The following is a 115,052-nucleotide window of genomic DNA, read 5'->3' on the forward strand; positions in this document are numbered from 1 at the left end:
ACGAACTCGCGCACCGGCTGGGCGTCGACCCGATCGAGCTGCGCCTGCGCAACGAACCGCACGAGGACGAGTCGAGCAACCTGCCGTTCTCCACCCGTCGGCTACGCGAGTGCTACACCGTCGGCGCCCGCGAGTTCGGCTGGCAGCGCCGCTCCCTCCGGCCACGTCAGAGGCGCGAGGGGGACTGGCTGATCGGCCTGGGCATGGCCGCCGGTGTCTACGACCCCGGGCGTTACCCCGGACAGGCCCGGGCCCGCCTCGACGCCGACGGCACCGCTGTGGTCGAGGCGGCCACCAGTGACATGGGGCCGGGCACCTACACCTCCCAGACCCAGGTCGCCGCCGACGCCCTCGGGCTGACCATGCGTACGGTCACCTTCCGGCTCGGCGACTCCCGCTACCCGCCGACCTCGCCGCACGGCGGCTCGTCGACCATGGCCAGCGTCGGCACCGCCGTCCACGACGCCTGCGACCAGGTGCGGCGGCAGGCGATCAAGCTGGCCGTCGAGGACCGCGAGTCACCTCTGTACGGGGTGAAGGCGGACGACGTGGTCGTACGCGGCGGCCGGCTGCACGTGCAGGGCGACCCGGCCCGCGGGGAGACGTACCGGACGCTACTGGCCCGCAACGACCGCACCCACCTCGAGGCGGACGGCTCCTACACCGGGCCGCCCAGCCCCGCGCGGCACTCCTACCACGCCTACAACGCCACCTTCGCCGAGGTCGCCGTCGACGCGACCCTGGGCCTCGTACGGGTCCGGCGCATGCTCGGCGTGTACGACGTGGGCCGCGTCATCAACCCCAAGCTCGCCGACAGCCAGGCGATCGGCGGCATCGTGGGCGGCATCGGCACCGCCCTGCTGGAACACACGGCCACCGACCACCGCGACGGCCGGATCGTCAACGCCAACCTCGCCGACTACCTCGTGCCGGTGAACGCCGACGTCCCCGAGGTCCGGGCGATCTACCTGGACGGCGAGGACAACGACGGCAACGCGCTCGGCGTCAAGGGGCTCGGCGAAGTCGTTCAGGTCGGGGTGGCGGCCGCGATCGGCAACGCGGTCTTCAACGCCACCGGCCGCCGCGTCCGCGAACTGCCCATCACCGCCGAAGCCCTGCTCTGACCGGTGCGCCTCGGCCCGGCGCCTGCACACCGCTCGTCCGGCAGCACGCGTCCCGTCCGGCCGCCGGACCTCCCAGGGCCGCCGCCGCATGACGCTTTTCCCGGCGTCGCGGCGGCGGCCCGCTCACCCTCCGATCCTGGTCCCGCCGTGGAGAACTGCCATGCTCAACATCGCGGACACACTGCACCGATGGTGCCGCGAAGCACGCCCCTTCGCCCTGGCGACCGTCGTCGACGTCACCGGCAGCGCACCCCTGCCGGCCGGTACGTCGGTCGCGGTCGACGAGGACGGCACCGCGGTCGGCAGCGTCTCCGGCGGCTGCGTCGAGGGCGCGGTCCATGAACTGAGCCGACAGGTGCTCCGTGACGGGGGCGCTCCGCAGCGGACCCGGTTCGGCTACTCCGACGACGACGCCTTCGCCGTCGGCCTGACCTGTGGCGGCGAACTCGACGTCCTCGTCCAGCGCATCGATTCCGCAGCCCAGCCACACCTGGCGACGGCCCTCTCCGAGATCACACAAGGGCGACCGGCCGCCGTGGCGCAGGTCGTGGACGGCCCGGAGCACCTCCTCGGCTCCACGCTCAGCGTGCTCGGCGGTGACCGCGCCACCCACGGGCGCGTGGACGACGGCCCGGCGGACCGGGTGATCGCCGACCGGGCCAGGGCCCTGCTGCGGACCGGCCGCACCGCCCGCGTCGACATCGGCGGGGAGGGAGACGGATGCCCCGACCGGCTGTCCGTCCTCGTCCACGTCCAGGCGGACCCGCCGCGCCTGCTGGTCTTCGGCGCCGTCGACTTCGCCGCCGCCCTGAGCCGGGCCGGCCGCTTCCTCGGCTACCACGTCACCGTCTGCGACGCCCGCCCCGTCTTCGCCACCCCCACGCGCTTCCCGCACGCGCACGAAGTGGTCGTCGACTGGCCCCACCGCTATCTGGAGAACACCGGCGTGGACGAGCGCACCGCCGTATGCGTCCTCACGCACGACGCCAAGTTCGACATCCCCCTCCTCCGGCTGGCACTCGACCTGCCCGTCGCCTACGTGGGCGCCATGGGCTCACGGCGCACCCATGACAAGCGCCTGCGCCTCCTGCGCGAGGCGGGTGTCGGGGAAGACCGGTTGGCCCGGCTGCGTTCCCCGATCGGCCTCGATCTCGGAGCCCGCACACCCGAGGAGACGGCCGTCTCGATCACCGCGGAGATCATCGCCCAGGCCAACCAGGGCACGGGCCGGCCCCTGACCCGGATCACCGGCCCGATCCACCAGCCGTCGAGAGGGCACCGGTAGGCCTCCCATGAACTCCGCGATCGTTCACCTGACGTCGGCTGCCGGCCGACCTCGCCTTCCTCGACGCCCTCCCGATCACCGGACTGGTCAACGCGCGGCGCCCTCGCCGGGGGCCGGTTCTCGTCGTCGGCGCCGACCCGCCGGTGCCATGGCACCGGCGGCGTACGGTCCTTGCCGGTCCAGGCGTGCGCCGAGGGCAGGTCGTAGCGGCTGACGGCCAGGTGCGTCTCCGGGGTCCCCGCTTCGAGGAGACCCTCGTCGCCCTCCAGGTCGAGTCCCGGCTCCTGAGGGCGACGCAGCAGGTCGCCCCAGTCGCTCGTCACTCCGCGCTCATGGCTTCACGGAGCAGGGGGCGCAGCCGAGGACGGGCTGCCTCCTGCTGATCGCGGAAGATAGGCCGCTGGGTGAGTCGCCGTTCTTCCTCGCGTCGTCGCTGAGCCCCTGGCCGGAGGCCGGCTGGTCCGCGGCGCGCAGCCCCGGGGTACGCCGGGGCAACGGCGAGATCTTCCGCGGGGACCATACGGATCACTCTGCACGGGCCGGAAGCGTCCCCGGAGCTGGATCTCCAACCCGTGTACAGACCCCCGGCCGGCGTGCGGGAGGAGCGATCGGGCCGGCCTGCGGCACCGGCATTCCGCTCCGGAGCCTGGGAAACAGGCTGTGGCCACCGGACGTCCGCAAGCGGGAGGGCCCCGCGTGTGGCGTCAGCCCGAGGTGCCGCCGCGCCGGGCGTAGGCGCGGGCGGCACGGGCGCGGTCGCCGCAGCGGGTGGAGCACCAGTGGCGCCGACCGTGGGTGCGCAGGAGGAAGCGGTCGCAGGGTGCCGAGCCACAGGCGGCGAGGATGCCGGCGTCGGGACCGGTGAGCAGGTCGGCGGCGTCGGCGGCGAGGGTCGCCAGCGCGTGGTTGACGGCCCGGTCGGTGGGGTGTGCCTGGACGCGGCGCAGCCCCTGGGCCCCGTCCCAGGCGAGGAGGGGTGCGGTGGGCACGGCCGTGAGCGCCTCGTTCACCGCGCGCAGGGATTCCTCGGGCGGGGCGGTCGCGTCGACGCGGGCGGCGAACAGGGCGCGTACGTGGGCACGCAGCGTGCGCATCCGCTGTGCGCACACCTCGTACAACCGCACGTCCGGGGCGGTCAGGTCGTGGGCGGCGAGCCAGCGCATGGCGGATTCCGGTGTGGCAAGCAGGTCGTAACTCTGACCGGCGGGCAGGGTCGCCGCGGTGTCGGCGAAGTCCAGGGAACGGTACCGGTCGGCACCCGGGGCGGGGGGCAGAGCGGTCTGCGCTGTGTCGGTGGCCACGGTGTCGCCCATGCCTCTCATGGTAGCGCTTGCAATTATCCGTGATGCCCGCCTAGCCTGGCCTCACGTTAAATACAGATGGTTTTCGTGAGAAGCTGTTTTTCGTGAGAAGCGGAGATGTGATGTCCCAGCCCAACGCCGACCGGTTCCCGGTCCGCACGTTCGGTGGCCCTACCGCTCTGTTCGAGTACGGCGGCCTGCGCTTCCTGACCGATCCGACCTTCGACGGTCCCGGCGACTACCCCACGCCCGGCCCCACTCTGACCAAGACCGCCCCGTCCACCGCCACCCCCGCCGACCTCGGCCCCGTCGACGTGGTCCTCCTCTCTCATGACGAGCACGCCGACAACCTCGACACCTCCGGCCGGGCCCTGCTCGCCGACGTCCCCCTCACCCTGACCACGCCCGACGGCGGCGAGCGCCTCGGGGAAAAGGCCAAGGGCCTGGCGGACTGGGAGACGGTCGAGCTGGAGCGCCCCGGCGGCGGCACCGTCACCGTCACCGGTGTTCCCGCCATCCACGGCCCCGGCCCGCGCGAGAAGGTCGAGCCCGTCGCCGGCCAGGTCGTCGGCTTCGTCCTGACCGGTGAGAGCCTGCCGACGGTCTACGTCAGCGGCGACAACGCCTCCCTCGACGCGGTTCGGGAGATCGCCGAGCGCTACGCCCCGGTGGACACCGCCGTCCTGTTCGCCGGCGCACCCCGCTTCCCCATGCTCTTCGACGGCAACCCGATCGTCCTGGACAGCGCCCAGGCCGCCGAGGCCACCCGGATCCTCGGCGCCCGCCGTGTCGTCCCGGTCCACCACGACAGCTGGGCCCACTTCACCGAGGGCCGCGACGAGCTGGAAGCCGCCTTCACCGCCGCCGGCCTGGCCGACCGCCTGGACCAGGACTGGACGCAGCGCGCCTGACTCCGAACCGCCGTCCGGTGAGGGGGACCTTCTGTCCGGCGGTCGTGGCCGCGCTCCGGGCCGCAGGCCGCGCGCAGAGCGTGATGCATCGGCCCAGGTGCGGAAGGTGGATGGTGGGGGCCGTGTCCTGTGTCCCCGGAGCCGGTCCGGGGGCCCGCGGCCTGCCCTCGGCCCGGTGGGGAATGTCTGCCGGGGTGGGTGGGTTGTAGGAGGTGTGGTCGTGGAGGGGACAGTGTCCCCGGGCCTCACCCATAGCCTGCAGGGACGATCGTTCGGCTGAAGCCCTGCAGAGCCTTTCGCCGCGTAGGCGACCGCCCTCCACGACCACGCCCCCTTCTGTCGCGGCCCCCGCCCGGTGTCCTCACCGGTCGGGGGCCGCGGGTGTTCGCGCTGCCGTGACCGCGCTGCGGCTGGAGAAGCGTCCCGGTCATGGACGACCGCGAGCGACCCGACGGTGCGGGCACGTCGACTTCCACGGTCGGCTCGCGGCCTCCCGGGCCCCCAAGCCGTGGCCGACCTCTGCACCTGCCTGGCAGGCCGACGCGCTGTCGCCTGCGATGCACGTCCTCGAGAAGGTACGGCTCGCTCGCGGTGGCCTTACGAACTCCTTTGCGGGGTCCTACCTTTGAGCCATGGAAACTCGGCATCCCGGCCCGCTGGCGGACGTTGTGGCACCCGTGACAGCCGGATGGCGGCTGGTGTTCGTGCCCAGCCGGGCCCGCGAGCTGGCCGTCGCGCTCGGCGGCAGCGTCCTGGTCCCGCCGATGATCGCAGCCCCTTTTCTGCTGGCCGCTCTGGTGGCCGCCGTGGTCTCGGGCAACTCGTTCTTCTGGGGCGGTTTCTGGGTCCTCCTGGTGCTCACGGTCGGCGCAGTGATCCTGCTCGCCGCGGCCATGGTGTACGCCGCGGTCTCCATGACGGTGCGGTGGGTCGAGTTCCGCCCCCTCGGAACTCCGGCCCAGGTCGTGATCGCGCGCTTTCTGCGTTCGTCGACCATGGCGATGACTGATCTGCGGCGAGTCGTCGTCGTCGAGCGGCTCAGTCTGGGGCAGCGACAATCGATCAAGGTGGTGTTGCACACCGGCAGCGAGACGGTGGAGTGCGAACCGGCGACATCCGCACCGCTCTCTCGGGTCGACGCACAGGCGCTGACCGGCTGGTTGACCGAGCAACTCGTCGGCGTCCAGGTGGGGGTGGAGCGTCAGACGGAGGTCAAGCGCGACTTCCTGCGTCCGGACGAGTGGTGGACCCCGTCCCGCACCGCCGAGCTGTGGCGGGTACCCGTCGGCGAGGTCGACGGCATAGCCGCCCGGCGCGGCGTAGAAACCTATGGGTACACGCCCCGGGCCGCCGCGATGTACAGCCCTGGCACTTCGGTCACCGTCTACGACCCGGGCCGGGCCTACGAGGTCGCCGAGGAACTCCGCGCGGAACGAGCCGCCGGCCGGGCCGCCGACGGCCCGGCGGCCCCCGGTCCGGCCGAGGACGATGCGACGGAGTCCCGCTGACGCGGTCGGGCCGGTCCTGCCCCGGATCGGAGACCGCCCTCCACGAGCGGGGGGATGGCGTCGCCTGCGTGGTGGCGAAACCCGTCGGCGCCCGCCCGAAATCCCCTGCGTGCCGACGGTGACGTGACCGTACGCTCGGCCGTGTTTCGGCCGCTCGGGGGCGGGTGGTGCGGGCCGGTGACCAGGGGCCTCTTCCTGTATCTGAGGCTCGGCGGTCGGGTGACGCGACTTCGGGATTCCTGCATCGCTCTCGGGCTGTCCGACGCCTGCGAGCCGTCAGGCCGAGGCTCCGCTGTCGACGACCAGGTCGGTGCCTACTACGGCGCCGGCCGCGGGCGAGGCGAGGTAGAGCACCGCGGCCGCCACTTCCTCGGCCTCCGCGACCCGGCCGAGCGGGTTCTCGGTCCTCATCCGCTCGGCACGGTCGGCGTCGGTCTCGCCGGGCCGCAGCGACATGGGAGCGGCGGAGGCGCCCGGGCTGACCGCGTTGATGCGGATGCCCTGGTGGATGTGGTCGAGAGCGGCGGCGCGGGTCAGCGCGGAGACCGCCGCCTTGGAGGTGATGTACGCGGCGGCATTCGGGATCCGCAGGTGTGCGCCCAGGTTGGAGGAGACGTTGACGATGGTGCCGCCGCCGTTCTCCTTCATGTGCGCGATCTGGTGTTTCATGGCCAGCCAGACGCCGGTGACGTTGGTCCGCAGCACCGCGTCCCAGTCCTCCTCGCTCACCTCGCCGACGGGTACGGTGCCGCGGAGTATCCCGGCGTTGTTGACCGCGATGTCCAGTCCACCGAAGCGGGCGACGCTCTCGCGTACGAGGTTCTGGAGCCGACCGGAGTCGGTGACGTCGGCGGTGACGGCGACGGCCGTTCCACCGGCTGCCTGGATGAGACCGACCGTCTCGTCCAGGGAGGCCGCGGTGCGCCCCGCGACGACCACGGATGCGTCCTCGGCGGCGAAGGCGCGCGCGATCGCGCGGCCGAGGCCGGAGCCCGCGCCGGTGACGAGGACGGTCTTGCCGGTGAAGCGGTTCATCACGGTGACTCCTTGAGTGAGGGATTACTTGGTGCGGTGATGCAGGAGACCGACGACGGCGAGAGCGGCCCCCGTCGCGGCCAGGGACCACGCGTCGCTGCCGAGCGTGAGCAGGACGGCGAGGAGAACGGTCGGGCCGAATTCCATCGCGGTGTTCAGCACGCCACCCGCAAGCCCGGTCTGCTGCTCAGGTATGCCTGCGGTGGCGAGCACGGCGGCTCCCGCGAAGGAGGCCGCGGTGCCGGCCGGCAGAAGCACGAGGCCGGGCAGCAGCCCATACGCGTACCAGGTGTGCGCATCGAGCCCGGTGAACGCGAGGAGGACGAGTCCGGCCGCGCCCGTGCCCAGCCCGGCGGCCGTGACGGCTCGGGCCCCGTACCGGCCGATGAACGGTCCTGCCGCCCGGCCCGAGGCGATGAGCGCGACGGCGAACGGCAGGAAGGCGGCCGACGTCCGCAACTGCGACCAGTCGCGCGCCTGCTGGAGGTGGAGTGAGAGCACCACGAAGGTCATCGCGGTTCCGCAGGCGCTCAGCGCGATGGCCGTGAGGGCGAGAGCCCGCCGCCGGTCGAGAAGGAAGCGGGGCGGCAGCAGCGGATCGCGGGCGAGCTGCTCGGCGTACCAGAACGTGGCGAACAGCGCGGTCCCACCGAGCAGCGGCACGAGCACGCCGGCCGACGACCAGGGGCGGGCCTCGGTGACGACGAGCCCGTAACTGGCGAGGGTGATCCCGACGGTGGCGAGCAGCGCGCCCGGCAGGTCGAGTCTCCTGTGCCGGTTCGGCGCGGTGTCCGGCAGCAGCCTGGGCGTGAGGGCGAGAGCTGCGACCGCCACCACGAGCGGTACGGCGAAGGTCCAACGCCACGAGAGAAGCGCCGAGATGACGCCGGAGAGCAGATTGCCCGCGGTCGCGCCGAGGACCGAGAGTCCGCCCCAGGTGGCCATCGCCCTGCCGTAGTCGGTGGGGGAGGGGAAGACGGCGCGCAGCACGGCCATGGCGGCGGGCGCGACGAGGGCCGCGCCCGCTCCCTGTGCGAAGCGCGCCGCGAGCAGTGCCACGATGCCGGGGGCGAGCGGGGCGGCGGCCGAGGCGGCGGCGAAGAGGACAAGGCCCGCGGTGAGGGCGCGCCGCCCGCCGTAACGGTCGGCGAGACGTCCGCCGAAGAGCACCAGTCCGGCGAAGGTCAGTCCGTAGGCGGCGCTGAGCAGGATCAGGTCGGCGCGTTCCAGGTCGAGTTCGCGTCCGATGCGGGGCAGCGGTACGGCGAGTGCGGCGAGCGTGAAGATCAGCGTGGTCTGGACGCTGCCGAGGAGGACGGGGGCCCATCGGTGCCGCTTGGCTAAGACGCGGGCAGCGCCTGTAGCGGTCATGTGTCCCCCCTGATATTTGACCGATCGGTTCATTATTTGGGCGCGCGGAAGGGAGCCCGATGGCTCCGGTGAGTGGATTCAGTCCAGCAGGGCCAACGCCTGCTCGGCCGCGTCCCGCACCCGGGCGGGATCGTCGGACACCTTGCCGACGACCCGTATCCCTTGCAGCAGGACGAGCAGCATGCGGGCCACCGCGCGCGGATCGCGGTCCTCGGGAAGCTCGCCCCGGGCCTGCGCCCGTACGAGCGCGGAGTGCAGCAGGGTTTCGATGTGCTCCCAGCTGATCTCGACCCGGCGGGCCGCCGCGGGGTCGTGCGGGGCCAGCTCGGCCGCGGTGTTGGTGATGAAGCAGCCGTTCAGGCGTCCTGCCGGGGAGGCGGCCTCCGCGGCGAAGCGGCGCACCACCGCCCGCACCGCAGGCAGTGCGGGGCCCGGCTGGGACAACTCCGCGAGGAGAGGCGGGTCGCACATCTCGGCGTACCGGTCCATGGCCTTGAGATACAGCTCGTGCTTGCTGCCGAAGGTCGCGTACAGGCTGGCGCGGCCGATGCCGAGGTGCTCGACGAGGTCCGTCACCGACGTCGCTTCGTAGCCGCGCCGCCAGAACAGCTCAAGGGCCGATCGCAGCGCGGCGTCCGGATCGAACTCCTTGGTCCTGGCCACGCCGCAGACCCTAGGTCAATCTGGATCGTTCGGTCAAGTAACTGGGTGCCGTGGTCGGCGGGTTGGGCTTGGGCAGTGCGCCTGCCCGCGGTCGGTCGGCGTCGGGTCACCACTGGGTGATGAGTGGGATGTCCGGCCCGTGCTGCCGCCAGGCTTCGGTGAGGCGGACGAGGCGGGTGGGGGCGGCGATGCCGCGCACGGTTGCGATCCTGCCGTCGGTGACGTCGAACGTCACGGTGCCTACGACCTGGTCGCCGAGTACGAAGAGGATGGCGGGGGCGCCGTTGACGAGCGCGTAGTGGACGGCGGGCGTGCCGCCGACGAGTCGCCGTTTCGCGGGTGTGGGCTTGAAACCGGCTCGTGCGATGGCGGCGATGCGCTCGGGAGTGTCGTACCGCAGCAGCGTCTTGGCCGGGCCGGCGCCGTTGGAGTCGGCGATCGCGATCGCGTCGTCGGTGAGCAGTGCCACCAGCCGTTCGATACGGCCCGAGGTGGCAGCGGCGAGGAACTCCTCGACGATGCCTCGGGCCGATGTCGGGTCGACTTCGGCGCCGCCGCGGCGGCGCGTGGTGGTGATGCGGTGCCGGGCCCGGTGGAGGTGCTGCTGGCTCGCGGACTCGGTGATGTCGAGGATGTCGGCGATCTCGGTGTGGCTGTAGGAGAACGCTTCGCGCAGCAGGTAGACGGCCCGCTCGACGGGTGACAGGCGCTCCATGAGGGTCAGCATGGCCAGGGAGACCGATTCACGCTGCGCGAACGTGTCGGCCGGACCGAGCATCGGGTCGCCGTCGAGGAGCGGTTCGGGCAGCCAGGCGCCGGCGGTGCGTTCGCGGCGGGCCTGTGCGGAGCGGAGCCGGTCGAGGCACAGGTTGGTGACGACCTTGGTCAACCAGGCTTCCGGCACCTTGATCTGCTGCCGGTCGGCTGCCTGCCAGTGCAGGAACGCGTCCTGTACGGCGTCTTCGGCGTCGGTGGCGGAGCCCAGCAGCCGGTACGCCAGCGAGGCCAGCCGGTTGCGGCTGGCCAGGAACCGGCCGGTGTCGAAGCGATCAGTGGCGGTGCTGTCCACGCGGACCACCCTAGGCAGCTACGCGATCTTCTTCACGGGGTACGCCTTCTCGGCTGACGCATCCGGTGCGGCGGCCAGGCGGTGCTTGCGCTTGGGCAGGCCGAAGGTCGGGTGGGAGTTGGCCCACAGCGACATCTTGAGGATGCCCGCCTTGATCCGCGCGGCCTTCCGGCCGCCCATGTACTTCGGCTTCGCCTGCCCTTCGTCATCGACCATCTGCAGGATCCCGTCCCGCCGACCCAGGCTGATGTGGTTGCCCAGGTACTCAAGCTTGGTGTTCGCGATCTCGCGGCCGGTCAGGCGTCCCACGATCGCGGCCGTGGCCTGCATGCCGGTGTATCCGGCCGAGGCGCAGGACATCGGCAGAGGTCGGCCGTTGTCGCCGACGGCGTAGGCGCTGTCGCCGACGGCGTAGACGTTCGGGTGCGAGACCGACCGCATGGTGCGATCGACGACGATCCGGCCGTTCTCGGTGACCTCCAGCCCGCCGGCGGCGGCGATGGGGCTGACCTCGAACCCGGCCGTCCACACGGTGGCGTCGGACGCCAGTGCGGTGCCGTCGGCGCACAGCACCCGCGTTGCTTCGACGGCTTCGGCCTCGGTGTGCTCCAGGACGGTGACGCCCAGCCGGTCGCAGGCCTGGCGCAGGTGGCTACGGGCGCCGGCGGAGAGGTGGGTGCCCAGCTCTCCGCGGGCGACCAGGGTCACCGACAGGCCGCGCCTGGATTCGGCGATCTCGGTGGCAGTCTCGATGCCGGTCAGCCCGTCGCCGATGACCAGCACACTCCCGCCTTCGTCCCGCCCGCTCAGGCTGTCCAGGCGCATGCGTAGGCGCAGGGCGGAGGGCCGGCCGGCGACGTCGAAGGCGTGCTCGGTCACGCCGGGGACGCCGTGGGCGGTGACGCGGCTGCCGAGCGCGTAGACAAGCGTGTCGTAGCCGAGTTCATCGCCGCGGTCGGCGTCGGCCACGGCGACGACCTGGCGCTCGGGGTCGACGGCGGTGACACGGGCCACGCGCAGCCGTATCCCCGTACCCGCGAAGACGTCGGTGAGCTGCGGAGCCTCGATCGCCTGGCCGGCCGCGAGCTGATGCAGTCGCAGCCGCTGCACGAAGTCCGGCTCGGCGTTGACCACGGTGATCGCGGTGTCCTGCGGGGACAGCCGACGGGCCAGGGTCCCGGCCACGTAGGCCCCGGCATAGCCGGCACCGAGGACGACGATGCGGTGCTTCATGTGTCGCTCCTGTCTTTTCGCTTGCCTTCGCGACTTGAGCGGGACAGCGCGCCGATTGCTGACAGGAACGGCATGTGGCGTCGGTCACATAGAGGACGGGGTGTCGCCCGGGGATACCCGCGACGTCGAGGCGGCGCAGACGCGGGCCGGGCGCGGGCCGTCTCATTCCGGTGTGCGGCTGAGGAAGTGGTCAACGGTCGACCACGAGACCCTGGTTGGCGACCTTGCTGCTCGGGGCAGGATCCGTTTGAGGACGGCCCCCGGTACTCCGGCCGTGGATCGCTGGTACGGCGTCCGACCGACCGCGCCTACGGGTGCGTGTCCGTGATCGCGATGACCTCGTCGAGGCGTTCCACGGCGACCCGCAAGTCGTCGATCTTGGCCTGGATGCGGTCCCGCTCGGCGCGCAGCATGGATCGTTGCTCCGCGTCGGTGTGTCCGAGGTCCCAGCACGGCAGGAGTTCCGTGATCCTTCGGCTGGTCAGGCCGGCGGCGAACATCTGCTGGAAGAAACGGATCCGGGGGACGGCGTCCTGCCGGTAGAGGCGCTGGCCGGATGGGCTGCGCTCCGCGCTGAGCAGCCCCTGCTGCTCGTAGTAGCGCACGGCGCGTACCGAGACGCCGGCACCCCGCGCCACCTCGCCGATGCGGATCGGCCGCTCGGTCGCGGCATCGGTGACGGTCATGGTGATTCCTTTTCCCCGGCCCTGATGACCAGCACTTGCCTCTGACGTTAGCGTCAGGTTTTAGCGTACCGGGCATGGACATCAACAACTCAGTCGCCCTCGTCACCGGGGCCAACCGCGGCCTGGGCCGCGCCTTCGCCCAGCGCCTGCTCGAACGGGGCGCCCGCAAGGTCTACGCGACGGCTCGTCGACCCGAGAGTGTGGACCTGCCCGGGGTGGACGTGCTGCCCCTCGACATCGCCGATCCCGCATCCGTGAGGGCCGCGGCCGAGGCCGCCCCGGACGTCTCGCTGCTCATCAACAACGCGGGAATCAGTACGGGGACCGACCTGGTGACCGGTTCGCTGGACGCGGTGCGGCAGGAGCTGGAGACCAACATGTTCGGCCACCTGGGAATGATCCGGGAGTTCGCGCCGACGCTCGCCGGGAACGGCGGGGGCGCGGTCGTCAACGTCCTCTCCGCCATGTCGTGGTTCGGAGGCAAGGGCGCCAACGCCTACCACCTGACCAAGGCCGCCGCCTGGGCCATGACCAACGGCGTGCGCCTGGAACTCGCCGAGCAGGGCACGCTCGTGACAGCGGTGCACCTCGGCCTTGCCGACACCGACATGGCCGCGGGCTGGCCCGTGGCCAAGATCGCGCCGTTGGACCTGGCCGACGCGGCGCTCGACGGTGTCGAGGCGGGCTCCGCCGAGGTCCTCGCCGACCAGTGGAGTCGGGACGTCAAGTCCCGGCTGCCGCTGACGCCGGAGGAATTCAACGACGCGATGGACCGCGCCCTGGCGGCGCTGACGGCGGCATGAGGGATCCCTCGGGCCGCACTGACTTCGGTCGGTTGCTTCCGAGCTGAGTCGATCGGTACTCATCCGCAGTCGTGGATCTTCGTGTTGTGGCCTCGCGTCGGCGGTCGTGGCAGTCGCGGGCGCGGGCCGGGTGTCGGGGACCGAGGGCTTCAGTTGGCCGTTCCGCGCTCAGTGCCGAGGGTGGCCGTCCTGCCACTGCCGGGTGCGGCGGGGCGGTCGGTCGCCGGACCTGGTGATGTCCGGGAGTTGCTGGTGGAGGGCCACCTTGCCGACGTGGGCCTGCACCGTCACTCCGCGGGCAGGGCGAGCGCCACCTTGCCCGTGGCACGGCCGGCGAGAAGGTGTCGGACGGCTGTGGCGGTCTCGGCGAGCGGGTAGACGCGGTCCACGACAGGGCGCAGCGTGCCCGCGTCGATGAGAACGGTCAGGTCGCGCAGCCCGTCGGCGTGCTCCGAGGCGATGAAGGTGCCCAGATGTTGGCCGGTGAACGGGGACAGCATCTGGGCGCGGAGCTGCCGGTCGGTGCCGCCGAGCCAGGGGCCGTTGGTCTCGCCGCCGGTGATGACCAGCCTGCCGCGGGGCGTGAGGGCGCGGCGCAGATCCCTCAGACCGCGGTTGCCCGCGATGTCGATGATGGCGTCGTAGCGTCGCGGGCCGGCAAGGAAGTCCTCGCGGGTGTAGTCGATCACGTCGTCGGCGCCCAGCGCCCTCACGGCGTTGACTTTGGGGGTGCTCGCCACGGCCGTGACCCGGGCGCCGAAGGTGTGGGCGAGTTGGACGGCGAAGGTGCCCACGCCGCCGGCGGCTCCCGTGATCAGGACCTGTTGGCCTTCCTTCACCTCGCCCCGGTCGCGAACCGCCTGGAGTGCGGTGAGCGCGCTGACCGGTACCGTCGCCGCCTCCTCGAAGGTGAGGCCGGCCGGTTTGGGAGCGATCCTGTCGGCACGGGTGGCGGCGTATTCGGCGAACGCCGCCGCTGCCGTGCCGTAGACCTCGTCGCCCGCCGCGAACCCTGTCACTCCGGGTCCGACCGCCTCGACGACCCCGGCGATGTTGCGGCCGGGATTGGAGAGCTTGGGTCTGCGCAGTCCGCTCACGGGCCGGATCGCGTACGGCAGACCGGCCATCAGGTGCCAGGTGCCCCGGTCCACGCTGGAGGCGCGCACACGGACCAGCACCTCGGCCGGCCCGACGCTCGGCCTGGGCAGCCGCGCCGTGCGCAGTACGGCCTCCGGCTCGGCGCCGTAACGCTCCTGCAGGACGGCCGCCATCGTCTTGGTCCCACTGGTGGTCGCGATCGGCTCGCTCATCGTCACTGCTTCCCGTTGCGTCTGCCGCGCGCTTGCGGCGCAGTCGAGACTTACGCCGTAAGTACAGCACTTACAGCGTAAGCTCGTCAACGCTGGGAGAGCACGAGAGGAAGTGATGTCCGCCGTGACCCGACGTACCGTCCGGCAGCCGATCCGGGAGCCGCTCAGCCGGCAGCGGGTGCTGCGTGCCGCCGTCGACCTCGCCGACGCCGGTGGCCTGGACACGCTCAGCATGCGCAAGCTGGGCCAGGCCGTCGGTGTCGAGGCGATGTCCTTGTACAACCACGTGACGAACAAGGAAGACCTGATCGACGGCATGGTCGACCTGGTGTTCGGCGAAGTCGAACTGCCCACGCCGGGGGACGGCTGGCGACAGGCGATGCGGCGGCGGGCTGTCTCCATGCGCCTCGCGCTGTCTCGCCACCGCTGGGCGATCGGGCTGATGGAGTCACGGTCCACTCCCGGCCCTGCCAGTCTGCGGCACCACGACGCCGTTCTCGGCTGTCTGCGTCAGGGCGGGTTCTCCCTCACCCTGACCGCGCACGCCGTCTCGGTTCTCGACAGCTACATCTACGGGTTCGCCCTGCAGGAGAAGAGCCTGCCCTTCGACTCCCCGGAGGAGACCGCCGAACTGGCGGATTCCCTACTGAGCGGTTTCGGTGATGGCGAGTACCCGCATCTGACCGAGATCGCCACCGATCACGTCATGCGTCCCGGGTACGCCTACGGCGACGAGTTCGCATTCGGACTGGACCTCATCCTCGACGGCCTCCAGCAAGCGGCGGGCTGACGGGCTATTGGCGTACCCGCAGCATCCGGCGCGTTGCCCTGTCGGATTGATGGGCCCGATGGGCCCGATGGGCCCGATGGGCCCGATGGGCCCGATGGGCCCGATGAGCCCGATGAGCCGATGAGCCCGATGAGCCGATGAGCCCGAGGACGCCGAAGCGCTGCGGCGTCCCGTCAGGGCCGGGGCACGCACGGCCGGCCCGCCGTGAGCGCGCTCACGGCGTGGCCGGGAGGAAGAAGCCGGTGATGTCGGCGAGGCGGCCGTCCTCGTGATGGCGGGCGGTGCTGATGCCGGTGGACGCGGTCTCGCCCTGCTCGCCGAGCTGGGTCCAGCGGGCGAGGGAGCGGTCGTGGTGCTCCAGTACCTCGTCGATGCGGAACCGGTGGCCGGGGAAGGCTTCGGCGAAGCCGGCCATGTAGGCGGCGAGTTCGGTCAGGCTGCCGACCTCGGTTCCGGGGTCACGGTAGGCGACGCCGTCGACCGCGACCGCGCCGAGGGCGGCGGGTCGGTCGGCGGGGTCGGCCGACCAGCAGGCGGCGTAGTCGTTCCACAGACGCTGGGTGTCACTCATGGTCGTCCTGCTTTCGTGAGGTCCTCAGGGAGCCGATCGACGCCATCGCGCCGTCGGTGACGTTGTGCAGTGTGGTGCGGGGCAGGCCGGCCCGGACGAGCACGAGCAGGCCCTGGTAGAGCGCGAGCAGGTGGGTGGCCGTGGTCCTGACGTCGAGGTCTGGCGGAGTGGTGCCGCCGTGCCGGGCGCGCGTCAGCGCGTCGGTGAAGCCGCTTTCGATGGCCGCCAGGCCGTGGTGCACGCCGGCGGCGGTCTGGGGGAGGGTGAAGGACTCGACGGCGGTGTTGGTGAGCAGGCAGCCCGGGTCGGGCTCGGTGCCGGTCTCGATCGCCGAGGTGAAGAACGAGCCAATGCCGGCCAGGGGGTCCGCCGGCTCCAGCAGGTGGATCCGGACCCGGTCTTGTACCACCTGCTCGTTGTAGGCCTCCAGAGCGGCGTGGAACAGGCCGTCCTTGCTCTGGAAGGTCCGGTACAGGCTCCCCGGGTGCAGTCCGGTGGCCTCCTCGATGTCCCGCAGCGACGCGCCGAGATACCCCCGGCGACGGAAGAGTTGCATGGCCGAGGCCACTACTTCGCCTTGATCCCAAAGCTGCCTGCGCCCCATCCCGCCTCCATAGTTGAACGCTCGCTCACAAAAAAATAGCACGGCGCGGACCTGTCCCGCGCCCACTGGTCGACACCTGTCAGGCCGGCCACCCCTGAGCCCGTGTGGCCGCCCGACCGCCGTGCCGCTCCGGCCCGGCCTCTCCGGACCCGGACCTCGCCGCCCTGCGGGCGCACCGGCAGCGCGTGTCGTGGATGGGTCGTGTGAGTGGCGGCCGCCGTCGCGGTGGTGCGGCGCGTGGTCCCGGCCGGGGTCGTCGGGTGGCGGTGTGAAGGCACCGCGGCATGTGCATGGTCCGGTCGGCACCCGGCGGGACGGCGCCCGCAAGTGCCCGACGAGGGCAGTGACGGGCCGTTGGGGCAGGGGCGCTGCTGGGTCATGTTTCGGTACTGCCGTCCGGCGCGACGCATCCAGGGCGCAAACGGCGTCGACCGGGGCGCTTTGTGATCGGACGGGAGCGACTCGACTCGGACGGGCGCAGGTATGAGGTCTCCCGTCACGAGGCCCCATCGACAACCCTCCGCGTCCAGGCCTTGTTCGCGAAGACGCGGACGCCGAACGCGCCGCCCTCACGGAGTTGTCCGAGGGCTGAGGCCGGCAGACCATCGAGGACACCCGGCCCCGTGAACCGCCGCGGCTGTGCCCAGCTGCCCGCCCGCACCTCCAACGACCGATGCGGTACCGGCGATGTGTTCGCCGTTTCCTCGTGCCCGTTGTGCGGGACAGGGATGCCGTGGTTGCGCGATGCTGAGGCGGTGGATATTCAGGTGCGAGAGGTGCCCACCGTGGGGGTGGAGGAGGAGTACTTCCTCGTGGACCCGGTGACGCGGTCGGTGGTGTCGGCCGGGCCGCGGGTGGTGGCACACGCTGCCGCGGAGGTGGGGGACCTGGTCTCGGAGGAGTTCACCGGGTACCAGATCGAGGTCAGGACGCGGCCGTGCACGACGATGCACGAGCTGCGGGTCGAGCTGGCCCGCGTGCGGGCGGCCGCGGTCTCGGCGGCCGGGCGGGAGGGCCTGCGCCTGTGTGCGTCGGGCACCCCGGTCATCGCACCGGACCGGGCGTCCGACGTGGGCGACCACCCCCGCTACCGGGCGGGACTCAGGCAGTACCGAGCGATGCTCGGCGACTTCGACATCAGCGCTTTCCACGCCCACGTCCTCCTTCCCGACCGGGAGCAGGCCGTGCTGACGGGCAACCACCTGCGCCCGTGGCTGCCCCTCCTGGTGGCGATGAGCGCCAACTCGCCCTTCCACCACGGCAGCGACACCGGCTACGCCAGCTGGCGGTCGGTGATCCGTTCACGCTTCCCCTGCCTGGGCCCACCGCCCTACGCCAGGTCCCTCGCCCATCACGAGCAGCTGGCCGCCGCCATGGCCGCCTCCGAGGCGATGCTGAATGCCGACATGCCGTACTGGGACATCCGCCCCCACCCGCACCTGCCGACCCTCGAAGTGCGCTCCATGGACGTCCCCGCGGAGGTCGGGGACACGGTCGCGCTCACCGCACTGATCAGGGCCATGGTGGTGACGGCCGCCCGCCGGGTCGGGGAAGGCGACGGGGGACCGGAGGTGTGCAGCGAGCTGCTGCGCGCCGGGTACTGGCGCGCGGCCCGCGACGGCTGGCCCGGAAGCGGCATCGACATCCTGACCGGAACGGTCATGCCGTTCGCCGACCAGGCGGCGCAACTCGTCGCCTACGTGCGCCCGGTCCTGGAGGAGTACGGCGACGTGGAGCTGGTCAAGGCGTTCCTGGAACGGCTGGAGACCCGGGGATCCGGCGCGGACGTCCAACGTTCCCGGTACGCCGCCGGAGCGGGCCTGAACGCAGTCGTCGACGGCCTTCTCCAGGCTACGGACTCTCCCGGCATCACGGCTGCGGGGCCGGTCACGGTGCAGTGAGACACCCCACGTCAGACGTCAGACAGCCCAGGGGGTCTGACAGTGCGTCGGCATCGTGATCGCGTGCCGCCCGGTCCAGCGCCGTCAGCCGAGGGCGTCGAGCAACTCGCGCTCGCGCTGTGCGCTGAGGCCCGCGCGCCTTTCCCGGTCCAGCCCCTGCTCGCGTTCCCAGCGCAGCGTGTCGGCCAGCATCTCGGCCCGGGACCGGTGACGCAGCCCCACGGCGCGCGCCGAGGACCCGTCCCGGGCCGACCACCCGCCCCAACCCGGCTCGACCAGCCACATCGGCAGCGATGCGGACCCCATGTACTGGGCTACGCCGTTGGCGAGCAGCCACGCCGATTCGGCGGCGACCACCGGACCGGTGTGCCCGCCAAGGGCACGGCACAGCTCGATCCACTCTCCGAACGGAACGACCGGACCGACCGCGTTGTAGGTGCCGGTGATTCCCGTCTCCGCGGCGTCGAGCAGCCAGGCAGTCAAGTCCCTCACGTCGACCACCTGGGTCGGCATGGCCGGTGTGTCGGGTACCAGCAGGGGCCCTCGCGGGTCACGCGCGGCGCGGGCGACCCAGTAGCCGGAGCGCCCGCTGTGATCCCCCGGGCCGCCGATGAGCCCGGCGCGTGCGATGAGGAGGCGATCGCCCACAGCGGCCGTCGACGCCTGCTCGCAGGCGACCTTCGCCTCGCCGTACAACTCGCGATCGACCTCGCTCCGGTCGGTCGGGGCAAGCAGGGCCGCGGACTCGTCCGCCCCCGGCGTGGCATGCGAGGCATAGGCGTTGCCGGACGAGACGTACACCCAGTGCCCGGCCTTGCTGCCCAGCACGTCGAGTGCCCCACGAACGAAGCCCGGCTGCCACGACACCTCGACGACCGCGTCCCATACGCGGTCGAGCAGGGGCTCGTACGCCGACGGATCGCGCCGGTCGGCGGCGACCAGTGTCGCTCCGTCCGCCACTTCTCCGCTGGCACCGCGGGCGAGGCAGGTCACCCGATGGCCGCGCTCGATCGCCTGCCGCGACAGCTCCCGACCCACCCATGCCGTTCCGCCCAGAACCAGGATCTCCATCCCCACACACAAGCACCGAGACCACCACGCGGCCAGGCGGATTCGCTGACAGCAGATGGTCGGCCGCCGGACCGTCTCAACCCTCCCGCGACGGCGGTCACTTGGTGAGCGCAACTCCTTGCGATGGGCGGACCGGTCCCTCAGACCCGCACGGGGGCGCCAGCTCCCCGCTGAAGCTCAACTCGGGCTGCGCCCGCCCCCCAGGGCCACGTCGACGTCGAGGTCCCGGCGCTCTGCGGTGCAGTCGTTCTCCCGGCCCCCCGCGACCGCGTGTCCGGCGCGATGCCGTTCGCACCGGCGCCTTCATGGGCGGACACGCCGTCGTTGCCCAGACGGAAGCCGTCGTTCGGCGAGTTGGAGTCGATGTCGGCGTCTCCAGCGTCCCTCTGGGAAGCGGCGCATCCGTGGCGTGCGCAAGTCAGTTCGGCAGTAGGTGATCCCGGGTGCGCGGACGGCCCGGATTCAGGCGGTCTCCGGGTGTTCCCGGGTGAGGAGGAGTACCTGGGTCCGGTCGGTGTGCGGGGTGAGCAGTTCCCGCAGTTCCGCGGCGGCGGTCTTCAGAAGGTGTCCGTCGCGGGCGGCTTGGAGGGTTTCGAGGACGAAGGCGACGTGGGTGGAGTGCTCGGTGACACGGGTGCGGTGGGCGTCGCGGTGGTTCCAGTGGCGGGTCAGGACGTCGGTGGTGTCGGTGTAGATGATCTCCCCGGGCTTGGGGTGTTCGGTGGTGTCGGGCTCGCCGAGCGGGGTGAAGGTCTCGGTGCCGTCGGCGTAGCGGATCTCGACGTCGCCGGTGACGTGGTCGAGGTCGAAGGCGCCGGCGGGCAGACCGTGGCGCGCGGAGACGGTGTTGTAGGAGTCGACGGCCGGGTTGATCCGCGGCAGGCTGCCCTTCTTGGCGAGGCGGCGGCCGAGGGCGTCGACGCTGGGGCGGATGCGGCGGGGGTTGGTGCCGAAGGAGCGGTAGGCGGTGTGCCACGCCTCGATGCGCGGGTCGCTCTCGTCGGCGGGCTGCCAGGTGCCGTTGGCGAGCTGCTGCTCCAGGTTCTCCAGGGCGGTGGTGGTGGCCGGCCAGGGCTCGTCGCCGCGCAGGCCGGTGGCGGTGACGACGGCGATCAGGGTGTCGGGGAAGGCGTCCGCGACGGCGGGGGTGATGCGGAAGGTGGTCATAGGGGGTCCGTTCGAGATGATGACGCGGGCGTGGGGGAGGGGCGCGGGGTCAGCTCTTGCAGGGGCCGCCGATGCGGTCCGAGGAAGGGCCGCAGCAGCTCGACGGTGAAGGAGGCCGGTGCGGCGATCATCACGGTGCGCGGGACGTGGGCCTGGCGGGCGCCGAGACCGCCGAGGAAGTCGGCGCAGCCGTAGGCCAGGGAGCTGCCCAGAGCCAGCAGCGGAGCGATCACGGGATATCCCTTATCCTCAATGGAGCGACTGCACTGTACAACGAACCGACCGAAGGTCGTCAACCGAACGACCGCTCGGTGCAGTGCATTGATCTACTTGCCTGGAAGGGGTGACGCGATGGCCGAGACCGAACCGGCACTGCGGACGCTCGCGCGCAACGTTCGCGTGGCCCGGACCCGCGCCGGACTGTCCCTGGACGAACTCGGCCGCCGCGCCAAGGTCAGCAAGGGTGCTCTGGTCGCCCTGGAAAGAGCCCAGGGCAACCCGAACTTCGCCACCCTCGTCCGCCTTGCCGACACCCTGGGCATCTCGGTGTCCGCACTGCTGGAGGGGCCGGCCGAAGGGCGCGTCCGGGTCGTGTCCGCCGACGCCGTCGTGCCCCTGTGGGCCGGAGAGAAGGGCGGTGAGGCGCGGCTCATGCTGACCACGTCGGGGCCGGCCCCGGTCGAGGTCTGGCGGTGGACACTGGAACCGGGAGAGGAGTACCCCAGCCACCCGCACCAGAGCGGCGTCGTGGAGACCGTCAGCGTCACCGCCGGACGCATGGTGCTCGTCGTCGACGGCACCGAGCATGCCGTCGAGGCCGGACAGACCGCCACCTTCGAGGGCGACTCCGCCCACACCTACCGCGGCTCGGGCACCGGAACCTGCCATCTGATCATGACCGTGCACATCCCACCCGGTCCTGGCCCCGCGAGCTGACGTGTGCAGTGGGGCGGCGACGGGCGGCCGTACCCGTCACGCTCGGGTGGCGAGGCAGTGGGTCCAGCTGTCGTTGGCGTACCTGGCCCACGTCTCAGCTGTGACGGGGGCAAGGGATGCCTCAGAAGGTTGGTACTCTCCGCGTCTGAGGCGAAGCGGGGGAGACGATCGTGGGAGCGGAGCCGTCGAGTCCTGCGAGCCGCTGGTCCGGAGGAACTGGCCTGGGAGTCCTCTGCGGTGGGCTGACCGCATTGGTGACCGTTGCTGCCGTTGGGAAGGCATGGGCTGCTTGTGACATCGGCACCAGTGCAGCTGCCAACAGCATGACGTTGCTGTTCCTCGCGCCTCTCATCTGGATCGCCGCTGCGGTTCCGTGGGTGATCCTGCACAGCACCCTCGGAAGACGTCATCGCAGGACAGCCTTGACCGCAGGGCTCATCTTCACCCTGTGGTTCACCTGGTTCCTTGTCACATGGCTCGGCATGCCGGACTCCTACCCCGCCCCGCGGTGCCCGGCCAACGTCCCACCCTGGTGGCCGGGCTTCATCCCGGCATGACTCCGACTGGCCTATGAGCCTCCGCCAACTGAAGTCGCAGGTCGCAAGGCTGGTGTGACGGAGAGGGTGTGATCGAGTCCCCTCGTTCACGAACCGACAGCACGTGTGCGCGAGTTCGGGCAGCACTCGAAGCTCTGCAGACGTCGAGCAGTTTCTGGCTTCGGGCAGCACGGGCCCCTGCCGGGAGTCTGGCAGGGGCCCGTGCTGCAGAGAGCCGAGGAGGGCCGGGACCGGTCCTGGATGAGCGGCTTCCTGGCCAACACGGCTACGGTCTGCTGGTCGCCTGACGGCCCGGCGTCACTTCAGGTGTCGGGTGAAGAACTGGGCCGCGGCGTCCCCCGCGAACTGCGGGACGCCGGTGTGCCCGCCCATATTGGCGTGCAGCGTCTTCTCCTTGGAGCCGAAGGCGTCGAACAGGTCCAGGGCCGCCTGCCGGTCGTTTCCTTCGTCGTCCCATTGCAGCAGGACGTGCAGGGGAATGGTGACCTGGCGGGCCTCCTCGAACATGGCGCGAGGGATGAAACTCCCGGCGAACAGAACAGCGGCCGAGATGCGCGGCTCGACCACCGCCAGCCGGGTGCCGATGGAGATCACACCCCCCGAGTACCCCACCGGGCCGCCGATCTCGGGCAGCGACAGGAGGGCGTCCAGGGCGGCCCGCCCTTCCGGAACCGCCTTGTCGACCAGCGGGAGGATGAGGGCGTCGATGATCTCGTCGCTGACCGGCTCGCCGGCCCCCATGGCCCGGCGCAGGTCGGCGAGGGCCTGCTCGGCGGCGGGCAGGCGGGGCCGGTCGCCGCTTCCGGGAAGCTCGATGGCGGCCGTGGCGAAGCCGTCCGCCGCGGCGTGCCGGGCTCGGGCCACCAGCCGGGGGTACGCCTTGCGCAGCCCGACAGGAGGGGGGCTGAGCAGGATCAGCGGCGCCGGTGCGGATGTGGATGCGGATCCGGGCGTCCACAGGATGCCGGGGATCTCGCCGAGGGTGAATTCGCGCTCGAGAACAGCGTCGTCGAGACGCTGTTCAGCCGTGAATCGCATGGTCGTGCCTTTCGGGAGTGCCATTGGACGGCGCTCCCGGACGACCTATCGCCCGACCGTGACCCCGCAGGAGAGCACCCATGTCGATACGTTCACGGGTACCACCTCCTCGCTCTCTCGCACGGCCTCCGGAAACGTAGCAGCGGTTGCCGTGGTTCCGCCAACGGGTTTTCGCGGAGCCTCTGTAGCCGGACACCACGGCGTCGCCGTCACGCCTGTCACTGGTCGGGAAGTGCACGTCCGCCCCCGCTTCGAGCACCGAAAAACCGGCAGTCAGCGGGCGTACCGAGCCCCCCGCGGGGTGGTGGACGCGCACAAGCGCGCGGCTCGTGCTCACATGCCGAGGTGCTCGCGGAGCCACTGGCCCATCTGCCCGATGGCCTGGTCCCAGTGGGGTGACCGCTACCGCTCCGACCCGGACGGCTCGGCCGGTACTGGCCCGGCACCGCGGATGCGGTGCGCACGTCGACGCCCAGATCCGCTGCGGACGGGGCCACGCCGTGCAGGCGGAGGACATCGAAAGCATCCGCGGCCCGGCATTGCGTCTGAGGCCCGCCGAGTGAGCTGAGCGTGGTTGCACCAGGAGTCCGTGGTGGGCTCAGTCCGCCGGGTGCGCCCACCACGGACGGTCCGGGCCCGTCGGAGGCGGACCTCCGTGCCGCAGCGGGACATGGTGGAGCACCAGCGGCGGTTGTGGGCGGGGGAGCGGTCCACCAAGCGCAGGGCCGACCTGTGCGCGCCGCAGACACGTACGCGCCGGATCTCGGCGGACAGGAGCAGTGTCCGAGCGGGATCCGGCCCCGCCCTTGCCGCTCCAGGTGGACGCCGCCCGCGCCTCCGCCGGCCGATGACCGCCGGCCGGCCGGCGACCGTCGACGGCTGGCGGCCGGTGCTCGCGGATCTCGCCGCCGACCACCCTGTTGTGGCGTCCGACCTGCGCGGCTACGGCCTCAGCGACAAGCCCACGACCGGCTACGACGCGCGGCGCATGGCCGCCGGCATCACCGGCCTCGTCACCCGCTGTCCGGTTCGGTTCGCGGCTGTCATCGCCGTCGGTGAATCGCCCCGGTGGTCCGGGACAGTGGGAGGCCACTGGCCAGGTTGGCGTGAGCGATGATCTCCGCCGTGATGGAGAGGGCGGTCTCCTCCGGTGTGCGGGCTCCCAGGTCGAGGCCGATGGGTGAATGCAGCCGGGCTAGCCGTTGCTCGGACACTCCGGCCTCGCGCAGCAGTCGCAGGCGTTGCCCGTGGGTGCGTCGCGAGCCCATCGCGCCGATGTAGCCGACGGGCAGGTCGAGGGCGAGGAGCAGCAGTGGGATGTCGAACTTGGCGTCGTGGGTGAGGACGCAGACCGCCGTACGGGAGTCCACCTCGGCGGATTCCAGGTATCGGTGGGGCCAGTCGACCACGACCTCGTCCGCGTGGGGGAAGCGCGCCGCGGTGGCGAAGACGGGGCGGGCGTCGCACAGGGTGACTCGGTAGCCGAGGAAGCTTCCTGCCTGGCTGAGGGCGGCGGCGAAGTCCACGGCGCCGAAGATCAGCAAGCGCGGGCGGGACGCGTGGACGTGGACGAGGACGGTGAGCGGTGCGGGGCAGTCATCTCCCTCTCCGCCGACGGCTGCCCGTCCGCTGCGGCCTGTGCGCATCAGGGCGCGGGCCTGGTCGGCGATCGCCCGGTTCGCCGGTCCGTCGCCCACGGTTCCGTGGGCCACCTGATCGTCACCGTGAATGCTCAGCGTCGCGCCGAGGAGTGGGTCCGGACCGTCCACGACCTGTGCCACGGCCGCCGGACGGCATTCCACGACTTCCGCGAGAGCCGCGGTCAGGTGCGGGTGATCTGTGGGGTCGATGCGCTGGACCAGGACGTCGAGTTCGCCGCCGCAGGTCAGGCCGACCGCGAGGGCGTCGTCGTCGGAGTATCCGAACCGGGCGCGGTGCGGGGCGCCCCGGTCGTGGAGCACCTGTCGGCAGAGTTCGTAGACGGCTCCTTCGACGCAGCCGCCGGAGATGCCGCCGACCGCGTTGCCGTCGTCGTCGACCGCGACCGATGTTCCGGTGGGCAGGGGTGCGCTGCCGGTGACGTCGACGACGGTGGCGAGGGCGAAGGGGCGGCCTGCGCGGCACCAGGCGTGCAGTGTGTCCGCGATGTTCAGCATGAGGCTTCTCCGGGGCGGGGGATCTTCGTGCGGTTGAGGTGTGCCCGGTGGCAGGCCGGAGGGCCGGCAACCGGGCACGGTGACACATGTGTCGGCTGGATCAGATCAACGCCTATGCCGTGAGGGGGAGTTGGCGTAGGCGGCGGCCCGTCGCGTTGAAGACCGCGTTGGCGAGGGCCGGTGCCACGCCGACGTGGACGACCTTGCCGAGGCCCTTGACGCCGAGCGGCCCGAGCGGGCCAACAACCGCTGGTAGGTCTCGCCGCTTGGCCCGCACGTGGCCGGCCGCCCCGCACCACGACGTCGTCGGCGGACGCCCGTACAGCGGGGATTCCTCATCCTCGACGGCCAGTTCGACGGGCTTGGCGGCGGACTTGGTTGCAGCCGTCGAGGACGGCGGACCGACACCGGCCATCGTCTGGGAGGCGCCGTGCGGCGGGGTGGCCGGGGAGCGGAAGTCGCCCAGGCGGAACGTGACGGTACGCATGGTCAGGCCGAGTGCGTCGGCTGCGACCTGGGTTCTGTGAGGTGTAGGTGCCCGGTCCCATGTCGCCGGCAGCGGCCTCGACCACCGCGGTGCCGTCGGCGTCCAGCCGGACGCGGGCTTCGGCCTGGTTGCGCCGGGTCTCGTAGACGCCGGTGGCCATGCCCCTACCGGTCAGCCAGTCCCCGTCCCGCCGCGAGCGCGGCTTCGCGGGGCGGCGATGCCAGCCGAACTCCCGGGCGCCGACGGTGTAGCACTCGCGCAGTCGGCGGGTGGAGAGCGGCAGGCTGGTCGAGGTGGTGGCTATGACGGTGCGCCTGCTCGGCGCCGCCACAGGAGAGGGGAGTGGGGAGGGGGAGGAAGGATGCGGGACTGCGGGGGCAGTGGACATGTGTATGCCTTCGCATCGTTGACGAGTCGGCCGTGCACGCGGACACGACCGGGCAGGGGTGCCGTGGCCGTGAAGGCGACGGCAACCCAGTCGGGGAGGTGTGCCGTACGCGAGTGACGGCACACCACCGGCGGGCTGTCCGACCGTGCCGGTGTGGCCGGTGTGGCCGGTGTGGCCGGTGAGCCGGCGGGCGGGCTCGTGCGTGGGTCTGCCGGTCCGGCCGCCGGCCCTGCCGGGCCCGTGCCCTTGGGGCGTCGGGCACGAGCCCGTGGGGCCGCCGCGTGTCAGAAGGTGAGGAGCACCTTGGTGGCGCGGCGTTCGTCCATGGCCTTGTAGCCTTCCGCTGCCTGGTCGAGGGGCAGGGTGAGGTCGAAGACCTTGCCGGGGTCGATCGTGCGGTCCCAGATGAGCTGGATCAGGTCGGGCAGGAACCGGCGTACGGGGGCGGGGCCGCCGAGGGTGTGGATGCCGGCGAAGAACAACTCGATGCCAGGAATCTGGACGTCGTGGTTCACGCCCACGTAGCCCAGGTGGCCGCCGCCCCGCGTGGCGCCGACGGCCTGCATGAACGACTCCTGGGTGCCGACCGCCTCGACGACCGAGTGTGCGCCGTATCCACCGGTGAGTTCCTTGATCTTCGCGACGCCCTCGTCGCCGCGCTGCTCGACGATGTCGGTGGCGCCGTAGTAGCGGGCCAGCTTCTGGCGCTCGGGGTGGCGGGACATCGCGATGATCCGCTCGGCGCCGAGCTGCTTGGCGGCGAGGACGGCCATGAGGCCGACCGCGCCGTCGCCGACGACCGCGACGGTCTTGCCGGGTCCCGCTTCGGCGGCGACGGCGGCGTACCAGCCGGTGCCGAGCACGTCGGAGGCCGCGAGCAGGGCCGGGATCAGCTCCGGGTCGGGCCGGCCCGGGGTGGCGACCAGGGTGCCGTCGGCGTGCGGGATGCGGGCCTTCTCGGCCTGGGTGCCGATCGTCTGCGCGACGAACTCGGCGTGCACGCACTTGGACTGGAAGCCGGGCCGGCAGATCTCGCAGGTGTTGTCGGAGATGACGAACGACCCGACGACGAAGTCGCCGACCTTGACGTTCCTGACCTCGGATCCGATCTCCTCGACGACGCCCACGTACTCGTGGCCCATGACCTGGTGGTCGGCGGGCTCGACGCCGCGGTAGGGCCACAGGTCGGAGCCGCAGATGCAGGTTGCGGTCAGCTTCACGATGGCGTCGGTCGGCTCGATGATCTTCGGGTCGTCGCGCTCCTCCACGCGGACGTCGCCGGCCGTGTGCATCACTACTCCACGCATGGTGGTTCTCCTTGTTCGGTGTCTCGGCGCTCTGGGCGCTGGTTTCGTGTTGTCAGGAAGGCACGGGATCACCGCGGCTTCCTTGGATTGGTGGCCCCGGCGCCGCCGAGTCCGCTGGATGGGCCTAACCCGTCAGGGCCGGGGATGCGGCTGGTCCAGGCGGACGCCGCTACAGTGCGGCGGCTCCGGGCGAGCGCGATGGCGATGGTCGGGAACAGGGTCAGCGCGGCGATCACCGTGCCGACCGCGGCCGGGCCCGTGGCCCCCAGGGAGGATGCGAGAGAGAATCCGGCGATCCGGGAACCGGCAGCGGTGCCGGGGTTGAACGCCGACACCGTCAGCGCGGACCCCAGGGTGGGGGCGCGACCCGCGAAGCGGACCGCCAGGGCGATGAGCACCGGGTTCGCCCCGAGCCCGAACAGACCCAGCAGCGCGACCGGCACGATCGTCGGCACGGCATGGCCGGCCAGCAGGCAGACCGCCAGCAGCAGGACGGTCGTGACCGCGGGGGCCACGATCGTCGTCGCGTACGGGCGGCGGTCCCCCAGACGGCCACCGACGAGGAAGCCGGCCAGCGCGCCGATCCCCAAGCCGACCGGGACCAGCGGCACCAGGCCGGAGGCCAGGTCCGCCCGGTCGGTCGGCAGCGGCGAGATGTAGGTGTACATCGACAGCACACCACCGGTCGTGGTCACGCACGCCGCGAGCGCCAGCCACAGGCGCCCCGACCGCAGAGCGGACAGCTCGGACCGGTTCGAGACCGCCTCAGCGGCAGGCCCGTCGTGCGGCATGTGGCGGGCGATCAGCGCCATGGCGGCGACGGCGAGGGCGGCAAGTGCCCAGAAGGGCCCGCGCCAGCCCATGAGCTGCCCGGCGAACGCGCCGAGCGGCACCCCGACGACGTTGGCCAGCATCGCCCCGGCGCCCACGACGCCCAGCGCCCGCGAACTCGCGGCCGGACCGACCGCGCGAGCGGCCACCACGTTGGCCACCGCCCAGAACGCCCCCGTGGCCGGCGCCGTCAGGAACCGTGCGGCCAGCAGCAGCGCGAAGCTGGAACCGAGGGCCACGATCACGTGACCGACAGCGACACGGCCAGGCCAGGGTCAGCGTCCACCGCTGGGGCAGCCGCAGGGTCAGCATCGCCATCAGCGGCGCGCCGACGACCATGCCGACCGCGAACACCGTGATCAGCATTCCGGCCTGCGCCACGCTGGCCTGCACGTCACCGGCGATCTCCGGCAGCAGGCCCGCCACCACGAACTCGGTCGTGCCCATCAGGAACGTGCCAAGGGCCAGCACGTGTACGACGAGTGGCAGCCGGGTGGGCGTCCGCTCGCCGTCAGCGACCGGCAGGTCGGCGGCTACGTGGCGGGTTCCTCCTGACGTGGTCATACAGCATCTCCGTGGGATCGGGAAGTGGTGCGCATCCCACGAAACCGCCTCCGCCGTGTGCGTGGGAGGCCGCGTTCATGGGGGGAGAAGCTCAACCCCCCTCCCGTCGGGTTCCGGCCGTAGCGTGAGGGCATGGAGCACCGCCCGGACAACCGCGCCGACATCCGCGACTTCCTCGCCCGCCGCCGAGCCCAGCTCACCCCCGAGCAGGTCGGCCTGCCCACCAGCGGCCGACGCCGAGTACCCGGGCTGCGCCGTGAGGAGGTCGCCGTCCTCGCGGGCGTGAGCACCGAGTGGTACACCCGGCTCGAGAAGGGCCACATCAGCGGCGTGTCCGAGGACGTCCTCGACGCGGTGGCCCGCACCCTGCAGCTGGACGACGACGAACGTACCTACCTGTTCGACCTCGCCAAAGCCGCCCAGCCGACCCCCGCATCCCGGCGCCGCCGCAAAGCCGTCGACGTCCCGCCCCGCGTCCAGTGGCTGCTCGACTCCATGACCCTGTCCGCGGCCTTCGTCACCAACGGCCGACTGGACATCGTGGCCACCAACAGGCTCGCCCGCACCCTGTTCGCGCCCCTGTTCGCCAGCCCGACCACTGATGGGCAAGGCCGCCCCAACTTCGCCCGCTACTGGTTCCTCGACGACGACTCGGCCGACTTCGCAGCCGACTGGGACGGCGCCGCCACCACCACCGCCGCGCTCCTGCGCGCCGAGGCCGGCCGCTACCCCAACGACAAGGCCCTGCGCGAACTCATCGGCGAACTGTCCACGCTCAGCCCGGAGTTCCGCGCCCGGTGGGCCTCCCACAACGTGCGCATCCACCACGGCGGCGTCAAACGCTTCCACCACCCCGACGCCGGGGACCTGGAACTCACCTATCAGCCGTTGGACCTGCCCATGTCCGCCCGGGAGGCACACTCACTGACCATCTACACCGCCGAACCCGGCTCCCCCTCCGAAGACGGCCTGCGCCTGCTGGCCTCCTGGGCCGCCACCCACGAGCCGCACCCGCCCACGCCACAGTCCCCGGCACGCTGAACGCCGTTCAGGACAGCCATGTCGAGCACGAGCCCGAGGAGCCCTTCCGTGCGACACACAGGACGATCATGAGCCGGATCCTGATCACCGGTTCCGCGGACGGCCTCGGCTACGCCGCGGCCGACGCGCTGCTGTCCGCCGGGCACGACGTCGTGGTCCACGCCCGCGACCCACGGCGCGCCCGAGCCGTCGACCCGCTCGTCGGCCGCGGAGCGGGCCTCGTCGTCGCCGACTTCACCGACCGTGACGCCGTACGGCACCTCGCCGCCGAGCTGAACGACCAGCCACCGCTCGACGTCGTCATCCACAACGCCGGCGTCTGGAGCGGACCGGCCGTCATGCCGGTCAACATCATCGCCCCCTACCTGCTCACCGCACAGCTGCGCGAGCCGCACCGCCTGGTGTACCTGAGCAGCAGCTCGCACTTCGACGGCCGCCCGTCGCTGGACGGCGTCGACTGGCGAGGCGAGAGCCCGGGCTCGTACGCGGACAGCAAGCTGTTCGTCACCACGCTCGCCGCCGCAGTGGCCCGCCGGTACCCCGACGTGCTGAGCAGCGCGGTGGACCCGGGCTGGGTGCCCACGAAGATGGGCGGGCCCGATGCCCCGGACGAGCTCGAACTGGGCCACCGGACACAGCAGTGGCTGGCCACCAGCGACGATCCCCAGGCGCTGGCCAGTGGCGGCTACTGGTACCACCGCCGGCGCCGGCAGCCCCACCCCGCCGTCCACGACGAGGCATTCCAGGACCGACTCCTGCACACGCTGACCGAAGAGACAGGCATCGCACTCGGTTCGCGCTGACAGTCCCCTTCGGCCGGACCCGCCCCGGCGCCGCAATACGGCAGGGGCAGGCTCTCCGACATCGATCGAGGAGACCCTGCCCTGGTAAGACCAGCGATCCGCAGGGTCAGGACAGCCCCAGCGGCCCCGACCCTGCCGCATGTCACCGGCGGTGCCGAGGCTCACGAGAGGCACCGGCCCAGCGGCACGCAGGGCCCTCGGTCTGCTCAGGAGTCCGGCGGCTCCAGGCGTGACGCGGGGCCCGCAGTCCCTTCCAGGACCTCGACGGACGGGGTGGTCCTGGCGACGCCCGGCATCCCTGCCCATCAAGTGGGTTTCCAGCAACGCCTCGATCCGTCCGGCCAGCAGCTTCTGCCGGTCGACGACTGCGGTCGAGGAACCGGGTCAGGCTCGGGACGATCAGCGCAACCGCATCGGTTCCCGGGACGACCACCGCCTGCTCGTCCAGCCCGTGAAGATCTCCTCGACCAGTCGCTCGGACGTCCCCGGCGCCTTCGGCCTCGGCTGTGTCACGAGCCGGCGGCGTCCGCCTTTTGCGGATCCGGCGAAGACGGCGGCCGGTCGCAAGCGTCTTGGGACCGGCCACCCCCGTGATCTTCACATGCCGCCCTGTGCACCTTGGGCGGCCACTCAGCCGGGTGGCTGGGGTCCGGTGGTTCGGAGGCGCAGGTTCCACTGCTCACCGGGCCCCAGCCATGGGGTCCCGGTTCCCGTGACGGTGGTAGTTACACCGTTTGCCCGGAAAGATGTCCTGATCCGGGACATGCCTGGGGCCCCGGACGCATCCGGGGCCCCAGGCATGCTGTTGTTTGGCGGGTTACCAGCGATACCAGCGTCCCTTGCGGCCGCCCGTGTCCACGGAGCGCATGACGAAGCCGAGCAGCCAGACGACCAGCACGATGACAGCGATCCACCACAGTGCCTTCAGCGCGAAGCCCGCGCCGAAGAGGATCAGAGCCAGCAGAAGAACGAGAAGCAGGGGAACCATAGTTATCAACCTCCGTGGCTCCTCATGCCCGGCGAATGCAGGAACACACGGTGGATTTCCCTGGTTTCTTCACTGCTCTTGCGGGCACTGAACTCAGTTCGTCCAAGCCGTCTCCTCACCGCCGGGTCGGTCGGCCCTGGGGCGTGTTCTTCTGACGCCGAAGCCGGGCAGGGACGTCAGGACCGTGGAAAGAGGGGCTCGGTGCTGTTCGTGAACGGCGGCGAGTCGTTTACCAGCCATCGACTATCAGGTCACACTGGCGGAGGACGCGAGGGACCCGCGGCGACACGGCGGCGTGATGAGAGCAACGCTCCAGGGCCGCCGTCCGCCGTGGAGCGAGCCGGGCCGGGGCAGAATACCGAGCATGCGGGTACGGGGTGGGTACGGTGGTGGACCGCGGCCGGTTCGAGCCTGGGCGGGGCTGTCGGCGATGCTCCTACTGGGTGGCTGCGGCCTGTTGGGTGACGGAACCGGGGGATCAGAGACGAACGCACGGAGTTCCGCGGACCGAGGCTTCGTGGTCCGCCACGAACAGCCGTCTGCCGCCGATCTGGATGGCGCTTCGTTCCTTCGCAGCCGGAAGCTGATGGAGGGGGCTTCCGAAACCCTCAACGCCTTCGTTGGCGTGGCCCGTCAGGTGGGCATCGTCGGTCGTTCCTGCGGTGGAGAAGGTTCCGGCTACGACCCTGAAGCTCGCCGAATCGAGATCTGCTACGAAGAGGTGGCGGAGGAACGCGAGCTTTTCCAGAGTGCCGGACACCACCCGGCTGATGACGAGGTTGTCGCCGTACTGGTGGAAACGGTCTTCCATGAAGCCGGCCATGTCCTCATCGACGACTTGGGTCTGCCCTTCACCGATCGGGGCGAAGAGGATGCTGCGGACCAGTTCGCCGCTCTGATGCTCCTTCGCGGAGACGTCAGCGGTGAGAGGCAGTTGCGGGCGGCCGCCGAGGAATACGAACTCTCCGCAACCGAGGACGAGATGGTTGAGGACGAGGTGGCCCACGAGGATGACGATGAGCACTCGCCGGATCGTCTGCGTGCCGCCAACCACTTGTGCTACCTCTACGGTTCCGCTCCTGGCCGGAATGCGGATGTGGCTGATTCAAGTCTTCTCCGCGGAACACGTGCCGCAGGGTGCGGAAAGGAGTGGGCTCTTGTACGCGGCAACTGGATGAGGAATCTCGCACCCCTGCTGCGAGGTCGATGAGGCCGATGACGACACCTACGCTTCCGTTCGGGATTCGGGGAAGCGCGGTGATATCGGTCTGGGCGAATTACGGATAGGGCGAGGCCGTTGGGGACAAGAGACCCAAGGTGCGGGGGCAGCCGCATGGCCCACATCATTGAAACATTGAAGGCTTTTGCTTCGACCGGCGACCGGCGACCGGCGACCGGCGACCGGCCACCGCCGCACAGTCGCCGGCGCGCGGAGGCGGTCAGGCGCCTCTGGCCTGGGCGGCGTTACTCGTGATGCCGACGGTGGGTGTGTGCGGCGTCTGGATGAGGAACTGTGCGGCGGCGAGTGACTGGAGTCGGCGTTGCCCATCGCACACGGGCTGACCCGGCCCGACGTCGTTCGCGTCGAACAACGACGGCGTGCGTCGAGGGCACCGCTGGAACAACGGTGCCCTCGACACGGTGACGCGGCAGGGTCAGGCACGCACGGTGTACCACGCACCCAGGCCGCTGCATCCGCGAGCGTCATAGGTGGTGCTGCGGTAGCCCGCCGGGATGGGTGAGTAGGGGCAGGTCCAGATGCCGTTGCGGACGAGCTGGTGGAACCAGGCGCCGATGCCGCTGCAACCGGTGCGGTCGTAAGCAGTGGTCACGTAGCCCGAGACGATCGGCGAACCCGCGCAGGTCCAGAGGCCGTCACGCGCGAGTCGGTGGAACCAGGCGCCGACGCCGCTGCAGCCATTGCGGTCGTAACCGGTGATGACGTACCCGGTCACGATCGGCGAGCCGCCACATGTCCAGATCCCGTCGCGGACCGGCACCTGGAGCCAGGAACCCGCGCCATTGCAGCCATTGCGGTCGAAGGCGCTGATGACGTAGCCGTCCGGAACGGGCGTTCCGGGGCAGGTCCAGCCGCCCACCGTGGCCTGCGATTCGCCGGCCGCGGCGCTGCCTGTACCGGCGACGGTGCCGGCAACGACCACGGACATGAGGAACGCAACTGTTCCTGCAATTGCGGCGACCCTGCTTCGGAAGGCCGTCATCGTCGCGGAGTTCCATGAACCCCACACCTGGTGAAATATGCTGCTCAATTCACACACCCCTAGAACCTGGTGACGGAACGAGGGTCAGACTACTTGTTCGTCGCGTGAAGAAAGCATGGGGATACTGAAAAGGCGTAACTTGACCTGAAACTACCGGAGGAGCGCGCCAGTGCATTAAGCAGAGCCTCGCGTACCCCGGTCCATCGAGTTCGTCATGTGTGGGTGAACTGCGAAAACACAGCCAGTGCGTATGCGCGTAGGCATATGGCCAGACGGCGACTTACAGCCAGTGTCAACAAGCCGGCGACGGGGGATTACCACCGGCGGGGGAGGAGCCGCGTGTCTGGCTGAGCACGTCGCTCGGCCCGGGTGCCGGACAGGCTGCGCGAACAGCGCGTTCCGGCTCGACGAGTTGGTGCGTGACAGCGGTTGAGCTGTGTCTGCCCGGTCATGGCCTGTGCGGCGGGGGCGTCAGAACCAGTCCGTACAGGCGATCGAACCGCCCCTGCCGTTGGTGCCGCAGGCACGCATCACGAGCCCGTTGTCGTTCCACTGCGTGGTGTGGGCGTCGCCACCGGACGTCACGGTCGTGTAGCCGAGCATCGGGTCCCAGTTGTCCCCGCCGTCGCCGCTGCGGTCCATCCAGATCTCGTCGCCGATCGTGCCGCCGACGATGCGTCCCCAGGCACAGGCCGTCGTGCTGTTGTAGCGGAGTTCGATGGTGCGGCCGAAGAGGGTCGTGGACTTGGCCGTCCAGGCGTCGGCGGAGTCCGGCGTGGTGCCGTCACCGCAGGACGTGTTCGAATCAGCGCCGTCGAGTGTGCCGCCGATCCTCGAGTAGTCCCCGCACGACGGCACCCCCGGCGTGATGGCCGGGCCTTGCAGGAACAGATTGCTGATCCAGCTCCGGTAGTCCGGCAGGTAGGACCAGACGTTGTTGACCATGCCGTCGACGGTGACCCGTTCCCCGACGCGCTGGCACAGGGAGCGCACGGCTACGGATATCCCGTTCTTGATCTGCCAGTTGACCGCGCTGCCGGTCTGGGAGTCGTCGCGCAGGTTGGGCTGGCCCCAGGTCTTCACCTGCTTGCCGAGACCGTCGTACTCCCACACGGGGAACACACCCGGGACGTTGGGCCGGAACGCGCCTTGGTAGCGTTCCCAGTTGACGTCCGCGACCCGAATGGCCGCACCCGAGTTGGGTGCCTCGACGACCTTGCCGTTCCCCAGGTAGAGCGCGACATGGGTGATGTTGGCCCCGAACTCACGTGAGTGGGTGGGCCGGATCGGGCGCCGCCGGTGATCCCTTGGCGTCGGCCGCGTCCCTCAATGACGCCGCGCTGTGCCGCCGTCGGAGCGGCGGGGACGTCAGGTGGGGAGGTCGGAGAGGGACAGTCCGAGGTGGGGCGGTGCCAGCGTGCGGGAGGCGCCACCGGCCGGCCGCCGGCCGGGTCGCGGGTGGCCGGTGGCGTCGACTTCCACGGCCAGTTCATCGGTTTCGCCCCTCAGGCCCTCGCACCCACACGTCGTCCGGTCCATGAAACCACTCGGTGAACGTGGCATCGTAGTGCTGGCGGAGAAGGTGGTGGACCAGGCCGCCGGCTGATCACATCGTCGGGATCGACCGGCTCGTCGTCGGCATGGGGGCATGGGGCGGACGCGGGCGCGGGCCGGGCAATCGCGGGCCGGGTGAAGGAGCCGGCGGCCGGGGGAGCCCGTCGCTCGGTACCGGCGCCCGTGCGGACCGGACGGTTCAGGGGCGTTCCTCCGCCGGATCCAGGTGCGGTTCCAGGGCGTCGGCGACCTTGTTGCACAGTTCGACGAACATCGCCCGCTCGCCGGGGCTCAAGGTGGATCCGACGATGCGGGCGTTCTCGCGTCGCTGCTCGGCGACCCGGGTCAGGAAGGACTCCCCGGTCGGCGTGAGCGAGGTGGTCAGTTCGCGCCGGTCCTCGCCGATCGTCTGCTGTCCGACGAGCCCCAGGTCCTTGAGCACCCGCAGCGCCTTGGAGGTCGTCGCCCGGGACACCCCGAGCGAGGCGCTGAGCACCGAGGGCGTCATGGGGCCGCGGATGCGCAGCAGTTCCAGGACGTCGTACTGCTGCCAGGTGACGCCCTCCGGGTTCGAGCGGGTGCGACGGGCGACCAGGATGCACTGCAGGTGGGACAGTGCGTCCTCGAGTTCGCCGGGCGCGGCCGGGGCCTCGCTCGCGCGTCGTGGACTGTCGGTTCGGGTCATCGGCGCGCCTCCGATCGGTTGCCCATCATCAACGACCAGGATGCTCCGGGGTGCAGCAGCTGCGTCAATATGGACTTCACTACATGGAATGATTTCTTCCAAGAAATTATATACCAGTGATCTTCATCTGGGAACCCATCCGTCCGGGGAGGTGCCGTACATCGCGGTCTGCCTCTCCGGCGGCAGAGGAAGCATTCCCTCCGGATTGGCCGCCAAGAGTGCCGGCGCGTCATCACTCGAGCAGAGTGATTTCTCATGGGAAACCACTTCGCGAGACAGGCGATCTGCACCCAGGTGCTTTCCCGGCGGAAAGCAAGTGGCCGAAAGGGTCTCTTCCGCAGGTGGGGGTCGGGTCGGCCGGCGGGGCCCTCCTGCTGTGCCGAGCCGACGGAACTTGGGTCCGCAGCCCTAGGCGTGTCGGGGAGAAGTCGGGGCACAAGCAGGTGCGGCGAGGGGTGGAGCGCGGGTTCGTACCCCTCAAGATCGGGGTTGACACGTCGAGGAATGTCGACCTAATGTGATTTCCCGACGGAAACCATTCCCTTTCAAGCGATTTGTGCTTATCTCTCGACAAGCCGGTCACTGGACGTCAGGTGTGTTCGTCTCCGCGGACGCCCGGTGGCCATCCGCCAGCGAGACAAGGAGCACCTGTGCTCACGGAGAACGCATTAGGCGAGGCGCGCAGCGCTGTTTCTCTGACCCTCACGGAGGGCTTCGACCGGGTCGTGCGGACCACCGGGGACGAGGTCGCCCTCATCTCCGGTACACGGACCCTGACGTACCGCGAACTGAACGAACGAGCCGAGCGCGTGGCCCGCGCACTGATCGCCCGGAAGGTGGCGCCCGGTGACCGGGTCGGCGTGTACCTGCGCCGGTCACCCGACTTGTACGCGGTCATGCTCGGCATCCTCAAGGCGGGCGCCTGCGTGGTGCCGGTCAACCCGGACCACCCCGCGCCGTTCGTCGACCGGGTGCTGGCCGAATCCGCGCCCACCGCCGTCGTGCACGACACGGAAGCGCCCGGAGCGGCGGCCCGCATCGCCGGCGCACCGCTGTGGGTGCGGGCCGACGAGCTGACCGCGGCCGCGGAGCCGCAGGAAGACATCCCGCTGCCGCCGGTGTCCGACCCGGAGGGCGCCGCCTTCCTGATGTTCACCTCCGGGTCCACCGGCAGGCCCAAGGGCGTGCGCATCGCCCACCGCGGGCTGGCACGGCTCGGCCCGTACAGCGGTGACCTGCGGATGGGACCGGGGGACTGCCTGGTCCAGTCCGCGGCGTTCTCCTTCGCCGCGTCCACCATCGAGATCTGGCTCGCCTTCCTGCACGGCGCACGCCTCGTCGTGATGCCGCACGGGCTGCCCAGCCTGCCCGTCCTCAAGGATGCGATCGTCCGGCACGGCGTCACCGCCCTCTCGCTGCCCTGCGGTCTGTTCAACCTGCTGGTGGACGAGGAGCCGGAGTGCCTGGGCGGCGTACGGCTGATCTTGCTCAGCGGTGACTTCCCGTCGCCGCAGCACCTCGCCCGCGCGGCACGCGCGACCGGCGCCGTCATCTACAACGGCTACGGCTGCACCGAGAACTCCTCCATCACCGCCCTCTACCCCGTCCGCAACGCCGACGACGTCACCCGCGAGGAACGCGTACCGGTGGGGCGCCCGCTGCCCGGAGTCACCCTGGAGGTCCTGGACGACGCACTGCGACCCTGCCCGCCCGGCGCCCCCGGCCAGTTGGCCGTCGGCGGCCTCGGCCTCGCCCAGGGTTACCAGGACGAGCCCGGACTCACCGCCCGCAAGTTCGTGACCGGGCCGGACGGACGGCCCCGCTACCTGACCGGCGACCTCGCCCGCACCACCGCGGACGGGAACGTCGTCCTCATCGGCCGCGCCGACAGCATGGTGAAGATCCGCGGCTACCGAGTCGAACTCACCGCGGTGACCCTCGCTCTGCGCGCGCTGGACGGGGTCCACGACGCCGTCGTCAAGGCGTTCCCCGAGGACGCCGGCGACAAGTCCCTGACCGCCTTCTACACCACCTCCGACGGACGGCCGCTCGACGGCGCCGACCTGGCACGCCGACTGGGCGACCAGCTGCCGTCCTACATGGTCCCCTCCTCGTTCCACCACCTCGGCGACCTGCCGAGGAACGCCAACGGAAAAGTCGACCGGTCCGCCCTCACGGACCCCTCGGCGACTCCGGACAAGCCGAAGAAAGGTGACACAGCCATGCAGAACCCGCTCGAGACCGTCGTGCTCCAGGCATGGAAGGACATCTCCGGCGCCGAGGACTTCACCACCACCGACTCCTTCCTCGGCCACGGCGGGAACTCGCTGCACTTCGTCCAGCTCGCCTCCCGGCTGCAGAAGATATTCGGCGTCGAGGTCAGCACCGAGGACGTCTTCCGGCACGGCACCGTCGAGCAGCTGGCACGCTTCGTGGAGCAGGCGCGGGACACCGGAGGCAAGCCCGCCCGGACCCAGTAGGCATCGTCCGGCTGCGGCCGTACGGCGCCCGCCGCTGACGGCCGGTGGATCTCTGCAGAGGACAAACGACCGGTGAACTCCCCCCTGGAAAACGCTGTACTCGACCTTGCCCGGACCGCTCTCGGCAGAGCCGACCTCACCGCGCAGGAACCACTCGCCGACCCGTGCGACCGCCCGGAGGCGCTCGACGGCCTCGCCGCCACGCTGACGGCGGTGTTCGCCGTCGAGGTGACCGGTGCCGACCTGGCGGCCGGCGCCACCGTCGCCGACGTGGCCGAACGCCTGGCCGACCGGCGCGGAGCGCCCCGGGAACCGGAACTGCGCGCCGGTCTCGCCCCACGCGACGGGCGGGCCGTGGAGGCGTCGTACGGCCAGAGCGGCATCTGGCTGATCGACCAGTACCTGCCCAACCCGGCCGCCTACAACGGCCCGTTCTTCGTCCGGCTGCCGTTCCCGGCCGACCCCGGACGCCTGCACGCGGCGGTGCGCGGGGTACTGCGCCGCCAGGAGGTCCTGCGCACCACCTACACCCTGGACGGCGGCACGCTCCGGCAGAACGTCTCGCAGGACGACGACGCGGTCCTCTTCGACGTCGCCCGGTACGGCGACGACAAGGAACTCGACGCCCTGGTGCACCGCGTGGCCAACCTGCGCCTCGACCTGGCACACGGACCCGTCGTCGCCGTGACCTGCGCCCTGGGGCCCGCGGAGCAGTCGGCCGTGATCTGCAACATCCACCACATCGCCTCCGACGCGGCCTCCGCCGGCATCTTCGTGCGGGAACTCCTTGACGCCTACGACCGCATCGGCCGCGGCCTGCCGGTCGAGGCCGACCCGCTGCGGCCCACCTACGCGGACTTCAGCCAGTGGTACCGCGACCGGCTCACCGACGAGGTCCTGACCCGCTCCCTCGACCACTTCGCCGACCGGCTCGCCGGGGAACTCCCGGTGCTCGACCTGCCCACCGACCGACCCCGCCCCCCGGTGCAGCGCCACCGCGGCGGCACCCTCGCACTGCACCTGCCGGCCTCCCTGGCGGACGACTTCGACGCGCTCGCCCGGGAGGAGGGCGTCACCCTGTTCATGGCCCTCGTCGCCGCCTACGCGGTGTTCCTCTCCCGGCACACCCGCCAGCGGCGGGTACTGATCGGCAGCCCCGTCTCGCTCCGCGACGACCCGGCCACCGACGACCTGATCGGCTACTTCGTCAACCTGGTCGTGCTGGCGCAGGAGATCGACGACCGGATGACCGTCCGGGACGTGCTCAGCCAGGCACGCCAGGAGGTCGGCGACGCGCTGCGGCACAAGTGGGCCCCCTTCGAGAAGGTGGTCGAGCGCCTCCGGCCGCCGCGCAGCAACGGCTACACGCCACTCGTGCAGACCATGCTCGTGCTCACCCAGAACGGCTCCGGGATCCGCCACGGCGGCACCGAACTGCGCGTCGAGCGCGGCGCCGCGCACGGCTCCAAGTACGACCTGTCCCTGGTCTTCGAGCGTGCACCCGACGGCCTGCACTGCCTGATCGAGTACGACGCGGACCTCTTCGACGAGGCGACCGTACGGGCCATGGGCGGCCGACTGCGGCACCTGATGGAGCAGTTCGTCCGGTATCCCGACGCGGCGCTGCACGAACTGGAGGCGCTCGGCGCCGAGGAACGCAGTGCCGTGCTCGCCCGCGGGGACCTGACCGCGCACGCCTCGCACGACGCCCCCGTCATGGAACTCTTCGAGGCCCAGGTCAGGGCCACCCCCGACGCCGTGGCGCTGGAGGACGACGACACCGCCGTGACCTACCGGGAACTCGACGAGCGCGCCAACCGGCTCGCCCACGTCCTGCGCGCCCGTGGCGCGGCGCCCGGCACCCGGCTCGGCATCTGCCTGCCGCGCTCCCGCGACATGGTCGTCGCCCTGCTGGCCGTCCTGAAGACCGGAGCGGCGTACGTCCCGCTCGACCCGTCCTACCCCCGCCCGCGGATCGGCCACACCCTGCGTGACGCCGACGTCCTGGTGACCGTCACGGACAGCACGCTGGCCGGTGAACTCCCGCCCGGTGAGGAGCTCTTCCTCCTCGACCGCAACGCCGAGCGGATCGCCGCGGCACCCGCCGTCGGACTCGGCCGCACCAAGACACCCGACGACGAGATCTACGTCGTGCACACCTCGGGCTCCACCGGCCTGCCCAAGGGTGTCGTCATCGCCGACCGGACCGTGGCCAACCTCGTGCGCGCCCAGCACCGCTGCTCCCCGTGCGGGGCGACCGGGCGGACGCTGCAGTACATGTCGCTGTCGTTCGACGTCTCCGTCATGGAGATCCTCGGCACCCTGTGCGTCGGCGGCACCCTCGTGCTCGTCCCCGAGGAACTGCGCAAGGACCTGCACGCCCTGGCCGGCTTCCTCGCACGGCACCGCGTCAACCGCGTCTACCTGCCCTACATCGCGCTCCAGCAGCTGGCCTCGCTGATCACCGACGCCGGTCTGCGCCTGGACGACCTGCGCGAGGTCACCTCCGTGGGCGAGGCCCTCGTCGTCTCCCCGCAGATCAGGCAGTTCGCCGCCCGCCACCCGGCGCTCCGGCTGGTGAACATGTACGGCCCCTCGGAAACCCACCTGGCCAGCTGGCACCCCCTCACCGGCACGCCCGCCACCTGGCCCGACACCCCGCCGATCGGCCGTCCGGTGGACGGTGTACGGCTGCTGGTCCTCGACGCCCACCTGCGCCTCTTACCCCCCGGCGTCCCGGGCGAGCTGTACATCGGCGGGCCCGTGCTGTCCCCCGGGTACCGCAACCGGCCCCAGGAGACGGCCCGCCGCTTCCTGCCGGACCCCTTCGGCGGTCCCGGCGAACGGCTGTACCGCACCGGGGACCTGGTGCGCTGGAACGGCGACGGGGAGCTGGAGTACCTCGGCCGGACCGATGACCAGATCAAGATCCGCGGCTACCGGATCGAGCCTGCTGAGATCGAGGCCGCGCTCGACGACCTGGACGGTGTCGCCTCCGCCGCGGTCACCGCCGTGGACCTCGCTCCTGGCGACCGCCGCCTCGTCGCGGTCCTGGAGTCCGCGCGGACCTGGCAGACCGCCGAGTTGCGCCGCGCCGTCTCCGGCACGCTGCCCGACTACATGGTGCCCGCACTCGTCGTCCCGGTGGAGCGCATGCCGACCACCCCGAGCGGGAAGATCGACCGCCGGGCCGTCGCCGGCCTGGCCGCGGCACGGGCGACCGAGGCGCGCACCGCACCCCCCGAACCCGCACAACCGCCCCGGCCCGGGCTCGAACAGCGGATCGCCACCGAGTGGGGGGATGTGCTGAAGGTGTCCGCGGTGGGCCGGGACGATGACTTCTTCGCCATCGGCGGCAACTCCATCATCGCCACCGAACTGGTCTACCGGCTGCGCCGGGCGTTCGACCAGGACCTCTCGCTGCGCGCCCTGTTCGAGAACCCCACGGTCGCGGGCATGGCCGCCCGGCTCGGCACCGGCACGGCGCCGCCCACCACCGCCCCCGCCACGCTGCGGGCGGACGCGGAACTCACCGACGACCTGCCCGCCGTCACCGGCACCCCCGTGCCCGTCGCCCAGGCCGGCGACGTGCTGCTCACCGGCGCGACCGGCTTCCTCGGCGCCTACCTGCTGCGGGAACTGACCGCACGGCCCGGCGGCCGGGTGCACTGCCTGGTGCGGGCGGCCGACGCACGGGCCGGCACGGCCCGGCTGCGGGCCACCGCCGACCGCTACCTGCTGGACGGGCAGATCGACTGGGACCGGGTGCACGCCGTGCCCGGAGACCTCGGCCGGCCCGGATTCGCCCTGCCCGCCGACGAGTACGACGCACTGGCCGGCACCGTCGACGTCGTCTACCACGCGGCCGCGCACATCAACTTCGTCCTGCCGTACGCCTCGGTGAAACCGACGAACGTGGACGGCTTCCGCCACGTCCTGCGCTTCGCCGCCACCGACCGGCCCAAGCACCTCCAGTACATGTCCACCATCGCCGTGTTCGCACCGGGCGAGTCGCCCGGCGGCGCGGTCCTCACCGAGGACGACGTGCCCGACGCGTGCGAGAGGCTGGGCATCGGTTACACCCAGAGCAAGTGGGTCGCCGAACGCATGGCCCTCGCGGCCCGCGCCCACGGCGTCCCCGTCACCATCCACCGCATCGGGCGGATCTCGGGCGACAGCGTCACCGGTGCCTGCCAGAGCGACGACTTCCTGTGGCGGCAGATCAAGAGCTTCATCGAACTCGGCTCGGCACCGCCGGCCGAGGACCTGACCACCGACCTGCTGCCCGTCGACTTCGTCGCCCGCGCCGTGGTCGCCCTCGCCCGCCACCCCGCCACCCACAACCGCACCCTGCACGTGTTCCACCCGAGCGGATCGGACTTCACCCCGGTCCACGAGGCCCTCCGCGCCGACGGCCACCGCCTGGAGATCGTCCCGGCCGACACCTGGCTCTCCCAGTTGGAGGAGTCCGCCCGACGCCCCGGCGGCAACGCCCTGGCGGCAGCCGTGCCCCTCTTCCGCGAGGGCGCCCTGGACCTCGGTGACAACACCTACGGCAACGCCGCCACCACCCGCCTGCTGACCGAACTCGACCTGGCGTGGCCCGCCATCGACCAGCAGGCGATCGCGCGGATGATCCGCTACTTCCGCTCCGCCGGAGAACTGGCCGGCGACTGAGGAGACCCCTGTGTGCCGGGCCCTCCCCACGGCGCCGCCGATCCGGCGCCTACCGACCATCCATCAGCACGGCAATCGCCGCAGCGGTCGCCGGACACCGGAAAGCACGAGCAAGCCATGCCAACGAGCTCCTGCCCCGACACCGAATACGACAGCCTCATACCCTCCGTGGTCGCGGCACTGCCGGCCGCCCAGCAGCCACAGTGGCCCGACCCCGTCCGTCTCGCCCGAGTCCACGCCGAACTGGCCCGCGCCGAACCGCTGGTGACCTACGACAGCGTGCTCGCCCTGCGCCGGCTGCTGTCCCGCGCCGCCGACGGTGAACTGTGCGTCCTTCAGGCCGGTGACTGCGCCGAGGACCCCGCCGAGTGCGACCCGGCCGCGATGGCCCGCAAGGCCGAGATGCTGGACGTCCTCAGCGACATCGTGCGCACCGGCGCCGGACGGCCCGTCGTCCGGGTGGGCCGGATCGCCGGACAGTACGCCAAACCCCGCTCCCAGCCGGAGGAGGAGCACGACGGCGTCCGGCTGCCGGTCTTCCGGGGTGCGCTGGTGAACGCCCCCGACCCCGACCCCGCGGCGCGCCGCCCCGACCCCGCTCGCATCCTGCGCTGCCACCGGGCCGCCCGGCAGGCCCTCGCCTCTCTCGACGGCCTCGGCCGCGGCGAGGGGTCGCCCGCCGAAGCGCGGGTGTGGACCAGCCACGAGGCACTGCTGCTCGACTACGAACTGCCCCAGGTGCGCCGGCACCGCTCGGGCCGCAACTACCTCGCCAGCACCCACTGGCCGTGGGTCGGCGAACGCACCCGGCAGCCCGACGGCGCCCACGTACGGCTGCTGGCGCACATGGACAACCCGGTCGCCTGCAAGATCGGCCCGACCACGACCGTGGAGCAGGTGCTCGCCCTGTGCGCCGCGCTCGACCCGGAGCGCTCACCGGGACGGCTCTCCCTGGTCGCCCGGTTCGGCGCCTCCCGCATCCACGGCCTGGCCCCCCTGGTACGCGCGGTGCGGCGGGCCGGCCACCCGGTGCTGTGGCTGTGCGACCCGATGCACGGCAACGGGGAACGGACCGCGCACGGACTCAAGACGCGTCGCCTCACCGCCGTCATGACGGAGATCAGCCGGTTCGTCGACATCGTCTCCGCCGAAGGGGGCCGCAGCGTCGGACTGCATCTGGAGGCGTCCCCGGACGACATCGTCGAGTGCAGCGGCGCCGGCTTCACCCCCGCGCCCGGACCGGCCTACCGCACCCTGTGCGACCCCCGGCTGAACCTGGTGCAGGCCGTCGCGGCGACCGCCTACTGGCGACTGCCCGCCGTCCTGGGGGCCGCCGCGTGAACGGTCCCGCGCACAGCGCCCACGGCCTCGCCGCCCTGTTGCCCGAACCCGGCGCCCCGTTCGCACTCCTGCACCGTCCCGGTGCGGGACACCCCGACACCGTGGACGTCGTCAGCGGGCCCGTCCGCACCGCGGCCACGCTGGCCGACCTGCGCCTCGACACCGCGCCCGGCCCGGACGCGCCCGCGGCACCGCTGGACGGGCCGGGCCCCGCGCACCGGGTCCTCGCCCTGGTGCCGCACCGGCAGATCGCCGAACGCGGCTTCGCGGCCCCCGACGACGGCACCCCGCTGCTCGCCATGGACATCACCACCCAGCACACCGTCCCCCTGGACCGGCTGCTGGCGCTCCTGCCGGAGCGGGAACTGCACGTGGAGGAGGAAGGCTTCGACCTGAACGACGACCGGTACGCGGCCGGCGTCGACGCGCTCACCCGCCGGGAGATCCAGCGGGGCGAGGGCGCCAACTTCGTCCTCGCCCGCAGCCTGCACGGCCGGATCCGCGACTTCGACCGCACCCGGGCACTGGCCGCCCTGCGGCGGCTGCTGACCGCGGAGAGCGGCGCCTACTGGACGTACCTCGTCTGCACCGGCGACCGGTACCTGATCGGCAGCTCCCCCGAACAGCACGTGCGGGCGACCGGCACGCGGGTGTCGATGAACCCCATCAGCGGCACCTATCGCTACCCGCCCGGCAGCGGCCCGGACCGCGACGGCCTGCTGCGGTTCCTCGCCGACCCCAAGGAGATCCACGAGCTCTACATGGTCGTGGACGAGGAACTGAAGATGATGACCGAGCTGTGCGGGCCCCGGGTGAACGTCCGCGGGCCCGAGCTGGCCTGGATGTCGCGCCTCGCCCACACCCAGTACCACCTGCACGGCGAGTCCGCGCTGCCGCTGACCGACATCCTGCGTGCCACACTGCCCGCGCCCACCGTGACGGGCAGCCCGGTGGAGAACGCCTGCCGGGTCATCGCCCGGCACGAACCCGCGGGCCGGGGCTACTACAGCGGCGTGCTCGCCCTGGCCGGCCGGGAGGACGGACGGCGCGCCCTGGACGCGGTCATCGTGCTGCGCACCGCCGACATCACCGCGGACGGCGCCGTACGCCTGACCACCGGCGCGACCGTGGTGCGCGACTCGGTACCCGCCGAGGAGGTCGCGGAGACCACGGCGAAGGCCGCCGGACTGCTCACCGCGCTGACCCGCGACGACCGCGCCCGTCTCCCGGCCCCCGCCGCCACGGGCCCGGCCGGCCCACTGGCCGCGGACCCGGCGGTGCGCGGGGCACTGCGCGCCCGCAACGACGCCGTCGCCGCCTTCTGGCTCGGCGACCGGGCGCGCCCGCCCAGGCCCCGCGGCCCCGGCCCGCGGGTGGCGGTGGTCGACGCGGAAGACCGGTTCACCAGCATGCTCGCCCAGCAGCTCGGCGCGGTGGGCTGCCGGGTCGACCTCCACCCCTGGTCGTCCGCCCTGGAGGTGGCTGACGACCCCGGCACCGTCCTGCTTCTGGGGCCGGGGCCCGGCGACCCCCGGGACCTGTCCGACCCCCGGGTGGCGCGGCTGCGCTCGCTGGCCGCCCGGCGCCTCGCCCAGCGGCTGCCCCTGGCCGCGGTGTGCCTCGGCCACCAGGCTGTCTGCGGGGTGCTGGGACTGCGCCTGGTGCGGCTCGCACGGCCCCGCCAGGGAGCGCGGATGCGGGTCGGCCTGTGGGGACGCGAGCGGCACGTCGGCTTCTACAACAGCTTCACCGCGCGCTGCGACACCGACCGGTGCGCGCTGCCCGGGCCGGACGCCGCGGCCCGCGTGTGGCGCGAGGACGGGGGAGAGGTGGTCGCGCTGGACGGCCCGGGGCTGGCCACCGTCCAGTTCCACGCCGAGTCGCTGCTCACCGAGGACGGTCCGGACCTCCTGCGCGAACTGGTGGACCGAGCCCGCCGGACCGGGCGGCGCACCGGCGTCCTGACGTCCCATCGAGCGGAGGAGCACGCGTGAGCCCGACCCGAACCGCCCCGGCCACGGCCGGCACCGCCGTCGACCCGCGAGAACTGCGCCGCACCCTCGGCCACTTCGCGACCGGTGTGACGGTCGTGACCTGCCGGCGCGGCACCCTGTTGCACGGGGCGACGGTGAACTCCTTCACCTCCGTGTCGCTCGATCCGCCGCTCGTCCTGGTCGCCCTGGACCGCCGCACCCGCCTGGCGGCCCTGCTGGACGACGGTTGCTTCGTCGTCAACCTGCTCGGCGAGCACCAGCGGGACCTGGCGCTGCACTTCGCCGGCCGCCCCTCGGCGCACGCGGTGCCCTGGGTGGACGGCGACGGCGACCGGCCCCGGCTGGGCGGCACACTCGGTCACCTGGTGTGCCACCCGTGGCGCACCTACGACGGCGGCGACCACACGCTGCACGTCGGCCGCGTCGAGGAGTTCGCCGCGGCCGGGGGCCGGCCGCTGCTGTTCCACCGCGGTCTCTTCCCCCGTCTGATGCCGGAGGAGCCGCAGCAGGAGGGGCCCGCCGCCGTGTGGTCGTTCTGTCTGGACGGCCCCGGACCGGCCATGGAGCAGTTCGTCACCGATCACGAGATACGGGAGCAGGGACATGGCAGCTGACAACGGACAGTCCGCAGCACCCGGCGCGGCCGGGGAGCCCGTCGGCGGTACTCGGGTCACCCGGCCGCTGACGGGGGACGAGTACATCGAAAGCATTCGCGACGGCCGGGAGATCTGGGCGTACGGCGAGAAGGTCGACGACGTCACCAAGCACCCGGCGTTCCGCAACACCGTCCGGATGACGGCCCGTCTGTACGACGCCCTGCACGACCCCGAGCACCACGACACCCTCACCGCGCCCACCGACACCGGCAGCGACGGCTTCACCCACAAGTTCTACCGGGTTCCGCGCAGCGTGCAGGACCTGGTGGGGGACCGGGACGCCATCGCCGAGTGGGCCCGGCTGACCTACGGCTGGATGGGGCGCAGCCCCGACTACAAGGCCAGCTTCCTGGTCACCCTCGGCGCGAACCCGGAGTATTACGGCGACTTCGCGGACAACGCCCGCCGGTGGTACGCCGCCGCCCAGGAGCAGGTGCTGTTCTGGAACCACGCGGTGATCAACCCACCGGTCGACCGGCACCGGCCCGCGGACGAGGTCGACGACGTCTTCGTGCACGTCGAGAAGGAGTGCGACGACGGCCTGGTGGTCAGCGGCGCCAAGGTGGTGGCGACCGGGTCGGCGCTCACCCACTTCAACTTCGTGGCGCACTACGGACTGCCCGTGAAGAAGAAGGAGTTCGCCCTTGTCGCCACCCTGCCCCTGGGGGCACCCGGTGTGAAGCTGGTCTGCCGCCAGTCCTACGAGCTGGCCGCGAGCCGCACGGGCAGCCCGTTCGACTACCCGCTGTCGAGCCGGCTCGACGAGAACGACACCATCTTCATTCTGGACAAGGTCAAGATCCCCTGGGAGAACGTCCTCATCTACGGGGACACCGCGCGGGCCGGCACGTTCTTGCAGACGTCCGGCTTCACCCACCGGCTCACCTTCCACGGCGTGACCCGGCTGGCCGTCAAACTCGACTTCCTCGCGGGCCTGTTGCTCAAGGGTTTGGAGGTGACCGGCACCAAGGACTTCCGGGGCATCCAGACCCGGGTCGGCGAGGTGCTCGCCTGGCGGAACATGTTCTGGGCGCTGAGCGACGCGATGGCGCACAACCCGGACCCCTGGCACGACGGTGCCCTGCTGCCCAACCTCGACTACGGCATGGCGTACCGGTGGTTCATGACGGTCGGCTACCCGAGGGTGCGGGAGATCATCATGCAGGACCTCAGCAGCGGCCTGATCTACCTCACCTCGTCCGCCAAGGACTTCCAGGAACCCGAACTCCGGCCCCACCTGGATCGCTTCATGCGGGGCTCGGGCGGCTACGAGGCGGTGGAGCGCGCCAAGCTCATGAAGCTCATCTGGGACTCGGTGGGCACGGAGTTCGCCGGACGGCACGAGCTGTACGAGCGGAACTACTCGGGCAACCACGAGAGCGTCCGCATCGAACTGCTGCACGCCCAGACCGCCTCCGGCCTCGTCGACCAGTACAAGGGGTTCGCCGAACAGTGCATGGCGGAGTACGACCTGGACGGCTGGACGGCCCCGGACCTGGTGCCGCCCGACCTCGACTGAGCGGCGTCGCCCGCCGGCCGCCTGGCGAGCCGGACGGTGCGGCAGGGGCGGGGGAGGACCGCCCGCCCCTGCCGCACCACCTGGTCAACCGGTGATCAGGGCCAGCGTGAAGCCGTCGTACCCCTTGGTGCCGACGGTCTGGACCGAGGTGGCGGTGACGTCCGTGCGGCCGGCCAGCAGCTCGTGGAACCGGCGCACTCCCTGGACACCGGCGTCCGTGTGGTCCGGGTCGGCCACCGCGCCGCCCAGGACGACGTTGTCGACGACGACCACCGCGCCGGGCCGGGACAGCTTCAGGGCCCAGGTGAAGTACTCGGGGATGTCGGGCTTGTTGGCGTCCACGAACACCATGTCGAAGGGGGCGGTACCGGGCCGGTCCAGGGCGGGCAGGATGTCCAGCGCCCGGCCGACGTGCTGTTCGACGAGGTGGGCGACCCCCGCCTCGGCGAGGCGGGACGCGGCCGCTTCGGCGAAGGACCGCTCCCACTCGATGGTGACCAGACGGCCGTCCGGCGGCAGCGCGCGGGCCAGCCAGATGCTGCTGTAGCCGCCGAAGGTGCCGATCTCCAGGATGCGCCGCGCGTGACCGATGCGAGCCAGCAGATGCAGCAGTTTGCCCTGCGGGGCACTGACGGCCAGGTCCGGCAGATCGAAGTGCTCATGGGCCCTGGCGGCTTTCGAGAGTGCTTCGTCCTCCTTCACGAGAAGGGAGCTGAAATAGGCGTCGACACTGTTCCATCGCTCTTGTTCCATGACCACCATAATTCACGAGAAAATCGTGGACGGCAAGAGTGTAATTCGGCTGCAATGCTGTCGCTGATCTGTTGAACAAGCAGGTCGGCGTGCTGGTCGAAGCTGCCCTAAAATCCCTGTTCAGGGAATTGGAGACGTTTCTGGAGGATATCTTCGAATTCCATGGGTACGGCATTGACTGCGGTCCTGGCCGCTCCTTAGCCTCTCTTTTCGGAACCCTGCGATAAACCATCCCCTCAAGGAGTGTCGCACCATGCGAGAAAGCTCGGCCCCCACACTGGAGGCACCCTCCGCGAAACTCGTGCCGGCGATGCACCACCTGGGCATCCAGACCGGCGACCTGGACAACTGCCTGGCCTGGTACAGGGACTTCTTCGGCTGCGCCGAGACGTGGACGCTCACCACCTTCTCGGACCTCACCCTCAGCAGGCTCCCGGGCATCACCCGGCTCACCGAGGTCGGCGTCGGCGACGTCCGCTTCCACCTGTTCGAACGCACCGGGCACGAGCAGGTGCTGCCCGGCGGCAGCAAGCCCCAGTTCCAGCACGTCTGCCTCGCCGCCGGATCCCCCGAGGAGCTGCGAGCCTGGCGCGACCACTGGCTGGACCTGTACCGCTCGGGCCGCTACCACTTCGCGACCGACGAGCAGCCCACGGACATCGTGGTCGACGCCGACGGCGTGCACAGCTGCTACCTGTTCGACCCCAACGGCCTGGAGTTCGAGTTCACCTACGTCCCGGGAGGTGCCGCATGAGCGCCGGGACGCGCAGGACCGTCACCGAACTGCCGGTGGCCGAGGGCTGGGACTTCGGCGACTTCCCCTACGGCCTGGAACCGCTGACCCTGCCCGAACCCCCGCACCGGCCCGCGGCCGACGTCCCGGACGTGCTGTGCGCGGAACCCGCCGGTTCGGCCGGGCCGCCCTGCCCGCGCACCGGACCGGCCCCCGGCCACCCCGAACTGGCCCACCAGCTCTTCTGGTTCCGCTGGATCACCGGGCACCAGGTGACCTTCGCCGTCTGGCAGTTACTCGGCCACGCGCTGCACCAGGCGCACGAGCGGCCGGACCCCGCCCCCTCGTTGAAGGCCATGACGGAACTCACCCGGGCCTACACGGCGATGCTGCTCTACACCAGCTCCTGCCCCAAGGACGTCTACGGCGACGTCATCCGGCCCAGCATGTTCCTGCAGCACCGCGGCTTCAGCGGCACCTGGGCACCGGACTTCGCCCCCGTCCGCCGGCTGCTGCGCGGCAGGAAGACACCGTGGCACGACACCCCCGAGGGCGGACGGCTGGCCGACGAGGTCCGCCGCTACCACCTGGTGCACTCGGGTGTCGCCGCGAAGCTCGTACCCGGCGGCAGGTCCCTGCTCCAGGACACCGTCCCGGCGGCCCGGCCCCACGATCCCCGGCTCCAGGCGCTGGTCTACGACAACTACTTCCTCACCCTGCGCGCCGACGTGCCGACCGCCGAGATCCTCGACCAGCTCCGGCGCCGGCTGACCGCGGTGCGCCTGGACGTCTCGGTCAACGGCCTGTACCCCGGACTGACCGAGTCCGAGGACGCCGCGCTCCCCGAGGAACTGCGCAGCGAGGACGCCCGGGCCTGCGAACGCGACTTCGACGCCGTGCTCGCCCGCGTCGACGGCCTGACCGCCGCGCTCGACGAGCGGTTGCTCCACGGCAGCATCGCCCGCTGAGCCCGCGCCCCCGGACACACGACAGGAGAGGAGCTGACGGACCGTGCGGCACGGAGTCGTCGTCCTGCCCGAACAGCGCTGGTCACGCGCCCGCGAACAGTGGGTTCGCGCCGAGGAGTTCGGATTCGACCACGCCTGGACCTACGACCAGCTGATGTGGCGGTGGCTGCGCGACGAGCCCTGGTTCGGTGCCGTGCCCACCTTGGCGGCGGCGGCCGAGGCCACCTCCACCCTCACCGTGGGCACCATGGTGGCCACCCCCACCTACCGGCACCCGGTGACGCTGGCCAAGGACGTGATGACGCTCGAGGACATCGCCGGCGGCCGCTTCATCTGCGGGCTGGGAGCCGGGGCCGGCGGCCTCGACGACCGCGTCGTGGACCCGACCGCCTACTCCCCGCGGCAACGTGCCGACCGTTTCGCCGAGTTCGTGGGGCTGCTCGACGAGCTGCTGACCCGGCGCAGCACCACGTACACGGGTACCCATTACGACGTCCGGGAGGTGCCCATGCACCCGGGCTGCCTGGCCACGCCCCGGGTGCCGTTCGCCATCGCGGCGACCGGACCGCGCGGCATGCGGCTGGCGGCTCGCCACGCCGACCTGTGGGTCACCGCGGGGCGGCCCGGCGACTTCGACGCCCGGCCGTACGAGGAGACGCTGCCGGAGATCAAGGAGCAGCTGGCACGCCTGGACGAGGCGTGCGAGCGTACCGGACGTGACCCCTCCACCTTGCGCCGACTGCTGCTCACCGGTGCCATGGTGGGCGGCACCCTCGACTCCGTCGAGGCGTACCGCGACGCCGTCGGCCGTTTCGGCGAACTCGGCATCACCGACTTCGTCGTGCACTGGCCCCGGCCGTCCTTCCCCTACCGGGGCAGCGTGCGGGTGCTGGAGCGGATCGCACGCGACGTGCTGACCGGCCGCGGCGAGGAGCAGCCGTGATCGACTACGAGATCGTCGACATGTTCACCGGCACCCCGTTCGAGGGCTGCGCGCTCGGGGTCGTCCCGGACGCGAGCGCACTCGACGACGCCGGCATGCAGGCCGTCGCCCGCGAGGTCGGTCTCACCGAGACCGCGTTCGTCCTGCCCCCCGGGAGGGCCGGAGCCACCCACCGGGTCCGGATCTTCACCCCGCAGCGGGAGTCGCCGTACGGCGGGCACTCCGCCGTCGGCACGGCCGCCACCCTGGTCCGGCTGGGCCGGCTGCGGGCGGGGGAGCTGGTCCAGGAGTGCGGCGGGCGGCTGATGGCGGTGCGCGCCGGCGCCCACCGGGCCACGCTCGCCGTGCGCGGTGAGCCGGCGCCGCCCGCCGCCTGGGACGCGGAACCGCTGCTGGAGGCGTGCGGACTGACCGGGGACGATCTGGTGGGCGAGCCGTGCGTGACCGGTTTCGGGCCGGCGTTCCACGTGCTGCCCGTCACGAGCGGGGCGGTCGCCCGCGCCGTGCACCAGCCGGCGCACCCTGTGTGGGCCGACTGCCCCGACGCGGTGGTGGTCGCCTACGACAGTCGCCGCCGGCGGGCCGACGTGCGGGTGTTCGCTCCCGGGTACGGCATGCCGGAGGACCCGGCGTGCGCCTCCGCGGCCCTGGGTCTGGGCGCCTGGCTCGTCCGCGCGGGCCTGGTGCCGACGGCGGACGGCACCAGCGCGTACCAGGTCCGCCAGGGGGCGGTACTGGGCCGTCCGGCCCGGCTGGACTGCGCCGTGACCGTGCGCGAGGGCCGGGCGGTGGCGGCCGAGGTGACCGGAGAGGTCGCGGCCACCGGCACGGGCCGCATGCACCTGCCCCGCACGGCGGCAGTCGCCCGTTGAACCACCGCTTCCCGCACCGCACGGTACGCAGAGTTCGTCACGGAGAGCCCGGCGAAGCAGAACCCGCCAAGAAGAACCCGCCGAAGAAGAACCGGTACGAAGAGGAGAGGAACCCGACTGTGTTGTTCCGTCCAGAGCTGCGCGGCACCCGGGGCGCGGTCGCCTCGACCCACTGGCTGGCCTCGGCCGCGGGCTTCCGCATGTACGACAGGGGCGGCAACGCGTTCGACGCGGCCGTCGCCGCCGCGTTCGTCATCCAGGTCGTGGAACCCCACCTCAACGGGCCCGGCGGAGACGTACCCGTCCTCGCCCACCGGGCCGGGTCCGGCCGGGTCGACGTCGTCTGCGGCCAGGGCCCCATGCCCCGGGCGGCGACCATCGAGAGGTTCGAACAGCTCGGCCTCTCCGTGGTGCCCGGCTCGGGACTGCTGCCCGCGGTGGTGCCCGGCGCCTTCGGCGCGTGGCTGCGCGTCCTCGCCGAGTACGGCACCCTGCACCTGGAGGACGTCCTGGAGCCGGCCATCGGCTACGCCGAACACGGGTACCCGCTGCTCCCCAAGGCGGCGGCGATGATCGGGGCGTTGCAGGAGCTCTTCCGCGAGGAGTGGACCGAGTCCGGCCGCACCTACCTGGTCCGCGGGGAAGCACCCCGGCCGGGTCAGCGCATGACCAACCCCGACCTGGCCCGCACCTACCGGCGTCTCCTCGACGAGGCCAGGGCGGCCGGCGCCGACCGCGACAAGCAGATCGACGCGGCCCTGCGCGCCTTCTACGAGGGCTTCGTGGCCGAGACCATCGACCGCTACCTCGCCACGGCCGAGGAGATCGACGCCACCGGCCGCCGCCACCGCGGCCTGCTCACCGGGGCGGACCTGGCCGGCTGGCGAGCCACGGTCGAGCCCTCGCTGCACCTGGACCACCGTGGCCTGTCGGTGCACAAGCCCGGTCCCTGGTCGCAGGGCCCGGTCTTCCTCCAGCAGCTCGCGCTGCTCCAGGGCTTTGACCTCACCGCCATGGGACCGGTGAGCGGCGAGTTCCTGCACACGGTCACCGAGGCGGCCAAACTGGCCTTCGCCGACCGCGAGGCCTGGTACGGCGACCCCGCCCACGCGGACGTGCCGGTCGACGACCTGCTCGACCCCGCCTACAGCGCGGCCCGCCGTGAACTGATCGGCCGCGAGGCCTCCACCGCACTGCGACCGGGCTCGCCCGGCGGCCGGACGCCGGTGCTGCCCCCCGTCCACGACGAGTCCGCGGGCCCCGCCGGTCCCGCATGGCTCGGTGAGCTGGAGGAAGGCATCCCGGCCGTGGTGCGCTCCACGGCCGCCCGGGGCGACACCTGCTGCGTCACGGCCACCGACGCCCGCGGGAACATGGTCGTCGCGACCCCCAGCGGAGGCTGGCTGAAGAGTTCGCCGGTGGTGCCGGGCCTCGGGTTCCCGCTCGGCACCCGGGGGCAGATGGCCACGCTGACCCGGGGGCACGCCAACGCGCTGGCTCCTGGCAAGCGCCCGCGCACCACCCTCAGCCCGACCCTGGTGCTCCGGGACGGCAGGCCCTGCCTCGCCTTCGGCACACCGGGCGGCGACCAGCAGGACCAGTGGACCCTGCAGTTCTTCCTGCGCCACACCGAACACGGCATGGGACTCCAGGAGGCCGTCGAGGCGCGGACCTTCCACACCGACCACGTACCGACGTCCTTCACCCCCCGGCGCTTCGCCCCCGGGACGGTCGTCCTGGAAGAGGGGATGCCCCAGGAAACCATCGAGGAACTGCGGCGGCGCGGCCATCAGGTGCGCACGGTCACCGACTACAGTCTGAGCAAGGTCTGCGCAACAGCTCTGAGCAGTGACGACATGGTCACCGCTGTGGCCAGCCCGCGCGGCGCGCAGGCCTATGCCGTGGCGGATTGAGGACCTGCACTTGAGGGGATAAGTTTCCTCAGAGAAATCATTTCGGCGGATGGAAGAGGAACGGCATGGCGTCCCACCTGTCACCGGACCCAGGTGACTTCATCGTTCTGGGGGAAGCACGGCAGAACAACCTCAAGGGCGTCAGCCTGCGCATCCCGAAGGGACGGCTGACCGTCTTCACCGGCGTGTCGGGATCGGGCAAGTCCTCCCTGGTCTTCGGGACGATCGCCGTCGAGTCGCAGCGGCAGATGAACGAGACGTACCCCGCGTTCATCCGCAACCGGCTGCCCAAGTACGAACGGCCCGCCGCCGAGGTCATCGAGAACCTCTCCACCGCCATCGTGATCGACCAGCGGCCGGTCGGCGGCAACGCCCGCTCGACGGTCGGCACCATGACCGAGGTCCACGCCATGCTGCGGGTGCTGTTCTCCCGGCACGGCACGCCCAGCGCGGGCCCTTCGCACATGTACTCCTTCAACGACCCCCGCGGCATGTGCCCGCGGTGCGAGGGGCTCGGTTCCCGGCTGCGGCTGGACCTGAACCGGCTGCTGGACGAGGACAAGAGCCTCAACGAGGGCGCCATCCGCTTCCCCGCCTTCGCCGTCGGCACCTTCCAGTGGCAGCTGTACGCGGAGTCCGGCCTCTTCGACCCCGACCTGCCGCTGCGCGAGTTCTCCGCCGACGACCGCGAACTGCTGCTGCACGGCTCCGGGTTCAAGGTCGACCGGGCCGGACGGCACGGCGTCTACAAGAACGAGTACGAAGGAGTCGTGCGCCGCTTCACCCGCCGCTACCTCAAGGCCGGCCTCGACGCCCTCAAGGCCAAGGAACGGGCGGCCGTGGAAGAGGTGGTGACGGAAGGACCCTGCGAGGTCTGCGGCGGCGCCCGGCTGGCACCGGCCGCGCTCGCCTCGCGCATCGCCGGCGACACCATCGCCGACTACTGCGCCCTGGAGATCACCGACCTCATCGGCCGCCTGGAGCGCATCGACGCGCCGTCGGTCAAACCGGTGGTGCAGGCGTCCCTGTCGGCGCTGCGCAGGATCGAGGCCGTCGGCCTCGGCTACCTCAGCCTCGACCGTCGCACCAGCACCCTCTCCGGCGGCGAGGCCCAGCGCCTGAAGACCGTGCGCCACCTGGGCAGCAGCCTGACCGGGCTGACGTACATCTTCGACGAGCCGAGCGTGGGCCTGCACCCGCGCGACGTGCGCCGCCTGAACACGCTGCTCCTCGCGCTGCGCGACAAGGGCAACACGGTGCTCGTGGTGGAGCACGACCGGGACGTCATCGCCGTCGCCGACCATGTCGTCGACATGGGTCCGGGCGCGGGCAGCCAGGGCGGCGAAGTGGTCTACGAGGGCTCGACGGCCGGGTTACGCAAGGCAGGCACCCCGACCGGCCGGGCCCTCGACTCGGTGCCCGGGCTGAAGGAGCGACTGCGGGCCCCCCAGGGCAAACTGACGGTCCGCGGCGCCCGGCTGCACAACCTCCAGGACGTCACCGTCGACGTGCCCACCGGCGTGCTGGTGGCGCTCAGCGGCGTCGCCGGCTCGGGGAAGAGTTCGCTCGCCCGGGAACTGGTCGACCGGCACCCGGGCGAAGCGGTCGTGGTCGACCAGTCGTCGATCGGGATCTCCTCCCGCTCCACCCCCGCGACGTACACCGACATCATGGACACCGTCCGGCGCCTGTTCGCCCGCGCCTCCGGGGCCGACCCGGGACTGTTCAGCTTCAACTCGGCGGGCGCCTGCCCGGAGTGCCAGGGCCGCGGGGTGATCGAGACCGACCTCGCCTTCATGGACCCGGTCACCACCGTCTGCGAGCGCTGCGACGGGCGCCGCTTCAACGACGAGGCGCTGCGCCACACGCTGTCCGGCCGGACCATCGTCGACGTCCTCGCCATGACGGCCGAGGAGGCGATCGCGTTCTTCGACGAGGACTCCGTCCGCCGCAAGCTGACCCTGCTCATCGAGGTCGGCCTCGGCTACCTCACGCTCGGGCGGCCCCTGTCCACCCTGTCCGGAGGTGAGCGCCAGCGGCTGAAGCTGGCACACCGGCTGCACACCTCCGGCAGCGTCTACGTGTTCGACGAACCGTCCACCGGTCTGCACATGGCCGACCTCGGCAAGCTGCTCGCCCTGTTCGACCGCCTCGTCGACGGCGGCAACACGGTGGTGGTGATCGAACACGACCTGGACGTGCTGAAGTACGCCGACTGGATCATCGACCTCGGCCCGGAGGCGGGCCGGCACGGCGGCCGGGTGGTGTTCGAGGGCACCCCCGCGGACCTGGCCCGCCGCCGTGACGTGCACACCGGCCGCTGCCTGGCCGAGGACCTCGCCGCGCACGGTCACCTCTGACCGGCCCCACGCACCACCACCTCCGACCGGCCCGGAGCACCCGACGACACACCGGGTGCTCCGGCGCCCCCGTGTGCCGCGGCCCGGCCGCACCACCCCGACAAGGAGCCTCCATGCCCCTCATCCACGTCACCCTGCTGAGCGGCCGCAGCGAGGAGGAGATCGCCGCACTCGGCCGGGCCCTCACCGAGGCCGCGCACACCACGCTCGGCACACCCCGGGAGGCGATCCGGGTGACGGTGGACGAATGCCCGCCGCAGCACTGGTTCGTGGGCGGCACCTCGGTGGCGGACAGGAAGGCGGCCCGGGACGGCTGACCCGTCCCGGGCCGTCCCGGGCTCCGCGGCTCAGGCCGCGTCGGCGAAGCGCCGGCGGATCCGCCCGACGTGCTCGGCGTCGACCGCGGGCAGATCGTCCCGGGTGAGCCGGCCGCTGCGCGTCAGCAAGTGCGCGTTGAAGGCGTCCGGCGGCAACCCCACACACCGGTCGATGTTCTCGAACCACTCCAGGCTCGTCAGCGCGATCCGCTGCATCCGCTCCACGGCGGGCCGCCGCTCGGCCTCGTACGCCGCCAGCGCCTCGGGCACCGTCCGGTACTCGTGCAGGGCCGTGGCGAGGGCGAGCCCGTCCTCCATGGCCAGCTTGGTGCCGGAACCGATCGAGAAGTGCGTCGTGTGCGCGCTGTCACCGAGGAGGACGAGGTTGCCATGGCTCCAGTTCCGGTTGCGTACGGCGGTGAAGCGGCCCCAGTACGACCGGTTGCCCCACAGCGCGTGCCCGTCCAGCAGACCGGAGAAGTACCGCGCCACCTGGTCGATGCCGCCCCGGTCGCCCACGGGGTCCGCGGGCCGGCGCTCCGCGGACCGGAAGCCGGCCGCCCGCCAGACCGCGTCGCCCACCTCCACGATGAACGTGCTGCGACCGGGCGCGTACGGGTAGGCGTGGGCCTGTACGGGGCCGTGCTCGGTCTCGACGACGGCGAACGTCAGCGCGTCGAACGGGCGGTCCGTGCCGAGCCACATGTACCGCGAACCCGCCTCCTGCCGCTGCGTGCCGAACGCGGCCGCGTACCGGGCCCGGGTGCGCGACCCCACGCCGTCCGCCGCGACGACGAGGTCATGGGAGGAGCGCAGCCGGGACACCTCCGGCGCCGGGGTGCCGAAGTGCAGGCGCACCCCGAGAGCGGCGCAGCGCTCCTGGAGGAGCCGCAGCAGGGTGTGGCGGCCGACCGCGGCGAACCCGTACCCCTCGTTGCGCTGGGTGCGGTCCCGGTAGTGGACGTCGATCCGCGTCCACCGGGCGAACTCGGCCGTGACGGCCTCGAACAGGGCCGGGTCGGCGGCCTCGATGCCGCCGAGCGCGCCGTCGGAGAAGACGACCCCGAACCCGAACGTGTCCCGGGCCGCGTCGGCCTCCCAGACCTCCACGACGTCGTGGGGCCGCAGGCGCTTGACCAGGCAGGCCGTGTACAGCCCGCCGGGACCGGCTCCGATCACCGCTATCCGCATGACACCTCACTGGGGCTCCGAGGGGAGGGTGGATGTGTCGGACATGATATCCGAACGGAAACGAATGAAGAGGCAACCGCCGGACACTACACAAGAGTTACCGCTTCGAGCCGCTCCATTCATTTCCCGGACGTCACCAAGCTTCTCATTGCCGAGTCACCTGTCACCGAGTCCCTCCCTCAACGAAAGGGCGCCTCATGCAGGACACCCCGACGCCCACCCCGCTCCCGGTGGCCGACCTGGCCGACCTGTTCTCGGCCCCCGACCCGCCGCCCTTCGCCCTCGTGCGCCGCCACACGCACGACGGAAGTGCCGGTGACCCGTTCGACGTGTACATCGGCGCCATGCACACGGTACGGCGGGTGACGGACCTGCCCTCGGGTCCGCCCCGGCCGGGTGGCGGGCCCCATGCGCTCGCCGTGCTGCCGTACCGGTGCCTGGCCGAACGTGGGCTGGACTGCCGTGACGACGGCACGCCTGTGCGGGTCCTGAGGATCCATCGGTGGCACACGGCCGACACCGCCGCGCTCACCGCGGCCCTCGCCGCCGTGCGGCCCGCGGGAGACCTCCGCTGGGAGGATGCGGGCTTCGACGACACCGACGAAGAGTACGCCGGCCGGGTGCGCGACCTCCTGGCCCACGAGGTGGCGCGCACCGGCCTGCACGTCCTGATCCGGCGGGACTTCACCGCGCGACTGCCCTGCCACGGGGCCGCCGCCGTGGGGGAGCTGTTCCGCCGACTGTCCGCCGCCGAGCACGGCGCGCACTGGACGTTCGCGGTCCACACCGGGGGTCCGCGCGGCGCCGCGCTGGCCGGCGCCTCCCCGCAGGGTCACGTCAGCGTGGAGGGAGGCCGGGTGGCGATGCACCCGATGTGCGGGACGCTGCCCCTCCCGCCCGGTGGCCTGCCTGCCGCCGAGGACCTGGCCGCCTTCCTGCGCGACCGCAAGGAGACCGAGGAACTGGGAGCCGTGGTCGACGCGGAGCTGGCTATTCTCTGCCGGGTCACCACCGGGGACGTACGGCTTGAGGGACCCGGTCTGCGTCCGCTGGCCCGTGTGCTGCACACCGAGTGCCGCATCAGCGGGACCGCCGCGCTCGACGTCCGGCACACCCTCACCGGCACCCTGTCCGCGGCGACCGCGGTGGGCCGTCCCTTCGCGGAGGCCTGCAGTGTCATCGCCCGGCGCGAACCCTCCGGACGCGGCTACTACGGCGGTTCGATCGCGCTGCTGGGCCACGACGCCTCAGGCGGCGAGCAGGTGGACACGGCCGTGCTCATCCGCACCTTCGAGCTCTCCGGGCGGGGCACGGTGAAGCTGTCGGTCGGAGCCACCGTCGGGCCGCGCTCGGTGCCCGCCGAGGAGGCGGCCGAGACCCGCGCCAAGGCATCGGCCCTGCTGTCGGTACTCGAGAGCACCGCAGCCACCGCCTCCGGTGTCACCGCAGCCACCGCCCCCGGTGGCATCACCCCCGGCGACACCGCCGCCGTCCGCCGACGGGCGGACCCCGGTCCCGGCGACCCCGTGCCGCACGACGCGTCGGCGGGAGGGGACGCCCCGGCCGCAGCACAGGGCGACGGGGCGCCGGGTGGCCGTACACCCGGCCACCGGCGCACCGGGCCCCGCTCCACCGTCCCCGTCGACCCGGCGGCGTGGCCGTCGGTGAGCGCCGAGTTGGACCGGCGCCGTGCGCTGCTGTCCGCCCACTGGCGGGGCCGGTCGCGGCCGGGCGGCCGGCCGGCTCCCGGCGGCCCGGTGCTGCTCGTCGACGCGGGGGGCGAGGAGACGGCGGCGCTCGCCGTCATGCTGCGCGGACTCGGCCGCGCCGTCGAGGTGTGTCCCGCCGAGCACGTGGCCCACGCGATCGGGGTGCGCCCCGGGGACCCCATGGCTCCCGACGCCCGGGTCCGCTCCGCCGGCTCCGCCCACTCCGCTGCCCCCGCGGTCCGGGTGCGTCCCCGGGACGCGGTGACCCGCGCCACCGGGCTCCGCTCCGCGGACCACGGTGTGCAGGGCGCCGGGACGCGTTGCGCGGACCCCGGGGCCCGTGCCACCGGGACACGCGCCACGGGCCCCACGGCCGACGGCGGCGCACACCGTGCCGTGGGCCCCCTGGCGCCCGGGGCCACGGTGGTCGTCGGGCCGGGCCCCGGCGACCCGTTCGCCATCGGCGACGACCGCATCGCCGCCCTGCGCGCCCTGGTCGCCGACCTGATGTCTCGGGGGACGCGAACCGTCGGGGTCGGACTCGGCTTCCACCTCCTGCTCGTCGAACTGGGTCTGGCCGGATCCGTGCGGCCGCGGGGCGAGGCCGCCGCCCAGCAGGAGATCGACGTCCTCGGCCGGCGTGCGACGGTGGGGTTCGGCGGCGCGTACGCCGTGCTGGCCGGTCCGCACACGGACGCCCTGGCCCGGCGGCTGGGACTGACCCTGTGGTACGGCCCCGGCGACGGCGAGCTGGCGGCCCTGCGGGGCCCGCGTACCGGTGGCTGTGCGTTCCTCCCCACGTCGGTGCTGAGCGTCGAGGGGGCGGAACTGCTGACCCTGCTGCTGGAGTGAGTGCCGCGCACCGGGCCGGGGCCCCGACCCGGTCACGCGGCCGTTGTGCTCCCCAGTTCGAGGACGGTCCGCGCGGCCGACTCCAGCGCGAGCGTCATGGAACCGCCGTTGGGCTCGAACGAGGTGTGGTCGCCGGCGAAGTGCAGCCGGCCCTCCGGCCTGCGCATGGCCGGCATCAGGGAGCTGTGCCCCACCTCGGGCAGGATGTAGGCGCCCTCGATGTAGCGCTGCTGGTCCCAGACCACGGAGGTGCCGGTCTCGAAGTGCTTCCGGGCGCCGGGCAGCATCACCTCGACCTCGTCCAGCGCGAACCGGATCCGCTCCTCGGGGCTGAGCACGGCCAGGGCGCGGGCCCGCCAGCCGGTGATCAGGCACTCCAGTATCTTGCGGGGGCCCGGCAGCCGGGGCGTGGCGTCCCGCACCCATCGCACGGGCAGGTCCGTGGAGAAGCTCGCGTTGTCCTGGGGCCAGAACTGCCGGCGCATCTGGAGATAGACGCGCACGATCGACGAGTACTTCACCCGGCGCATCGCGGCCTGCTTGGCGTCGGACAGTGCGGCGTCGGTGAGGTCGATGTGCCGGATCGCGCTGAACGGCACGGTCACCACCACCCGGTCGGCATCCAGGGTGTGCATCCGGGTGCCGTGCAGATAGGTGACCCGCGCGCCCGCGTCGTCCTGCGTGACGCGCACCACGGGAGCCCGGTAGCGGATGCGGTCCTTCAGCCGCTCGGCGAACGCGCGGGGGAACCGGTCGGTGCCGCCCCTGACCTTCGACCACCGGGGGTCGGCGTTGGCCAGGGAGTGCGGGCTGGCCTCGTGCCGCAGCCAGGACAGGGCCGAGGCGGTCTTCAGGTCCCCGCCGCGCATCTCCAGGAAGTGTGGCTCCACCAGGTTGATCGCCGTCGGCGAGGCACCGCGCTCGGACAGCACCTCGTACACCGACCGCCGGTCGTACGGTGCGAGCAGCGGGGTCGGTGCCCAGTCGGCCGCCGTGATGTCGGGCTCCAGCGCCTCGTAGGTGCGGCGCACATAACGGTCGATCATGTCGGTGACGCCCAGCCCCTTCTCGTGCGGGGCGAGCGGGAGGCCGGCACGGTCGAGCGAGTCGGCGTCGGGGCCGAAGAATCGGCCGCCGGCGAAGTACGAGAATTGGCTGCCGACCAGGTCGGCCGTGTCCAGCTCCACACCCAGCTCGCGCAGGTAGTGCATGGCGTAGTGGCAGTGCGGGGTCAGGGTCATCGCGCCGGCCTCCGCGTACAGGCCGTCCGCGAAGGGCGCGCGCAGGGTGTACGCCCGCCCGCCCGGGCGGTCCGACGCCTCCAGCACCGTGACGTCCCCGCCCCGCTCGGCCAGTTCGTACGCCACGGCGAGGCCCGACAGACCCGCTCCGATGACGACGACCCTGCCGGGCACCCGGACCCCGGGCATGCCCCGGTCGAACTCGCGACGCACGTCGGTCTGCGTGACCTCGGCCATCGGCCCTCCTCTCCCACCCGCGACGACGCGGGGGTGTCACCTCCATATGATTGAAAACAGGAAATCATATGGACGTACGGCAGGCGACAAAACTGGCCGAATTTCTATGGGTTTTCCGTACGCAGACATGAAACGACTGCTCCAGGGCAATCGAGTGTGCCTTGCGGGTGACCGTTGCCTTGCCGCCCGCCCGTCGTTCACGAGGGCATGGGCACCACACCGATCCTCGTCCTCGGAGCGACCGGCTCCGTGGGCCGACGTGTCGCCGCACACCTGCGGACCCTGGGCGTACCGGTCCGCCCCGCGTCCCGGCACGGCTCCACCACCCGGTTCGACTGGCACGACCGCGGCACCTGGGAACCGGCCCTGCGCGGCGCCGGACGCGCGTTCCTCATGGCCCCCGACGGCATCCCCGTCGACCCGGACTTCACCGACCTGGCCGCGGACCTCGGGGTGGGTCGGGTCGTCCTGCTGTCCAGCCGCGCCATCGAGACCATGGGGGACCAGCGGCTGATCGAGGCCGAGGACACCGTGAAGAAGTGCGGCGTGGCCTGGACGGTCCTGCGCGTCGACTGGTTCGACCAGAACTTCGACGAGGGGCCCTTCCGAGGAGCGGTCCTGGCCGGGGAGCTGGCGGTCCCGGTGGGGGACTGCCGGCAGGGATTCGTGGACCTCGACGACGTCGGGGCCGTGGCCGCGCGCGTCCTGACCGAGGACGGGCACACCGACCGGACCTACGAACTCACCGGGCCGCAGGCGCTGTCCTTCGCCGAGGCCTGCACCGTCATCGAGGACGTCACCGGCCGGCCGATGACGTTCCACGGCGGCGAGGACGCCTACCGCGCCGCACAGGCCGCCCTCGGCCGCCCCGAGGAGTCCGTCGAACGGGAACTCGCCTCCTACTCGGCGCTGCGGGCCCTGGGCGACACCGAGCCCCTGGACACGGTGCCCCGCCTGACCGGGCACCGCGCCCGCACCTTCCGGCAATACGTCACCGACGCGGCGACCGGCCCCCACTGGCCCCGCCCCTGACCCGTCCGCCGCCGGCCCGGACCCCTCGGCGCGCCGTACGTTCCCATCGGAAAAGAAGTCGTGAGCCGCTGTCGATCCGGCCACGTCCTCTTCGACGTCATGGTGTGCGGCGTCCGCCGCACGGTGACGCGACAGGACCTGGTGAGGAAACCCATGGGGCAATTGCTGAGAGTGATGAACTTCAGCGTCTCGAGTGACGGGATCGGTGCCGGTGAGCAGCAGAGTCTGGAGCGGCCGTTCGGCCATGTCGATCCCGGGAGGCTGTTCGCCTGGGCCGGCGCCACGGCGAGCTGGCCCATGCGCACGGACCCCGGAGGCAGCCGGGGCCTGGACGACTACTTCACACGGGACTTCGCACGCGACATCGGTGCCGAGATCATGGGCCGCAACAAGTTCGGGCCCCAGCGCGGACCCTGGCAGGACCACGACTGGCGCGGCTGGTGGGGGCAGGAACCCCCGTTCCACACACCGGTGTTCGTCATGACCCACCACGAGCGTCCGTCGTTCACGCTGTCCGACACCACGTTCCACTTCGTCGACGGCGGCCCCGCCACGGTCCTCGAACGGGCGCGGGAAGCGGCGCGCGGCAAGGACGTCCGGCTCGGCGGCGGGGTCACCACCGTCCGGCAGTTCCTCGACGCCGGCCTCGTCGACACCCTGCACGTGGCGGTCTCGCCGGTGGAACTCGGGTCCGGACTGCGCCTGTGGGAGTCCCCCGACGAGCTGCTCGACCGGTTCCACCTGGAGATCGTGCCCAGCCCGAGCGGTGTGACGCACCACCTGTTCTGGCGACGGTGACGCGGAGGGTCCGTCGAGTTCAGGCCATGGTGGCGAGGGGGCGTCCCCCCGTTATGGGTTCCGCGGTCCTGTAAGAGGGCCGTTGGCCTCCGGGCCCGGCATGAGTGTTGCCCCCTGATGACCGGATGACCTGGGGGGTGGTGTCACCGGGTCCGGGAGGTGCCGTCGGAGACGCTGGTGAGAGGTCAGGCCATCGCCGGGTCCGGAGCGATGCCGGGCAGCTTGCGGGCGGCAGGTCCGCACACGTGGATGCGTGCGTACGACACCCCGCCGAGGCCGGCACCGCCCCGGCGCCCGGGGCTCCGGCCGAACTGCTCACCCGGCCGCGCGCCGACCGGCGCGCGGACCGGTGGGTGCCGGTGCTCCTTCCATCCGTCGCGGGGACAATCATCTTCACAGCGGGGCCATGACATCTGCCATGGCCCCGCCAAGGCCGGTGGAGGGAGGTGTCAGAGACCGTACCGGGACTTCATGTGGCGCCAGAAGTCCCGGAACATCCACTTGTCGAACTCGGTGATCTGGGTGGCGCTGCCGGCCTTCATCAAGAAGCAACACTGGCCGGTCGGGGACCAGTCGTAGAAGTCGTCGAGGCCGAAGGTGTGGCCGACCTCGTGCAGGTAGATGTGGATGTTCTCCTGGTTGAGCGCGCCGGTGAAATAGGAGCGGCCCACGCGCTGCCCCCAGTCGCCGCCGGCGCCGCCGCCGAAGCCCTCGGTGAGCCAGAGGGACTGGTCGTAGTGGCGGGCGGCGCCGCCGGGACAGCGGGAGTAGTTGCCGTCCTGGTGGAAGAAGCGGCCGCAGTCAGGGGCGCACTGCGGGGCTCCGCCGTCGTCCAGCATGTTGGTGTAGATGTCGACGGAGTTGTCGCTCCACTGGAGGGTGGAGCGGTTCTTCACCGCCCAGCCGACGATGTTGACGGGGACGTTGGTGTACGGCCAGGCGTTGTGGCCGACGCCGTTGTCGACCATCGCCGCCATCCACTTGCCGAACTGCTTCTTCAGCGCGGCATGGATCTGGTCGCGCAGGGCGGCGCTGACCGGCTGGTCCGACTCCCAGCGGACGCAGTAGTTGACGCTGCCGCGGTTGGCCATGATCTGGTCCCAGCCGTAGTTGCGGAAGCCGTACAGGTTGCCGTAGGTGGACTCGACGTGGTTCCAGACCTCGTTGAGGGGCTGGACCAGGTTCGCGGGTGGGTTCCAGACGTCCGCCGAGGCGACCGCCGCCTCGGCTTGGCCCTGCGCCTTCGCCAGGGCCTGGGCCACCACTCGGTCCTCGGTCTGTTCCCGGGCCGATCGGTCGCTCGCCGCCTGTGCCACGGACGGGGTCGTCAGGCCGGGCGCGAGCAGCACGGCCAGGACGGCGGCGAGCACGGTGAGCAGTCTCGCGATGCGGGTGCACATGGTGATCTCCCTTGTGGGGGGCGGGATTTCCCGTGCCTTCACTTCCCCCTCTGGTCGCCGCCGACCGCTCGGAGGTTGCCGCCCGCCGGGACACCTCCCACGCACGCCGGAGCGCCACGATCCGCTTGCCGCCCGGCCCGGACCTTTCCCGTGTGCGGCCTGCTCGCCCAGCGCGCGGCGGGAAGCCGGTTGGCTCCGGGGCAGCCGGCGCGCAGATGATCGAGGTCGACCACTTCGGGACGCCGTACGCCGTGCGGGCCGTGGCCCGGGGTGCTGGAGTGCCGGCGGGGCGGGCGGTCGCGGTGTCGTGGTCCCCGGTCTGATCAGGACGGCGGATGCGCCTGCCCGACGGAGTTGGCCCCGAAGCGATGTGCCAAGGACTGCATCTGCCGGAGGTCTTACGGACCCGTGACGTGAGGGGCGCGGTGCTGCCGTGCGGGGTGCCCATGCTCTTAGCGTTCGCGTATGCGAGTACTGGTCACCGGCGGAGCCGGGTTCATCGGGTGTCATGTGGTCGAAGCGCTGACCGCACGGGGGCACGAGGCGGTCGTGTTCGACCTGCGTGACGGCCTGGACGTACGTGACGCGGAGGCGGTCGCGGCCGTTCTGCCGGGTGTGGACGCCGTGTGCCATCAGGCAGCGATGGTGGGGCTGGGGAAGGGGTTCGGCGACGCGGTCGAGTACGTGTCGCGCAACGACCTCGGTACGGCGGTGCTGCTGTCCGCCATGGCCGAGGCGGGGGTGGGGCGGCTCGTGCTGGCCGGGTCGATGGTCGTGTACGGCGAGAGCTTGTACGGGTGTGAGCGGCACGGGCCGGTACGACCGGGCCCTCGGGCCGTGGCCGATCTGGCCGCGGGGCGTTTCGAGCCCCGGTGCCCGCGGTGCGGGGAGGCGCTGACGCCGGGGCTGGTCGGCGAGGACGCGCCGGTCGATCCCCGGAACGTGTACGCGACGACCAAGCTGGCCCAGGAGCATCTGGCATCGGCCTGGGCCCGGTCGACGGGCGGCTCGGCGATTTCGCTGCGCTACCACAACGTGTACGGGCCGGGCATGCCGCGCGACACCCCGTACGCGGGGGTCGCGTCCTTCTTCCGGTCCGCGCTCGTCCGCGGTGAGGCACCGCGTGTCTTCGAGGACGGCGGTCAGCGGCGGGACTTCGTGCACGTACGGGATGTGGCGGCGGCCAATGTGGTGGCGCTCGAGGCCGAGTCCCCGGCCGGAGCGTTGGCGGCGTACAACACCGGCAGTGGGGAGACCCGCACGGTCGGCGAAATGGCGCGGGCGCTGGCCTCCGCGTACGGCGGACCTGCGCCCGTGGTCACGGGGGAGTACCGCCTCGGGGACGTACGGCACATCACGGCGGACTCGTCGCGGCTGCGGGCCGAACTGGGCTGGAAGGCCGAGGTCGGCTTCGAGGAGGGCATGCGGGAATTCGCCAGAGCAGGGCTGCGCGAGGAGTAGTACCCGACCGGGCCTGCCGCGGCGGAGCGGGAGGCGGGCGCCGCCCCGCCGACGGACCGACGGTCGAGCAGCAGCGCGGGCCCCGGGGATATCGGCTGCTGTCGTGGCGGCTGGTTTCACCACGGTGTGGGTCGGCAAGGTCGTCGCCTGCGCCACGGTCGCCGGCTCCGCGAGCATCGCGGTGACCGCGACAGTGCCGACGAACGAGGGAGACGGGCAGCATCCGCATGTCGGTCTCTGTGTCCGGCATTCCGGTGACCCCGCGTGCGGCAGAGCCGGCTCGGCATCGGAGGTGCGTGACTGCTCGCGCACCCGACCGGACCTCTGTCGGCGGCACTTCGGTGCTCCGCCCCTTCCCTCGACGTCCGCGTTTCGTAAGAAGCCGAAGTCCCTTACGTTCCTTTTGTCTTCGTAGGGTGAAAGCCGTGACGACTTCTCCTGCAACGCAATCGGAAGCGGAGACAACCGCGGCAACCGTCGACGTGGTGCTCCCTTGTCTGAACGAGGCCGAGGCCCTGCCCTGGGTCCTCGCCCGTATCCCGCCCACATGGCGCGCGCTGGTGGTGGACAACGGATCCACGGACGGCTCGCCGGAACTGGCCCGCGAACTCGGCGCGACCGTCGTCCGTGAGACGCGCATCGGCTTCGGCGCCGCCTGTCACGCCGGGTTGACCGCGGCCACCGCGGACATCGTGTGCTTCTGCGACTGCGACGCCTCCCTCGACCCGTCCCTGCTCGTGCCCTTCGTGCGCGAGGTGTGCGACCGTGAGGCCGACCTGGTGCTCGGGCGGCGCCGTCCGCAGGGCCGGGGCGCCTGGCCCGCGCACGCCCGGTTGGGCAACGTGGTGCTGTCGCGGATGCTGCGTCGCCGCACAGGGCTGCGCCTGCGCGACCTCGGCCCACTCCGCGCCGGCCGTCGTGAGGAGTTGCTCGCCCTGGCACTCACGGACCGCCGCAGCGGCTACCCCCTGCAGATGGTCGTGCACGCGGCCGACGCCGGCTGGCGTGTCGTCGAGCACGACGTGCCCTACCTGCCGCGCACCGGCGCCTCCAAGGTCACCGGTACCTGGCGCGGAACCTGGCAAGCGGTACGGGACATGAGCCGGGTCCTGGCCGAACTCCCGGCACCCCATGGCGTGGCAGGCGCCGACTCGTTCGCCGTACTCCCAGGAGGAACAGCCCAGTGACCACTCTCCTCGTCATCGCCAAGGAGCCGCGGCCAGGACGGGTCAAGACACGACTCACGCCGCCGTTCACGCCTCGAGAAGCGGCAACGCTCGCCGAGGCGGCGCTCGTGGACACCCTGCGTACGGTGGCGGCCACACCCGCCCGGCGCCGTGTGCTGGTACTCGACGGCGCTCCGGGCCCCTGGCTGCCGCCCGGCTTCGACGTCGTCCCGCAGTGCGCGGGAGGTCTGGACGAGCGGCTGGCCGCCGCCTTCGCCGGCTGCGACGGACCCGCGCTGCTCATCGGCATGGACACCCCCCAGGTGACGCCCGCACTGCTCACCGTCGACTTCGCCGACTACGACGCGTATTTCGGGCCGGCCGAAGACGGCGGCTTCTGGGCGCTGGGCCTCGCCCACCCGGACCCCGAGCTGCTGCGGGGTGTACCGATGTCCACGCCCACGACGGGTGCCGTACAGCGTGAACGGCTCGCCGTCGCGGGCCTTCGCGTACGCGACCTGCCCGCCCTGCGAGACGTGGACACCGCCGGCGACGCGGAGGCGGTCGCCGCGGCTGCGCCAGGGAGCCGCTTCGCCGCCGAACTGGGACGTCTCGGGGCGGCTGTCGGCCGATGAGCACCGCACATGAGATCACGCCGCCGGAGACGATCGCCCATCGCCCCGCGCCGGTTGCGTCCGTCAGCGCCCCGCGCCCTTGGGCCGCCGACCCCTATGCGGAAGCGATGGCCACAGGTCGGGGTCCGCTCTTCCTTCGTCGCGCCGACGGCTGGTTGCTGCCGCTGGAGGTGGAACGCTGGTGTGCCAGGGCCGACGCGGCGGACACGAATGTTCTGGAGCGCTGTGAAGGCGCCGTACTTGATGTGGGGTGCGGTCCGGGGCGGCTCGTCGCCGAACTCGCGGCCCGGGGCCGCCCGGCGCTCGGCGTCGACGTGAGCGAAGCCGCCGTCGCCCGCACCGTGCGGCTCGGCGGCCAGGCTCTGCAACGCTCCGTCTTCGAGCCGCTCCCGGCGGAAGGACGCTGGGACACGGTCCTCCTCATCGACGGCAACATCGGCATCGGGGGCGACCCGGCCGCCCTCCTCCGGCGGATCTCCCAACTCCTCGAACCAGACGGCTTGTTGATCGCCGAGACGGCCCCCGACAGCGAGGTCGACGAACGCGTCACCGTGCACGTCGTGAGCATCACCGCCGGCACTCACGGCACAGCCGGCCCGCCCTTCCCCTGGGCCCGGCTCGGCACACCGGCCCTGCTCCGGCTCGCCACACGCGCCGGCTGGCGCCCGGAGCATCAGTGGACGACCGGCGGCCGCTCCTTCGTCGCCCTGCGCAACCGCGATGACGGCAGTGACCGCAGCAGGAGCATCACCGCCGAGCCACCGAACAGCACCGCGGTGATCAAAAGCCAGCGGGACAGGAATCCGTCGCCGGGCAGGGTGGTGGCGGAGGTGTAGTGGCCTGCCACCTGCCCGCTGATCAGCGGAAACCAGATCAGCAGCAGAAGGCCGGAGAACGCCGCCGGGACGCGCACGAACACCGTCCACTCCCGGCGGCCGACCACGCCCAGCGCCCGCGCGACGACCCGGTCCGCTCCCGCGTACAACGGCGACAGCACCAGGTCGTGCACCAGCGCTGCGCCCACGAACCACAGCACAACAGAGATCCAGTCGTCCGTGAGCAGTCGCACCCCCGCATACGCCGCCAGCGCGAACGAACAGGCATGGAGCAGGACTTGAAGCGGGCTGCCCACACGCGGGCGCGCAAGCCGTCGTGTCACACGTCGTCGCATCACAGCTCTCCGAACGTCATCCGTGCCACCCACTTGGTGTTGAGCACGCCCGGCGCCGCAGGAACGATGATCCGCGCCGGGTAGCCGTGGTCCGGGGTCAGGGGCTCGCCGTTGACGAACAGGGCGAGCAGGGAACGCGGGTCGCGCACCTGGTTGTCGCGCAGGGCGGCCCGACGGAACGCCCCGTGCCGCTGGAGCGACTCCACCATCACGTCGGGCGCCGCGCCGGTCTCGTACCCGACGAGCGCCGCCAGATCCCGCAGGCGTACGCCCCGCCACCACTGGTCGGAGGTCGACCAGCCTTCCACGCACGCGATGGGCAACGCCGCGCTGTGCAGCGGGAGTCGCAGAAGCTCTGCCCGGCTCAGCCGGACCGTCCGTCCCTGTCCCTCGACGACCAGCCGCCACGCCTCGTCACTCGTCTCCGTCGTGTCGATCCCGCGCGACGCGGCCGTCTTGTTGATCTGGAAGCCGCCGGGTCCCGGACCCGGTTCCGGGCCGCCGTGCGGCGCGAGCAGAGCCGTTGCCCGCAGCGGTCCGTCGAAGTTCCGGCCCGCCGTCGTGGCGAGCAGGAACACGAAGCCGCCGCCGACGAAGGCGAGGGCGCCGCGGCGCGACACGGTGGGCGGGGCGGGGTCCGGGGAGACGAGGTCGCTCTCCTCCTCGCGCAGGCGGCGCACATTGCGTACCGCGGCCGGCACCCGCAGCACCGCGTGTGTCACGAACGCCGCGAAGAACACCCAGGCGCCGTAGAAGTGCAGCGGATAGAAGGAGCCGGGGAAGAGGTAGTCGAGCTGGACGTTCAGCACGCCCGTGGTGAACTCGAACAGTGCGCCCCCGACCAGCAGAAGCAGCGAGATCCGCTCGAGCGCATGCGTGAGGGACCGCACGGGCGGCTGGGTGAACAGCCTCGGCAGGACCGACCACAGCTTCGCCAGCAGTACGGGGATCAGCGCGATGCCCAGGGTGACGTGAAGGCCCTGGGTGAGCCGGTAGAGCCAGGGCGGGTCGGTCGGCCAGGCGAAGAGGTAGAAGCCGAGCAGGCCCTTGTCCGGGGTCTTGTCGTTCACCGGTGACAGGCCGGGGTTGTAGGCCGCGTACGACGCAAGGCCCGTGGTGAAGAGCACCGTGATCCCGACGAGCAGCACGACACCGAGCACGGAGGTGAACCACGGGCTGCGCAGCGGGCTGCGCCAGAAACCGGGAGAGGTGGGGAGTCGATGGTCGGGGCGTCGATGGTCGCGCATGTCCCGACCGTAGGCCGGGACGGCCCGAGGGCGGGGCCCGCAACTCATGACGAAATGCTGACGTCCCGGCTCACCGGATCCGCATCCGGCCCTCCGCGGCCTAGCGTGCCGGTGTGAACCGCGATCTTCTCCGCGACCTGTGCGCGGCCCTGGCGGCAGCGCTGCTCGTCGCGACGGCGGCTGTGATCGGCACCGTCCTGGAACACCGTTACGGGAGCCTTCATGTCAGCTGGCCGCCGCTGTACGGGCATGCGGAGCCGCATGTCGGCCCCGGCACCCCCGCAGCGATCATGGTGGCCGTCGCGGTCGTCGCGTACGGGCCGCTCCTTGCCGCCCAACTGCCCTGGCGCGCGCTGCTGTGCACTGCCTGGGGCACCGCCATGGCGTGGACGTTTTCGCTCGCCCTGGTCGACGGGTGGCAGCGGGGGATCACCCGGCGGCTGACGACCAAGTACGAGTACCTCCAGGTCATCGACCCCGTCAACCGCTTCCACGACATCCCGGCCGCCCTGCGGGACTTCACCCACCACATCCTGATCCACTCACCCGACGCCTGGCCCGCGCACGTCGCCGGACATCCCCCCGCGGCGACCCTCACCTTCGTCCTCCTCGACCGGATCGGGTTGGGCGGCGGCGCCTGGGCGGGCGTCTGGTGCATCACCGTCGGGGCCACAGCGGCGGTGGCGGTGCTCGTCACCGTACGAGTGCTGTGCGGGGAGGCCCTCGCCCGCCGCGCCGCGCCCTTCCTGGTCCTGGCCCCGGCCGCCGTGTGGATGGGCACCTCCGCGGACGGCTACTTCGCGGCCGTCACCGCCTGGGCCGTCGCGTTCCTCGCCCTTGCCGTCACGGGACACCGGCCACGTGCGACAGGTCTCGCCTCCGGGTTCCTCTTCGGCCTCACCGCGTATCTCTCGTACGGGCTGACACTGTTCGCGGTGATCGCCGCCGGCGTCCTGCTGCTCGGCTCCCGACGACTGCGCCCCCTCCCGTACCTCCTCACCGGGTTCGTCCTCGTCCCGGCCGTGTTCACGTTCGCAGGCTTCAACTGGTGGGAGGCGTATCACCTGCTGGTCACCCGCTACTACCAAGGGGCCGGCGGTGTCCGCCCTTACGGCTACTGGGTGTGGGCGAACCTCGCGTGCACGGCGCTTGTCGTGGGCCCGGCGACTGTGGCCGGGCTGCGACGAGCCGGCGCGGCTCCCCTGCGCCAGGGCGTTCGTACACGCCTGCCCAGCTCCGCTCCCGACCCCCGCCTGGCCCTGCTCGTCCTCGCCTCCCTGCTCGCACTCCTCGCCGCCGACCTCTCCGGCATGAGCAAAGCGGAGACAGAACGCATCTGGCTGCCGTTCGCGACGTGGCTGCTCCCGGCCTGCGCCTTCCTCACCCGACCCCGCGCCTGGCTCACCGCACAGGCCACCCTCGCCCTGCTCCTCAACCACCTTCTGCTGACGGGATGGTGACCATGGAGACCCGGCCCAAGCCTTCGTGGAGGAGCGTCACCGGTCTCCGCTTCTCCACGGATCTTCCCGGACATCGCCTCCAGCGCCACCCCAGGATGCCGCGCCGGTACGACACGGGTGCGACGTCCTGCAGAGGGCTCCTCGCCTTCGCCATCTGGTCGGTGCGCGGCTTGGGCCTGCTCGCGACGCCGGCGCCCTTCCGAGTTCGGGCGCCGCCGAGGTACACGGCGACGCCGTACGACGGGAGCGTTGGCCGCGGGAATGACCAGATCGAGGGGAGGGTGAAACGGGCGTCAAGATCTTACGAAACCCGGACGTCGGAGCGGCCCCTCCGCACGGGGATGAGGCCGGTGGGAAGCTGGGAGCATGCAGCAGCCGCACGAATCCCCAGGCTCCGAACACGCTCCCCGAGGGCAGGGAGGTACGACCCGCGTCCTCGTCGTGGACGACGACCCCACCGTCGCCGAGGTCGTCTCCGGCTATCTCGACCGCGCCGGGTACCAGGTGGACGTAGCCGAGGACGGGCACTCCGCGCTCGCGCGGGCCGCCGCGCACCGGCCGGATCTGGTGGTGCTCGACCTGATGCTGCCCGGCATGGACGGGTTGGAGGTGTGCCGCCGGATACGTACCCACGGGCCCGTGCCGGTCATCATGCTCACGGCCCGCGGTGACGAGGGCGACCGGATCCTGGGCCTGGAACTGGGCGCCGACGACTACGTCACGAAGCCCTTCAGCCCCCGCGAGCTGGTCCTGCGGGTCGAGTCGGTACTGCGCCGGAGCCGGCCCGCCGTCGCGGCTCACCCCGCGCACGCGGCAGGCGTCACCGTCGACCCGGCAGCCCGCCGCGCCACCAAGAACGGCACCGAACTCAGCCTCACACTGCGCGAGTTCGACCTTCTCGCCTTCCTCCTGCGCCACCACGGCCGCGCCTACAGCCGCGAAGAGCTGATGCGCGAGGTGTGGGGCTGGGACTTCGGCGACCTGTCCACCGTCACCGTCCACGTCCGCCGGCTGCGGGGCAAGGTGGAGGACGACCCGGCCCGGCCCCGGCTGATCCAGACGGTGTGGGGAGTGGGCTACCGCTTCGATGCCACGCCCTGCGAGGAGGCGGTCCGACCGTGAGCGACACCCTCCTCATCGCTCTCTTCGCCTTCCTCGGCGCCGTCGCGGCCGGGCTGCTCGGGGCGGGTGTGCTGTGGCTGATCCGGCGACGTTCGCTGACCGCGTCCCTCGCCGTGGTCGCCGCGGTGGCCGTGACCGCCATGCTCGCGGGCACGCTGGCCGTGGCGCAGGCGATGTTCCTGTCCTCGCACGACCTGAGCGTCGTCACGACGGTCGTGGCGATGGCCGCCGTCGTCTCCCTGGTCACCGCGCTGCTGCTCGGCCGGTGGGTGGTCGCCCGCAGCCGGGCGCTCACCGCCGCCGCCCGTTCCTTCGGCGACGGTGGCCATTTCGCGGCCCCTGACGGCCCGGCGACCGCGGAACTGGCCGCACTCGGCCGCGAGTTGGCCACCACCAGTGCGAAGCTGGCCGAGTCCCGCGACCGCGAGCGCGCCCTGGAGACATCGAGACGCGAACTCGTCGCCTGGATCTCGCACGACCTGCGCACGCCCCTCGCCGGTCTGCGCGCCATGTCCGAGGCCCTGGAGGACGGCGTCGCCGCCGACCCCCACCGCTACCTCCGCCAGATGCGCACGGAGGTCGAACGCCTGAACGGCATGGTGGGGGACCTCTTCGAGCTCTCGCGCATCCACGCCGGGGCGCTCGCCCTGTCTCCGTCCCGCATGTCGGTGTACGACCTCGTCGGCGACGCCCTAGCGGGAGCGGACGCCCTCGCCCGCGAGCACGGGGTGTGGCTGGTCGGCGACCGCGTCGAGCCGGTGCCGGTCGAGGTGGACGGCAAGGAGATGAGCCGGGTGCTGGGCAATCTGCTGGTCAACGCGATCCGCCGGACACCCTCCGACGGTACCGTCGCGGTCACCGCCGAGCGCTTGTCCGACGGAGTCGTCCTGTCCGTCACCGACGGATGCGGCGGCATCCCCGAGGAGGACCTGCCGCGTGTCTTCGACACCGGTTGGCGCGGTACCCATGCCCGTACTCCTCCGGCCGGTGCGGGCCTCGGCCTGGCCATCGTCCGGGGCATCGTGGAGGCTCACAGGGGCCAGGCCGCCGTGCGCAACGTCCCCGGCGGCTGCCGCTTCGAAGTAACGCTTCCTCTGGCCGAGGTGTGATCGGGGGCTCCTGAGCAAGCGAATCCGCCGACTACCGGAAGGGCATCCGCACTGAGATCCATGGCGGTCGGCCATTGCCCTCGGTCAGCAACTTCACGTTCACGCCATCAGGCGGTGCTTGGCGGAGTAGTCGGACGGCCGTCGACCAGGAGGTCGCACTCCGCGAGCGTGCTCTCGAACAGAACCTGGTCGGAATCGCGTCTCGCGCAGCCCCCTGAGCGGGCCCGTGCACGGTCAGCGTGGCTTCGTAGGTGAGGGTTGACGCCACTTGCAGGTCAGTTCTGACTCCATCCGGTGGGTGGAGGCGCCGATTCTGTAGATGAGAAACGACTCCACCTGGCGGCCCCGCTGTGGCGGGTTGAGCCCCTGTCGGGTCACCACAGCGCGTAGTGGACGGCGGGAATGCCGTCGGCAAGCCGGGCCCGGCGCCGTCTCCCGGCCCGTGTCGTCGGTGCCGGCTGGAACGCTCGTCGGATGAACTGCGACGATGAGCAGCTGTTGCGCGGCAAGGTGCCTCGGCCCCGCCCGTCCGGCTGGTGGTTCAGTCGGTGGTCTGGGGCTGGGGTACTCCGGCCAGCGGTGCGGCGGTTGTGAGGGTGTCGGTGTGGGGGCCGAGCCATTCGCACAGCAGGATGGTGGCGTCGTCCTGCAGCTGGTTGCCGTGGTGGTGCAGGTGGGCGCGGGTGAGGCGGCGCAGGGTCTCGGGGACGGAGAGGCCATCGAAGTGGTGGCGGACCAGGAAGTCGGTGAAGCGGGTGAGTCCGAACTCCTGACCGCCGGGGGTGCGGGCTTCGGTGATGCCGTCGGTGTAGAAGACGACGCGGTCACCGGGCTGGAGCCGCTCGCGGCAGACAGTGGTGGGCAGGTGCAGATCGGTGCCCATGGGATGTGCGGGCGGGCAGCGCAGAAGGGTGGTCCAGCGGCCGTCACGGATGAGGACAGGCGGCGGGTGGCCGCGGTTGACCCAGGTCAGCAGCCCGGTGGAGGTGTCGAGGTCGGCGAGGATGCCGGTGACGTAGCGGGAGGAGCCGAACTGCTCGAGGAGCACCCGCTCGATGGCGTCACCGAGGTCGCCGAGACCGGTTCCCTGCCTGCGGTGGTTTCGGCAGGCGCCCATGGCGAGGTTGGCGGTGAGGCCGGCCGACGTGTCGTGGCCCATGGCGTCGAAGACCGAGATGTGGACGATGTCGTCGGCGGTGGCGTAGTCGTACGCGTCCCCGCTGACCTCGTACGCGGGCTCCATCACCGCGCCGATGATCACTCTGCTGTCGGCGTAGGTGCGAGGCGGCATGAGTGTCCACTGCATCTCCGCGGCGACGTTCATCGGCTGGGTCCGGGTCAGGCGGGCGTAGGAGTCACTGGTGTCCCGGCTGCCGACCACCAGCATCGCCACCAAAGAAGCCAGCACCAGCATGTCCTGGCGGACGTCCTCCCCGTCCTGGACGGACTTGACGTACAGCACGCCCAGGCGTTCGGTGCCGTCGAGGAGCGGCACCCACCAGCCGTGGGTGCCGTCCGCGCTGTCGGCGCCGGCCACGATGTGCCCGTACTGGTAGGCTCGGCCGGCGACGGTGCCCTCCACCGGCAGCTCCGACGTGCCCTGCGGCGCGCTCTCGGCGGCATTGAGACCCTTGCCGGTCAGCAGCCGCAGGACATCGCGCTGCAGGTCGCCGAGGTAGATGAGGAGATCCTCGAAGCCCGCCGCCGCAGCGTGCACCGCCACCCGCGACGGCAGCTGCTCGAAGGACATCATGTGGCTCTCGATGAGCAGCCCCGTCAGCATGCGGCGCATCGCACTGTCCCGTTGCATAACGGACGACCTCCGTACATCTCATGCATCCCCCGCGCCGGCGTTGCGATCCGTCTACCCCGGTGGCCGCTGACAGATCAAGGAGTACCGCGATTTCTGTCGTCACCGGTGACAGCGGCCCCGAGGCCAGGGACCTGCTGTCGGGGCGGGGGTTCGTGATTTCCGTCAGCCATGATCCCCCTTCAATCGATCTGTGAAGGCGGACCCTGCGAGCGCGCGGTCCAGAGCCGGCGGGTGAAGCTCGAGCCCATGTGTTCCGTCTTGCGGGTGGTTTACGGCGGTGAGGCCGCACGCTCAGCAGGTCCGCTCCGAAACTGAACCTGGGGCGGTGCGGGCCGTCCGGGAGGGGTCTCATGACGGACAGCAGTGTCTTGGTCGCGGTACGGGAACGTCCACAGAACGAAGGTGCCGGTGCCGAGCAGTTGGCGCGCATCGCTGAGGCGATCGGAAAGCGGGGCTTCGACGTCCGATGGGCGGTAGACGTCGCAGACGCCGAGGCGGTGCTGCGGACGGAGGCCGGGCTGACCGCGGCCTTGGTCGCCTGGGAACTACCGGGCCAGCGGGGTGCGGACGGCGAGCCCGGAGGCGCGGCGGTGCTGCGCTCCATCGGCCGACGGTTCCAGGACCTTCCGGTCTTCCTGGTCATGACCGACGACGGCCTACGGGACCTGCCGCTGTGGGTGTCGGAGTCGGTCGTGGGCTATGTGTGGCCGCTTGAGGACACTCCTGGGTTCATCGCCGGTCGGATCATCACCGCCGCGCGTACCTACCAGGATGCCGTCCTGCCGCCCTTCTTCCGGGCACTGCGTCGCTTCGACGACGCGCACGAGTACTCCTGGCACACTCCGGCCCACTCCGGCGGTGTCGCCTTGCTGAAGTCGCCCGCGGGCCGGGCCTTCCACGACTACTTCGGGGAACGGCTGCTGCGCAGTGACCTGTCGATCTCCGTGGGGGAACTCGGCTCGCTGTTCGAGCACACTGGCCCGATCGGCGAGGCCGAGCGCAACGCCGCCCGAGTCTTCGGCGCCGACCTCACCTACTTCGCGCTGCACGGGAATTCCACCGGCAACCGCGTGGTCGGCCACTTCAGCGTCACCCGCGACGAGATCGCGCTGGTGGACCGCAACTGCCACAAGTCGGTGCTGCACGGACTGGTCGTCTCCGGCGCCCGCCCGGTCTACCTGATCCCCACGCGCAACGGCTACGGTCTGGCAGGACCGCTGCCCCCGGCGGAACTCGCGGCGGACTCCGTCGCGGCTCGGATCGCCGCGTGTCCGCTGACCCGGGGTGCCGTGTCGCCGCACCCTCAATACGCCGTCTTCACCAACTCCACGTACGACGGCCTGTGTTACGACGCCCTCGGGGCGGCACAGGCGTTCGCCGCGAGTACGCCCCGGCTGCACTTCGACGAGGCATGGTTCGCGTACGCCCGCTTCCACCCGCTCTACGCGGGCCGGTACGGCATGTCGGTGGACGAGGACACCTTCCCCGGCCCGGACCGGCCGACGGTCTTCGCGACCCAGTCCACCCACAAGCTGCTGGCCGCGCTCTCGCAGAGCGCCATGATCCACGTCAAGCCCGCTCCGAGGGCGCCCGTCGAGCACGACCGGTTCAACGAGGCGCTGATGATGCACGGCACCACCTCCCCGCTCTATCCGATGATCGCCTCGCTGGACGTGGCGACAGCGATGATGGACGGGCCGCAGGGACACTGGCTGATCGACGAGGCCGTGACCGAGGCGATCCGGTTCCGTCAGGAGATGGTCCGCATCCGGCGCCGTATCGAGGAGGCCGGCGACCGACCGCCGTGGTTCTTCGGCGTGTGGCAACCCGAGACGGTTCCCGACCCGAGCAACGGCACCCGGCTGCCGTTCGACGAGATCCCGGCCGACCTGCTGCGCACCGAGCCGGCCTGCTGGCATCTGGAACCCGGTGCTGCCTGGCACGGCTTCCCGGGGCTGACCGACGGCTCCTGCATGCTCGACCCGATCAAAGTCACTCTGACCTGCCCGGGCATCGACGCGACCGGCGTGATGGACGAGTGGGGTATCCCGGCACGAGTGCTCACCGCGTACCTGGCCACCCGCCACATCGTCGTGGAGAAGACCGACAGCTACACGACGCTCGTCCTGTTCTCCATGGGCATCACCAAGGGCAAATGGGGCACCCTCCTGGACGCCCTGATGGACTTCAAGGCCCTCTACGACGAGGACGTTCCCCTGGCCCGGGTCCTGCCCGCACTCGTCGCCGAGCACCCCAGGCGGTACGCCGGTCAAACCCTGCGCGAACTGTGCCAGGACATGCACGACCACCTGCGCTCGGTCCGCCTCGTCGAGCTGCTGGACACTGCCTTCCAGGAGTTGCCGGAACCGGTCACTCCACCGCAGCTGTGCTATCAGCGCCTGATCCGCGGCGGCACCCACCGCGTACGGTTGACCGAGGCGCCGGGCCAGGTGGCAGCCGCCATGATCACCGTCACCCCGCCCGGCATCCCCGTCCTCATGCCCGGCGAGAGCATCGGCGCCCTCGACGGGCCGCTGCTGCGCTACCTCACCGCCCTCGAATCCTTCGACCGCCGCTTTCCCGGATTCCGCAGCGAAACGCACGGCGTGACGCTCGACTCCGACACCGGCGACTACCTCATCGAATGCCTGCGACCGACAGTCGGCGAGGAAGCGAGCGCCGACGCACAGCAACTTCGGACCGTGACACCGGCGCAGCGCAGCCATCCGAAGGAAACCCACGAGCCGTCCTGACGGGGCTGTGGACATAGCTGTGCAGTTGCGTTGTCGGGGTCCGACGTGGGTCGTCGAGAGAGCCCACCCTGCACCGGAACGGTGCTTCCGGGACTTCCGGGCAGCTGACGACGCTGCACCCGGCAGGAGCTGGAAGGCCGCGGGAAGACGACCGCCTGTCCGTCCTCACGAGCCGTACCCGTGCCACGGTGTCCTTCGGCACGATGCGGTTGGCGCCGCCCACGTTGACAGGGTCTCCGTCGATAACCCGGAGCAAGGGTGGAGTGGTCCACGCCGACGCTGTCGAGCAGCGCGGACTGGGACTGGCCGTCCCGTCGAGGAGGTGCATCAGCACTACCAACTCCTGTCCGGGATGCAGGTCCATCTCGCGGAGCATGGCGGCGGCGTCGGCGTGGTGGGCGCGGGCTGGTTGGAAGATCGCGTAGCTCATGGGTCGTGCGCCGGCCGTCGTGGGGGACACGGGGTTCGGGGGTGGGCATGGTCGCCTTCCTCAGATGGCGCACCGGCGCGGAGCCGCTCGACAAGGTCCGGGTTGGCGGTCAGGACGAGATTGCCCGCACGTGCCCGGCGTCGCTGACCTGCTGGGCCGTGGCCGCCTGGTCGAGCGGGTAGCGGTGACGTGGTGACGAGCTTGCCGACTCTGGCAGCGTGTCACGTTCCGGCAGTCTGCTCGCTCGTCTATGGCGCGGTGAAGAGCATCGGGAAGCGCAGGCCCAGCCACGGTTTGCGGCCCCAGACGACGACCTTGGCGCGGGCCATGGCGGTGGGGGTGGTCCAGCGGCCCAGGGCGAGGAGGAGGAAGGCGACGGGGGCGATGGCTATCGTGCAGTCGGGACGCCGCGGCGGAGTGTCGGTGACCGTGGGCACGCCGTCCGCGAAGGTGACGGCGAAGCGGTCGCGGCCGATCCGCAGCACATAGCACGCATGGTGGCCGGCCGCGCCGGCGTTCACTGCACGTGGCATGGCCAGTCGCATGAAGGGCAGCGTGAACGCGACCACTTCCGGGTTGACCATGTGGGGCCCGCGCAGCGCGACCGCGATGTCGTATCCGTGCCCGAGCAGGTGCGTGAGCAGGTAGGAGCCCAGGGTGGCCATGTCCATCGGACCCATCGGCGTCAGCACCGCCTCCTGCGGACCGCGGCCTGCCGCGGCCGCGACGAAGGCCCGCGCACTGTCCGCGATCTCCGCGCCGAGGACCGCGGGCTCCCGCTGCGGGAAGGCGGCCAGAGCCGCACGGTTGGCCGCCGCGAGACCGCTCGGCGTCCCATCGCCGTAGGGGCGGTCCTCGCCCGCTCCGATGTCCGCCATCAGCTTCCCCGCCAGCGCGAGGTGCGCTGCCGCCTCCCCTACCGTCCACTCTGCGCCCGGCAGTGGCGTGTGTGGGTCGGCACCTGCCCGGAGCAGCTCCGCGATCCGGTCGGCGGTGGCGACGATGGCGTCCTCGGGTGTCATGAACGCGATCGTGTCCGCGCGCGGACTTGCTGTCCAGTGCCCTGTCGGCCCTTCTTTCAGCATGTCGTCGTCGATGGCCTTCGGCCGCCCACCGTGGGGCGAGCCAGCGCGAGTGCGGCCTCCGACCTGCGCGGCTCGTGTCGCCCCGATCATGCCGTTGATCGCGGCTGCCGCAGCCACGGACCCGGAGATCGCCGCGCAGTGGCCCGCAGGTCCCGACCCGCTAAACCGTCCAGCACGCCGCAGCGAGGCACTGACCTCCGAGCCCGACGCCCGCTCCGACGTCGACACCGCCCGCGCCGCCGACCTGCTGTACGGGCTTCTCGACCCGGAGCTGTACCTGATCTTTGTCCGCGACCGGGGCTGGTCCACCGACGCCTGGGAGGAGTGGAAGGTCGACGTCCGGCAGCCCGGAGTCCGGGCGGGGCCCGCTCGCGCCCTGGTGCATCGGCCAGTCGTGCCGGTGCTGGAGGACCCCGGCGGCGGCCGCGAGGTCCGGGACATGATCCAGGTTCCGGCGGTGGAATCCGGTACGGCCGTGTACGGGTCAGTTCTGCCTCTTCCGCCGCCACCTCGCGCCGGCCTCTCGTGCCCGGTCGTTCCAGTGGTCCCGCACCCACCCCCAAAACAGCGCCACCGGCGCTGCGACCAGGGCGACCAGTAGCGACTTGTCCCAGGCCATGCCGCCGCGCCCGTAGCGGAACATCAAGACGAGCAGCGCATAGACGCCGAGGCCGAGTAAGAGAGCCTTCACCGGTTTCGAGAGATACATGCGGTGCGGATACCCCGGTGATCTGTCGTGCTGCGCGAGCTGCGCAAGGAAATGTACGGGCCGGTTCGCTGGGGCTGGTCAGCGGCGGTCGCCTGAGCGGTCCTGCTCCTGCATGGCGCGGTCGGACTGCGTGGTGACCGCTGGCGCTCTTCCGGGGTCCGGTCGGCTACTCGCCGTGGGCGCTCGGCGCGGACGTCGGTCAGCGAAACACCGCCGTGTCGGCGGGGGGACGCTGTGAGCGTCGCGGTCTGGTCGTAGGTCTGCGGAGCACCCCCCGCCTCGCCGGGGAAGATCGGCCTGGTCCGAGGGGTGCTGCCCGGTGTGCGGAGCACCCCATCGCCAGGCCCAGCGGACAGGCGACCCCCACGTCCGGGTCACCCGCCGGACGAAGACCGGCTGGGGCCCGGCGTCCGCCGCCTGTGTCAGTCACGTCCTCGACGACTGCGGCTTCCCGCCCCTAATGATCCGCTGCACTCGACTGCTTGACCTGGTCGACACCATGGACCCCGAACTGGTCGCCGCCGCGTTCGGTATGGAGCCCGAGGCCACCATGATCTATCTATCTGATCGCGTCGACGAGACCTGCTTGTCAGGGTGGGAGACGACCAAGGACTGACCCGGGGTCAGGGTTCGTAGGGGTAGAGAGCGATCTTCTCGCGCTCGATGAAGAGCTCGACCCAGGTGCCGGCAACACCTTCGGGCAGCTGATCGGCAAGGTCCAACAGGATGGTGGTGCCGTCCAGGTCCAGCAGGGCGGCACCGTCCTCCGTGAGGCTCAACCGGCCCCGCAGCACAACGCGCAGTGCCCGCCGGTCCGGAGCCCAGGACCGATGCCGGCGGCTGGCTCGGCGTTCCGCCCCCAGACGATGTCCTCGTCGATGGTCCACTCGACGTGGTACTCGCCAGGCTCTGCGGCCCGGTCCCCGCACCACCGGACTGCCGTGTGACCGAACGAGGTCCGGACATCGGCAAGCCAGGAGGTTCCGGGAAACCTCGCGACCTTCACCAGTTCGATCAGCACGGGTCGATCATGCAGTATCCGAGCAGTCAGTCCCGAGCCGGGGTGGCGAGCCAGCGGTTGTCCTGGAACTCGGCCGGGACCTTGTCCCCCCACGGATCAATCCCACGGCGTTCCAGTTCGTCGAACCATCTGTCCCGCTGCGATTCGGGAAGGCGGCGCCCGCACCAGGGGCAGAAGGCCATGGTGATGCTCGATGTGCCGCCGTCGTGAACGATCAGCCCGTACTCCTGGAACCTGGGGCTGAACTGGACGAGCGCGTCCGGGCAGGCGAAGGGATCCTGATGCTGGTCGCAGCGCACGTTCACACGGCGGCTCATTGCCTCGCAGCAGTGGTCGGTCATGATCTCGGCTTCTCGTTCGGCGACACTGTGCCCAGAAGTAGATCACGCTCCCAGCTCCGGTCCCGACGCCGGTCGAGCCCCCGGCTCCGGTCCCACCGACGACCCCGGCCGCGCAAGCGTGTACCCACACGGTCGTGAGTGGAGAGACGCTGTCGGCGATCGCATCCAGGTACCTGGGACGCGAAGGCAGGCACCCCGAGATCTACGCGCGGCCACCCTGTGGTCTTGTCGCTGGTGTCGGCGTGCAGATGGGTGGCTGCTGACTCCCGTGCCCGGCCGCCATGCCCGCAGGACCGCGAGCGGAACCGGGGCCGGGCTGCCGGGCCATGACTCAGGACTCAGGCATCGATGATGACGGGGATGATGAGGGGCTTGCGGCGGTGGGTGCGGAAGGCCCAGTTCGCCACGGCGCGGGCGACCAGCTGCTCCAGCTGGTGGGCGTCCCCGACGCCCTCCTGGGCCGCGGTGGCCAGGGTCTTCTCGATGATGGGGACGACCGACTCGAAGGTGGCGTCGTCATGGACGAAGCCGCGGGCGAGGAAGTCGGGGGCCTCGGCGAGGGCGCCGGTGTCCGCGTCGACGATCGCCACCACCGTGACCACGCCTTCCTCCGCGAGGGTGAGGCGGTCCTTCAGGGACGCCTCGGTCGCGCCGCCGACTTCCATCCCGTCGACGTAGACGTTGCCGGCGGGGACCTTGCCGGTGATGGACGCGCGCCCGTCGACGAGGTCGACGACGACGCCGTCCTCGGCGATGACGACCCGCTCCGGATCGACGCCGGTGCGGATGGCGAGGTCGCCGTTGGCCCGCAGGTGACGCCACTCGCCGTGCACCGGCATGACGTTGCGGGGCTTGACGATGTTGTAGCAGTAGACGAGTTCGCCGGCACTGGCGTGCCCGGAGACGTGCACCTTGGCGTTGCCCTTGTGGACCACGTGGGCGCCCCACCGGGTCAGTCCGTTGATCACTCGGTAGATGGCGTTCTCGTTGCCGGGGATGAGCGAGCTGGCGAGGAGGACGGTGTCGCCCTTGCCGATGCGGATCACGTGGTCACGGTTGGCCATCCGGGACAGCGCGGCCATCGGTTCGCCCTGGGAGCCGGTGCACACCAGAGTGATCTTGTGGTCCGGGAGCTTCTCCAGCTCCTTCGTGCTCACGACCAGACCGGAGGGGACCTTCAGATAGCCCAGGTCACGGGCGATGCCCATGTTGCGGACCATGGAGCGGCCGACGAAGGCGACCTTGCGGCCGTGCTGGTGGGCGGCGTCCAGGACCTGCTGGATGCGGTGCACGTGGCTGGCGAAGCTGGAGACGATGACCCGGCGCGGCGCGGTGCGCATCACCTGCTCGATCGCCGGGTTCAGCTCACGCTCGGAGGTGGTGAAGCCCGGTACCTCGGCGTTGGTGGAGTCGGTGAGGAAGAGGTCCACGCCCTCCTCGCCGAGGCGGGCGAAGGCGCGCAGGTCGGTGATGCGGTCGTCGAGGGGGAACTGGTCCATCTTGAAGTCGCCGGTGTGCAGCACCATGCCGGCCCTGGTGCGGATCGCGACCGCGAGGCTGTCCGGGATGGAGTGGTTGACCGCCACGAACTCGCAGTCGAAGGGTCCGAAGCTGCGCCGGTCGCCCTCCCGTACCCGCACGGTGCGCGGCCGGATGCCGTGTTCCTTGAGCTTGGCCTCCAGGAACGCCAGCGTCAGCTTGGAGCCGACGACGGGGATGTCGCGCCGCTCGCGCAGCAGGTAGGGCACGCCACCGATGTGGTCTTCGTGGCCATGGGTGAGAACGATGCCCACGATGTCGTCCAGCCGGTCCCGGATCGAGGTGAAGTCCGGCAGGATCACGTCCACGCCGGGCTGGGTCTCCTCGGGGAACAGCACGCCGCAGTCGACAATGAGCAGCTTGCCGGCGTGTTCGAAGACGGTCATGTTGCGGCCGATCTCACCAAGGCCGCCCAGGGCGGTGACCCGCAGCCCTCCTTCGGGCAGGGGAGGGGCGGCTTTGAGGTCGGGGTGTGGATGACTCATACCTCGACGTTACCCGCAGAACGGAACGAGATGATCTGTTCGACCACGCACAGAAGGTCGCGACGGCTCACGGCGTCACCGACCTTCTCGCTGCCCACGGGGTCGATACCCGCCAAAACCTCCACACCTGTCTCGATCACCGGGCCCGTCGCGCCGCTCTGCGCACGGTGAAGGGGGTGGGTCGAGAGGCATTGACCACATCGGCAATCTCGGCGGCCGTTCGCACATCGCCGTTGCCGTAGATCTGCGCGGCTTCGCCGTGGATGCTGATGTTCCGGAACTCTCCGGCCAAGGTCCCCACCCACCTGATCGAACTGCCAACCGTCGGAGTCCCTCGCGACCCGGTCTTCGTCGCCCTGGACAATCTCGCCCGGATCGTTCAGGAGAACGTCTCAGCCGAAATGGTCGTCCTTACCGATCCGGTGATCGCGGACGCCTTCAAGGGCAAGGGGACTTGCTCTCCTTCGGCGGCGAGGGCCTCTTCGACCAGCCGACTGGCAACGACCGGACCGACAGAGGCTGTTGCTGCCCCCGGCACCAGCGCTCGCCCTGCGGCCGATCCGGCCCGGTACCACGCCCCCGAACTCCTCCGGCTGTCAACCGTCCTTTCATGGCGATCGCCTGACCCCCTCTGCCTGTTCGAGGTCGAAGGGATCCATGACCGCACTTCACTGAAAGCTCGTCGTCGACGCGACGGACCCGCACGCACAGGCCGACTTCTGGGCCGCCCTCGACCACCACCGCGAGGACCGCAGCGCCCTCGTCTCCCGGCTCCTGGACGAGGGCGTCGTCCCGCCCGCCACCACGCTCACCGTCGACGGCCGCCCCGCTTGCCCGACCTGGCCCCCGTCCGCCACCCGGACGAGCCCTTCGACGAGGCCTCGGACACGGGCCCCGGCCGCCGCATCCCTTCCAGCGCGTCCCTTTCCAGCGAGAGCCGAAGCCGGCCGGCAAGAACCGCCCTCACCTGTCCCCTGGCACCGCAAGGAGGAGGTCGCCCGCCTGGGAGTCCCTGGACGCCGCCCTCGTCCGCGAGGTCACGCAACAGGGCGGCTCGTGGACGGCCATGACGGACCCGAAGGCAACGAATCCTGCGTCCACTGACCCCGGTCACCTCATCGCGCGCGCGATCGTAGCAGGCTTCGCACGGAGCGACGCAAAAGATTCGACCAATTAGTCCCATCGGCTGATGGCGGACCGCTTCACCGGACAGAGCGGGGCGACAGCGCGGATGATTTTGGATGAGGTGCGTTCCGCCCCGGGCGCCGTACTCCGGCCGTCCGGATGTCTTCCGCTGATCCTGGAGGATCCATGCGACATCCCGTCTCCCGCCCACGCACGCGAGCCCTGGCTGTCGGGCTCGCGCTCGCCGCGGCCACGCTCTTACCCTCCGGCTCCGCCGGTGCGGCCGACGAGTATGAGTGGGCCGCGCTCGGCGACTCGTTCACCGCCGGCGTCTTCGTCGGCGACCCGCAGCCCCCGCTGGGGGATCCGTCCCAGGACGGCTGCGCCCGGACCAGCGGCTCCTACCCCAGCGTGGTCGAACGGGAACTCGCCGAGTTTCCGCCGGGCAAGTCGGTCCGCCTGACCAACGTCGCCTGCAGCAGCGCCGTCATCGCGAACATCGCCAAGGTCAAGCAGACGCCGATCAGCCCGGTCCAGACCCCTGCCGACGGCTGGCCCGCGGTGGACACGCAGATCAAGCGGGCCGGGCTCGACGACGAGACCGACGTGGTCACCATCGCCATCGGCGGCAACAGCCTGCCCTTCGGCGGTATCTTCCCCGTGTGCCTCGACCAGGGCACGATAGGCAAGTCCTGCCGTGAGTACTTCACCGACCCGCCCGAGGGGGTGGAGAGCATCAGGGAGAGGCTCGCCCGGGTCCAGGACGAGTACATCGAGATGCTGGCCGAGGTACACCAGGCCGCGCCCAACGCCAAGGTGATCAACGTCGGCTACCCGGCCATCATGCCGAACAAGGCCAGTGACTGCGACCGCGGGTCCCTCACCGAACTCGGCGCGACCACCCACGCCGACATCGACTGGCTTCGTGACGACGTCCTCAAGCCGCTGAACAAAACGATCAAGCGAGCCGCGTCGTTCTACGGCGACCGCTACGTCGACCTCTACCCCTCCAGCGAGGGCCACGACGTCTGTCAGCCCGCGGGCACCAAGTGGATGGAAGGAATCTGCGGCAGCGCCGCGGACTACTGGCCCACCACGTTCCCCGGCACGTCGGTGGACTGCGGTCCCATCGGGAAGCGCGCCACGATGATCCACCCCAACGCTGCGGGACACGCAAACACCGCGGTCCGGGTGGAGCGAGCGATCCGCATCGCCCTCCTCCAACACTGACCCACCGGCCCGAACCCTGACGCCGGAACCCGGCCCCCCGGCCGACGGCTCCGGCGTCAGGGCGTCTACGCGGTCACGCCGAGTCGGAAACAGTCATGGGTACGCGGTCAGGCCGGCCGGTACTCCGCGTGAGGAATCGGCCCGGTTCTGCCCGTACAGCTCCGGCCAGGTGTCATCTGCGGGTGTCCCACCTGGTCAGCGGCGAGGAAGTCCGTCGCGGTACCCGGATCCCCTCTCGCTGGTACGGATCCTGGGGCCGCGGTTGCAGCACCCGGCTGTCCCCACTCTGCCGGAACGATTCGGGTCCCCGGCCCAGATACGCAAGCCGGCCGTCGGCGGCTGTTCACCCTGCTGCGGCCGAAGGCCCCGAGGATGGCCGAGCGGCTGGTCGAGGACGTCTTCGAAGCCCTGGACGAACAGACCGTGACGGTCCCGGGGACCGAGACGGCCGCGCTGATCGTCCCGAGCCTCCCGCCTCGCTCGCGGCCGTGCTCGACCAGCGCGAACTACTGGCCGGGCGGATCGAGGAACTCCTGGAGGCGCACCCTCTTCCCCTCGTCCTCCCAGGCTGCCGAGTGCCGGACGTCGTTGCGCAGCCGCGGGGGTGGGTGAGGGCGGCCCGGGCCTCGTCGTGGCCGACGAGCAGCCGGACCCCCCGGAGTCCGCAGTCGGGATGCGGTGGACGGGTCCCCCTGGGCGCGCGGACGGGTGAGGCAGGGATGGGGATGGCCGGCCAGGCCCGTCCCGGAGAGTGTCAGGTCCTCGAGCGTGGGCGTGCGCGGGTATGTGTGCTCTCCGTGGCGCGGCCCGGCGCGGGATCAGGCCGGCAGCAGTGCTTCGATCCGGGCGATGACGTCGGGAGCGTCCGGCTTGACGCGTGACCCGATGCGATGGGCCACCGCACCGTCGGGCGAGACGATGAACTTCTCGAAGTTCCACTCGACGTCCCCGGCCACCCCGCGTTCGTCGGGGGTGGCGGTGAGGATCTCGTAGACCGGGTGCCGTCGCGCGCCGTTCACGTCCACCTTCTCGAAAAGGGGGAAGGTGACGTCGTACGTGGTCGAGCAGAACTCCTGGATCTCCTCGGGGGTGCCCGGTTCCTGCTGCCCGAACTGGTTGCAGGGGAAGCCCAGGACGGCGAACCCGCGGGGTCCGTAGCGCCGGTGCAGTTCCTCGAGCGCCGCGTACTGCGGTGTGCGCCCGCACTGCGAGGCCACGTTCACCACGAGAAGGACCTTGCCCCGGTAGGGGCTCAGGTCACCGGGCTCCCCGGCGAGTGTGCGGACGGGTATGTCGTACAGGGACATGTCGGCGCTTCGCTCCGCTTGTGTCGGTGACGGTCGTTCGGATCGTTCGGTCACATCGGTCGGGCGGTTCGGTCGGGCGGGATCGGTCAGCCGGTCCCGGTGACGTCCTGGTAGCTCTTGCGGAAGGCGGCGACGACGGCGTCGACGTCCTCGTCGGTCATGGCGGCGCCCAGACCGACGGTGACGGAACGGCCGAGGAGTCCCTCGCTGATCCGGTAGCGCGGGGGGCGCTCCCACTCCACGCCCCAGGGTGTCCGCCCCTCCCGTACGGCGCGGTTGGCCGTGACCGGCTGCCCCTGGTACATGGTGTGTGCCGGGACGCCGGCGGCGTTCAGGTCGGCGACGAAGGCACGCGCCTGGAGGCGGGAGTCGAGGAACAGCGTGAGATCGCCGCCCGATCCCTCCTCGTCCGGCAGCCTTCGCCAGCGGACCGGCAGATCGGCGATCTCGCCGCGCACATGGCGTGCCACGTCCCGCAGACGCCGGCACATGGGGGCCAGCCGGGGGAGCTGCGCGGACAGGACGCTCGCGGTCAGCTCGGTCATGCGCAGGTTGACGCCGACGAACGGCGGACTGTCGCCGGCTCCGCGCGTCGCGCCCTTGGAGGTGGTGAACTGGCCGCCCTGGTCCTGGTACCGGGCCACCCGGTCATACACGTCGGCATCATTCGTGGTGACCGCGCCGCCCTCGCCGGCGGTGATGTTCTTGTCGAGCTGGAAGCTGAACGCGCCCGCGTCGCCGAGGCTGCCGACGGGCCGTCCCCCGTAACGGACGCCGGCGGCCTGGGCCGCGTCCTCGATCACCCGCAGTCCGTGCCGCCGCGTGACCTCCAGGATCGGCTCCATGTCGGCGGCGACGTTGTTGAGGTGCACCGGCATGACACCCCAGGTTCGCTCGGTGATCCGCTCCTCCAGTAGCGCGGGGTCCAGGGTCAGCGAGTCGTCCACCTCGGCGAAGACGGGGATGCCGCGCGCGGCGACGACGGCGCCGACGCTGCCGACGAAGGTCACGGCGGGCACGATCACCTCGGCCCCGGCCGGGATCCCGAGGCCGATCATCGCGGCGGTGAGCGCGGCGGTGCCCGATGACACGGCGACGGTGTGCGGAACCCCCGCGACCTCGGAGAACGCGGACTCGAACTGGTCGGTCCGGTGGCGCAGGTCCGGCCCGTAGTAACGGAACAGCGACCGTGACCGGATCACCTCCAGGGCGGCAGCCTCCTCTTCCTCACCCCACAGCGCGAGGGACCGCCAGGTCTCGTACCGCATCCCCGGGTCGCCCGTCACGCGCCCGCCTCCGTCACCGTGTCGAGGTCCGTCGCGCTGTGCGCCACCAGGAAGTCCTCCAGGAAGAGATAGTCGAGCTGGCTCGGCCCGAAGAAGGCCAGCGCCTGCTCGGGGGTTTCCACGATCGGCTCACCGCGGTCGTTGAAGGAGGTGTTGAGCACCACGGGCACGGAGGTGAGCTCGCCGAACCGTTCCACCAGTTCGTAGAAGGCGCCGTTCGCCTCCGGCGTCAGCGTCTGCACCCGCGCCGTTCCGTCCACGTGGGTGATGGCCGGCACCTCCTGGCGCTTGTCGTCCCGCACCGGCGCGACGATCAGCATGTACGGCGACTCGATGTCGAGGTCGAAGTACTCGGAGGCCCGGTGGGCCAGGACGGCCGGGGCGAACGGACGGAACGCCTCGCGGTGCTTGACCTTGCTGTTGAGGATGTCCTTCATCTCCGCGCGGCGCGGGTCGGCGAGGATGCTGCGGTGGCCGAGGGCGCGCGGTCCGAACTCCGAGCCTCCGGTGAACCAGCCGATGAGCGCGCCCTGCGGCAGCAGGCCGGCGGCCAGCCGGGCCGGCCGCTCCACACGCCGGTGGGGCAGGCCCGAGGCGTCGAGCGCGCGCTGGATCTCCTCGGTGCCGTACCGGCGGCCGAGGTAGGTGTGGCGCTGCGGCCGGGGGGCCGTGCGCGGGGCCTTCGGACCACGCGGCCGCGGCTGCTCGCCGAGGACGTGGTAGCCGTAATAGGCGCAGCCGACCGCGCAGCCGTTGTCCCCCGCGGCAGGCTGGGCGAAGACGTCGGTGAACGGCGTGTTCCGCAGGATCTTGCCGTTGGCGACCGAGTTGAGGACGACACCGCCGGCCAGGCACAGGCGGGTGAGGCCGGTCTCCCGGTGCAGCCAGCCGGCGGCGTGCAGGACGGCGGTCTCCAGCAGGTCCTGGGCGGCCCAGGCGAGGTCGGCGCCGCGCGCGAAGCGCTCGTCCCCCTCGAGTCCGTCCAGGGCGTGCTCGACGAAGTGCAGCAGTCCGCCGTCCTTGAGGTGGAGTTCGAACCGGCCCTGCGGCAGCAGGTCGAGGTGGCGCCGGAACTCCGCCCGGTAGCGGTCGGTCCCGTAGGGTGCCAGCCCCATGGTCTTGCCGTCCTCGGTCAGGTACCAGGGGCCCTCCTCGTAGAGGGTGAAGCCGATGGCCCTGCTGACCGCCTTGTACATGAAGCCCAGCGAGTGGTCGCTGTCACCCGCCTGGTAGACCCGGGTCTCCCGCAGGCCGTCGGTGCTCCAGTTGGTCCCGTACACCTTGGAGATCTCGGTGATCTCCGTGCCGTTGCCGACCGACATGGTCATGGTCTCGACGCCCTGGCCCTCGAACAGGCTGCCCGCCCCGTCGACCACGAGGACCGCGGCCTCGGGGAAGGGCGAGGGAAGGAAGGCGCTGGCGGCGTGCGCCATGTGATGGCGGATGAGCGTCGTCCGGCTGCGGAACGGGAAGTAGCAGCTGGGCAGCAGGGTGTCGTCCGCGACGATCGCGTCCACCTCGGCGAGACGGACCCCGTGCGTCGTCAGGCAGTACCGCCAGCACTGGTTCGCCAGAGAATTCACATTGACCGCGTATTTGCGGCGGGTCAGCCGCTCTTCTTCAATACCGACGGCGATCTCACCGTTCTCGACGAGACAGGCCGAGAAGTCGTGGTTGGAACCGCCGAGCCCCAGAGCGAGCATACTGCCGTCCTTACTCCCGTTGCAGGTCTGCGGATTTGGCGAGTACGTGGGGCGTAACGCTACCCGGTCGCAACGGGTCAGTCAGCAGGCGAATATGAGCCATCCTCGGGCCGGATCAAGTCGAGTTCCGGCCGACCGACGGTGCCCCCGGTAGGGCTCATTGACCCCGACTTCCAGGTGAAGTTAGGATCGTCGCTCATCGGAAGAGTCATGCGCGAATACGACCTGGGTGCGGTGATAAGGCATGGCCCTGAAAAGTCATTATCGTGATGCGATGTTCGCGCATCGCGATGGGCAGGACCGTCTCAAACTCCTGATGAACGACATGGTCATCGAGGAGCAACTGTGCCAGATGCGATGCTCCTACTGCCTCACCGAGGACTTCAACCTCCTCATGGAGGTCCCGGACGCCCGACTGCGCCTGACCACCGACCGGCGAGCGGACTGGCACGAGATCCTCGACGCCTATCACCGTCAGGTGGACAGCCCCATCATGCGCCTGAGCGGCGGTGAGTTCTTCTGGCTGAAAGGCTCCACCGAGTTCGTGGCGGAGTGCAGTGAGAAGTACGAGGTCGTGCAGGTCATCACCAACGGCGCCTTCCTGACGCCGCCCCGGCTGGAGGCACTCGCCGCGCTGGGCAACGTCCAGCTGTGCCTCTCCCTCGACGGCCACACGCTGGAGCTGAACGGCCACCGCCTGCCGCCGAAGCAGCACCGACTCTTCGACGTGATCATGCGGCACCTGGACCACGCGGTGGAGCTGGGCATCCCCATCGAGATCCAGTCGGTGCTCAGCGACCTCAACGCCACCGGTCAGGCGGACTTCGCCGAGTTCCTGCTCGAACGGTACGGGCGCGGCGTGATGCTCTACTTCTTCCCGGTGCGCGGCGAGACCAGGACCACCCACGCACCACCCCTCGGCGACCATTTCGCGCCACTCCTCGAGCGTTACGACGAACTGTCCGCAGTGCTTCCCCCGCGGGCCTTCGTGGAACACATCGGGAATCAACTGCGCACCGGCGTCCGTACCCTGCGGTGTGCCGCGACGGCCACCATGGTGCAACTCTTCGGACAGGGAGACGTCTCCTGCTGCCCGTACGCCTGGCTCAAACCCATGGGCAACATAAAGGAGAATCCCGTACTCATCCAAGAACAGTTCGGGAAGCACCAGCATTACGATATGTTCATGCAGCCCCGGCCGCGTTTTCCGTATTGCAAGAGCTGCACCGGACCGATCGACGTGGTCAATCTCTATCTGTTCGGCGGCATCTCCGAGCAGGAAATCGCGCGCTGCGCCCCGTACGCCGGACCCCGCGCTCTGGAACGGCTACGAGAGTTGAAATCGGCGTTCACGCCGGTCTCCGAGCCGGCCGGGGAACCGTCACCCCGCTGATCCCGTGGGCGGCGGGATGCCAGAAGACCAGAGCATACCGAGGCCTCGAGGAGACGAAATGATTTCCGTGGATGGGATTTCCGGCGACGATTTCGCGGGTGCCGGGCTGCAGAGGCTTCTCACGCTCCCGCAGCACGATCTGCTCACGCTCGCCGGGGACTGGCTCGGTGAACTGGCGCCGTGGCGGAACCCCGAGACCCTGGCGGCGATCTCCACCACCCTGGCCGCCGAGTCCGTCCTGTCCTCCCTGTTCGTCTTCGGGGAACAGGTGGGGGAGTCCGACGTCCGCTCGGAGGTCCCCGGACCCCTGCTCGACCTCCTGCTCCGCGCCCGGGTGCTGTCCGAGGAGTCCGGGAAGGTGTCGGCCGACTACTGCCTGGTCCGCGGGGACGGCATGTCGCTGCTGGCCGCCTGGCGGGCGGCGGGACGGGACACGGGCACGTATGCGCCCTGGGTCGGCACCGACTCCATGACGCTCTCCCGGCTGGTGGCGGCGCGCCGCGGTGCCCGGTCGGCCCTGGACCTGGGATGCGGGACCGGCATCCTCGGACTGTCGGCGGCCCGCAACGGCGCCGAGGTGCTGTCGGTCGACGTCAACCCGGAGTGCACGGCGGCCGCGACGGTCAACGCCCACATCAACGGGCTGGCCGACCGGCTGACCGCCACCGAGGGGGACATCATGTCCCTGTCGCTGGACTCCCGGTTCGACCTGGTCGTCTCCAACCCGCCCTGTCTCCCGCTGCGCCGTGGCTCGCTCGGCTGGCTGGCCGGCGAGGCGGGGCTGGACGGCCTGGAGTTCTTCTGGGAACTCCTGCGCCAGGTCCCCGGGCTCCTCACCCAGGAAGGTGAGGCGCTGCTGCAGGCCGCGGCCTACGGGGACGAGCGCGGGCCGTTCTTCGTCCCGGAGCTGGAGGCCGAACTGCGGCGCCTGGGGGTCTCCGGGCGGCTGCTGCTGCGGCCCTCCACGCCCCCGCGCTGGCCGGCCTTCGCGCCCCGCGACGAGGAGCAGCAGCTCACCGGCCCGCTCGGCGACGAGGTCCGGGAGTACGTCACTCGGATCGGTGCCACCCACTACTACGGATTCGTCCTCTCGGTGCGACTCGACGGCGAGGGCCTGGCGGTGGGCCGCTTCCAGTGACCCGGGACCGGGGGTGGAGCCGGCCCACGGCTCCACCCCCGGGTCACCCGGTGACCGTGGGAGCACCTGATGACCCGAGCCACCGCGGCCCGAGTTCGGCGCGTTCCAGGGCTGCGACCGCGTCGGCCGCCTCCATCAGCGTCAGGTGCGTGGTGTCGACCAGCCGGACGCCGGGCACGTCGGGCACCTCCGCGTCGAGGTGACGCTCCGCCAGCCGGCCCTCCACGAACAGCCGGCCGCCCGCGTCGTTCTCGATCCGGGTGGCCAGCGCCTCCGCGTCCGCCCGCAGGCCGTAGTAGACCGCCTCCGCGCCGAGTTCCTCGAAGACCTTCTGGAAGCGCTCGTAGGCACGGCCCGCGAGGACCACCCCGGTGACGATCACGACACGAGCCCCCCACTCCCGGTAGACGGGCAGGGCCGCGCGCACGGACGAGGCCATCAGGTCGTACACCTCCTCGCCGCCGTTCCACGGATGGACGATGGGATCGCAGTCCATCGCGGCGGCCGGGACGTCGTACCGCGTCACCAACTGGTGTCCCAGTCGGGTCTTGCCCACGCCCGGGGCACCGGTGATCACCACGGCGCGCATCAGCTGGCCCCCTCGCGGACCGTGCCGACCAGGCGGAAGCCCAGGTGAGGGATCTTCAGGAGCTTCGCACCGGAGTCGATGTCCAGGAACTTCTGCTTCAGGACCGAGGTCACCTTGTTCACGTCCTCCCCGCCCGTGGCCTCGGTGAGGTCCTGGCGGGAGACGATCTGGCCCTGCCGGTTGGACAGCAGGCGCAGCAGCTCCGCCTCCGCATCGGTCACGGGCAACGACTTCGCGGCGGAGCTCAGCGAGCCGTTCGCGAGAGTGAGCACCTGGGTGTTCTCGGACGGCGTGACCGTCTTGAGGTAGCTGAGGGTCTCCACGAGCCGGGACCGCCGCAGAGGGCTGGCCAGACTGAAGCTGTAGCCGGCGGTCACCGCCGTCAGGACCTCGGTGGCGGAAACGCCGTCCAGCACGGCGACGGGGTAACCGCCCCGGCGTTTGAGGTCCGCCACGGACAGGTCGTCCGGCCGGGCGGCGGCGACTCGGTGGAAGGAGACCAGCAGCGCGCCGGGCGGCGGTGCGTGGCCCGTTGCGGGGTCCGTGACATGCAGGGTGAGACCCACCTCGGCGCATGCCTCCGTGAGGACCTCGAGGTCCGCCGGTGTCAGGGACTGAGCCAGTGCGTACATGGAAACCCTTCACAGAGCGGCGGGGCCGCGGTCGCTTGTCGGGTGGGGAAAGGGTCAGAGGCGCATCAGCCAGATCCGCTCGGCGGCCGGAAACCCGGAGCCCTCCGCCAGGCGCACGCCGTGCCGGCGGATGCGCTGGATGATGCCCTTGCGTACCTGGATGCGATAGGCGCCCAGCGCCTCGCACTTGGTGAGCGCCGCCTCGTCGTCCACGGGCAGCAGCTCTGGGCGCAGGGCGCCGAGTCCCTGCTCGGCCAGACGCGCGCCGAGGTTCTTCGCGGTCTCCTCCGCGGAGGAGAACAGGGAGTAGGGCTGGTCCTCGTAGAAGGCGACCCGCGCCGTGCCGAGCCGGCCGGTCCGGGCCAGTTCCAGCACCGCCTCCCGGCAGGCGACATGGTCGACGTGGCCGCCGACTCCGAGGGGCGCGTAGATCGGGCCGGCGCCGTCCAGCAGGAGGGCGAGCCGTTCGGTGAGGGCGTCGAAGAGCTGCGGTTCCTCCCGTGCGAACCCGTCGGACCAGGCCGGGTCGGTGAAGAACCGGTCCCGTCTGAGGTCGCGGTCGGCGGCGTCGACGAATCCCAGCAGCTCCACCCGGGCGCGCAGCACACGGGCGGCGACGCCCTCCTCGTCCAGCAGCAGGCGCTGGGTCAGCGCCGGGCGTTCGGCGTAGTACGGGTCCTTGGTCCAGGTCTCGACGCTGAAGACGTCGAGGAACCGGGCACCCTGCCGGGCCACCGTCCCACCGAGGGCCAGCGCGGCGTCGTCCGGATGCGGGGACACGACCACCGCGGGTTCGGTGGCCGGGGGGCCGGGCGTGAGCGGGGGCGCCATGAGCAGCAGCCCGTGCCGGCGCCACAGGCCGATGGTCTCGCGGTCCGCCGCGGGGAACCCGTCGAGGGGCCGACTGCCGTCGCAGTGGGACAGCAGGGCGGCGTCACGGTCCGACAGGCGGCCGTACCCCTCGACCTGACGCCCCATGAAACGGAGCTCCCCGTCGGCTGTTTCCACGTGCGGCAGGGCCGTCGGGCACCAAGTGTCAGGAATCTCCGTCATGTAACTCCGAGCCCGCGGTGACGAATGACAGACGCGATATGGCCGGAGCATACAGATCGCCTCCACGTGCGCCCAGAGCCTGATCCAAAGAGGCAAAAAATGGGGGGACGGGTGGCCGAAAAGGCCTTGCCCGGGTGGTCACCATCTTCTTCGGTAACCACCGGGACGATAGCTTTCCGGTCATTCATTCCGCTTCGCAGCTCACTTCGGGGGACCCGCCCCGGACCGCGGCGGCGGCCGTGACCGCGCCGGCACGGGCCCGACGAAGTTCCCATGTCAGCACCCCTGTATCCGGAGGCGCTACGAGCGGCCGGACCGGGCCCGGACGGCGGCCGTCATCAGGCCGTCGGCATGGCCGAACACGTGCGAAACGCAGGGAATAGGCCATGCCGAAGACCCGGTTTCGGAGGCGCCATTGCGCCGGGGATCTTCTGCTGTAGCCTCTAAGTGCGATTTGACCTGTCGGACGATTAGAGGACGAGGCAGGGAATGGAGACTCGCGTACTGCTGGTTCAGCAAGGAGTCTGGGGGAATTCCGCGGTCTCCATGCCGCTGGCGATCGGCTACCTCAAGGCCTACGCCGAGGCGGACGACCGCATTCGACACCGTATGGACATCTCCATCAGGAACTACCCGGGCGACGCCGGCCTGAACGCCATGGCCCGGGACCTGATACGGGACGGCTGTCCCGACATCCTCTGCTTCTCCGTCCTCGGCTGGAACTTCCGCGCCTTCGGCACCCTCGCGGAGACGTTCAAGCAGATGAACCCGCAGGGCTGGGTCGTCTTCGGCGGCAACCACGTCGCCCACCAGGCCGAGCGGGTCTTCCGTATGTTCCCCCAGGTCGACGTGGTGGTGAACGGTGAGGGGGAGCTGATCTTCCGGGACCTGCTGAACGGCTACCTCGACGGCGCCCAGCGCGGCGAACTCCACGAGATCAGCGGCATCTCCTTCCGCGAGGCCGACGGGAACCTGGTCACCACCCCCGAACGCGAGCGCATTCAGGACCTCGAGATCCTGCCGTCCCCCATTCTGACCGGAGCGGTACCGCTGGTCGACGGGAAGGGTCGTTTCCCCTACGACTACGCGTTGATGGAAACGAACCGCGGATGTCCGTACAAGTGCGCCTTCTGTTATTGGGGAGGCGCCACCGGACAGAAGATGCGGGCGTTCTCCCGGGAGCGGCTGCGTGAGGAACTTGAGCTGCTGGGACGGCACGGCGCGGAAATCCTGATGCTCGCCGACTCCAATTTCGGACTCCTGCGCCAGGACGAGGAATTCCTGGACGATCTGCTCCGGGTACGCCGAAAGTACGGGTTCCCGAAGAGACTCGAAACCTCCTGGGCCAAGAACAAGTCTCCCGGTTTCTACCGCATCATGGAGAAGATGAAGCAGTCCGGGATGCACAGCGCCTTCATCCTCGCCCTGCAGACGATGGATGATTCCGTGCTGGATCTCATGCGCCGGCGGAACATGAAGCTGAACGACTGGGAAAGCCTCGTCGCCTGGCTGACCGACCACGGCATCACACCGTATCTGGAGCTGATCTGGGGCGCTCCGGGCGAGACGGTCACCTCGTTCCTGGAGGGTTATGACCGGGCGGCACAGCATACGCCGTTCATCGCGGTCCACCCGCTGATGCTGCTGCCGAACACCGAATACCACGACAAGCGCGAACAGCACGGACTGGTGACCGTGCGCGGCGAGCAGGACGACTTCGACTACGTGCTCGCCCACAGAACGATGACGCTCGCGGACAACGAGCGCATGCTCCGCTTCATCTGCTGGAACCGGGTCCTGGCCCGGAGTCTGTTCCTGCACAACATCTGGGTCGCCCTGCGCGCGCTCGCCGGCGTCCCCCAGTCACAGGTGCTCCTCAGCTTCTCCGACTGGGTCGAGAAGAGCGAAGACCCCGAGGCCAGGGAACTGCACGCGGTGGCCAGGCCGGCCAGCTCCGCCAGTGAACTCGTCGACCCCAACGTCTGGCGACTGCTCACCAAGCGGCTGCTGCGGCAGTGGTGGGAGGAGGCCATGCGTCCCGCTCTGCCCGAGCACCTGCTGCCGGTCCTCGACGAGGTGTTCCGCTACGACCTGCTGTGCCAGCCGGTCCGCCAGCTGCCCGACGGATCGGGTCCCGAGGAGGACCTCCCGGTCGTCACCAAGTACGGCGAAAGCTGGTATTTGCGCAGCGACACGGAATTCACCCACCCCGTGCCCCGGCTGATCGCCGCGCTGCGGCGCGGGGAGACGGTGAGCACGGAGCCGGAGCGCCACACCGCGGACTTCTACTACCGGACCGAATTCGGTGGTGACCTCCAGCACTACTTCCGCATGGACCGCTTCCGCGGGCTGACCGAGCAGCAGCTCGACGAACAGTTCACCAAGGTTTGACCCGAGATCCTTCACCACGGGAGACAAGAGACGATGGACCGCGCCGGGCTAATTCGGGAACTCCACGAGATCGCAGCGGGCATGACCAAGGGCGAGCACCGGCTGGCGCCCCAGGAGGGCGACGCCAGCCTCGTGGACCAGTACGGGTTCAGCTCCCTCGACGCCCTGGAGTACCTGCTGATCCTCGAGGAGAAGTTCGATGTCGTCTTCGAGGACGAGGACCTGACGGAGGAGACGCTCTTCTCCATCGAGGGCCTCGCCACCTACATCCTCCAACAGAGGGCCGGCGAGAGCCGCTCCCTGACGTGACGGCCATGACACCGGCGGCCGCGCGGTCGGGTGGAGCGCCCGGGGAGGTGGCGGTCAGCGTGGTCGTGCCGACCCGTGACCGGACCACCCGACTCCTGCTCACCCTGACGGCCCTGGGACACCAGACCCTGGACCGTGAGCGGTTCGAGGTCGTCCTGGTCGACGACGCACCGGAGCGCGGTGCGGTGGACCAGGTGCTGTCCGCCCTTCCCGCGGGCCTGCCGGTCCGGTCGGCCACCACGGGCGGGCGCGGTGTGGCCTGCGCGCGCAACACCGGGGCCCGGCTGGCGCGCGGGGAACTCCTGCTCTTCCTCGACGACGACACCATGGCCACACCGGGGCTCCTGGAGGCGCACCTCGCGGCCCACCGGGGGACCGGTGCCACCGTGGTGCACGGCGCCGTCACCGACCTGTCCGCGTTCACGCTGACACCCGAACCCCGGCCCCTGCGGACGGCCCTGACCGGTGCCCGCGGCCGCACGATCGAGCCCGCCACCGTCGCCGATCTCGACTCCGCCGTCCCCCTGCTCGGGCCGCGCCGCTCGTTCATCGAGAGGACCGCCCGGCAGGTGACGCGGTCGCCCGAGTATGCCCCGCTGCGCTGGCTGAGCTGCATCGGCACCAGCACCAGCGTCCGGCGCACGGTGTTCGAAGGGGTCGGTGGCTTCGACGAGCACTACGGACAGCTGTGGGGTGGCGAGGACCTCGAACTGGGACTGCGGCTCGCCGCCGCGGGCGCCGCCTTCGAACTGCTCGACGAGACGTCGTACCACCTGCCGACGGCCCGCCGGGACACCGGCGACCTCCTGCCGAGGTTCTGGCGGCGGGTCGCCGACCGGCACGGCGACGCGCGCCTCGCGGACGTCGGTCCCTTCCTCGCCGGCCGGCTCTCCCTCGACGAGCTGGCCGCGCGGCTCGGTCCCGCGGACCGTGCCCTGGCGCCCGGGACGGCGGTTTCATGACGCACCCGAAGGCAGGCGCGGTGATCGTGGGCGGTACGGCGCCGCGGTCGCTGGACGGTCTCCGCTCCCGGCGGGACCTGTCCGTCCTCGCCGCCGGAGAGTCCCTGTCCGCTGCCTTCGTCGACGTGCTGTCCGCGGCGCTGGACCGCCTGCCCGCCGCCCTGCGCGGCGGTGTGCCCGTGGTCATGGCGGCCACGGACTACTGCGTGGCCACCACCTCCCAGTACGTCGGCCGGTGCGTGGAGGCGGAGGCGGGGGGCCGCAGGCTGCGGCCGTCCGAGGCCATGACCCCGGAGCCGGCGCAGCTGATCCAGGAGCTGGCGGAGGCCAGTGGCTGGAACGGGCCGGGCCATGTGCTGATCAGCCCGCGCGCGGCCACCCTGCAGGCGGTGCGCTGGGCGTGGGGCGCCGTCTCCGCGGGGCTGCATGAGGCGATGGTCGTGTGCGAGGTCGTACGGGCCGCGCACGAGGACGGCTACCGGATCGCGGCCGTCCCGGTGACCGCCGCCGACGGCGCCCGCGTCCCCACGACCGGCGGACCCGGCGGATCGTCCGTCGTCGTCTCCGGCACCGGCCTGGTCACCGCCTTCGGTGACGGGGGGACCGCGTTCTGGCAGGGCCTGCTGGAGGGCCGGCGGGAACTGTCCGAGCTGACCCGGTTCGACGCGTCCCGCTTCCGCAGCAGGACGGTGTGCCAGACGCGGGTGGAGGAGCTGCCCGGGCGCCCGACCCGCCGTGCGCTGCTGGACCGGGCGCGCTCGGAGGCGCTGCGGGAGGCAGGACTCGACGAGCTGCCGGGCCGGACCCTGCTGGTGTCGGCCGGGGTGGTCCCGCACCTCCCGCAGGTCGGCGACGCCCCCCGGATCGACGAGATAGCGGTGGAGCCCGACTGGGACGGAGACGGATCGGGTATCGCCCCGCCGGACGCGGTGCTGATGGCCCACGCCTGCGCGTCGGGCGCCTTCGGGCTGGCCATGGCACGCGAGTGGCTGCTGTGCGGCCTGGCGGACGTGGCCCTCGTCACCGGGGTGTCGTCCCTCAACGCCTACGACTACGCCTGTCTCGACGTGCTGCGCGCGACGAGTACGACCGCCGCCCGCCCGTTCGACGAGGACCGCTCCGGCGTCACCGTCGGGGAGGGCGCCGGGATGATCGTGCTGGAGACCGCCGAGCGCGCGGCGGCCCGCGGCCACACGCCCCTGGCGACGCTCAGCGGGATCTCCTGTCGGGTGGCGGGAACGGGCATCAGCCGGCTCAATGCGCACATCGGCGCCGCCTGCATGCGCGACGCGCTGGCCATGGCCGGCCTCACCACCGTCGACTACGTCCACGGTCACGCCCCCGGCACCCGACAGGGCGACGAGGCCGAGCTGCTGGCGCTGGACCAGGTCGGCGCCGAGCACGACTGGCGGGGCGTCCCCGTCAGTTCGTACAAGGGAGCGGTCGGCCATCTGCTGCACGCCTCGGTGTTCCCCGGTGTCGTGGCGGCGGTCCGGGCCCTGCGTCATCAGGTGCTTCCGGGAACCCCCGGGCTGCGCAAGCCCCTCGACGCGCGGCATGTGCGGGTGCTGCGGGATCCGGAGCCCTGTGACGGGATTCGTTCCGTGCTGGTGAACAACTTCGGGTTCGGCGGCAACAACGCCGCGCTCCTCCTGACGGGGGGCGCGGCCGGGCGCAGGGAGTGGAGTACGGATGGCTGACGCGGTGCTGATGACACCACGGGAGATCCTCACCGGGTTCTCCAGTGTCAACAACCAGAACGTCCTGATTAACGACGAGGAGTACCTCCGCCTGGACCCGGCGATGCGCCTCTTCTACGAGAAGGTCCGGGAGAACCTGGGGGTGGCCTGCATCGCCGGTCACCTGAGGTCGTGCGGCTACTCGGTGCGGGCGCTGAACCTGCACGGGCGCAACCCCAGCGACGAGGTGATCACCGACCTCATCCGGCGTGAGCGGCCGAAGTTCGTCGGGATCAGCATCATGTACGACCTGCACATCGTCGACGCGGTGCGGTTGCTGCGCTGTGTCCGTGAGGCCGATCCGTCGGTGTTCGTGGCGATCGGCGGGGCGTTCTGCACGTACAACGCCAAGCTCATCGCCGCGCGGATCCCGGAGGCGGACTGTGTGGCCTTCGGTGAGGGTGAGCTGACGGTGGAAGGCCTGATGGAGTGTCTGGCTGCGGGGCGTGACTGGCGTGGTGTGCCCGGGCTGTGGTTCTGGCAGGAGGGCCGGGTCCGCAGCAGCGGCCCGCCCAAACTCCCCGATCTCACCAAGGAACCCTGGCCGGCCCGGGACCTGCTCGTGCACCACCGCAAGAGCGGCATCCCCACACCGGTGGCGTCGACCTACACCAGCCGCGGCTGCCACGCCAAGTGCACCTTCTGCTACGTGCCCCGGGCGCCGGGTGTCGTGACGGGCAACGCCTGGCGGGTCCGCTCGCCGGTCGACGTCGTCGACGAGATCGAGTACCTGCAACGGGACTTCGGCACCCGGTTCCTGTGGTTCAACGACGACAACTTCGGCGGCGCCTTCCAGGAGGGCTACCACCACGCCGTCGGCTTCGCCGAGGAGATCCTCCGCCGCGGCCTGGACATCTCCTTCCACTCCGAGTTCCGCGTCGACACCGGCCTCATCGACCGGGAGGCCCTGCACACCCTGCGCAGGGCCGGCATGGCTTCCGCGCTGCTCGGCATGGAGACCGGGGCCCCGGGGATGGCCAAGCGGTTCCGCAAGGGAACCATGGTGGAGTACAACCTCGACGCCGCCCGCCTGTTCAAGAAGGAGGGCATCGAACTCGAGCCCGGCTGGATCATGGTCGAACCGGGCACGACCCTCGACGAACTCTGGGAGAACCTGAAGTTCATCGTGGCCGCCGACATCGCCGTGAGCGAGAACCCGTTCTCCTTCATCAGCCGCGCCATCGCACTGCGCGGCACGGAGATGTACGACAAGATCGCCGACCCGACTCCTCCGGAACTCCCGGGCGTCGAAGGGCCGGCCAGGGACGTCCTGCTGGAGGCCCGCCGGGAGTACCGCATCCCGGACCCGCGGGTCGAGGACGTGTGGGCGGCCTGGAGCAAGGTGAGCGCGGAGGTCGCCGACCACAAGGAGGAGCTGCCCTTCGTCGCCCAGATCATCGTCGACGCCACCAGGGCGCGCAGGTCCCGGGGGGAGCAAGGGCTGCGCCCGCTGCTGAGCCGGCTGCGCGGGTGGGCCGACGGCCTGCCGGACCTGCTGGTGGCTTTCCTCAACGTCGGGCTGCTCCTCGCGGACGAGAACCCGCCGCGGCTCGCCGAGCGGCTCGAGGCCGAGCTGCGCACGCTGGTCGACGCCTACGACCGCAGGGTCCTGGGCGAGCCCTACCAGGTGTTCGTCGAAGAGACCAAGAGGCTGTGCGGAGAGCAGGCCATGGCCGGCTGACCCGGCTGTGTCGGGACGCGCACATGAAGAGAGAGGAGACCGGTCATGGCGGATGTGGTCCTGCTGACCCCCCGAGAGATCCCCACCGGCGCCGCGAGCCTGAACAACCAGAACGTCCTGATCAACGACGAGGAGTACCTGTCCCTGGATCCGGCGATGCGCCTCTTCTACAAGCGGGTCCGGGAGAACCTGGGGGTGGCCTGCATCGCCGGTCACCTGAGGTCGTGCGGCTACTCGGTGCGGGCGCTGAACCTGCACGGGCGCAACCCCAGCGACGAGGTGATCATCGACCTCATCCGGCGTGAGCGGCCGAAGTTCGTCGGGATCAGCATCATGTACGACCTGCACATCGTCGACGCGGTGCGGTTGCTGCGCTGTGTCCGTGAGGCCGATCCGTCGGTGTTCGTGGCGATCGGCGGGGCGTTCTGCACGTACAACGCCAAGCTCATCGCCGAGCGGATCCCGGAGGCGGACTGTGTGGCCTTCGGTGAGGGTGAGCTGACGGTGGAAGGCCTGATGGAGTGTCTGGCTGCGGGGCGTGACTGGCGTGGTGTGCCCGGGCTGTGGTTCTGGCAGGAGGGCCGGGTCCGCAGCAGCGGCCCGCCCAAACTCCCCGACCTCGCCAAGGAACCCTGGCCGGCCCGGGACCTGCTCGTGCACCATCGCAAGAGCGGCATCCCCACACCGCGCGCGTCCACGTACACCAGCCGCGGCTGCCACGCCAAGTGCACCTTCTGCTACGCGCCTCGGCAGCCCGGAGTGGTGGACGGGCCGTGGCGGGTACGGCCGGTGGAGGACGCGGTCGACGAGATCGAGTACTTGCAACGGGAGTTCGGCACCCGGTTCCTGTGGTTCAACGACGACAACTTCGGCGGCGCCTTCCAGGAGGGCTACCACCACGCCGTCGGCTTCGCCGAGGAGATCCTCCGCCGAGACCTGAAGATCACCTTCCACTGCGAGTTCCGCGTCGACACCGGCCTCATCGACCGGGAGGCCCTGCGCACCCTGCGCAGGGCCGGCATGGACCTGGCACTCCTCGGCATGGAGACCGGGTCGCCCGGCATGATGAAGCGGTTCCGCAAGGGGACCACCGTCGAGTACAACTTCGACGCCGCCCGCCTGTTCAAGCAGGAGGGCATCGAACTCGAACCCGGCTGGATCATGATCGAACCGGGCACGACCCTCGACGAACTCTGGGAGAACCTGAAATTCATCGTGGCCGCCCGGGTGCACGAGAGCGAGAACCCGTTCTTCCTGATCAACCGGGCCATCGCACTACGCGGAACCGAGATCTACGACAAGGCCACGCGGTACGAGGAGCCCGACATCCCCGGAGTGGAGGGCGCCGCCTGGGAGGTGCTGCGGCACGCCCGCCGCGACTACCGCGTCGAGGACGAGCGGGTGGAACACCTGTGGACGGCCTGGAGCCGGGTCTCCTCGGAGATCAACGACCGCAAGGAGAACGAGGTCCCGTTCCTCGCGCAGAGCATCGCGGACACCGTCCGGGCCCGACGCGGCACCGGCGCCGAATCCCTGCGCCCCCTGCTGGGCCGGCTGCGCAGCTGGGACCAGGGGCTCGCCGGGCTGCTGATCGCCTTCCTCAACGCGGGGCTGCTGCTCGCGGACGAGAACCCACCCGGACTCGCCGACCGGCTGGAGAGCGAACTGCGCGCCATGATCACCGCTTACGACCGCGAACACCTCGGCCACGCCTTCCCGGACTTCGTCGTCGAGACGGCGAAGGCGTGCGGCGAGCACGCCCTCGCCCAGGTGAGGGGCTGAGGCGATGACCCGCGAGCGAATCCGGTTCGCGGCCGTGGGCTGCGGCAGGGTCTTCCAGCGCTACCACCTGCCCTGCGCCGACGAACGGGACGCCATGGAACTGGTGGGTCTGGTCGACGCCGACGTCGAACGGGCCCGGTCGCTGACGGCGGACCGCCCTCAGGTGTGGACCGGCACGTCCGTCGACCGCCTCATCCACGAGACGCGGCCGGACCTGATCAGTGTCTGTACGCCCAACGACGCCCACGCCGAGCCGGTGCTGGCGGCGCTGGACGCCGGCATCGCGGTGCTGTGCGAGAAGCCCCTCGCCGCCACGGTGGAGGAGGCGCGGCGGATGGTGGCCCATCCGGCGGCCGAGAAGCTGCTGGGGGTGAACATGCCCTTCCGTTTCCATCCGTTGCTGGAGGCGTTCGCCGACGCGGCACGGTCCGGCGCGCAGCGCGTCGACTTCTCCTTCGCCACCCCCGGCAACAGGGTGTGGCGGGCCTGCACGCCCTGGTACGGCGACGCACGACGGGCCGGCGGCGGCGCCCTCCTGGACCTCGGGCCACACGCCCTCGACCTGCTCATGACGGTCTTCGGACCGCCGGACGTGGAGGCGTGCGAGGTGGACGCGCCCGGCGTGGAGGAGCGGGTCCGGCTGGACCTGTCGTTCCAGGGAGTGCCGGCGACACTGCGTATCGACCGGGCCGCGCGCAGACTGGAGACCTCGGTCACCGTCACCACCGCGGACGGTGACCACGTCCTGGACCTGCGCCGCAACGAACTGCGCCGGGCGGACGGCACGGTCCAATCAGCCGGACAGGGACCTGAACTCGCAGCGATCTCGGCCTACTTCGACCTGGTGACGGGCGCTCCCGCCCCCCATCCGAAGGTGACCGCCCAGGAGGCCCTGGAGGTCCAGCTCGTCGTGGAGTCGGCCTACCGGCGCGCCAGGACCTCGACGGCGCTCCTGCCGCAGGGCAGGTGACGGTCGGTCATCGGAGGAAGCGGGCCACTTCGGCGCAGAAACGCTCCGGTTCGGTGCGATGCACGTAGTGGCCCGCGTCGATGGCCAGCAGCCGTCCCCGGGGCACCGTCTCGGCGACCTCGGCCAGCAGGGAGCGGGGGACCGGGCTGGACAGTCCGCCGCTGATCACCAGCGTTTCGGCGGTGACGTCGGCGAGCCGCCGCCACCACACGGGGTCCGCCTTCCGGAGGTCGTCGATGACGGGGCGTACCGCGGCGCTGTCCAGCTCTCCGGCCCGGCGCAGCTCGCGGAACTCCTGGTACAACGAGATGACGTGCGCCTGTCCGTCGGCCGGCCCGGACCGCGCCCGCAGCTCCGCCTCCGCCGCCGCGTCCCGTGGCGGCGGAGGCGTGTCCTCGATCACCAGCCTGCGGACCCGTGAGGGATGGCGCTGGGCGATGAGCCAGGCCACATGCCCTCCCATGGAGTGGCCCACCAGGTCCACCTCGTCCAGGCGGTGCCGGTCCAGCAGGGACAGCACGTCCCGGTACATCAGCTCGAAGGTGTACGCGTCCGCCCGGGGGCTGCGCCCGTGTCCGCGAAGGTCCGGTACGAACAACCGGCGTCCCCGGAGCAGCAGCGTGGAGACGAGCCGGTCCCAGCTCCGTCCGGTGTTCCCCAGCGCGTGGAGCAGAACCGCCGGTCTCCCCGCCGGATCACCGGTGACCCGGCAGTTCAGCGTCACCGGTGCCTCGCTCGCCCCGTCCTGACCCGGTGTCTGATCCACGTCACGCAGCACTCCGCGATGCTATCCGCCGGGGGCCGTGACAGACAGAGGCCAAGAGCGGGGCCCGGCCGGCCATGCGCGGATTTCGGCCGGTCGGCGAGGGCGTCCGCCCGGCCGACCGATCCGTCCTTCCGTCCTTCAGGAGCGTGAACTGCTCACGAGGTAGTCCACGATGGCCGTGACCGTCTGTTGGTGCCAGACCAGGTTGGCCGGCAGCTTGCGCTCCAGCAGCCGTTCCAGGCGGCGGCGGATGACGATCGCCATCACGGAGTCCATGCCCGTCTTCAACAGCGAGCGGTTGGGGTCGAGTTCGGCCGGGTCCAACTTCATCTCGCTGACGATGACGGAGACCGTCTGCTCGTGCAGCAGAGCCCGCAGCGCCTCCTCCGACAGCTCCTCGGACGGCCGGGCCCCGGCCGATGCTCCCTCTCCCGCCGCCCCTGTTGGGTCCTCGTCGGCGAGGTCGCGCAGCAGGCCCGTACGGCGGACCCCGTCCGGGAGCGGCACGGTGCGCAGCACCGCGAGGGACGCGGCGCCGGTCCGGCCGGCGAGGTCCCAGGCGGCGAAGGCCTCGGGTGCCGTGATGTCGCCGACACCGTGCGCCTGGAGCTCGGCGTCCACCGCGGCGTTGGCCGCCATGCCCATGCCCCGCCAGGAGGTCCACGCCAGGCTCATGCTGCCGACGCCACCGAGGGTGTGGTCGTACCCGGCCATGGCGTCGAGGAAGGCGTTGGCCGACGCGTAGGCGGCCTGGCCGGTGAGGCCCAGGTACTGTCCGCACGACGAGAAGTGGACCTGGAAGTCCAGAGTGCCCGGCGGGAACAGCCGGTGCAGCGTCAGGGCACCGCCGGCCTTCGGCCGCATCACCGCCGCCAGGGCGTCGGCGTCGAGCCGGTCGACCAGCTGGTCCTGCAGCACGCCGGCCGCGTGCACCACCCCGCGGACCGGGGGCATGCCCAGCGCGTCCGGGGTCAGAGCGGCGGCCGCCGCCTCGGCGTCGGACAGGTCCAGGGACAGCACCCGTACGGTCGCCCCGAGGGCCTCGAGCCTGCGGACGGTCGCGACGCGGCGCGCCTGGACCTCGTCGGTGACGGCGTCCCACTCCGAACGGGGCGGCAGGGCACCGCGTCCGGCAAGCACGAGGCGGCGTGCGCCACGCTCCACCAGCCACCGGGCGATCTCCCCGCCCAGGCTGCCCAGACCGCCCGTGACGAGATACGTGCCGTCCTGCCGGCACCGCAGCGGGGCGCGGTCCGCCCCCGCGCCCTCGGAGCGGACCAGCCGGTTCGCCCACGCCCCGCCCTCACGGACGGCGACGACGTCCTCGCCCGGGTTCGCGGCGACCACGCGCAGCGCGGCGACCAGGTCGTCCCCGGTGGGCCGTGGGCCGAGATCGACCGTGCCGCCCCACAGTCCGGGGTGCTCGCCCCCGACGACCCGGCCGAGACCCCACCGGGCCGCCTGAGCCACCGCCTCCAGCCGGTCGGCCTCACGGACACCGCGGGTCAGTGACCAGAGCCGCGCTGCACCGGGCGGCCACGTGCCCAGCCGCCGCGCCGCCGACGCGAGCTGCCACGCCTCACCCACGGCGCGGTCCGCGGCCTCGGTCTCCCCGGCCGGACGGTCCGTCAGGGGCAGCAGGAGCACGTCCACGGGACCGGGAACCCGTCCGCGCAGGCCGTCGAGACCGTCCGGATCCTCCGCCACCAGGCACGGGATCCCGTGCTCGTCGGCCGTGGCCCGCAGTGCCGCCGTCAGCTCCCCGTGCCCGCCGACCAGCACCAGGGACCGGTGCGGGCGGGGGGCGTCGGAGCCGTCGAGGGGGAGGGGCTTCCAGTCCGTCCGGAACAGCAGTTCCCCGGGCGGGGCCGGGCGGGCCTCGGCCTCGCCGCCCGCGTACCGAACCCCGGCCAGCACGGCCACGGTCCGTCCGTCCTCCGCCGTGATCCGCACACCCACCGAGCCCCTGCCGTCGACGTACGCCTCGAGGCGGGCGCGGGACGGGGGCTCGCCCGTGGTCCACACGCGGCCGACGCCGGCCACAATCCGTAGCGCGGCGGGTCCGGGGAAGGCGACGGCCGCCATGGACAGCGCGGCGTCGAACAGCGGGGCCCATGTCGCCGGGGTGGACGCCGACTCGTCGGCCGCGACGACGTCCGCGCGCAGCCCGTCCGGGACCCGCTCCAGACGGTCCACGCGCCAGGGGAAGGCCATGCTCGGCACGCCGACCGAGGCGAGGCCGGTGGCGATCCGGTCGGAGGGGAGCGCCGTCCCCGGTCCGGCCGCGGCCGGCGGAAGGGGTGGCGGCGGGGTGTCGCCGGACACGGACGCCACCGCGTGGGTCAGCGACGACCGCTCGTCCTCGTCCGGCCCGTCCGCGCCCGGATCGCCAGGACCCGGCTCCTTCGGGTCGGCGGTGCGGGACAGCAGGCGGATCACGCCGTCCTGCGCGATCACGTCGACGTCCTGGGCCGTGGACAGGGTCAGCGGCAGCTCGAACGACACGTCGGAGAGGCCGCCCGTCCCCCGGCTCCCGCCGGCCGCGTCCAGGAAGGTCTGGAGGACGACGGCCGCCGGGACGATCTCCACGCCGTGGATGGTGTGGCTGCCCGGATACGGCCGGGACTCCAGGTCGACGAGGGTGCGCCAGAGGTCCAGCGGCGTGGTCCCGGCCAGCGTGGTACGCGGCCCCAGCAGGGTGCGGCTCGTCGGATCGTGCCGCCCCCGGTCGGCCCGGTGGACCGGCAGGTCGCGCCAGTACCGCTGGCGCCGCCAGCTGCGGACCGGCAGCGACAGGGGCCGCGCGCCCGGAGCGGAGGGCCAGTCGAGGGAGACGCCGTGGCAGTACAGCAGCCCCGCGTTCAGGAGCAGGTGTTCCCGCTCCCCGGTGTCGCGGCGCAGGGAGGCGGCGAGACAGTGGCGGTCGGCCCCGACCGTGTCCAGCGTCTCCTGCACGGAGTGCCGCACCACCGGATGGGCCGACACCTCCAGGAACGTGCGGAACCCGTCCTCGGCCGCCGCGGCCACGGCGCCGGACAGCCGTACCGGGCTGCGCAGATTGGTCGCCCAGTAGGTGCCGTCGCGGACGGCCGCGTCGCGCGGGTCGTCCAGCGCGGTGCTGTAGACGGGGATGCGGGGGGCGTGCACGGTGAGGTCGGCCGCGGCCTCGGCGAGCTCCTTCATCAGGGGTTCCATCTGCGGGCTGTGGAAGGCCACGTCACTGTCGACGCGGCGCACCAGCAGGGACGGGTCCGCGGCCAGCTCCCGGGCGAGGGCGTCGATCTCCGCGACCCCGCCGGCCACCACGGTCGTGGTGGGTGAGGCGAGGACCGCCGGCGCCACGCCGTCGGTGCCGCCGAGCCGTGCCGCGGCCTCGTCGGCGGGCAGGCCGATCATCAGCATGCCGCCCGCGCCGGCCACCCGCCGCAGCAGGACACTGCGCCGGCACACCAGCCGGGCGCCATCCTCCAGCGACAGGATCCCCGCCGTCGCGGCGGCCGCGATCTCCCCCATGGAGTGGCCGATGACGGCCGCGGGCTGGACCCCGAGCGACCGCCAGACGGCGACCAGGCCCATCTGCACCGCGTAGATCATCGTCTGGGCCACGTCCACGCGGGTGACGTCGCCGTCCTCGATGAGTTCCCGAGCCGTCGTGCCGAACTCCTCGGCGAAGACCTGCCCGATCCGGTCGATCACCTCGGCGAAGACGGTGTCCGTGGCCAGCAGTTCGCGGCCCATGCCCGGCCACTGGGCGCCGGTCCCGGAGAAGACCCACACCACCTTGTCCAGGCCCTCGTCCGTCACCGTGCCGTCGGCGAGGCCGGGCGTCGGGTCACCGGCGGCGAAGCCGCGCAGCCTGCCCTCCAGCTCCGCGCGGTCGGCGGCGACGACGGCGACCCGGCGGTCCAGATGGCTGCGCCGGGTTCCCAGGTGCTGCGCGAGGGAGGCGAGCGGAACGCCCGCGCCCGGCCCGTCCAGCCAGTCGGCGAGCCGGGCGGCGTCCTCCCGGACGGCCGCCCCGGACCGGCCGGAGAGCGGGAACAGGCGGGGCGACTCCGGGACGACCCCGGACGCGGCGGACGGCTCGGGTCGTGCGGGCACCTCCTGCGCGGCCGGCGGTGCGCCCTCCAGGACCGTCCGTGCGTCCTCGGGGACCGCCGGTGCCTCCTCCAGGACCGCCGGTGCCTCCTCCAGGACCGTCGGTGCGTCCTGCGAGGCCGCCGGTGCCTCCTCCAGGACGACGTGGGCGATGGTGCCGCCGTAGCCGAAGCTGGAGACACCCGCTCGGCGGGGGCGCTCCCCACGGGGCCACGGGGTGCGCTCCTGCGTCACCCGCAGCCGTGACTCCGCCCAGGGAATGCGCGGGTTGGGGGTGGAGAAGTGCACGCTGGGCGGGATCTCCTCATGGACGAACGCGAGGATCGTCTTGATCATCCCGGCGATCCCCGAGCCGGCCTCCAGGTGCCCGATGTTGCCCTTCACCGAGCCGATGAGGCACGGGTTGTCCGCCGGCCGGCCCGCGCCGAAGACCGCGGCGAGCGCACCGGCCTCCAGCGGGTCGCCCGCGACGGTTCCGGTGCCGTGGGCCTCGACGTAGTCGACGGTCTCCGGGGCGATGCCGCACCGCGCGTACGTCCTGCGCAACAGGTCCGCCTGCGCCTCGCCGTTGGGCGCCATGATGCCGGCGGTCCGGCCGTCCTGGCTCACCCCGCTGCCGCGGATCACCGCCAGGACCCGGTCGCCCGCCCGCTCGGCGTCCGAGAGGCGCTTCAGGACGAGGACACCCGCCCCCTCGCCCCGGCCGTAGCCGTCCGCCGAGGCGTCGAACGGTTTGCTGTGGCCGTCCGGCGAGGTGGCACCCGCACGGGCCAGGGTGACCGAGAGGCCGGGCGCCACCATGAGGTTCACGCCCGCGGCCAGCGCCACGTCGGACTCCCCGCAGAGCAGGCTCCGGCACGCCAGGTGGACTCCGACCAGGGACGCGGAGCATGCGGTGTCCACGGCGAGGCTGGGGCCGCGCAGGTCGAGGCTGTGGGAGATGCGGTTGGCGGTGGCGCACAGGGCCGCGCCGATACCGGTCCAGGGCTCGATACGGGCGAGGTCCTCCAGCAGCCGGCGCCCGTAGTCGTCCGAACCGACGCCCACGAAGACTCCGCAGTCGGTGCCGCCCAGACCGAGGGGCGGGATCCCCGCGTGTTCCAGGGCCTCCCACGCCAGTTCCAGCAGCAGCCGCTGCTGGGGGTCCATCAGTTCGGCCTCGCGCGGCGCGATCCCGAAGAACTCCGCGTCGAAACCGGCGATGTCGGCGAGGAAGCCGCCACGGGTCGGGGTCTCCCGTACGACGGCCGCGTGCTCGTGCCCGGTGTCCGCGTACGGAGCCCAGCGCTCCGCTCCGTCGCCGATGCCGTCCCGGCCCTGGACGAGGAGGTCCCAGAAGGCGTCGGGGGAGTCGGCGTCACCAGGGAACCGGCAGCTCAGCCCGACGACCGCGAGGGGCTCCCCGCGCCCGTCGGCTTGCCCCCGCGGGGCCACCGAACTCGTCACACCGGGCTCCCCTCAGCGCCCGTGGCGCGCCAGGCGGGAGGTTCCAACACCGTGACCACGGCCGCCGTGATCATGAGTCCGGGGCCGGCGCTCAGCAGCAGGAGGTGGTCACCGGCGTTCACCTGCCCGTCCTCGACGAGGTGGTTGAGCTGCAACCCGACATCGGCGGCGCCCGCATGGCCGACGTCGCGGAAGAAGTCGACCGAGCCCAGCGACGCGTCCAGGCCCATCGGCCGCAGATGGCTGTCCAGGAAGTCCGTGGTGCCCGCCCCGAGATGGAGCACCTTCGACAGGTCCGCGACGGTGATCCCCGCCTCGCCCGTCACCTGCTCGACCAGCTTGGCCCCGCTCGCGCCGTACTCCTGGCCGATCTCGGACGCCTTCGGGCCCAGTTCCTCGACCATCGCCTCCAGGTGCTCGTTCATGTCGAGTGCGCGCCCGGTGGTGACCGCCGGAGGGAAGATCGGCTCGTGCCCGCGGTTGAGGATCTCGAACTGGGGCAGCGACACCGACTCGACGGAGCGCAGCGCGGCCCAGCCGGACCGCTTCGACAGGACGACCGCCGTGGCCGCGTCGGCGAGCACCGCGTCACGGTGGGCGTACCACCGGTCGACCGAGGGGGCGCCGAAGTTGTCCGCGCTGCTCACCACGGCGCCGGTGCGGGACGGCGCGCACAGCAGGTACTGGGTGGCCATCTCCAGGGCGGCGAGGAACGCGTTGCACCCCTGCTCCACCGTCAGCGCCGGCACGGGGGAACCGAGGGTGGAGCGCAGGATGTAGTGGGGCGCCGACCAGCCGTCGGGGCCCTGGTGGTACGCACAGGAGTGGACGAGGATGTCGATGTCCTCAGGGCCGAGGCCCGAGCGGTCCACCGCCTGCCGGACGGCCGCCACCGCCATGTCCGGCGCGGAGGTGCCGTGGGCCACGGCGATGTTCCGCCACCCGCAGGACTCCATCCGCTCCCGGTCGTACGCGCCGCGCCGGACCGCCTCCTCCACGCTCACCCTGGGCGGAATGAACGCCCCGGTCCCGGCCAGGAAGATGTTCTCTGTTCTCACTCTCACATGTCCTCACTGACCGGTCCGGGGCCTGATGACCTTCCCGGTCTCGGTGGTCGGCAGTTCCGCCCTGGAGGCGAAGGCGTGGGGGACCCAGGAGGGCGACAGCCGCTCCCGGCAGAAGCGCTCCAGCTTGTCGAGGTCGACCGTGTCGGGCGTCACCGTCGCCCTGATCCGCTGTCCCAGGACGGGATCGTCCATACCGGACACCAGACAGGTGGCGACATCCGGGAAGGCGAGCAGGACGGCTTCGATCTCCTCGGGGCTGACCTTGGCGCCCGCGACGTTGATGCTGGTGGACAGGCGCCCGGCGAGGACGAGGTTCCGTCCTTCCCAGCGGGCCAGGTCGCCGGTGGTGAACCCGTCCCGCAGCGGGGTCGCGTCGACGGCCCCGCCCTCGGCGTACCCGAGCATCATCGACGGCGACCTGACGGTCACCAGCCCCGTCACGGCGTCGCCGGCACCGTCCCCGGTCCCCGGGACCGGGGAGAGTCCGACGCGCACACCGGGCAGGGGGGCGCCGGGCCCAGGAACGCCGGGCTGCCACGGGGCCGGGCGGCTCACACAGATCGGCCCGGTCTCCGTGGTGCCGTAGACCTGGCCGACGTGCCCGCCGAGCCGGGTCGCGACCAGTTCGGCGGTGTGCGCGTCCAGCGCCATGCCGGCGGAGAGGAAACCGATCGCGGGGCCGTCGTGCGGGCCGGTGCGGGCGGCCTTGGCGAGCAGCCGCAGCATCGGCGGCACACCGACGAACAACGTCACGTCCCCGGCGGCGATATCGCGTAGCAGCAGCCGCGGCTTGTCCGGCGTCGTGCAGCGGACGGGCGCGCCCGCCAGGGGCGCGGCGACGGCGCACAGGCCGAAGCCGTACGCGTGCTGGAGGGGTACGGGGCACAGCAAC

Annotated in this window: 93 protein-coding genes and 5 pseudogenes (2 of these 98 running past the window's edge); 51 read left to right on the top strand and 47 right to left on the bottom strand. The window is 71.4% G+C overall.

The features are described from left to right. Together ACFYO5_RS10485 and ACFYO5_RS10490 are read left to right on the top strand one after the other, a co-directional pair. Window positions 1-1,124 carry the 3' portion of a xanthine dehydrogenase family protein molybdopterin-binding subunit gene (locus tag ACFYO5_RS10485; RefSeq protein ID WP_388706624.1) on the top strand. The gene continues 1,072 nt to the left of window position 1, outside the view, so only the last 1,124 of its 2,196 coding nucleotides appear in the window; its start codon lies off the left edge, out of view; the stop codon is at window positions 1,122-1,124. A 160-nt stretch (window positions 1,125-1,284) separates the two neighbouring features. Beyond that, complete coding sequence (locus tag ACFYO5_RS10490; protein ID WP_388706627.1) at window positions 1,285-2,409, top strand: XdhC family protein; 1,125 nt, start codon at window positions 1,285-1,287, stop codon at window positions 2,407-2,409. Window positions 2,410-3,113: 704 nt separating this feature from the next. On the opposite strand, the gene ACFYO5_RS10495 is transcribed toward ACFYO5_RS10490, so the two are convergent. Beyond that, on the bottom strand, window positions 3,114-3,722 hold the full coding sequence (locus ACFYO5_RS10495; RefSeq protein WP_388706630.1) for an ABATE domain-containing protein: 609 nt from the start codon (window positions 3,720-3,722) through the stop codon (window positions 3,114-3,116). Between the two features lie 110 nt (window positions 3,723-3,832). Here ACFYO5_RS10495 and ACFYO5_RS10500 point away from each other — a divergent pair, with 110 nt between their 5' ends. Beyond that, the gene (locus ACFYO5_RS10500) at window positions 3,833-4,621 is read left to right on the top strand and encodes an MBL fold metallo-hydrolase (RefSeq protein WP_388706632.1); all 789 of its coding nucleotides are present in this window, start codon (window positions 3,833-3,835) and stop codon (window positions 4,619-4,621) included. Between the two features lie 632 nt (window positions 4,622-5,253). Continuing rightward, window positions 5,254-6,129, top strand: coding sequence for a hypothetical protein (locus ACFYO5_RS10505; protein ID WP_388706635.1), 876 nt, complete (start codon window positions 5,254-5,256; stop codon window positions 6,127-6,129). Window positions 6,130-6,405: 276 nt separating this feature from the next. Here ACFYO5_RS10505 and ACFYO5_RS10510 read toward each other — a convergent pair whose 3' ends face one another. The 6 genes from ACFYO5_RS10510 to ACFYO5_RS10535 form a co-directional block, all read right to left on the bottom strand. After that, window positions 6,406-7,164 (bottom strand): SDR family NAD(P)-dependent oxidoreductase, encoded by a 759-nt coding sequence (locus ACFYO5_RS10510; RefSeq protein ID WP_388706638.1) that lies wholly within the window; start codon window positions 7,162-7,164, stop codon window positions 6,406-6,408. Window positions 7,165-7,188: 24 nt separating this feature from the next. After that, the gene (locus tag ACFYO5_RS10515) at window positions 7,189-8,535 is read right to left on the bottom strand and encodes an MFS transporter (RefSeq protein ID WP_388706641.1); all 1,347 of its coding nucleotides are present in this window, start codon (window positions 8,533-8,535) and stop codon (window positions 7,189-7,191) included. Between the two features lie 78 nt (window positions 8,536-8,613). Further along, window positions 8,614-9,198 (bottom strand): TetR/AcrR family transcriptional regulator, encoded by a 585-nt coding sequence (locus ACFYO5_RS10520; RefSeq protein ID WP_388706644.1) that lies wholly within the window; start codon window positions 9,196-9,198, stop codon window positions 8,614-8,616. Between the two features lie 106 nt (window positions 9,199-9,304). Next, window positions 9,305-10,267, bottom strand: a complete 963-nt coding sequence (locus ACFYO5_RS10525; RefSeq protein ID WP_388706647.1) for a sigma-70 family RNA polymerase sigma factor — start codon at window positions 10,265-10,267, stop codon at window positions 9,305-9,307. A gap of 18 nt (window positions 10,268-10,285) precedes the next feature. Beyond that, window positions 10,286-11,500, bottom strand: a complete 1,215-nt coding sequence (locus ACFYO5_RS10530) for an NAD(P)/FAD-dependent oxidoreductase (protein ID WP_388706650.1) — start codon at window positions 11,498-11,500, stop codon at window positions 10,286-10,288. Between the two features lie 308 nt (window positions 11,501-11,808). Beyond that, window positions 11,809-12,186 carry a MerR family transcriptional regulator gene (locus ACFYO5_RS10535; RefSeq protein WP_388706653.1) on the bottom strand — a complete coding sequence of 126 codons (378 nt, stop codon included), beginning with the start codon at window positions 12,184-12,186 and terminating at the stop codon, window positions 11,809-11,811. 74 nt (window positions 12,187-12,260) lie between these two features. Here ACFYO5_RS10535 and ACFYO5_RS10540 point away from each other — a divergent pair, with 74 nt between their 5' ends. After that, window positions 12,261-12,989: an SDR family oxidoreductase gene (locus tag ACFYO5_RS10540; RefSeq protein ID WP_388706656.1), complete on the top strand. Its 729-nt coding sequence runs from the start codon at window positions 12,261-12,263 to the stop codon at window positions 12,987-12,989. Between the two features lie 287 nt (window positions 12,990-13,276). Here ACFYO5_RS10540 and ACFYO5_RS10545 read toward each other — a convergent pair whose 3' ends face one another. Continuing rightward, on the bottom strand, window positions 13,277-14,299 hold the full coding sequence (locus tag ACFYO5_RS10545; RefSeq protein WP_388706659.1) for an NAD(P)-dependent alcohol dehydrogenase: 1,023 nt from the start codon (window positions 14,297-14,299) through the stop codon (window positions 13,277-13,279). Window positions 14,300-14,423: 124 nt separating this feature from the next. Here ACFYO5_RS10545 and ACFYO5_RS10550 point away from each other — a divergent pair, with 124 nt between their 5' ends. Continuing rightward, a complete protein-coding gene (locus ACFYO5_RS10550; RefSeq protein WP_388706662.1) occupies window positions 14,424-15,089 on the top strand; it encodes a TetR/AcrR family transcriptional regulator in 666 nt (221 codons plus the stop codon). A 214-nt stretch (window positions 15,090-15,303) separates the two neighbouring features. Here the strand turns inward: ACFYO5_RS10550 and ACFYO5_RS10555 are convergent, their stop codons facing one another. Both ACFYO5_RS10555 and ACFYO5_RS10560 read right to left on the bottom strand, forming a co-directional pair. Then, complete coding sequence (locus ACFYO5_RS10555; RefSeq protein WP_388706665.1) at window positions 15,304-15,660, bottom strand: nuclear transport factor 2 family protein; 357 nt, start codon at window positions 15,658-15,660, stop codon at window positions 15,304-15,306. Beyond that, on the bottom strand, window positions 15,653-16,216 hold the full coding sequence (locus ACFYO5_RS10560; RefSeq protein ID WP_388706668.1) for a TetR/AcrR family transcriptional regulator: 564 nt from the start codon (window positions 16,214-16,216) through the stop codon (window positions 15,653-15,655). Before ACFYO5_RS10560 ends, ACFYO5_RS10555 begins: the two co-directional genes overlap by 8 nt. A gap of 803 nt (window positions 16,217-17,019) precedes the next feature. Here ACFYO5_RS10560 and ACFYO5_RS10565 point away from each other — a divergent pair. Then, the gene (locus ACFYO5_RS10565) at window positions 17,020-18,165 is read left to right on the top strand and encodes a glutamate--cysteine ligase (protein ID WP_388706671.1); all 1,146 of its coding nucleotides are present in this window, start codon (window positions 17,020-17,022) and stop codon (window positions 18,163-18,165) included. An 84-nt stretch (window positions 18,166-18,249) separates the two neighbouring features. Here ACFYO5_RS10565 and ACFYO5_RS10570 read toward each other — a convergent pair whose 3' ends face one another. The 3 genes and pseudogenes from ACFYO5_RS10570 to ACFYO5_RS10580 all read right to left on the bottom strand — a co-directional run. Next, window positions 18,250-19,236, bottom strand: coding sequence for an NAD-dependent epimerase/dehydratase family protein (locus ACFYO5_RS10570; protein WP_388706674.1), 987 nt, complete (start codon window positions 19,234-19,236; stop codon window positions 18,250-18,252). Window positions 19,237-19,698: 462 nt separating this feature from the next. After that, a complete protein-coding gene (locus tag ACFYO5_RS10575; RefSeq protein WP_388706677.1) occupies window positions 19,699-20,403 on the bottom strand; it encodes a B3/4 domain-containing protein in 705 nt (234 codons plus the stop codon). Window positions 20,404-20,480: 77 nt separating this feature from the next. Then, a pseudogene (locus ACFYO5_RS10580) lies at window positions 20,481-20,636 on the bottom strand (EamA family transporter); the annotation flags it as partial. Window positions 20,637-20,754: 118 nt separating this feature from the next. Here ACFYO5_RS10580 and ACFYO5_RS10585 point away from each other — a divergent pair. Next, window positions 20,755-21,339, top strand: coding sequence for a helix-turn-helix domain-containing protein (locus ACFYO5_RS10585; protein WP_388706680.1), 585 nt, complete (start codon window positions 20,755-20,757; stop codon window positions 21,337-21,339). Window positions 21,340-21,761: 422 nt separating this feature from the next. Further along, window positions 21,762-21,896: a hypothetical protein gene (locus ACFYO5_RS10590; protein WP_388706683.1), complete on the top strand. Its 135-nt coding sequence runs from the start codon at window positions 21,762-21,764 to the stop codon at window positions 21,894-21,896. A 297-nt stretch (window positions 21,897-22,193) separates the two neighbouring features. On the opposite strand, the gene ACFYO5_RS10595 is transcribed toward ACFYO5_RS10590, so the two are convergent. The 8 genes and pseudogenes from ACFYO5_RS10595 to ACFYO5_RS10630 all read right to left on the bottom strand — a co-directional run. Next, window positions 22,194-22,934: an alpha/beta hydrolase gene (locus ACFYO5_RS10595; RefSeq protein WP_388706686.1), complete on the bottom strand. Its 741-nt coding sequence runs from the start codon at window positions 22,932-22,934 to the stop codon at window positions 22,194-22,196. 402 nt (window positions 22,935-23,336) lie between these two features. Continuing rightward, window positions 23,337-23,783 (bottom strand): CGNR zinc finger domain-containing protein, encoded by a 447-nt coding sequence (locus ACFYO5_RS10600; protein WP_388707197.1) that lies wholly within the window; start codon window positions 23,781-23,783, stop codon window positions 23,337-23,339. A gap of 194 nt (window positions 23,784-23,977) precedes the next feature. Beyond that, entirely contained in the window at window positions 23,978-25,090 is a 1,113-nt protein-coding gene (locus ACFYO5_RS10605) for an XdhC family protein (protein WP_388706689.1), read from the bottom strand. 112 nt (window positions 25,091-25,202) lie between these two features. After that, window positions 25,203-25,577, bottom strand: coding sequence for a hypothetical protein (locus ACFYO5_RS10610; protein WP_388707214.1), 375 nt, complete (start codon window positions 25,575-25,577; stop codon window positions 25,203-25,205). Between the two features lie 97 nt (window positions 25,578-25,674). Then, a pseudogene (locus tag ACFYO5_RS10615) lies at window positions 25,675-25,965 on the bottom strand (hypothetical protein); the annotation flags it as partial. A gap of 284 nt (window positions 25,966-26,249) precedes the next feature. Next, window positions 26,250-27,272, bottom strand: coding sequence for a zinc-dependent alcohol dehydrogenase family protein (locus tag ACFYO5_RS10620; RefSeq protein ID WP_388706692.1), 1,023 nt, complete (start codon window positions 27,270-27,272; stop codon window positions 26,250-26,252). 68 nt (window positions 27,273-27,340) lie between these two features. Further along, entirely contained in the window at window positions 27,341-28,348 is a 1,008-nt protein-coding gene (locus tag ACFYO5_RS10625) for an MFS transporter (protein WP_388706695.1), read from the bottom strand. 82 nt (window positions 28,349-28,430) lie between these two features. Then, window positions 28,431-28,667 (bottom strand): annotated as a pseudogene (locus tag ACFYO5_RS10630) (Cmx/CmrA family chloramphenicol efflux MFS transporter); the annotation flags it as partial. A gap of 132 nt (window positions 28,668-28,799) precedes the next feature. Here ACFYO5_RS10630 and ACFYO5_RS10635 point away from each other — a divergent pair. Together ACFYO5_RS10635 and ACFYO5_RS10640 are read left to right on the top strand one after the other, a co-directional pair. Continuing rightward, on the top strand, window positions 28,800-29,708 hold the full coding sequence (locus ACFYO5_RS10635; RefSeq protein ID WP_388706698.1) for a helix-turn-helix transcriptional regulator: 909 nt from the start codon (window positions 28,800-28,802) through the stop codon (window positions 29,706-29,708). Window positions 29,709-29,776: 68 nt separating this feature from the next. Continuing rightward, window positions 29,777-30,511 (top strand): SDR family NAD(P)-dependent oxidoreductase, encoded by a 735-nt coding sequence (locus ACFYO5_RS10640; protein WP_388706701.1) that lies wholly within the window; start codon window positions 29,777-29,779, stop codon window positions 30,509-30,511. 817 nt (window positions 30,512-31,328) lie between these two features. Here the strand turns inward: ACFYO5_RS10640 and ACFYO5_RS10645 are convergent. Then, entirely contained in the window at window positions 31,329-31,499 is a 171-nt protein-coding gene (locus tag ACFYO5_RS10645; RefSeq protein WP_351368756.1) for a hydrophobic protein, read from the bottom strand. 586 nt (window positions 31,500-32,085) lie between these two features. Between ACFYO5_RS10645 and ACFYO5_RS10650 the strand changes: the two genes are divergently transcribed. After that, entirely contained in the window at window positions 32,086-32,709 is a 624-nt protein-coding gene (locus ACFYO5_RS10650) for a DUF4344 domain-containing metallopeptidase (protein WP_388707199.1), read from the top strand. A 445-nt stretch (window positions 32,710-33,154) separates the two neighbouring features. On the opposite strand, the gene ACFYO5_RS10655 is transcribed toward ACFYO5_RS10650, so the two are convergent. From ACFYO5_RS10655 to ACFYO5_RS10665, 3 genes are all read right to left on the bottom strand, one after another. After that, on the bottom strand, window positions 33,155-33,667 hold the full coding sequence (locus tag ACFYO5_RS10655) for a hypothetical protein (RefSeq protein ID WP_356564403.1): 513 nt from the start codon (window positions 33,665-33,667) through the stop codon (window positions 33,155-33,157). Window positions 33,668-34,192: 525 nt separating this feature from the next. Next, complete coding sequence (locus tag ACFYO5_RS10660) at window positions 34,193-34,843, bottom strand: DUF2690 domain-containing protein (RefSeq protein ID WP_388706706.1); 651 nt, start codon at window positions 34,841-34,843, stop codon at window positions 34,193-34,195. 631 nt (window positions 34,844-35,474) lie between these two features. Then, window positions 35,475-35,960 carry a MarR family winged helix-turn-helix transcriptional regulator gene (locus tag ACFYO5_RS10665; RefSeq protein WP_356564399.1) on the bottom strand — a complete coding sequence of 162 codons (486 nt, stop codon included), beginning with the start codon at window positions 35,958-35,960 and terminating at the stop codon, window positions 35,475-35,477. Between the two features lie 650 nt (window positions 35,961-36,610). Here ACFYO5_RS10665 and ACFYO5_RS10670 point away from each other — a divergent pair. The 6 genes from ACFYO5_RS10670 (at window position 36,611) to ACFYO5_RS10695 (ending at window position 48,627) form a co-directional block, all read left to right on the top strand. Beyond that, the gene (locus ACFYO5_RS10670) at window positions 36,611-38,440 is read left to right on the top strand and encodes an amino acid adenylation domain-containing protein (RefSeq protein WP_388706710.1); all 1,830 of its coding nucleotides are present in this window, start codon (window positions 36,611-36,613) and stop codon (window positions 38,438-38,440) included. Between the two features lie 72 nt (window positions 38,441-38,512). Continuing rightward, window positions 38,513-43,117, top strand: coding sequence for an amino acid adenylation domain-containing protein (locus ACFYO5_RS10675; RefSeq protein ID WP_388706713.1), 4,605 nt, complete (start codon window positions 38,513-38,515; stop codon window positions 43,115-43,117). Between the two features lie 117 nt (window positions 43,118-43,234). Beyond that, on the top strand, window positions 43,235-44,458 hold the full coding sequence (locus ACFYO5_RS10680; protein ID WP_388706715.1) for a 3-deoxy-7-phosphoheptulonate synthase: 1,224 nt from the start codon (window positions 43,235-43,237) through the stop codon (window positions 44,456-44,458). Continuing rightward, window positions 44,455-46,452, top strand: coding sequence for an anthranilate synthase family protein (locus tag ACFYO5_RS10685; RefSeq protein ID WP_388706718.1), 1,998 nt, complete (start codon window positions 44,455-44,457; stop codon window positions 46,450-46,452). The genes ACFYO5_RS10680 and ACFYO5_RS10685 overlap by 4 nt, the downstream gene beginning before the upstream one ends. After that, on the top strand, window positions 46,449-47,066 hold the full coding sequence (locus ACFYO5_RS10690) for a flavin reductase family protein (protein ID WP_388706721.1): 618 nt from the start codon (window positions 46,449-46,451) through the stop codon (window positions 47,064-47,066). Before ACFYO5_RS10685 ends, ACFYO5_RS10690 begins: the two co-directional genes overlap by 4 nt. Beyond that, window positions 47,056-48,627 (top strand): 4-hydroxyphenylacetate 3-hydroxylase N-terminal domain-containing protein, encoded by a 1,572-nt coding sequence (locus ACFYO5_RS10695; RefSeq protein WP_388706724.1) that lies wholly within the window; start codon window positions 47,056-47,058, stop codon window positions 48,625-48,627. The genes ACFYO5_RS10690 and ACFYO5_RS10695 overlap by 11 nt, the downstream gene beginning before the upstream one ends. An 84-nt stretch (window positions 48,628-48,711) precedes the next feature. Here ACFYO5_RS10695 and ACFYO5_RS10700 read toward each other — a convergent pair whose 3' ends face one another. Continuing rightward, window positions 48,712-49,380: an O-methyltransferase gene (locus ACFYO5_RS10700; protein WP_388706726.1), complete on the bottom strand. Its 669-nt coding sequence runs from the start codon at window positions 49,378-49,380 to the stop codon at window positions 48,712-48,714. 253 nt (window positions 49,381-49,633) lie between these two features. Between ACFYO5_RS10700 and ACFYO5_RS10705 the strand changes: the two genes are divergently transcribed. The 7 genes from ACFYO5_RS10705 to ACFYO5_RS10735 all read left to right on the top strand — a co-directional run bounded on the left by ACFYO5_RS10705 (window position 49,634) and on the right by ACFYO5_RS10735 (window position 57,486). Continuing rightward, entirely contained in the window at window positions 49,634-50,134 is a 501-nt protein-coding gene (locus ACFYO5_RS10705; RefSeq protein WP_388706729.1) for a VOC family protein, read from the top strand. Then, on the top strand, window positions 50,131-51,081 hold the full coding sequence (locus ACFYO5_RS10710) for a hypothetical protein (protein ID WP_388706731.1): 951 nt from the start codon (window positions 50,131-50,133) through the stop codon (window positions 51,079-51,081). Before ACFYO5_RS10705 ends, ACFYO5_RS10710 begins: the two co-directional genes overlap by 4 nt. Window positions 51,082-51,124: 43 nt before the next feature. Beyond that, window positions 51,125-52,024: an LLM class flavin-dependent oxidoreductase gene (locus tag ACFYO5_RS10715; RefSeq protein ID WP_388706734.1), complete on the top strand. Its 900-nt coding sequence runs from the start codon at window positions 51,125-51,127 to the stop codon at window positions 52,022-52,024. Next, a complete protein-coding gene (locus ACFYO5_RS10720) occupies window positions 52,021-52,896 on the top strand; it encodes a PhzF family phenazine biosynthesis protein (protein ID WP_388706736.1) in 876 nt (291 codons plus the stop codon). Before ACFYO5_RS10715 ends, ACFYO5_RS10720 begins: the two co-directional genes overlap by 4 nt. Before the next feature lie 119 nt (window positions 52,897-53,015). Continuing rightward, the gene (locus ACFYO5_RS10725) at window positions 53,016-54,809 is read left to right on the top strand and encodes a gamma-glutamyltransferase family protein (RefSeq protein WP_388706739.1); all 1,794 of its coding nucleotides are present in this window, start codon (window positions 53,016-53,018) and stop codon (window positions 54,807-54,809) included. A 65-nt stretch (window positions 54,810-54,874) separates the two neighbouring features. Continuing rightward, window positions 54,875-57,169 carry an ATP-binding cassette domain-containing protein gene (locus tag ACFYO5_RS10730; RefSeq protein WP_388706741.1) on the top strand — a complete coding sequence of 765 codons (2,295 nt, stop codon included), beginning with the start codon at window positions 54,875-54,877 and terminating at the stop codon, window positions 57,167-57,169. A 113-nt stretch (window positions 57,170-57,282) separates the two neighbouring features. Next, entirely contained in the window at window positions 57,283-57,486 is a 204-nt protein-coding gene (locus ACFYO5_RS10735) for a tautomerase family protein (RefSeq protein WP_252551321.1), read from the top strand. A 30-nt stretch (window positions 57,487-57,516) separates the two neighbouring features. Here ACFYO5_RS10735 and ACFYO5_RS10740 read toward each other — a convergent pair whose 3' ends face one another. Further along, window positions 57,517-58,677, bottom strand: a complete 1,161-nt coding sequence (locus tag ACFYO5_RS10740; protein WP_388706745.1) for an FAD-dependent monooxygenase — start codon at window positions 58,675-58,677, stop codon at window positions 57,517-57,519. A gap of 197 nt (window positions 58,678-58,874) precedes the next feature. Here ACFYO5_RS10740 and ACFYO5_RS10745 point away from each other — a divergent pair, with 197 nt between their 5' ends. Then, window positions 58,875-61,238: a chorismate-binding protein gene (locus ACFYO5_RS10745; RefSeq protein ID WP_388706748.1), complete on the top strand. Its 2,364-nt coding sequence runs from the start codon at window positions 58,875-58,877 to the stop codon at window positions 61,236-61,238. Window positions 61,239-61,270: 32 nt separating this feature from the next. Here ACFYO5_RS10745 and ACFYO5_RS10750 read toward each other — a convergent pair whose 3' ends face one another. After that, a complete protein-coding gene (locus tag ACFYO5_RS10750; RefSeq protein WP_388706751.1) occupies window positions 61,271-62,716 on the bottom strand; it encodes a flavin monoamine oxidase family protein in 1,446 nt (481 codons plus the stop codon). A gap of 207 nt (window positions 62,717-62,923) precedes the next feature. On the opposite strand from ACFYO5_RS10750, the gene ACFYO5_RS10755 reads away from it, so the two are divergent. Together ACFYO5_RS10755 and ACFYO5_RS10760 are read left to right on the top strand one after the other, a co-directional pair. Beyond that, a complete protein-coding gene (locus tag ACFYO5_RS10755; RefSeq protein WP_388706754.1) occupies window positions 62,924-63,748 on the top strand; it encodes an SDR family NAD(P)-dependent oxidoreductase in 825 nt (274 codons plus the stop codon). 153 nt (window positions 63,749-63,901) lie between these two features. Continuing rightward, entirely contained in the window at window positions 63,902-64,546 is a 645-nt protein-coding gene (locus ACFYO5_RS10760) for a dihydrofolate reductase family protein (protein WP_388707202.1), read from the top strand. Between the two features lie 449 nt (window positions 64,547-64,995). Here ACFYO5_RS10760 and ACFYO5_RS10765 read toward each other — a convergent pair whose 3' ends face one another. Beyond that, window positions 64,996-65,946, bottom strand: coding sequence for a hypothetical protein (locus ACFYO5_RS10765; RefSeq protein ID WP_388706756.1), 951 nt, complete (start codon window positions 65,944-65,946; stop codon window positions 64,996-64,998). Between the two features lie 465 nt (window positions 65,947-66,411). Here ACFYO5_RS10765 and ACFYO5_RS10770 point away from each other — a divergent pair, with 465 nt between their 5' ends. The 4 genes from ACFYO5_RS10770 to ACFYO5_RS10785 all read left to right on the top strand — a co-directional run bounded on the left by ACFYO5_RS10770 (window position 66,412) and on the right by ACFYO5_RS10785 (window position 70,044). Beyond that, window positions 66,412-67,407 carry an NAD-dependent epimerase/dehydratase family protein gene (locus ACFYO5_RS10770; RefSeq protein WP_388706759.1) on the top strand — a complete coding sequence of 332 codons (996 nt, stop codon included), beginning with the start codon at window positions 66,412-66,414 and terminating at the stop codon, window positions 67,405-67,407. Between the two features lie 416 nt (window positions 67,408-67,823). Next, window positions 67,824-68,594 carry a glycosyltransferase family 2 protein gene (locus ACFYO5_RS10775; protein WP_388706761.1) on the top strand — a complete coding sequence of 257 codons (771 nt, stop codon included), beginning with the start codon at window positions 67,824-67,826 and terminating at the stop codon, window positions 68,592-68,594. Beyond that, window positions 68,591-69,208, top strand: a complete 618-nt coding sequence (locus ACFYO5_RS10780) for a DUF2064 domain-containing protein (protein WP_388706763.1) — start codon at window positions 68,591-68,593, stop codon at window positions 69,206-69,208. Before ACFYO5_RS10775 ends, ACFYO5_RS10780 begins: the two co-directional genes overlap by 4 nt. After that, window positions 69,205-70,044: a class I SAM-dependent methyltransferase gene (locus tag ACFYO5_RS10785; protein WP_388706765.1), complete on the top strand. Its 840-nt coding sequence runs from the start codon at window positions 69,205-69,207 to the stop codon at window positions 70,042-70,044. Before ACFYO5_RS10780 ends, ACFYO5_RS10785 begins: the two co-directional genes overlap by 4 nt. Window positions 70,045-70,378: 334 nt before the next feature. On the opposite strand, the gene ACFYO5_RS10790 is transcribed toward ACFYO5_RS10785, so the two are convergent. Beyond that, the gene (locus ACFYO5_RS10790; protein ID WP_388706767.1) at window positions 70,379-71,626 is read right to left on the bottom strand and encodes a molybdopterin-dependent oxidoreductase; all 1,248 of its coding nucleotides are present in this window, start codon (window positions 71,624-71,626) and stop codon (window positions 70,379-70,381) included. A 113-nt stretch (window positions 71,627-71,739) separates the two neighbouring features. Between ACFYO5_RS10790 and ACFYO5_RS10795 the strand changes: the two genes are divergently transcribed. From ACFYO5_RS10795 to ACFYO5_RS10805, 3 genes are all read left to right on the top strand, one after another. Further along, window positions 71,740-73,086 (top strand): hypothetical protein, encoded by a 1,347-nt coding sequence (locus ACFYO5_RS10795; RefSeq protein ID WP_388706769.1) that lies wholly within the window; start codon window positions 71,740-71,742, stop codon window positions 73,084-73,086. A gap of 366 nt (window positions 73,087-73,452) precedes the next feature. Then, window positions 73,453-74,208 carry a response regulator transcription factor gene (locus ACFYO5_RS10800; RefSeq protein ID WP_388706772.1) on the top strand — a complete coding sequence of 252 codons (756 nt, stop codon included), beginning with the start codon at window positions 73,453-73,455 and terminating at the stop codon, window positions 74,206-74,208. Continuing rightward, window positions 74,205-75,317: a sensor histidine kinase gene (locus ACFYO5_RS10805; RefSeq protein ID WP_388706775.1), complete on the top strand. Its 1,113-nt coding sequence runs from the start codon at window positions 74,205-74,207 to the stop codon at window positions 75,315-75,317. Before ACFYO5_RS10800 ends, ACFYO5_RS10805 begins: the two co-directional genes overlap by 4 nt. 541 nt (window positions 75,318-75,858) lie before the next feature. Here ACFYO5_RS10805 and ACFYO5_RS10810 read toward each other — a convergent pair. Next, the gene (locus tag ACFYO5_RS10810; RefSeq protein ID WP_388706777.1) at window positions 75,859-77,127 is read right to left on the bottom strand and encodes a PP2C family protein-serine/threonine phosphatase; all 1,269 of its coding nucleotides are present in this window, start codon (window positions 77,125-77,127) and stop codon (window positions 75,859-75,861) included. Window positions 77,128-77,480: 353 nt separating this feature from the next. On the opposite strand from ACFYO5_RS10810, the gene ACFYO5_RS10815 reads away from it, so the two are divergent. After that, a complete protein-coding gene (locus ACFYO5_RS10815) occupies window positions 77,481-79,883 on the top strand; it encodes an Orn/Lys/Arg decarboxylase N-terminal domain-containing protein (protein WP_388706780.1) in 2,403 nt (800 codons plus the stop codon). A 678-nt stretch (window positions 79,884-80,561) separates the two neighbouring features. Here the strand turns inward: ACFYO5_RS10815 and ACFYO5_RS10820 are convergent. After that, window positions 80,562-81,335 carry a maleylpyruvate isomerase family mycothiol-dependent enzyme gene (locus ACFYO5_RS10820; RefSeq protein WP_388706783.1) on the bottom strand — a complete coding sequence of 258 codons (774 nt, stop codon included), beginning with the start codon at window positions 81,333-81,335 and terminating at the stop codon, window positions 80,562-80,564. A gap of 151 nt (window positions 81,336-81,486) precedes the next feature. Here ACFYO5_RS10820 and ACFYO5_RS10825 point away from each other — a divergent pair, with 151 nt between their 5' ends. Together ACFYO5_RS10825 and ACFYO5_RS10830 are read left to right on the top strand one after the other, a co-directional pair. Beyond that, window positions 81,487-81,999: a hypothetical protein gene (locus tag ACFYO5_RS10825; protein WP_388706786.1), complete on the top strand. Its 513-nt coding sequence runs from the start codon at window positions 81,487-81,489 to the stop codon at window positions 81,997-81,999. A gap of 568 nt (window positions 82,000-82,567) precedes the next feature. Beyond that, on the top strand, window positions 82,568-82,723 hold the full coding sequence (locus ACFYO5_RS10830; RefSeq protein WP_388706788.1) for a hypothetical protein: 156 nt from the start codon (window positions 82,568-82,570) through the stop codon (window positions 82,721-82,723). A gap of 7 nt (window positions 82,724-82,730) precedes the next feature. Here ACFYO5_RS10830 and ACFYO5_RS10835 read toward each other — a convergent pair whose 3' ends face one another. The 3 genes from ACFYO5_RS10835 to ACFYO5_RS10845 are packed head-to-tail and all read right to left on the bottom strand — an operon-like array spanning window position 82,731 to window position 83,469. Further along, window positions 82,731-82,886 carry a hypothetical protein gene (locus tag ACFYO5_RS10835; protein WP_388706791.1) on the bottom strand — a complete coding sequence of 52 codons (156 nt, stop codon included), beginning with the start codon at window positions 82,884-82,886 and terminating at the stop codon, window positions 82,731-82,733. Next, window positions 82,883-83,128 carry a hypothetical protein gene (locus tag ACFYO5_RS10840; RefSeq protein ID WP_388706793.1) on the bottom strand — a complete coding sequence of 82 codons (246 nt, stop codon included), beginning with the start codon at window positions 83,126-83,128 and terminating at the stop codon, window positions 82,883-82,885. The genes ACFYO5_RS10835 and ACFYO5_RS10840 overlap by 4 nt, the downstream gene beginning before the upstream one ends. Before the next feature lie 26 nt (window positions 83,129-83,154). After that, window positions 83,155-83,469, bottom strand: coding sequence for a DUF6980 family protein (locus ACFYO5_RS10845; protein ID WP_388706796.1), 315 nt, complete (start codon window positions 83,467-83,469; stop codon window positions 83,155-83,157). 134 nt (window positions 83,470-83,603) lie between these two features. On the opposite strand from ACFYO5_RS10845, the gene ACFYO5_RS10850 reads away from it, so the two are divergent. After that, on the top strand, window positions 83,604-83,732 hold the full coding sequence (locus tag ACFYO5_RS10850; RefSeq protein ID WP_388706798.1) for a hypothetical protein: 129 nt from the start codon (window positions 83,604-83,606) through the stop codon (window positions 83,730-83,732). Window positions 83,733-83,807: 75 nt separating this feature from the next. On the opposite strand, the gene ACFYO5_RS10855 is transcribed toward ACFYO5_RS10850, so the two are convergent. Both ACFYO5_RS10855 and ACFYO5_RS10860 read right to left on the bottom strand, forming a co-directional pair. Next, window positions 83,808-85,493 carry a ribonuclease J gene (locus tag ACFYO5_RS10855; RefSeq protein WP_388706801.1) on the bottom strand — a complete coding sequence of 562 codons (1,686 nt, stop codon included), beginning with the start codon at window positions 85,491-85,493 and terminating at the stop codon, window positions 83,808-83,810. A 136-nt stretch (window positions 85,494-85,629) separates the two neighbouring features. After that, window positions 85,630-85,785 carry a hypothetical protein gene (locus ACFYO5_RS10860; RefSeq protein WP_388706804.1) on the bottom strand — a complete coding sequence of 52 codons (156 nt, stop codon included), beginning with the start codon at window positions 85,783-85,785 and terminating at the stop codon, window positions 85,630-85,632. Window positions 85,786-86,168: 383 nt separating this feature from the next. Here ACFYO5_RS10860 and ACFYO5_RS10865 point away from each other — a divergent pair. The 3 genes and pseudogenes from ACFYO5_RS10865 to ACFYO5_RS10875 all read left to right on the top strand — a co-directional run. Beyond that, window positions 86,169-86,597, top strand: a pseudogene (locus tag ACFYO5_RS10865) (VOC family protein); the annotation flags it as partial. Between the two features lie 207 nt (window positions 86,598-86,804). Next, the gene (locus tag ACFYO5_RS10870; RefSeq protein ID WP_388706807.1) at window positions 86,805-87,848 is read left to right on the top strand and encodes an SGNH/GDSL hydrolase family protein; all 1,044 of its coding nucleotides are present in this window, start codon (window positions 86,805-86,807) and stop codon (window positions 87,846-87,848) included. A 235-nt stretch (window positions 87,849-88,083) separates the two neighbouring features. Then, window positions 88,084-88,464 (top strand): annotated as a pseudogene (locus ACFYO5_RS10875) (IS110 family transposase); the annotation flags it as partial. A gap of 202 nt (window positions 88,465-88,666) precedes the next feature. Here ACFYO5_RS10875 and ACFYO5_RS10880 read toward each other — a convergent pair. From ACFYO5_RS10880 to ACFYO5_RS10890, 3 genes are all read right to left on the bottom strand, one after another. Beyond that, window positions 88,667-89,155: a glutathione peroxidase gene (locus ACFYO5_RS10880; RefSeq protein ID WP_388706810.1), complete on the bottom strand. Its 489-nt coding sequence runs from the start codon at window positions 89,153-89,155 to the stop codon at window positions 88,667-88,669. 86 nt (window positions 89,156-89,241) lie between these two features. Beyond that, the gene (locus ACFYO5_RS10885) at window positions 89,242-90,441 is read right to left on the bottom strand and encodes a DegT/DnrJ/EryC1/StrS family aminotransferase (protein WP_388706813.1); all 1,200 of its coding nucleotides are present in this window, start codon (window positions 90,439-90,441) and stop codon (window positions 89,242-89,244) included. Then, window positions 90,438-92,144, bottom strand: coding sequence for a carbamoyltransferase (locus ACFYO5_RS10890; RefSeq protein WP_388706816.1), 1,707 nt, complete (start codon window positions 92,142-92,144; stop codon window positions 90,438-90,440). The genes ACFYO5_RS10885 and ACFYO5_RS10890 overlap by 4 nt, the downstream gene beginning before the upstream one ends. 274 nt (window positions 92,145-92,418) lie before the next feature. Between ACFYO5_RS10890 and ACFYO5_RS10895 the strand changes: the two genes are divergently transcribed. Further along, window positions 92,419-93,537, top strand: coding sequence for a radical SAM protein (locus ACFYO5_RS10895; protein WP_356564331.1), 1,119 nt, complete (start codon window positions 92,419-92,421; stop codon window positions 93,535-93,537). 58 nt (window positions 93,538-93,595) lie between these two features. Then, window positions 93,596-94,675, top strand: a complete 1,080-nt coding sequence (locus ACFYO5_RS10900) for a methyltransferase (RefSeq protein WP_388706819.1) — start codon at window positions 93,596-93,598, stop codon at window positions 94,673-94,675. A 43-nt stretch (window positions 94,676-94,718) separates the two neighbouring features. On the opposite strand, the gene ACFYO5_RS10905 is transcribed toward ACFYO5_RS10900, so the two are convergent. The 3 genes from ACFYO5_RS10905 to ACFYO5_RS10915 are packed head-to-tail and all read right to left on the bottom strand — an operon-like array spanning window position 94,719 to window position 96,874. Next, a complete protein-coding gene (locus ACFYO5_RS10905) occupies window positions 94,719-95,264 on the bottom strand; it encodes a hypothetical protein (protein WP_388706822.1) in 546 nt (181 codons plus the stop codon). After that, on the bottom strand, window positions 95,264-95,896 hold the full coding sequence (locus tag ACFYO5_RS10910) for a hypothetical protein (RefSeq protein ID WP_356564325.1): 633 nt from the start codon (window positions 95,894-95,896) through the stop codon (window positions 95,264-95,266). Before ACFYO5_RS10910 ends, ACFYO5_RS10905 begins: the two co-directional genes overlap by 1 nt. A 54-nt stretch (window positions 95,897-95,950) precedes the next feature. Next, the gene (locus ACFYO5_RS10915; RefSeq protein WP_356564323.1) at window positions 95,951-96,874 is read right to left on the bottom strand and encodes a PIG-L family deacetylase; all 924 of its coding nucleotides are present in this window, start codon (window positions 96,872-96,874) and stop codon (window positions 95,951-95,953) included. Between the two features lie 564 nt (window positions 96,875-97,438). On the opposite strand from ACFYO5_RS10915, the gene ACFYO5_RS10920 reads away from it, so the two are divergent. The 7 genes from ACFYO5_RS10920 to ACFYO5_RS10950 are packed head-to-tail and all read left to right on the top strand — an operon-like array spanning window position 97,439 to window position 106,783. After that, entirely contained in the window at window positions 97,439-99,340 is a 1,902-nt protein-coding gene (locus tag ACFYO5_RS10920; protein ID WP_388706826.1) for a KedN5 family methylcobalamin-dependent radical SAM C-methyltransferase, read from the top strand. A 33-nt stretch (window positions 99,341-99,373) separates the two neighbouring features. Next, complete coding sequence (locus tag ACFYO5_RS10925) at window positions 99,374-99,649, top strand: acyl carrier protein (RefSeq protein ID WP_356564319.1); 276 nt, start codon at window positions 99,374-99,376, stop codon at window positions 99,647-99,649. 47 nt (window positions 99,650-99,696) lie between these two features. Then, on the top strand, window positions 99,697-100,611 hold the full coding sequence (locus tag ACFYO5_RS10930; protein WP_388706828.1) for a glycosyltransferase: 915 nt from the start codon (window positions 99,697-99,699) through the stop codon (window positions 100,609-100,611). Then, entirely contained in the window at window positions 100,608-102,311 is a 1,704-nt protein-coding gene (locus ACFYO5_RS10935; protein ID WP_388706831.1) for a beta-ketoacyl synthase N-terminal-like domain-containing protein, read from the top strand. The genes ACFYO5_RS10930 and ACFYO5_RS10935 overlap by 4 nt, the downstream gene beginning before the upstream one ends. After that, window positions 102,304-104,031: a B12-binding domain-containing radical SAM protein gene (locus ACFYO5_RS10940; protein WP_388706834.1), complete on the top strand. Its 1,728-nt coding sequence runs from the start codon at window positions 102,304-102,306 to the stop codon at window positions 104,029-104,031. Before ACFYO5_RS10935 ends, ACFYO5_RS10940 begins: the two co-directional genes overlap by 8 nt. Before the next feature lie 45 nt (window positions 104,032-104,076). Continuing rightward, window positions 104,077-105,813, top strand: a complete 1,737-nt coding sequence (locus ACFYO5_RS10945) for a B12-binding domain-containing radical SAM protein (RefSeq protein WP_388706836.1) — start codon at window positions 104,077-104,079, stop codon at window positions 105,811-105,813. Window positions 105,814-105,817: 4 nt separating this feature from the next. Then, entirely contained in the window at window positions 105,818-106,783 is a 966-nt protein-coding gene (locus tag ACFYO5_RS10950) for a Gfo/Idh/MocA family protein (RefSeq protein WP_388706839.1), read from the top strand. 7 nt (window positions 106,784-106,790) lie between these two features. Here ACFYO5_RS10950 and ACFYO5_RS10955 read toward each other — a convergent pair whose 3' ends face one another. The 4 genes from ACFYO5_RS10955 to ACFYO5_RS10970 all read right to left on the bottom strand — a co-directional run. Next, the gene (locus tag ACFYO5_RS10955; RefSeq protein WP_388706841.1) at window positions 106,791-107,549 is read right to left on the bottom strand and encodes an alpha/beta fold hydrolase; all 759 of its coding nucleotides are present in this window, start codon (window positions 107,547-107,549) and stop codon (window positions 106,791-106,793) included. A gap of 138 nt (window positions 107,550-107,687) precedes the next feature. Beyond that, complete coding sequence (locus ACFYO5_RS10960; protein ID WP_388706843.1) at window positions 107,688-113,093, bottom strand: type I polyketide synthase; 5,406 nt, start codon at window positions 113,091-113,093, stop codon at window positions 107,688-107,690. Continuing rightward, entirely contained in the window at window positions 113,090-114,151 is a 1,062-nt protein-coding gene (locus tag ACFYO5_RS10965) for a ketoacyl-ACP synthase III family protein (protein ID WP_388706846.1), read from the bottom strand. The genes ACFYO5_RS10960 and ACFYO5_RS10965 overlap by 4 nt, the downstream gene beginning before the upstream one ends. A 12-nt stretch (window positions 114,152-114,163) precedes the next feature. After that, window positions 114,164-115,052, bottom strand: the 3' portion of a protein-coding gene (locus tag ACFYO5_RS10970; protein ID WP_388706849.1) for a class I adenylate-forming enzyme family protein. The gene runs 551 nt beyond the window's last position; the window shows 889 of its 1,440 coding nt (coding positions 552-1,440); its start codon lies off the right edge, out of view; the stop codon is at window positions 114,164-114,166.

It is taken from the genome of Streptomyces sp. NPDC006259 (genome assembly GCF_042870975.1).
Lineage (GTDB): Bacteria > Actinomycetota > Actinomycetes > Streptomycetales > Streptomycetaceae > Streptomyces.

Excerpts from the sequence above, each read along its gene's own strand:
- ACFYO5_RS10545 (WP_388706659.1), bottom strand. The coding sequence starts at position 14,299 with ATGAGCGAGCCGATCGCGACCACCAGTGGGACCAAGACGATGGCGGCC.
- ACFYO5_RS10940 (WP_388706834.1), top strand. The coding sequence starts at position 102,304 with ATGGCTGACGCGGTGCTGATGACACCACGGGAGATCCTCACCGGGTTC.
- ACFYO5_RS10710 (WP_388706731.1), top strand. The coding sequence starts at position 50,131 with ATGAGCGCCGGGACGCGCAGGACCGTCACCGAACTGCCGGTGGCCGAG.
- ACFYO5_RS10620 (WP_388706692.1), bottom strand. The coding sequence starts at position 27,272 with ATGCGTGGAGTAGTGATGCACACGGCCGGCGACGTCCGCGTGGAGGAG.
- ACFYO5_RS10605 (WP_388706689.1), bottom strand. The coding sequence starts at position 25,090 with ATGCTGAACATCGCGGACACACTGCACGCCTGGTGCCGCGCAGGCCGC.
- ACFYO5_RS10535 (WP_388706653.1), bottom strand. The coding sequence starts at position 12,186 with ATGACCGTCACCGATGCCGCGACCGAGCGGCCGATCCGCATCGGCGAG.
- ACFYO5_RS10730 (WP_388706741.1), top strand. The coding sequence starts at position 54,875 with ATGGCGTCCCACCTGTCACCGGACCCAGGTGACTTCATCGTTCTGGGG.
- ACFYO5_RS10635 (WP_388706698.1), top strand. The coding sequence starts at position 28,800 with ATGGAGCACCGCCCGGACAACCGCGCCGACATCCGCGACTTCCTCGCC.
- ACFYO5_RS10575 (WP_388706677.1), bottom strand. The coding sequence starts at position 20,403 with ATGACCACCTTCCGCATCACCCCCGCCGTCGCGGACGCCTTCCCCGAC.
- ACFYO5_RS10680 (WP_388706715.1), top strand. The coding sequence starts at position 43,235 with ATGCCAACGAGCTCCTGCCCCGACACCGAATACGACAGCCTCATACCC.
- ACFYO5_RS10585 (WP_388706680.1), top strand. The coding sequence starts at position 20,755 with ATGGCCGAGACCGAACCGGCACTGCGGACGCTCGCGCGCAACGTTCGC.
- ACFYO5_RS10570 (WP_388706674.1), bottom strand. The coding sequence starts at position 19,236 with ATGGAGATCCTGGTTCTGGGCGGAACGGCATGGGTGGGTCGGGAGCTG.
- ACFYO5_RS10490 (WP_388706627.1), top strand. The coding sequence starts at position 1,285 with ATGCTCAACATCGCGGACACACTGCACCGATGGTGCCGCGAAGCACGC.
- ACFYO5_RS10880 (WP_388706810.1), bottom strand. The coding sequence starts at position 89,155 with ATGTCCCTGTACGACATACCCGTCCGCACACTCGCCGGGGAGCCCGGT.
- ACFYO5_RS10560 (WP_388706668.1), bottom strand. The coding sequence starts at position 16,216 with ATGCAACTCTTCCGTCGCCGGGGGTATCTCGGCGCGTCGCTGCGGGAC.
- ACFYO5_RS10895 (WP_356564331.1), top strand. The coding sequence starts at position 92,419 with ATGTTCGCGCATCGCGATGGGCAGGACCGTCTCAAACTCCTGATGAAC.
- ACFYO5_RS10905 (WP_388706822.1), bottom strand. The coding sequence starts at position 95,264 with ATGCGCGCCGTGGTGATCACCGGTGCCCCGGGCGTGGGCAAGACCCGA.
- ACFYO5_RS10540 (WP_388706656.1), top strand. The coding sequence starts at position 12,261 with ATGGACATCAACAACTCAGTCGCCCTCGTCACCGGGGCCAACCGCGGC.
- ACFYO5_RS10530 (WP_388706650.1), bottom strand. The coding sequence starts at position 11,500 with ATGAAGCACCGCATCGTCGTCCTCGGTGCCGGCTATGCCGGGGCCTAC.
- ACFYO5_RS10510 (WP_388706638.1), bottom strand. The coding sequence starts at position 7,164 with ATGAACCGCTTCACCGGCAAGACCGTCCTCGTCACCGGCGCGGGCTCC.
- ACFYO5_RS10820 (WP_388706783.1), bottom strand. The coding sequence starts at position 81,335 with ATGACACCCGAGGACGCCATCGTCGCCACCGCCGACCGGATCGCGGAG.
- ACFYO5_RS10760 (WP_388707202.1), top strand. The coding sequence starts at position 63,902 with ATGGGGCAATTGCTGAGAGTGATGAACTTCAGCGTCTCGAGTGACGGG.
- ACFYO5_RS10890 (WP_388706816.1), bottom strand. The coding sequence starts at position 92,144 with ATGCTCGCTCTGGGGCTCGGCGGTTCCAACCACGACTTCTCGGCCTGT.
- ACFYO5_RS10735 (WP_252551321.1), top strand. The coding sequence starts at position 57,283 with ATGCCCCTCATCCACGTCACCCTGCTGAGCGGCCGCAGCGAGGAGGAG.
- ACFYO5_RS10945 (WP_388706836.1), top strand. The coding sequence starts at position 104,077 with ATGGCGGATGTGGTCCTGCTGACCCCCCGAGAGATCCCCACCGGCGCC.
- ACFYO5_RS10815 (WP_388706780.1), top strand. The coding sequence starts at position 77,481 with ATGACGGACAGCAGTGTCTTGGTCGCGGTACGGGAACGTCCACAGAAC.
- ACFYO5_RS10810 (WP_388706777.1), bottom strand. The coding sequence starts at position 77,127 with ATGCAACGGGACAGTGCGATGCGCCGCATGCTGACGGGGCTGCTCATC.
- ACFYO5_RS10705 (WP_388706729.1), top strand. The coding sequence starts at position 49,634 with ATGCGAGAAAGCTCGGCCCCCACACTGGAGGCACCCTCCGCGAAACTC.
- ACFYO5_RS10665 (WP_356564399.1), bottom strand. The coding sequence starts at position 35,960 with ATGACCCGAACCGACAGTCCACGACGCGCGAGCGAGGCCCCGGCCGCG.
- ACFYO5_RS10935 (WP_388706831.1), top strand. The coding sequence starts at position 100,608 with ATGACGCACCCGAAGGCAGGCGCGGTGATCGTGGGCGGTACGGCGCCG.
- ACFYO5_RS10770 (WP_388706759.1), top strand. The coding sequence starts at position 66,412 with ATGCGAGTACTGGTCACCGGCGGAGCCGGGTTCATCGGGTGTCATGTG.
- ACFYO5_RS10755 (WP_388706754.1), top strand. The coding sequence starts at position 62,924 with ATGGGCACCACACCGATCCTCGTCCTCGGAGCGACCGGCTCCGTGGGC.
- ACFYO5_RS10910 (WP_356564325.1), bottom strand. The coding sequence starts at position 95,896 with ATGTACGCACTGGCTCAGTCCCTGACACCGGCGGACCTCGAGGTCCTC.
- ACFYO5_RS10785 (WP_388706765.1), top strand. The coding sequence starts at position 69,205 with ATGAGCACCGCACATGAGATCACGCCGCCGGAGACGATCGCCCATCGC.
- ACFYO5_RS10695 (WP_388706724.1), top strand. The coding sequence starts at position 47,056 with ATGGCAGCTGACAACGGACAGTCCGCAGCACCCGGCGCGGCCGGGGAG.
- ACFYO5_RS10700 (WP_388706726.1), bottom strand. The coding sequence starts at position 49,380 with ATGGAACAAGAGCGATGGAACAGTGTCGACGCCTATTTCAGCTCCCTT.
- ACFYO5_RS10870 (WP_388706807.1), top strand. The coding sequence starts at position 86,805 with ATGCGACATCCCGTCTCCCGCCCACGCACGCGAGCCCTGGCTGTCGGG.
- ACFYO5_RS10845 (WP_388706796.1), bottom strand. The coding sequence starts at position 83,469 with ATGACCGACCACTGCTGCGAGGCAATGAGCCGCCGTGTGAACGTGCGC.
- ACFYO5_RS10745 (WP_388706748.1), top strand. The coding sequence starts at position 58,875 with ATGCAGGACACCCCGACGCCCACCCCGCTCCCGGTGGCCGACCTGGCC.
- ACFYO5_RS10650 (WP_388707199.1), top strand. The coding sequence starts at position 32,086 with ATGGAGGGGGCTTCCGAAACCCTCAACGCCTTCGTTGGCGTGGCCCGT.
- ACFYO5_RS10855 (WP_388706801.1), bottom strand. The coding sequence starts at position 85,493 with ATGAGTCATCCACACCCCGACCTCAAAGCCGCCCCTCCCCTGCCCGAA.
- ACFYO5_RS10640 (WP_388706701.1), top strand. The coding sequence starts at position 29,777 with ATGAGCCGGATCCTGATCACCGGTTCCGCGGACGGCCTCGGCTACGCC.
- ACFYO5_RS10925 (WP_356564319.1), top strand. The coding sequence starts at position 99,374 with ATGGACCGCGCCGGGCTAATTCGGGAACTCCACGAGATCGCAGCGGGC.
- ACFYO5_RS10500 (WP_388706632.1), top strand. The coding sequence starts at position 3,833 with ATGTCCCAGCCCAACGCCGACCGGTTCCCGGTCCGCACGTTCGGTGGC.
- ACFYO5_RS10800 (WP_388706772.1), top strand. The coding sequence starts at position 73,453 with ATGCAGCAGCCGCACGAATCCCCAGGCTCCGAACACGCTCCCCGAGGG.
- ACFYO5_RS10655 (WP_356564403.1), bottom strand. The coding sequence starts at position 33,667 with ATGTCCGTGGTCGTTGCCGGCACCGTCGCCGGTACAGGCAGCGCCGCG.
- ACFYO5_RS10920 (WP_388706826.1), top strand. The coding sequence starts at position 97,439 with ATGGAGACTCGCGTACTGCTGGTTCAGCAAGGAGTCTGGGGGAATTCC.
- ACFYO5_RS10740 (WP_388706745.1), bottom strand. The coding sequence starts at position 58,677 with ATGCGGATAGCGGTGATCGGAGCCGGTCCCGGCGGGCTGTACACGGCC.
- ACFYO5_RS10900 (WP_388706819.1), top strand. The coding sequence starts at position 93,596 with ATGATTTCCGTGGATGGGATTTCCGGCGACGATTTCGCGGGTGCCGGG.
- ACFYO5_RS10765 (WP_388706756.1), bottom strand. The coding sequence starts at position 65,946 with ATGTGCACCCGCATCGCGAGACTGCTCACCGTGCTCGCCGCCGTCCTG.
- ACFYO5_RS10950 (WP_388706839.1), top strand. The coding sequence starts at position 105,818 with ATGACCCGCGAGCGAATCCGGTTCGCGGCCGTGGGCTGCGGCAGGGTC.
- ACFYO5_RS10505 (WP_388706635.1), top strand. The coding sequence starts at position 5,254 with ATGGAAACTCGGCATCCCGGCCCGCTGGCGGACGTTGTGGCACCCGTG.
- ACFYO5_RS10790 (WP_388706767.1), bottom strand. The coding sequence starts at position 71,626 with ATGCGCGACCATCGACGCCCCGACCATCGACTCCCCACCTCTCCCGGT.
- ACFYO5_RS10515 (WP_388706641.1), bottom strand. The coding sequence starts at position 8,535 with ATGACCGCTACAGGCGCTGCCCGCGTCTTAGCCAAGCGGCACCGATGG.
- ACFYO5_RS10495 (WP_388706630.1), bottom strand. The coding sequence starts at position 3,722 with ATGGGCGACACCGTGGCCACCGACACAGCGCAGACCGCTCTGCCCCCC.
- ACFYO5_RS10555 (WP_388706665.1), bottom strand. The coding sequence starts at position 15,660 with ATGAGTGACACCCAGCGTCTGTGGAACGACTACGCCGCCTGCTGGTCG.
- ACFYO5_RS10645 (WP_351368756.1), bottom strand. The coding sequence starts at position 31,499 with ATGGTTCCCCTGCTTCTCGTTCTTCTGCTGGCTCTGATCCTCTTCGGC.
- ACFYO5_RS10610 (WP_388707214.1), bottom strand. The coding sequence starts at position 25,577 with ATGCGTACCGTCACGTTCCGCCTGGGCGACTTCCGCTCCCCGGCCACC.
- ACFYO5_RS10915 (WP_356564323.1), bottom strand. The coding sequence starts at position 96,874 with ATGGGGCGTCAGGTCGAGGGGTACGGCCGCCTGTCGGACCGTGACGCC.
- ACFYO5_RS10595 (WP_388706686.1), bottom strand. The coding sequence starts at position 22,934 with ATGCGATTCACGGCTGAACAGCGTCTCGACGACGCTGTTCTCGAGCGC.
- ACFYO5_RS10830 (WP_388706788.1), top strand. The coding sequence starts at position 82,568 with ATGATCCGCTGCACTCGACTGCTTGACCTGGTCGACACCATGGACCCC.
- ACFYO5_RS10825 (WP_388706786.1), top strand. The coding sequence starts at position 81,487 with ATGCCGTTGATCGCGGCTGCCGCAGCCACGGACCCGGAGATCGCCGCG.
- ACFYO5_RS10750 (WP_388706751.1), bottom strand. The coding sequence starts at position 62,716 with ATGGCCGAGGTCACGCAGACCGACGTGCGTCGCGAGTTCGACCGGGGC.